110 protein-coding genes, 1 tRNA gene, 1 pseudogene and 1 riboswitch (1 of these 113 running past the window's edge) are annotated in these 112433 nt (G+C 63.4%); of the genes and pseudogenes, 59 read left to right on the top strand and 53 right to left on the bottom strand.

Annotated elements, in window-relative coordinates; translation table 11 throughout:
* On the top strand, positions 1-723 hold the 3' portion of the coding sequence (locus tag NCT05_RS14265; RefSeq protein WP_008342836.1) for a GntP family permease. Its footprint begins 642 nt before the window's first position; 723 of the gene's 1365 nt are visible here — the last part of the coding sequence; its start codon lies beyond the left edge, outside the window; the stop codon is at positions 721-723.
* Between the two features lie 10 nt (positions 724-733).
* Positions 734-1231 (top strand): gluconokinase, encoded by a 498-nt coding sequence (locus NCT05_RS14260; protein WP_008342835.1) that lies wholly within the window; start codon positions 734-736, stop codon positions 1229-1231.
* 48 nt (positions 1232-1279) lie between these two features.
* Here the strand turns inward: NCT05_RS14260 and purB are convergent, their stop codons facing one another.
* The 3 genes from purB to NCT05_RS14245 form a co-directional block, all read right to left on the bottom strand.
* The gene (gene purB / locus NCT05_RS14255) at positions 1280-2668 is read right to left on the bottom strand and encodes an adenylosuccinate lyase (RefSeq protein ID WP_008342833.1); all 1389 of its coding nucleotides are present in this window, start codon (positions 2666-2668) and stop codon (positions 1280-1282) included.
* Positions 2669-2744: 76 nt separating this feature from the next.
* Positions 2745-3446 (bottom strand): N-acetylmuramate alpha-1-phosphate uridylyltransferase MurU, encoded by a 702-nt coding sequence (gene murU / locus NCT05_RS14250; protein WP_008342831.1) that lies wholly within the window; start codon positions 3444-3446, stop codon positions 2745-2747.
* Between the two features lie 6 nt (positions 3447-3452).
* Entirely contained in the window at positions 3453-4478 is a 1026-nt protein-coding gene (locus tag NCT05_RS14245) for an aminoglycoside phosphotransferase family protein (protein WP_250502605.1), read from the bottom strand.
* 227 nt (positions 4479-4705) lie between these two features.
* Between NCT05_RS14245 and NCT05_RS14240 the strand changes: the two genes are divergently transcribed.
* The 4 genes from NCT05_RS14240 to rsmA all read left to right on the top strand — a co-directional run bounded on the left by NCT05_RS14240 (position 4706) and on the right by rsmA (position 10391).
* Positions 4706-7096, top strand: a complete 2391-nt coding sequence (locus NCT05_RS14240) for an LPS-assembly protein LptD (protein ID WP_244807614.1) — start codon at positions 4706-4708, stop codon at positions 7094-7096.
* Between the two features lie 132 nt (positions 7097-7228).
* Positions 7229-8572 (top strand): peptidylprolyl isomerase, encoded by a 1344-nt coding sequence (locus NCT05_RS14235; protein ID WP_008342825.1) that lies wholly within the window; start codon positions 7229-7231, stop codon positions 8570-8572.
* A 4-nt stretch (positions 8573-8576) separates the two neighbouring features.
* A complete protein-coding gene (gene pdxA / locus NCT05_RS14230) occupies positions 8577-9548 on the top strand; it encodes a 4-hydroxythreonine-4-phosphate dehydrogenase PdxA (protein WP_250502604.1) in 972 nt (323 codons plus the stop codon).
* 27 nt (positions 9549-9575) lie between these two features.
* Positions 9576-10391 (top strand): 16S rRNA (adenine(1518)-N(6)/adenine(1519)-N(6))-dimethyltransferase RsmA, encoded by an 816-nt coding sequence (rsmA, locus tag NCT05_RS14225; protein ID WP_008342822.1) that lies wholly within the window; start codon positions 9576-9578, stop codon positions 10389-10391.
* Here the strand turns inward: rsmA and NCT05_RS14220 are convergent.
* Entirely contained in the window at positions 10373-10627 is a 255-nt protein-coding gene (locus tag NCT05_RS14220) for a hypothetical protein (RefSeq protein WP_008342820.1), read from the bottom strand. The genes rsmA and NCT05_RS14220 overlap by 19 nt on opposite strands.
* Before the next feature lie 150 nt (positions 10628-10777).
* Between NCT05_RS14220 and NCT05_RS14215 the strand changes: the two genes are divergently transcribed.
* Together NCT05_RS14215 and NCT05_RS14210 are read left to right on the top strand one after the other, a co-directional pair.
* Positions 10778-12034, top strand: a complete 1257-nt coding sequence (locus NCT05_RS14215; protein WP_250502603.1) for a metallophosphoesterase family protein — start codon at positions 10778-10780, stop codon at positions 12032-12034.
* A 3-nt stretch (positions 12035-12037) separates the two neighbouring features.
* Positions 12038-15487, top strand: coding sequence for an ATP-binding protein (locus NCT05_RS14210; RefSeq protein WP_250502602.1), 3450 nt, complete (start codon positions 12038-12040; stop codon positions 15485-15487).
* Positions 15488-15491: 4 nt separating this feature from the next.
* On the opposite strand, the gene NCT05_RS14205 is transcribed toward NCT05_RS14210, so the two are convergent.
* Positions 15492-16556 carry a helix-turn-helix transcriptional regulator gene (locus tag NCT05_RS14205; protein WP_250502601.1) on the bottom strand — a complete coding sequence of 355 codons (1065 nt, stop codon included), beginning with the start codon at positions 16554-16556 and terminating at the stop codon, positions 15492-15494.
* 512 nt (positions 16557-17068) lie between these two features.
* On the opposite strand from NCT05_RS14205, the gene NCT05_RS14200 reads away from it, so the two are divergent.
* A complete protein-coding gene (locus NCT05_RS14200; RefSeq protein ID WP_250502600.1) occupies positions 17069-17326 on the top strand; it encodes a hypothetical protein in 258 nt (85 codons plus the stop codon).
* A 65-nt stretch (positions 17327-17391) separates the two neighbouring features.
* On the opposite strand, the gene NCT05_RS14195 is transcribed toward NCT05_RS14200, so the two are convergent.
* The 9 genes from NCT05_RS14195 to ydfG all read right to left on the bottom strand — a co-directional run bounded on the left by NCT05_RS14195 (position 17392) and on the right by ydfG (position 24121).
* Positions 17392-17467, bottom strand: a tRNA-Lys gene (locus tag NCT05_RS14195).
* Positions 17468-17616: 149 nt separating this feature from the next.
* Positions 17617-18366 carry a tol-pal system protein YbgF gene (gene ybgF, locus NCT05_RS14190; RefSeq protein ID WP_250502646.1) on the bottom strand — a complete coding sequence of 250 codons (750 nt, stop codon included), beginning with the start codon at positions 18364-18366 and terminating at the stop codon, positions 17617-17619.
* A 36-nt stretch (positions 18367-18402) separates the two neighbouring features.
* Positions 18403-18909 carry a peptidoglycan-associated lipoprotein Pal gene (gene pal, locus NCT05_RS14185; RefSeq protein ID WP_250502599.1) on the bottom strand — a complete coding sequence of 169 codons (507 nt, stop codon included), beginning with the start codon at positions 18907-18909 and terminating at the stop codon, positions 18403-18405.
* Positions 18910-18964: 55 nt separating this feature from the next.
* Entirely contained in the window at positions 18965-20257 is a 1293-nt protein-coding gene (tolB, locus tag NCT05_RS14180) for a Tol-Pal system beta propeller repeat protein TolB (RefSeq protein WP_250502598.1), read from the bottom strand.
* A gap of 126 nt (positions 20258-20383) precedes the next feature.
* A complete protein-coding gene (gene tolA, locus NCT05_RS14175; RefSeq protein WP_008342804.1) occupies positions 20384-21487 on the bottom strand; it encodes a cell envelope integrity protein TolA in 1104 nt (367 codons plus the stop codon).
* Positions 21484-21927: a protein TolR gene (gene tolR, locus NCT05_RS14170; RefSeq protein ID WP_008342802.1), complete on the bottom strand. Its 444-nt coding sequence runs from the start codon at positions 21925-21927 to the stop codon at positions 21484-21486. Before tolR ends, tolA begins: the two co-directional genes overlap by 4 nt.
* 15 nt (positions 21928-21942) lie before the next feature.
* On the bottom strand, positions 21943-22620 hold the full coding sequence (gene tolQ, locus NCT05_RS14165) for a protein TolQ (protein WP_008342801.1): 678 nt from the start codon (positions 22618-22620) through the stop codon (positions 21943-21945).
* Positions 22621-22785: 165 nt separating this feature from the next.
* Complete coding sequence (gene ybgC / locus NCT05_RS14160; protein ID WP_250502597.1) at positions 22786-23247, bottom strand: tol-pal system-associated acyl-CoA thioesterase; 462 nt, start codon at positions 23245-23247, stop codon at positions 22786-22788.
* Positions 23248-23374: 127 nt separating this feature from the next.
* A complete protein-coding gene (gene ydfG / locus NCT05_RS14155) occupies positions 23375-24121 on the bottom strand; it encodes a bifunctional NADP-dependent 3-hydroxy acid dehydrogenase/3-hydroxypropionate dehydrogenase YdfG (RefSeq protein ID WP_250502596.1) in 747 nt (248 codons plus the stop codon).
* A 206-nt stretch (positions 24122-24327) separates the two neighbouring features.
* Positions 24328-24426, top strand: a riboswitch (ZMP/ZTP riboswitch).
* A gap of 166 nt (positions 24427-24592) precedes the next feature.
* On the opposite strand from ydfG, the gene glyA reads away from it, so the two are divergent.
* From glyA to NCT05_RS14135, 4 genes and pseudogenes are all read left to right on the top strand, one after another.
* Complete coding sequence (glyA, locus tag NCT05_RS14150) at positions 24593-25840, top strand: serine hydroxymethyltransferase (RefSeq protein WP_250502595.1); 1248 nt, start codon at positions 24593-24595, stop codon at positions 25838-25840.
* An 18-nt stretch (positions 25841-25858) separates the two neighbouring features.
* Positions 25859-26341, top strand: a complete 483-nt coding sequence (gene nrdR / locus NCT05_RS14145) for a transcriptional regulator NrdR (RefSeq protein WP_008342795.1) — start codon at positions 25859-25861, stop codon at positions 26339-26341.
* A gap of 159 nt (positions 26342-26500) precedes the next feature.
* Positions 26501-26587, top strand: a pseudogene (locus NCT05_RS37220) (pilus assembly FimT family protein); the annotation flags it as partial.
* 175 nt (positions 26588-26762) lie between these two features.
* Positions 26763-27116: a type IV pilin protein gene (locus tag NCT05_RS14135; protein ID WP_502801790.1), complete on the top strand. Its 354-nt coding sequence runs from the start codon at positions 26763-26765 to the stop codon at positions 27114-27116.
* Between the two features lie 8 nt (positions 27117-27124).
* Here NCT05_RS14135 and NCT05_RS14130 read toward each other — a convergent pair whose 3' ends face one another.
* The 4 genes from NCT05_RS14130 to NCT05_RS14115 all read right to left on the bottom strand — a co-directional run bounded on the left by NCT05_RS14130 (position 27125) and on the right by NCT05_RS14115 (position 30005).
* On the bottom strand, positions 27125-27631 hold the full coding sequence (locus NCT05_RS14130) for a DUF3318 domain-containing protein (protein ID WP_008342783.1): 507 nt from the start codon (positions 27629-27631) through the stop codon (positions 27125-27127).
* Positions 27632-27652: 21 nt separating this feature from the next.
* Entirely contained in the window at positions 27653-28033 is a 381-nt protein-coding gene (locus tag NCT05_RS14125; protein ID WP_034471543.1) for a phage holin family protein, read from the bottom strand.
* Between the two features lie 182 nt (positions 28034-28215).
* On the bottom strand, positions 28216-28518 hold the full coding sequence (locus NCT05_RS14120; protein WP_008342781.1) for an ElaB/YgaM/YqjD family protein: 303 nt from the start codon (positions 28516-28518) through the stop codon (positions 28216-28218).
* Between the two features lie 296 nt (positions 28519-28814).
* Entirely contained in the window at positions 28815-30005 is a 1191-nt protein-coding gene (locus NCT05_RS14115; RefSeq protein WP_241814132.1) for an acyl-CoA dehydrogenase, read from the bottom strand.
* Between the two features lie 134 nt (positions 30006-30139).
* On the opposite strand from NCT05_RS14115, the gene NCT05_RS14110 reads away from it, so the two are divergent.
* The gene (locus NCT05_RS14110; RefSeq protein ID WP_008342778.1) at positions 30140-30928 is read left to right on the top strand and encodes an IclR family transcriptional regulator; all 789 of its coding nucleotides are present in this window, start codon (positions 30140-30142) and stop codon (positions 30926-30928) included.
* A gap of 4 nt (positions 30929-30932) precedes the next feature.
* Here the strand turns inward: NCT05_RS14110 and kynA are convergent, their stop codons facing one another.
* The 3 genes from kynA to kynB are packed head-to-tail and all read right to left on the bottom strand — an operon-like array spanning position 30933 to position 33725.
* Complete coding sequence (gene kynA, locus NCT05_RS14105) at positions 30933-31808, bottom strand: tryptophan 2,3-dioxygenase (protein WP_175980471.1); 876 nt, start codon at positions 31806-31808, stop codon at positions 30933-30935.
* Between the two features lie 13 nt (positions 31809-31821).
* Positions 31822-33072, bottom strand: a complete 1251-nt coding sequence (gene kynU / locus NCT05_RS14100) for a kynureninase (protein ID WP_250502594.1) — start codon at positions 33070-33072, stop codon at positions 31822-31824.
* A gap of 26 nt (positions 33073-33098) precedes the next feature.
* Positions 33099-33725: an arylformamidase gene (gene kynB / locus NCT05_RS14095; RefSeq protein WP_250502593.1), complete on the bottom strand. Its 627-nt coding sequence runs from the start codon at positions 33723-33725 to the stop codon at positions 33099-33101.
* A 133-nt stretch (positions 33726-33858) separates the two neighbouring features.
* On the opposite strand from kynB, the gene NCT05_RS14090 reads away from it, so the two are divergent.
* Positions 33859-34362 carry an Lrp/AsnC family transcriptional regulator gene (locus NCT05_RS14090; protein WP_008342772.1) on the top strand — a complete coding sequence of 168 codons (504 nt, stop codon included), beginning with the start codon at positions 33859-33861 and terminating at the stop codon, positions 34360-34362.
* A gap of 1 nt (position 34363) precedes the next feature.
* Here NCT05_RS14090 and NCT05_RS14085 read toward each other — a convergent pair whose 3' ends face one another.
* Positions 34364-34876: a flavin reductase family protein gene (locus NCT05_RS14085; RefSeq protein ID WP_239295111.1), complete on the bottom strand. Its 513-nt coding sequence runs from the start codon at positions 34874-34876 to the stop codon at positions 34364-34366.
* 323 nt (positions 34877-35199) lie between these two features.
* On the opposite strand from NCT05_RS14085, the gene msrA reads away from it, so the two are divergent.
* On the top strand, positions 35200-35748 hold the full coding sequence (gene msrA / locus NCT05_RS14080; RefSeq protein ID WP_250440160.1) for a peptide-methionine (S)-S-oxide reductase MsrA: 549 nt from the start codon (positions 35200-35202) through the stop codon (positions 35746-35748).
* A gap of 14 nt (positions 35749-35762) precedes the next feature.
* Here msrA and NCT05_RS14075 read toward each other — a convergent pair whose 3' ends face one another.
* Positions 35763-36872, bottom strand: a complete 1110-nt coding sequence (locus NCT05_RS14075; RefSeq protein WP_244807598.1) for a DUF72 domain-containing protein — start codon at positions 36870-36872, stop codon at positions 35763-35765.
* Positions 36873-36994: 122 nt separating this feature from the next.
* Between NCT05_RS14075 and NCT05_RS14070 the strand changes: the two genes are divergently transcribed.
* Entirely contained in the window at positions 36995-37126 is a 132-nt protein-coding gene (locus NCT05_RS14070; protein ID WP_284504067.1) for a DUF29 family protein, read from the top strand.
* A gap of 60 nt (positions 37127-37186) precedes the next feature.
* Here the strand turns inward: NCT05_RS14070 and NCT05_RS14065 are convergent, their stop codons facing one another.
* Both NCT05_RS14065 and pdxH read right to left on the bottom strand, forming a co-directional pair.
* A complete protein-coding gene (locus NCT05_RS14065) occupies positions 37187-38401 on the bottom strand; it encodes a class I SAM-dependent methyltransferase (RefSeq protein WP_250502592.1) in 1215 nt (404 codons plus the stop codon).
* A 101-nt stretch (positions 38402-38502) separates the two neighbouring features.
* A complete protein-coding gene (gene pdxH, locus NCT05_RS14060; RefSeq protein ID WP_034471562.1) occupies positions 38503-39144 on the bottom strand; it encodes a pyridoxamine 5'-phosphate oxidase in 642 nt (213 codons plus the stop codon).
* A gap of 286 nt (positions 39145-39430) precedes the next feature.
* On the opposite strand from pdxH, the gene NCT05_RS14055 reads away from it, so the two are divergent.
* Positions 39431-40276 carry a tRNA threonylcarbamoyladenosine dehydratase gene (locus NCT05_RS14055; RefSeq protein WP_250502591.1) on the top strand — a complete coding sequence of 282 codons (846 nt, stop codon included), beginning with the start codon at positions 39431-39433 and terminating at the stop codon, positions 40274-40276.
* Between the two features lie 64 nt (positions 40277-40340).
* Here NCT05_RS14055 and trxA read toward each other — a convergent pair whose 3' ends face one another.
* Both trxA and NCT05_RS14045 read right to left on the bottom strand, forming a co-directional pair.
* Positions 40341-41189, bottom strand: coding sequence for a thioredoxin (gene trxA / locus NCT05_RS14050; protein WP_175980465.1), 849 nt, complete (start codon positions 41187-41189; stop codon positions 40341-40343).
* Between the two features lie 68 nt (positions 41190-41257).
* Positions 41258-42157, bottom strand: a complete 900-nt coding sequence (locus NCT05_RS14045; protein WP_250502590.1) for a pirin family protein — start codon at positions 42155-42157, stop codon at positions 41258-41260.
* A gap of 180 nt (positions 42158-42337) precedes the next feature.
* Here NCT05_RS14045 and NCT05_RS14040 point away from each other — a divergent pair, with 180 nt between their 5' ends.
* On the top strand, positions 42338-42604 hold the full coding sequence (locus tag NCT05_RS14040) for a hypothetical protein (RefSeq protein WP_175980463.1): 267 nt from the start codon (positions 42338-42340) through the stop codon (positions 42602-42604).
* Between the two features lie 164 nt (positions 42605-42768).
* Entirely contained in the window at positions 42769-43647 is an 879-nt protein-coding gene (locus NCT05_RS14035) for an EamA family transporter (RefSeq protein WP_239295105.1), read from the top strand.
* Positions 43648-43666: 19 nt separating this feature from the next.
* Here NCT05_RS14035 and NCT05_RS14030 read toward each other — a convergent pair whose 3' ends face one another.
* On the bottom strand, positions 43667-45169 hold the full coding sequence (locus NCT05_RS14030; RefSeq protein WP_175980461.1) for an N-acetylmuramoyl-L-alanine amidase: 1503 nt from the start codon (positions 45167-45169) through the stop codon (positions 43667-43669).
* Positions 45151-45723, bottom strand: a complete 573-nt coding sequence (gene tsaE / locus NCT05_RS14025) for a tRNA (adenosine(37)-N6)-threonylcarbamoyltransferase complex ATPase subunit type 1 TsaE (protein WP_250435130.1) — start codon at positions 45721-45723, stop codon at positions 45151-45153. The genes NCT05_RS14030 and tsaE overlap by 19 nt, the downstream gene beginning before the upstream one ends.
* Before the next feature lie 18 nt (positions 45724-45741).
* Between tsaE and queG the strand changes: the two genes are divergently transcribed.
* The 5 genes from queG (at position 45742) to plsY (ending at position 49634) form a co-directional block, all read left to right on the top strand.
* The gene (queG, locus tag NCT05_RS14020; protein WP_250480658.1) at positions 45742-46983 is read left to right on the top strand and encodes a tRNA epoxyqueuosine(34) reductase QueG; all 1242 of its coding nucleotides are present in this window, start codon (positions 45742-45744) and stop codon (positions 46981-46983) included.
* The gene (locus NCT05_RS14015; RefSeq protein WP_034471573.1) at positions 46980-47456 is read left to right on the top strand and encodes a methylated-DNA--[protein]-cysteine S-methyltransferase; all 477 of its coding nucleotides are present in this window, start codon (positions 46980-46982) and stop codon (positions 47454-47456) included. Before queG ends, NCT05_RS14015 begins: the two co-directional genes overlap by 4 nt.
* Complete coding sequence (xerD, locus tag NCT05_RS14010) at positions 47453-48382, top strand: site-specific tyrosine recombinase XerD (protein WP_008342745.1); 930 nt, start codon at positions 47453-47455, stop codon at positions 48380-48382. The genes NCT05_RS14015 and xerD overlap by 4 nt, the downstream gene beginning before the upstream one ends.
* A gap of 97 nt (positions 48383-48479) precedes the next feature.
* Complete coding sequence (ybaK, locus tag NCT05_RS14005) at positions 48480-48971, top strand: Cys-tRNA(Pro) deacylase (protein WP_175980458.1); 492 nt, start codon at positions 48480-48482, stop codon at positions 48969-48971.
* Positions 48972-49007: 36 nt separating this feature from the next.
* A complete protein-coding gene (plsY, locus tag NCT05_RS14000) occupies positions 49008-49634 on the top strand; it encodes a glycerol-3-phosphate 1-O-acyltransferase PlsY (protein ID WP_250502589.1) in 627 nt (208 codons plus the stop codon).
* Between the two features lie 60 nt (positions 49635-49694).
* On the opposite strand, the gene NCT05_RS13995 is transcribed toward plsY, so the two are convergent.
* Positions 49695-50180, bottom strand: coding sequence for a YajQ family cyclic di-GMP-binding protein (locus NCT05_RS13995; protein ID WP_008342740.1), 486 nt, complete (start codon positions 50178-50180; stop codon positions 49695-49697).
* 103 nt (positions 50181-50283) lie between these two features.
* Between NCT05_RS13995 and murB the strand changes: the two genes are divergently transcribed.
* Positions 50284-51300 (top strand): UDP-N-acetylmuramate dehydrogenase, encoded by a 1017-nt coding sequence (murB, locus tag NCT05_RS13990; protein ID WP_034471578.1) that lies wholly within the window; start codon positions 50284-50286, stop codon positions 51298-51300.
* A 55-nt stretch (positions 51301-51355) separates the two neighbouring features.
* Here the strand turns inward: murB and NCT05_RS13985 are convergent, their stop codons facing one another.
* Together NCT05_RS13985 and argF are read right to left on the bottom strand one after the other, a co-directional pair.
* A complete protein-coding gene (locus tag NCT05_RS13985) occupies positions 51356-52585 on the bottom strand; it encodes an argininosuccinate synthase (RefSeq protein WP_175980456.1) in 1230 nt (409 codons plus the stop codon).
* Positions 52586-52748: 163 nt separating this feature from the next.
* A complete protein-coding gene (gene argF / locus NCT05_RS13980) occupies positions 52749-53678 on the bottom strand; it encodes an ornithine carbamoyltransferase (protein WP_008342737.1) in 930 nt (309 codons plus the stop codon).
* 517 nt (positions 53679-54195) lie between these two features.
* On the opposite strand from argF, the gene NCT05_RS13975 reads away from it, so the two are divergent.
* Complete coding sequence (locus NCT05_RS13975) at positions 54196-54534, top strand: DUF3579 domain-containing protein (protein WP_008342735.1); 339 nt, start codon at positions 54196-54198, stop codon at positions 54532-54534.
* A 163-nt stretch (positions 54535-54697) separates the two neighbouring features.
* Here NCT05_RS13975 and rpsT read toward each other — a convergent pair whose 3' ends face one another.
* Entirely contained in the window at positions 54698-54976 is a 279-nt protein-coding gene (gene rpsT / locus NCT05_RS13970) for a 30S ribosomal protein S20 (protein ID WP_008342733.1), read from the bottom strand.
* A 369-nt stretch (positions 54977-55345) separates the two neighbouring features.
* Between rpsT and murJ the strand changes: the two genes are divergently transcribed.
* Both murJ and NCT05_RS13960 read left to right on the top strand, forming a co-directional pair.
* On the top strand, positions 55346-56896 hold the full coding sequence (gene murJ, locus NCT05_RS13965; protein WP_008342730.1) for a murein biosynthesis integral membrane protein MurJ: 1551 nt from the start codon (positions 55346-55348) through the stop codon (positions 56894-56896).
* A complete protein-coding gene (locus tag NCT05_RS13960) occupies positions 56896-57738 on the top strand; it encodes a SirB1 family protein (protein ID WP_250435116.1) in 843 nt (280 codons plus the stop codon). The genes murJ and NCT05_RS13960 overlap by 1 nt, the downstream gene beginning before the upstream one ends.
* 27 nt (positions 57739-57765) lie before the next feature.
* Here NCT05_RS13960 and NCT05_RS13955 read toward each other — a convergent pair whose 3' ends face one another.
* From NCT05_RS13955 to lpxK, 5 genes are all read right to left on the bottom strand, one after another.
* Positions 57766-58524 (bottom strand): 3-hydroxyacyl-CoA dehydrogenase, encoded by a 759-nt coding sequence (locus tag NCT05_RS13955; protein ID WP_239295099.1) that lies wholly within the window; start codon positions 58522-58524, stop codon positions 57766-57768.
* Between the two features lie 198 nt (positions 58525-58722).
* Positions 58723-59388, bottom strand: a complete 666-nt coding sequence (gene adk, locus NCT05_RS13950; protein ID WP_008342724.1) for an adenylate kinase — start codon at positions 59386-59388, stop codon at positions 58723-58725.
* Positions 59389-59684: 296 nt separating this feature from the next.
* A complete protein-coding gene (gene kdsB, locus NCT05_RS13945; protein ID WP_250435114.1) occupies positions 59685-60476 on the bottom strand; it encodes a 3-deoxy-manno-octulosonate cytidylyltransferase in 792 nt (263 codons plus the stop codon).
* 10 nt (positions 60477-60486) lie between these two features.
* Positions 60487-60693 carry a Trm112 family protein gene (locus NCT05_RS13940; protein WP_008342720.1) on the bottom strand — a complete coding sequence of 69 codons (207 nt, stop codon included), beginning with the start codon at positions 60691-60693 and terminating at the stop codon, positions 60487-60489.
* Positions 60674-61690 (bottom strand): tetraacyldisaccharide 4'-kinase, encoded by a 1017-nt coding sequence (gene lpxK, locus NCT05_RS13935; RefSeq protein WP_250502588.1) that lies wholly within the window; start codon positions 61688-61690, stop codon positions 60674-60676. The genes NCT05_RS13940 and lpxK overlap by 20 nt, the downstream gene beginning before the upstream one ends.
* A 494-nt stretch (positions 61691-62184) precedes the next feature.
* Between lpxK and xseA the strand changes: the two genes are divergently transcribed.
* The 4 genes from xseA to NCT05_RS13915 all read left to right on the top strand — a co-directional run bounded on the left by xseA (position 62185) and on the right by NCT05_RS13915 (position 65923).
* Entirely contained in the window at positions 62185-63552 is a 1368-nt protein-coding gene (gene xseA, locus NCT05_RS13930) for an exodeoxyribonuclease VII large subunit (protein ID WP_250502587.1), read from the top strand.
* Positions 63553-63761: 209 nt separating this feature from the next.
* On the top strand, positions 63762-64343 hold the full coding sequence (gene sodB / locus NCT05_RS13925) for a superoxide dismutase [Fe] (RefSeq protein ID WP_008342714.1): 582 nt from the start codon (positions 63762-63764) through the stop codon (positions 64341-64343).
* Positions 64344-64559: 216 nt separating this feature from the next.
* Positions 64560-65690, top strand: a complete 1131-nt coding sequence (locus NCT05_RS13920; protein ID WP_250502586.1) for an acyltransferase family protein — start codon at positions 64560-64562, stop codon at positions 65688-65690.
* An 80-nt stretch (positions 65691-65770) separates the two neighbouring features.
* Positions 65771-65923: a hypothetical protein gene (locus tag NCT05_RS13915; protein WP_033537310.1), complete on the top strand. Its 153-nt coding sequence runs from the start codon at positions 65771-65773 to the stop codon at positions 65921-65923.
* A gap of 1 nt (position 65924) precedes the next feature.
* On the opposite strand, the gene NCT05_RS13910 is transcribed toward NCT05_RS13915, so the two are convergent.
* The 4 genes from NCT05_RS13910 to NCT05_RS13895 form a co-directional block, all read right to left on the bottom strand.
* Positions 65925-67196 carry an EAL domain-containing protein gene (locus tag NCT05_RS13910; protein ID WP_008342708.1) on the bottom strand — a complete coding sequence of 424 codons (1272 nt, stop codon included), beginning with the start codon at positions 67194-67196 and terminating at the stop codon, positions 65925-65927.
* A 227-nt stretch (positions 67197-67423) separates the two neighbouring features.
* On the bottom strand, positions 67424-68857 hold the full coding sequence (mdtD, locus tag NCT05_RS13905) for a multidrug transporter subunit MdtD (protein WP_241814291.1): 1434 nt from the start codon (positions 68855-68857) through the stop codon (positions 67424-67426).
* An 8-nt stretch (positions 68858-68865) separates the two neighbouring features.
* A complete protein-coding gene (locus tag NCT05_RS13900; RefSeq protein WP_008342704.1) occupies positions 68866-69612 on the bottom strand; it encodes a GntR family transcriptional regulator in 747 nt (248 codons plus the stop codon).
* A 226-nt stretch (positions 69613-69838) separates the two neighbouring features.
* A complete protein-coding gene (locus tag NCT05_RS13895) occupies positions 69839-71053 on the bottom strand; it encodes an MFS transporter (RefSeq protein ID WP_250502585.1) in 1215 nt (404 codons plus the stop codon).
* Positions 71054-71388: 335 nt separating this feature from the next.
* Here NCT05_RS13895 and xdhA point away from each other — a divergent pair, with 335 nt between their 5' ends.
* From xdhA to xdhC, 3 genes are read left to right on the top strand one after another with little or no spacing between them, the layout of a single operon-like run.
* Positions 71389-72912, top strand: coding sequence for a xanthine dehydrogenase small subunit (gene xdhA / locus NCT05_RS13890; RefSeq protein WP_250502584.1), 1524 nt, complete (start codon positions 71389-71391; stop codon positions 72910-72912).
* A gap of 18 nt (positions 72913-72930) precedes the next feature.
* The gene (gene xdhB, locus NCT05_RS13885) at positions 72931-75294 is read left to right on the top strand and encodes a xanthine dehydrogenase molybdopterin binding subunit (RefSeq protein WP_250502583.1); all 2364 of its coding nucleotides are present in this window, start codon (positions 72931-72933) and stop codon (positions 75292-75294) included.
* A complete protein-coding gene (gene xdhC, locus NCT05_RS13880) occupies positions 75291-75797 on the top strand; it encodes a xanthine dehydrogenase accessory protein XdhC (RefSeq protein ID WP_034471606.1) in 507 nt (168 codons plus the stop codon). The genes xdhB and xdhC overlap by 4 nt, the downstream gene beginning before the upstream one ends.
* A gap of 14 nt (positions 75798-75811) precedes the next feature.
* Here xdhC and NCT05_RS13875 read toward each other — a convergent pair whose 3' ends face one another.
* The 4 genes from NCT05_RS13875 to NCT05_RS13860 form a co-directional block, all read right to left on the bottom strand.
* Complete coding sequence (locus NCT05_RS13875) at positions 75812-76732, bottom strand: AraC family transcriptional regulator (protein WP_250480654.1); 921 nt, start codon at positions 76730-76732, stop codon at positions 75812-75814.
* Positions 76733-76790: 58 nt separating this feature from the next.
* Complete coding sequence (locus NCT05_RS13870; RefSeq protein ID WP_250502582.1) at positions 76791-77777, bottom strand: LysR family transcriptional regulator; 987 nt, start codon at positions 77775-77777, stop codon at positions 76791-76793.
* Positions 77778-77910: 133 nt separating this feature from the next.
* Positions 77911-78570, bottom strand: a complete 660-nt coding sequence (locus NCT05_RS13865; RefSeq protein ID WP_008342696.1) for a 2-hydroxychromene-2-carboxylate isomerase — start codon at positions 78568-78570, stop codon at positions 77911-77913.
* Between the two features lie 140 nt (positions 78571-78710).
* Complete coding sequence (locus NCT05_RS13860; RefSeq protein WP_250502581.1) at positions 78711-80186, bottom strand: TAXI family TRAP transporter solute-binding subunit; 1476 nt, start codon at positions 80184-80186, stop codon at positions 78711-78713.
* Between the two features lie 625 nt (positions 80187-80811).
* Between NCT05_RS13860 and NCT05_RS13855 the strand changes: the two genes are divergently transcribed.
* Both NCT05_RS13855 and NCT05_RS13850 read left to right on the top strand, forming a co-directional pair.
* A complete protein-coding gene (locus tag NCT05_RS13855; RefSeq protein ID WP_008342692.1) occupies positions 80812-81183 on the top strand; it encodes a BON domain-containing protein in 372 nt (123 codons plus the stop codon).
* A 225-nt stretch (positions 81184-81408) separates the two neighbouring features.
* Positions 81409-83556: a D-(-)-3-hydroxybutyrate oligomer hydrolase gene (locus tag NCT05_RS13850; RefSeq protein WP_250502580.1), complete on the top strand. Its 2148-nt coding sequence runs from the start codon at positions 81409-81411 to the stop codon at positions 83554-83556.
* 4 nt (positions 83557-83560) lie between these two features.
* Here the strand turns inward: NCT05_RS13850 and NCT05_RS13845 are convergent, their stop codons facing one another.
* Both NCT05_RS13845 and NCT05_RS13840 read right to left on the bottom strand, forming a co-directional pair.
* Positions 83561-84337 (bottom strand): DUF2242 domain-containing protein, encoded by a 777-nt coding sequence (locus tag NCT05_RS13845; protein ID WP_250502579.1) that lies wholly within the window; start codon positions 84335-84337, stop codon positions 83561-83563.
* A gap of 172 nt (positions 84338-84509) precedes the next feature.
* Positions 84510-84860 carry a DUF4148 domain-containing protein gene (locus tag NCT05_RS13840; RefSeq protein ID WP_034471613.1) on the bottom strand — a complete coding sequence of 117 codons (351 nt, stop codon included), beginning with the start codon at positions 84858-84860 and terminating at the stop codon, positions 84510-84512.
* Positions 84861-85245: 385 nt separating this feature from the next.
* Between NCT05_RS13840 and NCT05_RS13835 the strand changes: the two genes are divergently transcribed.
* Positions 85246-85536, top strand: a complete 291-nt coding sequence (locus NCT05_RS13835) for a co-chaperone GroES (RefSeq protein WP_006999126.1) — start codon at positions 85246-85248, stop codon at positions 85534-85536.
* A gap of 95 nt (positions 85537-85631) precedes the next feature.
* Entirely contained in the window at positions 85632-87272 is a 1641-nt protein-coding gene (gene groL / locus NCT05_RS13830; protein ID WP_008342681.1) for a chaperonin GroEL, read from the top strand.
* Positions 87273-87369: 97 nt separating this feature from the next.
* Here the strand turns inward: groL and NCT05_RS13825 are convergent, their stop codons facing one another.
* From NCT05_RS13825 to thiD, 3 genes are read right to left on the bottom strand one after another with little or no spacing between them, the layout of a single operon-like run.
* Positions 87370-87762: a hypothetical protein gene (locus NCT05_RS13825; RefSeq protein ID WP_175980444.1), complete on the bottom strand. Its 393-nt coding sequence runs from the start codon at positions 87760-87762 to the stop codon at positions 87370-87372.
* Between the two features lie 24 nt (positions 87763-87786).
* A complete protein-coding gene (locus NCT05_RS13820; protein ID WP_244807560.1) occupies positions 87787-88566 on the bottom strand; it encodes a DUF72 domain-containing protein in 780 nt (259 codons plus the stop codon).
* A 31-nt stretch (positions 88567-88597) separates the two neighbouring features.
* Positions 88598-89473, bottom strand: a complete 876-nt coding sequence (gene thiD, locus NCT05_RS13815) for a bifunctional hydroxymethylpyrimidine kinase/phosphomethylpyrimidine kinase (protein ID WP_034471621.1) — start codon at positions 89471-89473, stop codon at positions 88598-88600.
* Between the two features lie 309 nt (positions 89474-89782).
* On the opposite strand from thiD, the gene NCT05_RS13810 reads away from it, so the two are divergent.
* Both NCT05_RS13810 and NCT05_RS13805 read left to right on the top strand, forming a co-directional pair.
* The gene (locus tag NCT05_RS13810) at positions 89783-89953 is read left to right on the top strand and encodes a rubredoxin (RefSeq protein ID WP_008342674.1); all 171 of its coding nucleotides are present in this window, start codon (positions 89783-89785) and stop codon (positions 89951-89953) included.
* A gap of 351 nt (positions 89954-90304) precedes the next feature.
* The gene (locus NCT05_RS13805; RefSeq protein WP_250502578.1) at positions 90305-91699 is read left to right on the top strand and encodes a hypothetical protein; all 1395 of its coding nucleotides are present in this window, start codon (positions 90305-90307) and stop codon (positions 91697-91699) included.
* On the opposite strand, the gene NCT05_RS13800 is transcribed toward NCT05_RS13805, so the two are convergent.
* Entirely contained in the window at positions 91696-93195 is a 1500-nt protein-coding gene (locus tag NCT05_RS13800) for a cryptochrome/photolyase family protein (protein WP_250502577.1), read from the bottom strand. The genes NCT05_RS13805 and NCT05_RS13800 overlap by 4 nt on opposite strands.
* A 30-nt stretch (positions 93196-93225) precedes the next feature.
* On the opposite strand from NCT05_RS13800, the gene NCT05_RS13795 reads away from it, so the two are divergent.
* From NCT05_RS13795 to NCT05_RS13770, 6 genes are read left to right on the top strand one after another with little or no spacing between them, the layout of a single operon-like run.
* The gene (locus NCT05_RS13795; protein ID WP_008342667.1) at positions 93226-93804 is read left to right on the top strand and encodes a YqgE/AlgH family protein; all 579 of its coding nucleotides are present in this window, start codon (positions 93226-93228) and stop codon (positions 93802-93804) included.
* Positions 93801-94247 (top strand): Holliday junction resolvase RuvX, encoded by a 447-nt coding sequence (gene ruvX / locus NCT05_RS13790; RefSeq protein WP_244807555.1) that lies wholly within the window; start codon positions 93801-93803, stop codon positions 94245-94247. Before NCT05_RS13795 ends, ruvX begins: the two co-directional genes overlap by 4 nt.
* Positions 94234-94749, top strand: coding sequence for a bifunctional pyr operon transcriptional regulator/uracil phosphoribosyltransferase PyrR (gene pyrR, locus NCT05_RS13785; protein ID WP_250502576.1), 516 nt, complete (start codon positions 94234-94236; stop codon positions 94747-94749). Before ruvX ends, pyrR begins: the two co-directional genes overlap by 14 nt.
* Positions 94750-94792: 43 nt before the next feature.
* Entirely contained in the window at positions 94793-95803 is a 1011-nt protein-coding gene (locus tag NCT05_RS13780) for an aspartate carbamoyltransferase catalytic subunit (RefSeq protein ID WP_250502575.1), read from the top strand.
* A gap of 10 nt (positions 95804-95813) precedes the next feature.
* Complete coding sequence (locus NCT05_RS13775; RefSeq protein ID WP_250502574.1) at positions 95814-97091, top strand: dihydroorotase; 1278 nt, start codon at positions 95814-95816, stop codon at positions 97089-97091.
* 2 nt (positions 97092-97093) lie between these two features.
* Positions 97094-97894 (top strand): lysophospholipid acyltransferase family protein, encoded by an 801-nt coding sequence (locus NCT05_RS13770; protein WP_250502573.1) that lies wholly within the window; start codon positions 97094-97096, stop codon positions 97892-97894.
* On the opposite strand, the gene NCT05_RS13765 is transcribed toward NCT05_RS13770, so the two are convergent.
* Complete coding sequence (locus tag NCT05_RS13765) at positions 97863-98717, bottom strand: symmetrical bis(5'-nucleosyl)-tetraphosphatase (RefSeq protein WP_250502572.1); 855 nt, start codon at positions 98715-98717, stop codon at positions 97863-97865. The genes NCT05_RS13770 and NCT05_RS13765 overlap by 32 nt on opposite strands.
* Before the next feature lie 355 nt (positions 98718-99072).
* Here NCT05_RS13765 and rfbB point away from each other — a divergent pair, with 355 nt between their 5' ends.
* The 11 genes from rfbB to NCT05_RS13710 all read left to right on the top strand — a co-directional run.
* On the top strand, positions 99073-100134 hold the full coding sequence (gene rfbB / locus NCT05_RS13760; RefSeq protein ID WP_250502571.1) for a dTDP-glucose 4,6-dehydratase: 1062 nt from the start codon (positions 99073-99075) through the stop codon (positions 100132-100134).
* 10 nt (positions 100135-100144) lie between these two features.
* A complete protein-coding gene (gene rfbA, locus NCT05_RS13755) occupies positions 100145-101038 on the top strand; it encodes a glucose-1-phosphate thymidylyltransferase RfbA (RefSeq protein WP_250502570.1) in 894 nt (297 codons plus the stop codon).
* Entirely contained in the window at positions 101023-101574 is a 552-nt protein-coding gene (gene rfbC / locus NCT05_RS13750; protein WP_250502569.1) for a dTDP-4-dehydrorhamnose 3,5-epimerase, read from the top strand. Before rfbA ends, rfbC begins: the two co-directional genes overlap by 16 nt.
* 8 nt (positions 101575-101582) lie before the next feature.
* Positions 101583-102494 carry a dTDP-4-dehydrorhamnose reductase gene (gene rfbD, locus NCT05_RS13745; RefSeq protein ID WP_250502568.1) on the top strand — a complete coding sequence of 304 codons (912 nt, stop codon included), beginning with the start codon at positions 101583-101585 and terminating at the stop codon, positions 102492-102494.
* A gap of 110 nt (positions 102495-102604) precedes the next feature.
* Entirely contained in the window at positions 102605-103504 is a 900-nt protein-coding gene (locus tag NCT05_RS13740) for a glycosyltransferase family 2 protein (RefSeq protein WP_250502645.1), read from the top strand.
* 66 nt (positions 103505-103570) lie between these two features.
* Entirely contained in the window at positions 103571-104353 is a 783-nt protein-coding gene (locus NCT05_RS13735) for an ABC transporter permease (protein ID WP_502801792.1), read from the top strand.
* Positions 104354-104363: 10 nt separating this feature from the next.
* Complete coding sequence (locus NCT05_RS13730; RefSeq protein ID WP_250502566.1) at positions 104364-105110, top strand: ABC transporter ATP-binding protein; 747 nt, start codon at positions 104364-104366, stop codon at positions 105108-105110.
* A gap of 28 nt (positions 105111-105138) precedes the next feature.
* The gene (locus NCT05_RS13725) at positions 105139-107592 is read left to right on the top strand and encodes a glycosyltransferase family protein (protein ID WP_250502565.1); all 2454 of its coding nucleotides are present in this window, start codon (positions 105139-105141) and stop codon (positions 107590-107592) included.
* Positions 107589-108569 (top strand): CgeB family protein, encoded by a 981-nt coding sequence (locus NCT05_RS13720; RefSeq protein ID WP_250502564.1) that lies wholly within the window; start codon positions 107589-107591, stop codon positions 108567-108569. Before NCT05_RS13725 ends, NCT05_RS13720 begins: the two co-directional genes overlap by 4 nt.
* A gap of 633 nt (positions 108570-109202) precedes the next feature.
* Entirely contained in the window at positions 109203-111146 is a 1944-nt protein-coding gene (locus tag NCT05_RS13715) for a rhamnan synthesis F family protein (protein ID WP_250502563.1), read from the top strand.
* A gap of 112 nt (positions 111147-111258) precedes the next feature.
* The coding region (locus NCT05_RS13710; RefSeq protein WP_250502562.1) for a rhamnan synthesis F family protein at positions 111259-112433 on the top strand (1175 nt) is incomplete at its 3' end.

Below are 112433 nucleotides of genomic sequence, written 5' to 3'. Positions count from 1 at the left end.
GCGCTCGCCGACCAGTTCACCCAGAAGCACGGCGATACCGAGAAGAAGCGCGATTTGCCGAGCTTCGGCATCACGTTGTTCACCATTCTGCTGCCAGTCATTCTGATGTTGATCGGGAGCTGGGCCGATCTGGTTTTCACGCCGAAAACGCTGCCGAACGATTTGCTGCGTTTCATCGGCCAGTCGGATATGGCGCTGTTGATCGCCGTGCTGGTCAGCTTCTGGACGTTCGGCGCGAAGCAGGGCTTCAACCGTGAGCAGATTCAGAAGTTCTGCGGCGAGTGCCTAGCGCCGATCGCGGGCATTACGCTGATCGTCGGCGCTGGCGGCGGCTTCGGCCAGGTTCTGCGCGATAGCGGCATTTCGCAGCAGATCGTCGCGACCGCGTCGTCGGCGAGCCTGTCGCCGCTGTTGCTTGGCTGGTTCGTCGCCGCGCTGATCCGTCTGGCGACAGGCTCGGCCACGGTCGCGATGACCACCGCCTGCGGCATCGTTGCGCCGATCGCCGCCGCGGCGGGCGGTCACACGAGCCCGGAACTGCTGGTGCTCGCCACCGGCTCCGGCTCGCTGATCTTCTCGCATGTGAACGACGGCGGCTTCTGGTTGATCAAAGAGTATTTCGGGATGACGGTCGGTCAGACGTTCAAGACGTGGTCGTTGCTCGAAACGATCATCTCTCTGATGGGCCTGGGCTTGACCTTCGTGCTCGCGATGTTCGTGTAAGGAGACTTCGATGATTTTGATCGCAATGGGCGTGTCGGGTGCCGGCAAGTCCCTCATCGGCGAGATGCTGGCGGAGCGGCTGCACTGCACTTTCACCGACGGCGACGCGTTCCACAGCGCCGCGAACAAGGAGAAGATGCACAAGGGCATCCCGCTGACCGACGAGGATCGCTGGCCGTGGCTCAAGACCATTCGTGCCGCGATCGAGGAAAAGCAACGTGCGGGCGAGACGGCGGTATTTACGTGCTCGTCGCTGAAACGCTCGTATCGCGACATCCTGCGCGACGGCGATCGCGACGTGTGCTTCATCTATCTGCACGGCACGATGGATGTGCTTCGCGAGCGTCTCGGTTCGCGCACCGGACACTTCTTCGATCCGTCGCTGTTGCAGAGCCAACTGGACACACTGGAAGAACCCGGCGAGGACGAGGCGATTACGGAAAGCATCGAGCTCACGCCCGAGCAGATCGTCGACAACGTGCTCGAGAAGTTGAAGACGCGCAAATGACGCGCCAATGAAAAAAGCCCCGGAATTCCGAGGCTTTTGCCTTTTTGCTTAGCTGATCCGCTTCGCCAGCTCCACCGCCTTGCCGATATACGAGCCGGGTGTCATCTCAAGGAGCAGCTTCTTCGCGTCGGCCGGAATCGCCAGCCCGCCGATGAACGTCTGCAGCGCCTCGCGCGTGATGCCCTTGCCGCGCGTCAGTTCCTTCAATTGCTCATACGGGTTCTCGATGCCGTAGCGGCGCATCACCGTCTGCACCGGCTCGGCCAGCACTTCCCACGTATTGTCGAGATCTTCGTTCAGACGCGCCGCGTTCACTTCGAGCTTGTCGAGGCCACGGATCAGCGCGTCGTAAGCGAGCAGCGAGTACCCGAAGGCGACGCCGATATTGCGCAGCACCGTCGAATCGGTCAGATCGCGCTGCCAGCGCGAGACCGGCAGCTTGTCCGCGAGATGGCGCAGCGTCGCGTTCGCGAGGCCGAGATTGCCTTCCGAGTTCTCGAAGTCGATCGGATTGACCTTGTGCGGCATCGTCGACGAGCCGATTTCACCGGCCTTCGTCTTCTGCTTGAAATAGCCGAGCGAAATGTAGCCCCACACATCGCGATCGAGGTCGAGCAGAATCGTGTTCGCGCGCGCGACGGCGTCGAACAGTTCGGCCATGTAATCGTGCGGCTCGATCTGGATCGTGTACGGATTGAACGTGAGCTTCAGCCGATTTTCGACGACATCTTTCGAGAACGCTTCCCAGTCGAAGTCCGGATACGCCGACAGATGCGCGTTGAAGTTGCCGACCGCGCCGTTCATCTTGCCGAGCAGTTCGACCTTCTCGATACGCGTGATCGCGCGCGCAAGACGCGCCGCGACATTGGCGATTTCCTTGCCGAGCGTCGTCGGGCTGGCGGGCTGACCGTGCGTGCGCGAAAGCATGGGCTGCTCTGCGTGCATGTGCGCGAGCTTCACGAGACGTTCATGCACCGAGCGCAGCGCGGGCAAAATCACGCGTTCGCGCGCGCCGGCCAGCATCAGACCGTGCGATGTGTTGTTGATGTCTTCCGACGTGCACGCGAAGTGGATGAATTCGCTTGCGCGCTCCAGTTCCGGCTGACCCTTGACCGACTCCTTGAGCCAGTATTCGACGGCCTTCACGTCGTGATTCGTCACGCGTTCGATGTCCTTGATGCGCGCCGCATCGTGCGCGGTGAAGCGCTCGGCGAGGCCCAGCAGGAACTGTTCGGAAGCGTCGGAGAAGCGCGGCACTTCGGCCAAACCCGCGCGCGACAACGCGATCAGCCAGTGAATCTCAACCGTCACGCGATGGCGCATGAACGCGGCTTCGGAAAGCCAGTCGCGCAGGGCTTCGGTCTTGGCGGCATAGCGGCCGTCGAGCGGCGAGAGCGCGGTGAGCGCAAAGAGGGTATCGGGACGGGTATCGGACATGATTGCTTGTCGCAATGGAAGGAAAAGACGCGAGAACCGCGCATTTTACCATCGGATGCGTCCCAATCTCCGAAGCTCACCCCGCCCGCAGTTCCTCGTCGAGTGCGCGGAGCTGCGCGGGCGTGCCGACGTTTTCCCATCGGCCTTCGTAGAGCTCGCCGCTCGCGCGCCCGGCCGCGATGGTTTCGCGATAGTACGGCGTGAGTGCGCGGCGCGTGCCGGGTGCGAGATCGTCGAACATGCGCGTGTCGTACAGACCGATGTTGCCGAACGTATAGCGCGGCTCGCCTTCCAGCGCGAGCGTGCCGTCGTTCAGCGCGAAGTCGCCCTTCGGATGGAACGGCGGATTCGGCACCATCACGAGATGCATGCCGGGCGAGGGCATCGAAGCGAGCGTCGAGGCGCGCTCGCGCAAGGTCGCGTAATCGAAGTCGCAAAAGACGTCGCCGCTTACCGCGATGAACACGTCATCGCCGATCAGATGACGCGCCCGTGCGATGCCGCCCGCCGTCTCCAGCGCTTCGGTCTCGGCCGAATAGCGCAGCTCGACGCCCCTTTGAGAACCGTCGCCGAGCGCGCTTTCGATCTGATCGCCGAGCCACGCATGATTGATGACGATCGTTTCGACGCCCGCCGCCGCGAGACGCTCGATCTGCCACATGATCAAAGGCTTTCCGCCGACCGGCAGCAACGGCTTCGGACAGAGGTCGGTGAGCGGGCGCATGCGTTCGCCGCGTCCGGCGGCGAAGATCATCGCCGTTTTCAAAGCGTGCGTCATCGTGAATCAAAAGGTGTAGCCGACATCGACCGCGCGCCCTTCCAGCGAATCGAGCAGACGCGCGAACGGCCACAGCGGCGCGTAGCGTTCCGCGACCTTGCGCGCATAACCGATGAAGCGCGGCAGATCGGCGAGATAGCGCGGCTTGCCGTCGCGATAGTGAATCCGCGCGAAGAGGCCGAGCACCTTGATGTGGCGCTGCAGGCCCATCCATTCGAGCTGGCGATAGAACTCGCCGAAATCCTCATCGACGGGAAGTCCGGCCTTTTTTGCGCGCTCCCAGTAATACGCGACGCAATCGAGCTGAAACTCTTCTTCCCAGCTGATGAACGCGTCGCGCATGAGCGAGGCCATGTCGTACGTGATCGGGCCGTACACCGCGTCCTGAAAGTCCAGCACGCCCGGATTCGGCTCGCACACCATCAGATTGCGCGGCATGAAGTCACGCAGCATGAAAGTCTGCGGCTGCGCGAGCGCGCTTTGCACGAGCAGCGTGAACGTGGCGTCGAGCGTCTTGCGTTCGTCGGCGGCGACTTCACGGCCCAGATGGCGTCCGATGAACCACTCGGGCATCAGCTCCATCTCGCGGCGCAGGAACGCCTCGTCGAACGGCGGCAGCACGCCTTCGCGCGCGGTTTGCTGAAAGCGGATCAGCGTGTCGATCGCGGCGCGCATCATCGGCCGCGCGTTCTTTTCGTCGAGCACCGACATGTAAGTCGTCGTGCCGAGATCGGTGAGCAGCATGAAACCGGCGTCGAAATCCGTTTCCAAAACTTTCGGCACATGCACGTTCGCGGCCTCGAGAAGCCCGGCGACCTGCACGAATTCGCGGCATTTTTCCGGCGGCGGCGCATCGACGGCGATGAGCGTTTTGCCGAACGCCGAATCGCTCTCGAGCCTGAAATAGCGGCGAAAGCTGGCATCGGCGGAGGCGGGAGCGAGGCCCGCGACGTTCAGCCGGTAGGGTCCGGCGACGTTTTCGAGCCACGAGCGAAGCTGGTTCAGGCGGGCGTCGGAAGGAATGTGCGTCATAAATTCGAGGGGCCAAACATCTTGCCATATAATACCCCACGACTTTTTTAAGCGATCCGTTTCACGCCTGGCACCAGGCTCCCGACGACTGTGAGCGTCACCGTTCGATCGAGTGTCGTCCCCGCTTAGCAACGGACCGTCAAGTTCGTGACTGCGGAAAGGCGCGGCCGCCTGCCCGGCGGCATCGGGCGCGTGGGACGCGAACGGGATCGAACCGCCACCCATACATGCCGCCACGACAGTTTCCCGTATCGAAAATCAAAGGCGACGACAAGCCACGCAGGCGGCGGCTCGTCGCTGCGCTTCTATCCGTTCCAGGCTTGATGCCCGCTCTTGCCCACGCGCAGCTCGTGGGCGACGCCGCCTATCCGCAGCCGCTCGACGGCCCGGGCAGCCTGCGCCTCGCGCCGGAGCTCCAGGAACGCCCGCTGCAAAACGGCCAGCAGCCCTCGACCTTCCTCCTCAGTGACAAGGCGACGGGCACGACCGACGAAGACATGGCGGCGAAGGGCTCGGCGGAGATCCGGCGCACGGTCACGGTCATCAAGGGCGACGCGCTCCACTACGACCAGGACACCGACATGGCCGATGCTTTCGGCAATGTCAGGCTGATCAACAACGGCGTGTCGTTCGTCGGTCCCGAAGCGCATCTGAAGGTGGAAGCGAATGAAGGGTTCATGACGAACCCGAAGTACCGTTTCAACCTCACGGGTGGCTCCGGCAGCGCCGCCCGCGCCGACATGATCGACAACGAGCGGGCGCGCATCGACCACGGCACGTATACGGCCTGCCAGTGCGAGTCCGATCCGGCGTGGTACATCAAGGGCACGTCGTTCGATTTCGACACCGGCGCTGAAGAGGGCATCGCGCACAATGGCGTGCTGTTCTTCCAGGGCGTGCCGGTTTTCGGCAGCCCGTGGCTGTCGTTTCCGCTGACCGGCGACCGTCGCAGCGGCCTTCTGCCGCCGACCTTCACGCTCAGTTCGACGACCGGCTTCGAACTGACGGTCCCGTACTATTTCAATATCGCGCCCAATCGCGATCTGACCGTCACGCCGCGCATCATGACGAAGCGCGGCGTGTTGGGCGAGGCGACGTATCGCTACCTGTCGCCCACGTACTCAGGCTCGCTCGACGTCAACTACCTGCCCGACGATCGCGTGACGCACTCGAACCGCTATGCGATCTTCTGGCAGCACCGTCAGAACTTCGGTAGCGGCTTCGGCGGTTATATCAATTACAACAAGGTTTCGGACGACCAATATCCGGAAGACCTGGGCAACGCGTCGAATCAGTTCCTGAACGGCACGCAACTGCTGTATCAGCAGGAAGCGGGGCTCACGTACAACAACGGCCCGTGGTCGGTGCTCGCGCGCGAACAGCGCTGGCAGACGCTGCAACCCTCGACGCCGCCGTACGCCCGCGAGCCGCAGGTCAACGTTCAGTACAACAAGTACAACGTCGGCGGCTTCGACTACGGCGCGGAACTGGACGCCACGCGCTTCACGATCACGACCGACGGCGCCACCGACGGCAACCGACTGTACTTCAATCCGTACCTGAGCTACGGCGTCAATGCGCCCGGTTATTTCGTCACGCCGAAAGTGCAATGGCACTTCGCGTCGTACGATCTGAGCCATATCGCGACGACGCAGGTCGCGGGTTCGTCGCCGCCGGTCGCGGGACAGCCGAAGAATTTCACCGAGTCGATCCCGACGCTCAGCTTCGACACGGGCCTCGTGTTCGACCGCTCGGTGCGGCTTTTCGGGCAGGACTACATCCAGACACTGGAGCCACGGCTCTACTACGTCTACACGCCGTATCACAATCAGGACTTTGCGCCGATCTTCGATACCGCCGAAGCCGACTTCGGTCTCGCTGAGATCTACACGCCGAACACGTTTGTCGGCAACGACCGGATCGCGGACGCAAATCGCCTGACGGCCGGCCTGACCACGCGCTTCATCAACCCGGCGACGGGCGACGAGCGTGCGCGTTTCGTCATCGCGCAGCAGTATTATTTCCAGAGCCAGCGCGTCACGATCTCGCCGGATCAGCCGCCGGGACAGGCAAAGCACTCCGACCTGATCGCCGGCGCGGCCATCAAGCTGGGTGCTGGTTTCGCTTCGGAAACTGCGTTCCAATATAATGTGGACAACAACCAGCTCGTGCGCTCGAGCATCGGTTTTGCGTTCAGTCCCGGCGCGCGCAAGGTGATCAACGTCGGCTATCGCTACACGCGTTCGAACCAGACAACGCTGGTGAACGAGCCGATCAACCAGATCCTGGTCTCGGGGGAATGGCCGCTCACGAACCGTCTCTATGCCGTCGGCCGCGTGAACTATGATCTCGCGAGCCATCGTCTCGTCGACGGGCTTCTGGGCTTCCAGTACGATGCCGACTGCTGGGCGTTCGGCTTCGGCATGCAGCGCTACGCCAACGGCGTGAACACGCTGGGCCAGCCGTCCTCGGGCACGCGCGTGCTCGCGCAGCTGACGTTCAAGGGCTTGTCGAACGTCGACAACGGGCTCGTCAGCGCGTTCCGCGCGAGCGTTCAGGGTTATCAGCCTCCGCCGGCGGCGGCGCCGCCGCTCTCCCGGTACAGCGATTACGAGTGAGGCCGGATCGGGCTCGGGGCGTCCACGGACGTGCAGCGAAGAGCGCGTCGGCGGCCGCGCAGGGCAGGACACACAAGCAGGACACGAACGGTGAAGTCCGTATTTGATGGAGTATCTGTGGCAAACGTGAATATGTTTCGATCGACGGCAATCGCAGCGGGCGTGCTGGTCGGCGCGCTGATCCTGAGTTCGCCGGCCGGTGCGCAGGCGTTGTCGAATCGCAATGTGCAGGTCGCGGATTCCGTCGTCGCGGTGGTGAACGACGGCGTCATTACGCAGCGCGAGCTGGAAGAGCGCACCGCCCTCATCGTCAAGCGTCTCCAGCAGCAAAACGCGCCGGTGCCGCCTGCGGATCAGATGCAGCGGCAAGTGCTCGATCAGATGGTGATCGAGCGCATTCAGCTCCAGAAGGCGAAGGAAGACGGCATTGTCATCGACGACGCCACCGTGAACCGCACGCTCGCGCGTCTCGCGCAGCAAAACCAGATGACGCTCGACGTCTACCGCTCGCGCATCGAGGCGCAGGGCGTGCCCTGGTCCACCTTCATGCGCGACGCGCGCACGGAGCTCACGCTCTCGAAGCTGCGCGAAAAGGAAGTGGATAGCAAGATCACCGTGTCCGACGGCGAAGTGGCGAACTACATCGCCAGCCAGCGCGGTCCGGGCGCGCGCAACGCGAGCGATCTGCGTTTGCAGCACATCATGTTCAAGCTGCCGTCGGACGCGCCGGAAAGCGAAGTCGCGAAGGTTCAGGCGCAGGCCGAAGCCGTGCTCAAGCAGGCGCAAGCCGGCGACGATTTCGCCAAGCTCGCAAAGCAGAATTCGCAGGACACGGACGCCGGCAAGGGCGGCGATCTCGGTTTTCGCGCGCCCGGCTCGCTGCCGGCGGGCATCGTGACTGCAGTGTCGACGCTGCGGCCGGGCCAGGTCGTGCCGACGCTGTTGCGGACCGACGGCGGCTTCGAAATCATCAAGCTGGTGGATCGCCGCGCGAGCCAGGGCACCGCCGGCGATGCGCCGAAACTCGTGCAGACGCACGTGCGCCACATCCTGCTGCGCGTGTCGGACGGCATGTCGGAACAGGCCGCGCGCCAGCGGCTGCTCGACATCAAGCAGCAGGTCGCGAACGGCGGCGATTTCGCCAACTTCGCGCGCACGTATTCGCAGGACGGTTCGGCGTCGCAAGGCGGCGATCTTGGCTGGATCAGCCCGGGCGAGACCGTGCCGGAATTCGAGCGCGCGATGAACAACCTGCAGGACGGCGCGGTCAGCGATCCGGTGCGCAGCGAGTACGGCTATCACCTGATTCAGGTGCTCGCTCGCCGGGATGCGGAAGGATCGGCGTCGCAGCAACTCGACATCGCGCGTCAGGCGATCGGCCAGCGCAAGGCCGAGCAGGCGTATTCCGACTGGCTGCGCGAACTGCGCGACACCGCGTACGTGCAGTACAAGGGCGTCGCTGCCCAAGCGCAGTAACAGCATGAATGCCGATGCCCGACCGCTCGCCATCGCCATTACGACCGGCGAGCCGGCCGGCGTCGGCCCGGAACTGACGGCGACGGCGCTAAGCGAGGCGCGCGAGCGCTGGCCATCGGCGCGCTTCACGGTGCTCGGCGATCGCGATCTGCTCACGTCCCGCGCGGGCGGCGCATGGCCCGACTCGGTCGACATCGAACATCACGCGCTCGCCGTTCCCGCCGAAGGGGGCAAACTGAATGCGGCGAACGGGCGCTACGTGCTCGGTCTGCTCGATGCCGCCATCGACGGCGCGGTCTCCGGCCGGTTCGACGCCATCGTCACCGCGCCGCTGCAAAAGAGCACCATCAACGATGCCGGCGTGCCCTTCACCGGCCACACCGAATACCTCGCCGAGCGCACGCATACGCCGCGCGTCGTGATGATGCTCGCGGGTTCCAGCGAACGTCCGTTGCGCGTCGCGCTCGCGACCACGCATCTGCCGCTGAAGGACGTGTCGGCGGCGCTCAGCATCGACGGTCTCGTCGAAACGCTCACCATCATCGATCACGATCTGCGCGCGCATTTCGGCTTGCCCGCGCCGCGCATTCTCGTCACCGGGCTCAATCCGCACGCGGGCGAAAACGGCTATCTGGGCCGCGAGGAAATCGACGTCATCACGCCTGCGCTCGAACGCGCCCGCGTGCTCGGCATCGATGCGCCCGGTCCGTATCCCGCCGATACGCTGTTCCAGCCGCGCTATCTGAGAGACGCCGATTGCGTGCTCGCGATGTTCCACGACCAGGGCTTGCCGGTGCTGAAGTACGCGACCTTCGGCGAAGGCATCAACGTGACGCTCGGCTTGCCGATCATCCGCACGTCGGTGGATCACGGCACCGCGCTCGATCTCGCCGGCACGGGCCGCGCCGATCCGGGCAGCATGATCGCCGCCATCGATGCCGCCGTTACGATGGCGCGCCACAAGCGCAGCGCCTGAACTCGCGCGCAATCAATTCGAATCAGTATGTCGACCAAACACCAAGGCCATTTCGCGCGCAAGCGCTTCGGGCAAAACTTTCTCGTCGATCAGGGCGTGATCGATTCCATCGTCGATGTGATCGCGCCGAAGCGCGGCGAGCGCATGGTCGAAATCGGGCCGGGCCTCGCGGCGCTCACCGAGCCTCTGATCGAGCGGCTTGCCACGCCCGAGTCGCCGCTGCACGCCGTCGAACTGGATCGCGATCTGATCGGCCGTCTGGAAAAGCGTTTCGGCGACAGGCTCGTCGTGCATTCCGCCGATGCGCTCGACTTCGATTTCGCTTCGCTCGCGCTCGAAAGTGAGAAGCCGACGCTGCGCATCGTCGGCAATCTGCCGTACAACATTTCGAGTCCGCTGCTGTTCCATTTGACGACGTTCGCGCACAAGGTCATCGACCAGCATTTCATGCTGCAGGACGAGGTGGTCGAACGCATGATCGCCGAACCTGCGAGCAAGGACTACGGGCGTCTTTCGGTGATGCTGCAATACCGCTACGTGATGGACAAGCTGATCGACGTGCCGCCCGAATCGTTCAATCCGCCGCCGAAGGTGAATTCCGCGATCGTGCGGATGATTCCGCTCGCGCCGCACGAGTTGCCCGAAGTCGACGAAACCGTGCTGAGCGACGTCGTCAAAGCCGCGTTCGCGCAGCGCCGCAAGGTATTGCGCAACAACCTGAGCGCGTACCGCGACGCGATCGATTTCGACGCGCTCGGCTTCGATCTCACGCGCCGCGCCGAGGAAGTGCCGGTCGCGGAATTCGTCGCGCTGGCACAAGCCGTTCAGCGCTCGAAGGGCTGAACGCGGCCCGCATCCGACAGCAGTTTCATCAGCCGTTCCAGCCGCACGCGCTGCTCGTGAAGCAGGCCACGCGTTGCGCTCACCTGCTGCACGCGAGTACGCCAATAGGTCTGGCCGAACAGCGAATTCGCGCTTTCCGCCGACAGCACGCGTTCCAGATGCCCGATTGCGGCATCGACGTTTCCCGGCGTGTAAGGGCTCGTGATCGTGGCGTCTCGTTCGAGTGTTGCGTTCATCGTCTGGTCCTTGTTTCGCGTTGAATCCGGACGAGTGATTCTGCGAGCGGGGCGGGACATATCGCGTCCCGAAGACGCATCGTCGATCGGGACACGATGTGTCTTGACCGGCTGCTATGATCGTCGGTCCCATTGAAAGGAGCGAGCGCCATGCGCTTCATACACGCGGCGGACATCCATCTCGACAGCCCGTTGCACGGCCTCTCCGCCTACGCGGACGCGCCCGCGGACATGCTGCGCAACGCCACGCGCGAGGCCTTCTCGAAGCTCGTGTCGGTGGCGGTCGACGAGCAAGTCGACTTCATGGTGATCGCCGGCGATCTCTACGACGGCACTTGGCGCGATCACAACACGGGCATCTTCTTTTGCCGTGAAATGGGGCGGCTGCGTCGCACGGGCATTCCGGTGTACGTGCTCTTCGGCAATCACGACGCCGAAAGCGAAATGACGAGCCAGCTTCAGTTGCCCGACAACGTCCACACGTTCTCGACGCGAAAGCCGCAGACCTTTCTCATCGAGGATCTGAAGGTCGCGCTTCACGGCCACAGCTTCAAGAAAAAAGCGGTCACGACGAATCTCGTCACCGCGTATCCGGCGCCGGTCGCGGGATATTTCAATATCGGCGTGCTGCATACCGCGCTCGAAGGCGGATCGATGCACGCGAGCTACGCGCCGTGCTCCGTCGCCGAACTGCACGCGAAGGAATATCACTACTGGGCGCTCGGCCATGTGCACGATTACGCGATCTGGCAGGACGCGTCGACCATCGTGTTTCCGGGCAATCTGCAAGGACGCAATATCCGCGAGACGGGACGGCGCGGCGCGGTCATCGTCAATGTTTCGGACGCGGAAGAGGTGAGCGTCGAGCGGCTTTTCATCGACGTGCTGCGTTGGGAAGCCGTGACAGTCGACGCATCGCAGGCGGGTACGCTCGATGAAGTCGCGCTCGCGGTCGGACGTGCGCTCGAAGCGCTCGTCGAATCGTCCGCGGCGCCCGTGCCGCACGCCGTGCGCGTGACGATCGCCGGCGCGACCGCGGCGCACGGCGAACTCTTCGGGCTGGAAGCGCAACTGCGCGCGGAAGTCCTCGCGCAGATCGCCGCGATCAGCCACGACCGGCTCTGGCTCGAAAAAGTGAGGATCGCGACCGAGCCGCTCGCGCACAGCGAGCCCGCCACCGGCCGCACCGATGCGCTCGCCGATCTTCACGGTCTTCTCATCGAAGCGGAATCCGACCCGGAGTTTCTGAGCATGTTGAAGGAAAGGCTGATCGCACTGGCGTCGCAGGCGCCGAGCGAGTTGCAGAAGTCCGTGCCGGAGCTCGAGCACGTGCGCAATGGCGAACTCGCTAAGCTCGTCGCCGAAGTGCGCTCGGGGCTGATCGCGCAATTATCGGACGCGGAGTAAGGCATGCGTATCGGCAAGCTCGAACTCATCCGCTACGGCAAGTTCACCGATCACACGGTGGAGTTTCCGGCGGCGGAACACGATTTTCACTTTGTCGTCGGTCCGAACGAGGCGGGCAAATCCACCATCAAGAACGCGATTTCCGAGTTGCTCTTCGGCATGCCGCATAGCTCGCCGCTTGCGTTCGTGCATCCGCAAAGCGATCTGCGGCTCGGGGCGTCGATCGAAACGGGCGGCGACGCGTTCGCGTTCCATCGTACGAAGAGCCGCAAGTCGTCGCTCTGCACGCCGAACGGCGATGCGCTGCCCGCCGACGCGCTGGCGACGTTTCTGGGCGCATCCGATAAAGGCTTCTTCGAGCAGATGTACTGCCTGAATCACGAGGCGCTGCGGCGCGGCGGCGAAGCCATTCTCGATGCATCGAGCGATGTCGGGCAGGTGCTGTTTCAATCGGCGGCGGGCATCGCGAGTCTCGGCGACGTGCGCCAACGTCTCGCTGACGAGGCCGATCGACTGTGGGCGAAGCGCAAGTCGGGCGATCGCGCGTATTACATCGGCCTGAAGCAATACGACGAAGCCACCGCCGAGCTGAAGACGGCGAGCGTGAGAACGGCGCAGTGGCGTCGCGCGCACGGCGCCGTGGAAGACGCGGAGGAGAAGCGTCGCGATGAAGACGCGCGCCGCACGGAGCTCGAAACGCAGCGCGCCAAGCTGGAGCGCGTGAGGCGCGTGGCGCCGTACTTGAACGTGTGGCGTGAGAAGGCCGCGGAATTGCGCGAACTGGGCGATGCCGTCGATCTGCCCGCGAACGCCGAGGCGACGCTGCAAAACGCGCTGAAGCGGCTCGCGGCGGCGCAAAGCGCGCTCGACGTCCACACAAGAGCCGCCGCGCAGCTGCAAGCCGATCTCGACGCGATCGTGATCGACGACGCGGTCCTCGCCGCGCAAGCGCGCATTCGTGCGCTCGACGCCACGCGACAGCGCTGCGCCGATCACGCGAACGAAATCGCGCGGCTCGAACAGGAAGTCGCGCTGCGGCTGCGCCAGATTGCGCAGGACGGCGCGCAGCTCGGCTGGCCGCTCGACGAAGCGGGCGTGCGCGGCGCGATGCCCGGCGCGCTCGCGCTTCAGGCCGTCACGAGCCTGATGCTCGAACGCGGCGAACTCGAACTCGCCGCGCGCAATGCGGAGCAAGCCGCCGACGCATGCGCCGCGCAGATCGTCACGCTGCAAACGAAGCTCGCGACGATCGCGAACGGCGATGTGTCGCCGGGTCTGCGCGCTGCATTGCGTGCCGCGCAGAAGTATCGCGATGCGAGCGCGACGCAGCAGCGCCTCGAAGATGCGAAGCGCGACGCGCAACAGTTGCTCGAAGCGGGCATGGCGTCGCTCGGGCGATGGTCGCGTCCGATCGGCGAACTCAGGTCGATGACGCTGCCGGCGGCGGAGCGCATCGCCGCATTGCGCGCGCGGCGGCAGGATCTGTCGTCGCGGCTGACGCTCGCGGCCGATCGCGCGAAGGAAGCGCAGGACGCGCTGCACGCCGTGCGATCGGAACTCGACAGTCTGGTCGAGACGCACGATGTCGTGACGGGCGATCAGGTTCGGGACGCGCGTACGTCGCGCGATGCAGCGTGGCGCGCGATCCGGTCCGGCGACGTCGCGCTCGATCGAGGCGCTTCTGGTTTCGAAACGGCGATGCACGCGGCGGATGGTCTCGCCGATCGTCAGTTGGGTTCCGTGAATCACGCGACGCAACTCGCGGCCTTGAAGCGGCGCGTCGCGAACGAAGAATCGACGCTCGCGCGACGCGAGCAAAGCGTGCGCGAAGCAGAATCGGCGCTGACATCGTTCGACGAATCGTGGCGCGCGCTCGCCGCGCAGTCGCAGATCGCGGACATGTCGCTCGACGATGCGCCGTCGTGGATCGCATCGCGTGACAAGGCGCTGGCCGCGTCGCAGACGCTCGATGCGCGCGCCGAAGAACTCGCGCGCGAAGCCGCCGATTCCCGCGCGCGCCGCGACGAACTCGCGCGGCATCTGGACGACGCGGACGCACGCGCCGATCTCGACGCGCTCTGCGATCTGGCCGAGGCGAAGATCGCGGCCATCGACGAAGCCGCGGTCACGCGCCGCAACGTATCCGCGCAACTCGACGAAGCGCAAGCCGAGCGCATCGCGCGGCAAGGCGCGGCGAAAGCGGCGCGCGAAGCGTTCGAACGCTGGCAATGCGAGTGGTCGGCGGCGATCGCGAAAGCGGGACTCGCGAACGCAGCGGATTCGCAGGCGGCGGCGGAAGCGGCCATCGACATGGTGAAGAAGATCGGCGCGCAACTGACGCACATCGAAACCGTACGCAACGGCCAGATCGACGCGATGCGCGCGGCGCTAACAGCGCTCGACGCCGAGGCATCGCACCTTGCGCGCGAACTCGACGAATCGCTCGCGGCGCTCGGCGCGAACGCGACTGCGACGGCGTTGTCGGCGCGTCTCGATCTCGCTTGCGCCGCGCATGGCGAGCGTGAGCGTTTGAAGAAGGAGCACGCGTCGGCGAGCGAGCACGTGCGTCGCGCTCACGCCGATGTCGAGGAAGCGAAGGCGACGCTGCGTCCGCTCTACGATCTGGCGGGTGTCGATACGCCGGACGTGCTTCAGGCACGCATCGCGCAATCGCAGAAGAAGCGCGAACTGGCCGCCGCCGTCGACGACGCGCGCGCCGCGCTCATCAAGGGCGGCGATGGCCTGACGCTCGACGAACTCATCGCGGAAGTGGAGGGCGCGGACATGTCGAACGTGCAGGCGGAGTTGTCGCGCATCGGCGCGGCGCTGTCGGAATCGGTGAGAATTGCGAGCGAAACGGCGACGGCACTCGACGCCGCGCGCCGCGAACTCAATGCCATTTCAGGCGAAGCGAGCGCCGCGCGCGCCGAAGCGAAGCGCCAGGAAGCGCTCGCCACGATGTCCGATGCCGCCGAGCGCTTCGTCAAGGTCGAAACGGCGTCGACGCTGCTCAAGTGGGCGATCGACCGTTATCGCGAGCGCCGTCAGGGACCGATGCTGTCGCGCGCAAGCACGATTTTTTCGGCGCTCACGCTCGACACGTTCTCGCGGCTCGTCGTCGATTACGATCGTCAGCCGATGGCGCTGTCCGCGATTCGCGCGAGCGGCGAGCATGTGGATATCGCCGGCATGAGCGAGGGCACGCGCGATCAGCTGTATCTCGCGCTGCGACTCGCGGCGCTGGAAGAGCATGGCGAGAAGGCGTCGGCGTTGCCGTTCGTCGCCGACGATCTCTTCATCAACTTCGACGATGGCCGCGCGCGCGCCGGCTTGCGCGTGCTCGCACAGATCGCGAAACGCACGCAGGTGATCTTTCTGAGCCACCACGATCATCTCGTCGATATCGTGCGCGAGGTGTTCGGGCCGCAGGTGAACGTGCGTTATATGGGCTGATGCGTCAGCTCGACCGATAGCGCTTCGCCAGCTTGGCGAAATCCTCGGCGAACTCGTCACGCAACGCTTGCGGCGCGAGAATCTCGACGCCCGCGCCGAGCGCGCGCAGCCACCAGCGCAGCTTGAGACTAGGCGTGACGGTGCCGGTGACTTTCATGCGGCCGTCGGGCAACGTGTCGATTTTCTGATCCTTCGACATCGGCGATTCGCGCAACTGATTGCCCGCGTTGCCTTCGAACGCAAGTTCGAGCAGCACCGGCGGCTCGGGCAGAAAGTCGAAGACCTGCTGCGTTTCGATGTATTTGCGCAGCTTGAAATCGTCCGGATACGTGAAAGATTCGCCCGACTCCGAAACCGAGCGAATCCGGTCCAGCCGATACAGCGCGCGCGTCCATTCCGTTTCGCCTTTCTCCGGACGCGGCGCGCGACTCGGATCTTGCGCGACCATATACATCACGCCCGCGGATTCGACCAGCGCGAGCGGCCACAGCTTTTTCGTGCGCGGTTCGTCGCTGCGTTCGCCCCGATATGCCGCGCGATACTGTACGAGCAGTTCGCGCTCGAAGAACGTAGCGGTCGCGACCGTCTGAAAGATTTCCGGACGCAGCTTCGGCCGAATCAGCGTGAAAGCGCCATCGACGGAATCGATCTTGTCGGCCCACGCGCGATAGATGCGGCTGTCCGCCGTTTCCTGCGACAGCCGCGATTCGGCGGCCTTGAACAGCGGATCGATGTCGCGCGTGACGGCATTCGGCAGCTTGTTGCCCGCAAAGCGCTGAAGGATGTGAAACGCCACCGCCTCCGATGCGCTCATCAAACCGCTCATGCCTTCCTGCAAGCCGTGCAGCCACGGCTTGCGCTGCCAGAGCAGCTCGCGGCCGTTGAGCATGGATACGACGCGCGCATCGGCTTCGAGCGCCGTCAGGTGACGCTGCACCTTCTTCGTATAGCCGACGCGATGACCGCGCTCTTCGAGACGTCTGCGGACTTCGGGCGTCGATAACCACGCGGTCGCGTCGCGCTCGGTAGGGAGCACGCGGAGGATGGCTTCGTCGAGGCTGGAGGTCATGATGCGCAGGCGAGGAAAGGTTGCTCCTGATTATAGAAACTATCGAGACAAATCGTGTCTTGATCGGACGGGGCGGCCATCAGGCCTTCGGATTTTTCGGGTGACGGTTTTCGACATAAGCGGAAAGAATAGCGGCGCCGGGGGATGAGGCCCCAGCATGTCGAGTAGCGAAAACAATGAGTAGAGGGAACAGGCGAACGAGGAATTTCTCGCGGGTCTCAAGAACCGGACATCGCGCGCGATCCAGCAATATTTCTTTTCGCACGGGGTCTGCGTTTGGCGTTCGGACGTCCGCAAAGCGATGGCGCTTCCCGAGCACGAACAGACCTTCGCGTCGTTGGCGCCATCCTTCGCGCAAGTCAACGAATCGATCAGCTTGCTGACGGACATCGGTTCCTTGTCGCTTCCGTCGAAGGAGAAGACGATGCGCGCGGGTCTATGAAATAGAGGGGCGGTTGCGGGAGCGCGGCGGTTACGTTGAAGGACTGGAACGGGCGCTCGCGAGAATCGAGATGGCGCGCAATTCGATACCCGCCGAGCCGAAGCTCTGGCCCTACACGTTCTGGGGCGTGTTGTGCCTGCTCGCGGCGTACTTCGTTTGGCCGAGCGCGTTGGTCGGCGTGCTGCTGCTGGGTGCCGGGTTCAACAGACATTCGAGCTACAAGAAGCGCAAGACCGAAGCGGAACGTGCGTTGAGCGAAGCGAGCGATATGTTCGAGGCCGTCGCCGCGCTCGAGCTCACGCCGCGGCTAAGGCTGCGGGAACAGTAATGCGAAGGACCGAACGCCCAAAGCAAAAAGCCCAGTCGCGATGACTGGGCTTCTTACCTGATACTTGGTAGGCCGTACGGGATTCGAACCTGTGACCAACGGATTAAAAGTCCGCTGCTCTACCAGCTGAGCTAACGACCCGAAAGAGGCAAAATTATAAACCTCGACCCGCGAATCTGTCAACCTGTTCGGTTGAAGAATCATCAAATCATCGAAAGAAAAACGCCCGCGGCTTCATTGCCCGCGGGCATTCTCCTCGAGAGGCGCGAAACGCCAAACTCCGGCTTCGCTTACTTCACTTGCGACATCTTGCTCTGCGCGGTCTGCGCGACTTCCGTGCCGGCGTACTGCGAGATGATCTGCTGAAGCGTCTGCTTGGCAGCCGCTTTCTGACCTTGCTCGATCTGGTTGTTCGCGATTGCGAGCAACGCCTCGGGCGCTCGCGGATGCGTCGGATAACTCTTCACCAGGTCCTGCCAGATCGCAGTCGATCCCTTGTAGTCGCGCTGCGCATAGAGCGCATTGCCGAGCCAATACCGCGCCGTCGGCTGATACGGGCTCTGCGGATACTTCGCCACGAACGCCTTGAACGCCGCCGCGGCATTCTTGTAGTCACCGTTACGGAACTGAGTCGACGCTGCGTTGAACGCTTCCGTCTCGCCCGGCTGCACCGAACCCGTCACGCCATCGATCGTCTCTTGCTGCGGCTCGAACTTCTTCAAGCGCGAATCGAGATCGGCGTAATAGTCCTTCTGCTGCTTCTGCAGCGTGGCGACCTGGTTGGCCAGATCCTCGTTCTGGCCACGAACCGTCGCGACCTGCTGATTGAGCTGGTCGATACGATTCTGCTGATCGAGGATCGTGCGCTGCGCGGCCTGCAACTGACTGGACAGGCTGTCAGTTTTCGTGCGCAGATCGAGCACGGCTTTACGCGCTTCGTTGTCGTCGAAGACGCCGGCGTGCGCGGGCGCACTCAGCATCGTCGAACCGACTACACACGCGGCTGCGGCCGCGCGCAGCAAGGGAAAGCGATACAACATAGGGCGACTCACCCGTGACTGGTTACGTTAAATAAATTACTGCTGGTACACGAGGTCCGCACGGCGGTTCTGTGCCCACGACGATTCGTCGTGACCCGTTGCCGTCGGCTTTTCCTTGCCGAGCGACACGGCTTCCATCTGCGAATCGGCGACGCCCATCAGCGACATTGCACGACGCACGGCTTCCGCGCGCTTCTGGCCGAGCGCGAGGTTGTACTCGCTCGTGCCGCGTTCGTCGGTGTTGCCTTGAATCAGGACGTGACGCTCCGGATGGCTCTTCAGGTACGACGAGTGTTGTTGCAGCAGCGGCTGATAGTCGTCCTTCACGGCATAGCTGTCGAAGTCGAAAAAGATGCTGCGCTTGGCGAGCGGGCTGTTCGGATCGTTCAGCGGGTCGATGTTGACCTGCTTCACGTCCGTCGGGTTCGGCTGCGTGCCGACTGCACCCTTGTTCTGGCCTTCGTCGAGCTTCACGCCCGAGTGACACGCCGCCAATGCGCCGACCATCGCAACTGCCAGGCCGATACGAAGTTTCGACATCATGGTACCTCTCCTTGTGTTGTAGCTGAACGTTGTATGTGAAACGTTATTGCTGGACTTATTGCATGAACGGACCCCAGGACGGCTCGCGCACCGCACCGCCCTGAACTGACAAGACTTGCCGCGTGCGACCGTCGGTCGAAACGGCTGCCAACACGCCACGTCCGTTCACTTGGGTGGCGTAGAGGATGTACTGACCATTCGCCGCGAAGCTCGGCGATTCGTCATGCGTCGTGTCGGTCAGCCCCGTCGCCGTGCCGGACGCGAGGTCCTGCAGATACAGCTTGAAGCCGCCGCCAGTGCGCGAAATGTACGCGAGTTGCTTGCCGTCCGGACTCACGCGCGGGCTGGTGTTGTACGCACCCGCAAACGTGACCCGCTGGGCCGCGCCGGCGCTTTCACCCGCCGCCGGCATCTTGTAGATCTGCGGTTGGCCGCCGCGATCGCTCGTGAAATAAATCCAGTTGCCATCAGGAGAGTAGAACGGCTCGGTGTCGATGGAACTGCCTTGTGTCAGACGGCGCAGGCCGGAGCCGTCTGCGTTGACTTCGAAAATCTGCGTGTTGCCCGTGCGCGAGAGCGCGACCGCGAGCTTGCGGCCATCAGGCGACCACGACGGGGCACTGTTGTTGCCCTTCTGATTCGACACGACCACGCGACGTCCCGTCGGCAGGTCGTGGATGTACACCACCGGCTTCTTTTTCTCGAACGACACGTATGCGACCTTCGTGCCGTCCGGCGACCACGCCGGCGAAATGATCGGTTCCGGGCTGGAGAGGGCGATCTTCGCGTCCTGACCGTCCGAATCGGAAATCTGCAATTGATAACGGCCGCCCGTCTGAATGACGTAGGACAGACGCGTTGCGAACACGCCGCGGCCGCCGAGCAGCTTCGCGTAGATGTAGTCGGCGATCTTGTGCGCGCTCATGCGCAGGCCGCTTTCGGCGCTGACGAGCGACAGGCCGCCCAGGTTCTGCTGCTTGACGGTGTCGTAGAGGCGGAAGCGCACTTCGTACTGGCCGTTCGGCAGCTTGTTCACGCTACCCGACACGAACGCGTCCGCGCCTTTTGCCTTCCACGCGCCGAGATCGACCGTATCCGATTCCGCGACCGGCGCGCTGCCGGCGTCGATATTCGTGAACTTGCCGCTGCGCTGCAGATCCTGGCGAATGATCGCGCTGACCTGCTGCGGCGAACTCGCTTCATTGGCGAAATTGGCCGTCGCGATCGGAAACTGGGTCGAACCGACGCCGGTCACGAGTACGTTCAACTGGGCGTGTGCAGCGGTGCCGGCTGCGATCAGGCAGGACGCGACCAGCGTTTTCAGGCCAAGCTTCGTCATCAAACTCATGCTGTATAGGTTCCAGATAAAAGCGTTTTCAAGTGTCCGCGGACTGCAGAACAGACCCGCGGTCGCACATTTCGTTCCCGCTGCTTAATGCGAGCTTTCAAGCGCGCTTCACTGCTGACTAGCGCGTTAACTGCCCGCCGGACGCAGCGTGATCGTGAAGCTCGAAGGCGCCTTGCCGTCGATATCCACCGGCATCGGATCCGAGCGCTGTACCGCGCGCAGTGCCGCCTGATCCCACTGCTCGTTGCCGCTCGAGCGCGTGATATTCGCCGACAGCAGCGTGCCCGACGGCGAGCAGCGCACCGACACGACCGTCTCGAGCCCGGCCGTTTCGCCGGCCCACACGATGTTCGGCCGCACGCGACGTTGCACCTTCTCGGCGTAGCCAGGCGAGGTCGCATTGCCGCCCGCGCCCTTGCCGGTGCCGCTCTTGGCGAGGCCTTCGCCGCTGCCCGCCGTGCCGCCGCCCAACTGCCCTTGCAGTTGCGAGAGACGCGCCTTGCGCTCGGCATCGAGCTTGGCTTTCGCTTCCGCGTCGGCCTTGGCTTTCGCTTGCGCCGCGGCCTTCGCTTTCGCGTCGGACTCAGCCTTGGCCTTGGCTTGCGCGTCGGCCTTCGCCTTGGCTTCCTGCTGTTCCTTCTCCTTCTCCTTCTGCTCCTTGAGCTGTTCCTGCTTCTGCGCTTCGGCTTGCTGCTGCTGACGCTGCTTGTCCTGCTGCGCCTTCTGTTGCTGCTTCTGCAGGTCGGCCTGACGCTGCTGCTCGATCTGCTTCTGCTTGTCCTGCATCGCCTTCTGCTGGGCGGCTTGCGCGGCGAGCTGCTGCTGACGCTTCGCTTCCGCTTCCTGCTTCGCCTCTTCCTGCTGACGGCGCTGCTCGGCGAGTTGCGCTTCGCGCGCGGCGGCTTCCTGCTGCTTGCGCTTCTTCTCCTGCAACGCGATGTCCGCGTCTTCGTCCTTCGCCGGCGGCGGCGCGGGCTGCACCTTCACCGGCGCGGGCGGCGGCGGGGCAGGGCGCGGCGTCGGCGCGGGCGTGTCCGGAATCTCGGTCCAGATTTCCGCTTCCGCGCCCGCCGGCGTGTTGTTCTGCCAGTTGATGCCGTGATACAGGAACCAGCCGAGCAGCAGATGCATCAACGCCGCGAGCGCGAACGCCTTACCCGTGCCGCGTTCACGCGGCGGGCGATTCGGTCGCGCGGACGATGCGCGTGTCGGCCTGTGCGAAAGGGTCATTGCGATTTGACGAGCAATCCGACGCGCTTCACGCCGCGCGCCTTCATATCGGACATCACGTTCATCACGACTTCGTACTTCACGGTCTTGTCCGCCGCGATCACGACGGGCTGATCCGGATGCGATTCCTGACGGTTGAGCACGAAGCTGTTGAGATCGTTCATCGTCATCTTCTGCTCTTGCGTCGCGCCGCCCTCTTCCTTGTAGCGCACGTTCATGCTGCCGTCCGCCTTGATGTTGATGACGAGCGGCGGCTGCTGCTCCTGCGGCTGCGCATTGCCGACGGTCGGCAGATTGATGATCGAGGGCGAAACGAGCGGCGCCGTCACCATGAAGATGACGAGCAGCACGAGCATCACGTCGATGTATGGCACGACATTGATGTCGGCCATCGCGCGGCGCGAGCCGCCGCGCATGCTAGAACGAATGGGGCCTGCCATCGCGGACTCCTTCTGTTAGTGCGCCTGACGCTGCAGGATGTTCGAGAACTCTTCGATGAAGGTCTCGAAGCGGATCGCCAGACGGTCGATGTCGTGCGCGTAGCGGTTGTACGCGACCACTGCGGGAATCGCGGCGAAGAGGCCGATCGCGGTCGCGACGAGCGCTTCGGCGATGCCGGGCGCCACGTTCGCGAGCGTCGCCTGCTGCACATTGGCGAGACCGCGGAACGAATTCATGATCCCCCAAACCGTGCCGAAGAGACCGATATAAGGACTCACGGAACCGACCGACGCGAGGAACGCGAGGTTCGCTTCGAGCACGTCCATTTCGCGCTGGAAGGCGGCGCGCATCGCGCGGCGGGAACCGTCGAGAATCGCGCCCGGATCGGTGATCCGGCGCTCCTTGCCCTTCAGGAATTCACGCATGCCGGATTCGAAGATACGCTCGAGCGCGCCGATCGTGTGACGGTTGTTCGCCGCGCTTTGATACAGCGCCTGCAGGTCGCCGCCCGACCAGAAATCGCGCTCGAAGCGCTCGGTCTGCGCGCGCGCGCGGCGAATGGCAAACCACTTGCGGAAAATGAAGGTCCACGACAGGAGCGACAGCAGCAACAGCAGCGCCATCACGGCCTGCGCGAGCAGGCTCGCGTGAACGACGAGGGAAATGATCGACAGGTCTTGTGTATTGTTCATAAAGGTCTGCTGTTACGTCCCGAAAGGGGCGTCCGGTCAAAGCGTCATGCTTTCGTGAAATGGATGTGAATCAAACGAAAGCCGTGCCGTGGCCGGCTCATGCTCGTTAATGCTTCCTCTGTTCCCGATGCCCTGTTTCGCTTCGGTGTGCGATGAGTTCATCGTTCAGGCTCGGTCTTGATCTGCGCCGCGCGATGCCGCGGCGAGCGTCGCGTGCGGGCCGCGCTTCAATCCTTCGATCACCGCATCCGGAATGGCGGCCGGACGAATCGACGCACGATCCACCGAGGCAACGCGAATGTCGCCGCTCGCGAGCAGCACGCCGTCGCGCCACGCTTCCTGATGAAAATCCACCGATGCACGGCCGAGGCGCTCGATGCGACTTACAACGCGAATGACGTCATCCAGGCGCGCCGGCGACGAATATTCGACGGCCGTGCGTCTCACGACGAACAGGATGTCGTCCGAATCGGCGAGACGCTGCTGATCGATTCCGCACGCGCGCAGCCATTCGGTGCGCGCCCGTTCGAAGAACTTCAGGTAGTTCGCGTAGAAGACGATGCCGCCGGCGTCGGTGTCCTCGTAATACACCCGAATCGGCCACTCGAAAGTCAACGGATCACTCACCTTTGCGCCGCTCCGCTCGCGCAGAGGCTCATAAACACGATCTGGCTCGCATTTTGACAAATATTCATCGGCGGCATTTTACCGGAACCGGAAGCACCCCCGCCAAATCCTTAGGCAGATATCGGAATCAGCCGCGGTGAATTTGCAACGGTGCGAACGTCTGGGCGACCGGCATCATCTCGATCGCGTTGATGTTCACGTGTGCCGGGCGCGTGGCTATCCAGTAGATCGCGTCGGCGATGTCCTCGGGCGTGAGCGCCTGCACATCCTTATATACAGTCGCGGCTTTGCTGTCGTCGCCCTTGAAGCGCACGTTCGAAAACTCGGTGCCGCCGACGAGCCCCGGCTCGATGTCCGTGACGCGAAGGGCGGTGCCGGCGACGTCCGCGCGCAGGTTCAGGCTGAACTGCCGCACGAACGCCTTCGTCGCGCCGTACACGTTGCCTCCGGCGTACGGATACGTGCCCGCCACAGATCCCATGTTGAACACATGTCCGCGATTGCGCTCGATCATGCCCGGCAAGATCGCGTGCGTGACCGTCACGAGACCCGTGCAGTTCGTGTCGATCATGTTCTTCCAGTCGTCGAGATTCGCGCGTTGCGCGGGTTCGAGGCCGAGCGCGAGTCCGGCGTTATTCACCAGCACGTCGACCTGCGCGAACGCCTCGGGCAGCGCCGCGACGGCGTTGCGGACGGCGTTTTCGTCGCGTACGTCGAGTTCGACTGGCAGAAGCGCGTCGCCGAGTTCATTCGACAGCGCGACCAGGCGCTCCTTGCGACGCGCGGCGGCGATCACACGATGGCCGCCTTTGACGAACGTGCGGGCGATGGCGGCGCCGAATCCGGCCGACGCGCCGGTGACAAAAACGATCATGAGCGGACTCCGAATGGACTGAGACGGGCAAAGCCGACGCGCGCAGGGCGACGCGTCCGGCAACGGCGCAAAGCGTACTTCCATTGATGCGGCGCGGCAAGCAACCGTGGGCGCGAACGATCGTGCTTTAAGCGTGGCTGTGCGCCCGTCCGATTGCCCTGTAAGCCGGTTGCCTAAAGCATGGCCGGCCATTACACTACAACGCTCAAACCCCGCGTGACTGGCGATAGAATCTTCGGATTCAAGGTGGAGCGACCCACCAGGAAGCGCGGAGCGTCGTTTTGCCGTTCGCCTGGGCAGCTGAGATCCGCACGCCGTCGCTGCGTTGCTGGTGGCTGTCCGTTCCGCGAAACCGGATTCTTCCTCTATCCGCCGCGCCTGGACTCCATCGGTTTCCAGCGTCTTTTGCGTCTGCTTCGAACGTGGCGCACGCGCGATCCGGTCAACCTGTTTTGATCTCACGGAAAACGTATGTTTGACAGAGCTGAAAGTACCCTCGCCAATGTCGATCCCGAATTGCTCAAGGCGATCGAGCAGGAAAACCGCCGCCAGGAAGATCACATCGAGCTGATCGCGTCGGAAAACTACACGAGCCCGGCCGTGATGGCCGCGCAAGGCTCGCAGCTCACCAACAAGTACGCGGAAGGCTATCCGGGCAAGCGCTATTACGGCGGTTGCGAATATGTGGACATCGTCGAGCAGCTCGCGATCGACCGCGTGAAGCAGCTCTTCGGCGCCGAAGCCGCGAACGTGCAGCCGAACTCCGGCTCGCAGGCGAATCAGGGCGTCTTTTTCGCCGTGCTCAAGCCGGGCGACACGATCATGGGCATGAGCCTCGCCGAAGGCGGTCACCTCACGCACGGCTCGCCGGTCAACATGTCGGGCAAGTGGTTCAACGTCGTGAGCTACGGCCTGAACGAAGCCGAGGACATCGACTACGACAAGACCGAAGCACTCGCCAAGGAACACAAGCCGAAGCTGATCGTCGCGGGCGCGTCGGCGTTTGCGCTGAAGATCGATTTCGAGCGCCTTTCGAAGATCGCGAAGAGCGTCGGCGCGTATTTCATGGTCGACATGGCGCACTACGCCGGTCTCGTCGCGGCTGGCGTGTATCCGAATCCGGTGCCGCACGCGGACTTCGTCACGACGACCACGCACAAGAGCCTGCGCGGCCCGCGCGGCGGCGTCATTCTGATGAAGGCCGAGTTCGAGAAGCAGATCAACTCGGCCATTTTCCCGGGCATTCAGGGCGGTCCGCTGATGCACGTGATCGCCGCGAAGGCCGTCGCGTTCAAGGAAGCGCTGTCGCCGGAATTCAAGGCGTATCAGCAAGCCGTGGTCGATAACGCGCGCGTGCTGGCCGAAACGCTCGTGAAGCGCGGTCTGCGTATCGTCTCGGGCCACACCGAAAGCCATGTGATGCTCGTCGATCTGCGCGCAAAGAAGATCACCGGCAAGGCAGCGGAAGCCGCGCTCGGCGCCGCGCACATCACGGTCAACAAGAACGCGATTCCGAACGATCCGGAAAAGCCGTTCGTCACGAGCGGCGTGCGCCTCGGCTCGCCCGCGATGACCACGCGCGGCTTCGGCACGAAGGAAGCGGAGATCGTGGGCAACCTGATCGCCGACGTGCTCGACAATCCGGAAGACGAGGCGAACCTCGAGCGCGTGCGCGCGCAAGTGGCCGATCTGACCAAGCGTTTCCCGGTCTACCGTTAATTCGCGAGCACACCGCCGATGCGCTGCCCATTTTGCCGACACGAAGATACCCAGGTCGTGGATTCTCGCGTGTCGGAGGATGGCGCGGCCATTCGGCGGCGGCGGCGCTGTCCCGCGTGCGACAAGCGTTTCACCACGTATGAACGCGTCGAACTGGCGCTGCCGAGCGTCGTCAAGAAAGACGGCAGCCGCACCGAGTTCGATCGACGCAAGATCGTCGCGAGCATGCAGCTTGCGCTGCGAAAGCGCCCGGTCGCCGCCGATGCGATCGATGCCGCCGCGTCGCGCATCGAGTATCAGTTGCTCGGCAGCGGCGAGCGCGAAGTGCAGAGCGAGCGTCTCGGCGAGCTCGTCATGAACGAGCTCCGGCAGCTCGATACCATCGCTTACGTGCGTTTCGCCTCCGTCTACAAGCGTTTCGAAGACGTCTCCGAATTCGAAGACGTGCTCGATGAATTCCGGCGCACCGCTCCGAAGAAGTCGAGTTCGCGCAAGCGCTGATCTTTTCCGCATCGTTTCCTTCCCAAGCCTCGTTTCCTGACATTCGCTCGCGCAGTCTGCCCGGTACCGGAGAATGCGAACACTCGGCCATTCGGCTAATGGCGGCGCGCCTGACTTATCGCTAGATTGAGCTTTTCGGCTCGATTCGATCGATAAGGCATGCAGACGATTCCCGCGTCAAATCAAGGTTTCACGCTCGTCGAACTATGCGTGGTGCTCGCCGTCATGGCGATCCTCGCGACGTTCGCCGCGCCTTCGTTCGTCGCGTGGCAGACGCGCGATCAAGTCGATGCACGGGCGCGCGCGTTACTCCGCGCTTGCTCTCGTCGCGCGGCCATACGCTGGCTGCTTGAACTGATGATCGCGCTGGGTTGCCGCGATCATCGCGACTTTCTCGATCCCGGCGTATCGGGCGCACGTGGTGAAGGCGCATCGGCTCGACGCCGCGTCGGCCTTGCTGCGCGCGGTTCAGTTCGTGGAAACCGCGCGTCTTGCGCAAAAATCGGAAAGCGGCGAGGTGATCGCGCTCGCTTCCGGGCTCGATCGCGCGCCGTCGAGCGGGGCGGCCGTGTACAGCGTGGCCGTGCTGCCGGAAACGTCGACGAATGGCGGTTATGCGATCGAAGCCGTGCCGGTCGCGGCGGGCGCGATGCAGGACGATGTCTGCGGCGTGTTCGTCATCGATGCCACCGGGCTGCGCTGGAATCGCCCGCCTGACGCGACCACGCCGCTCGATGCGGCACAGTCGGCGTCATGCTGGGCGGGGAAGAGTTGATGCGGGCGTCAGAAAACGGTCGGATCGACGGCGTCGTTGGAGGTTTCGGGCGCGGCGTTCTTCATCTGCGTGTAGATGCGCCAGCCTTCCCATCCGGCGAGCGCGAGACCGCCCCATTTGAGCACCGGCTTCGCGCTGTGCAACAGCTTCGTCCGCACCGGCTTGGTGAGTACGAGCGAGGCGAGCGATCCGATGACCGGATACTGCTTGAACAGCAAGCCGACATTGCCCGAGCCGAGCAGCGAAGCGAGCATGCCGCCAATGCCGCCCGCCGAGCCGCCGCGGCCGCGCTTGCCCCAGCGGCGCGAGCCGCCGCTGCCAGGCATCAGAAAGCGCAGCACGCTGAAATGCGTGACCGACGTGCGCAGATCATAGGTGGCTTGCCGCAGCTCCATGCGCTCGACATCCGCGCGGGCGATCAGCAGTTCCTTGCGCAGCGCGCGCATGTGCGGCGTGCGCAGCTTCTGCATCTTGCCGCGCTTGGGAGGCTTGAAGGTGTCGTCGTGTTGGCTCATGGCTTGATTTGGGCGCGGGAATCAACGGAAGGTATCGCGGTCCTTGCGGAATTCGGCGAGCGTGTCGTCGAACATGTTCGGCGCATCGCGCAGATTGCTGCGCGCACGCAGGCCGCATCCGACCGCGATCAGCGCGTACAGAAGGGTGATGCCGCCGAGCGCCTGCCAGCGATACGTGTCCCAGAAGAAGATGGCGATGAGCACCGTCAGGGAGATGAGCGCCATCATCGCGAGCATCATGGCGGCGAGCCCGAGGAAAAGCACGCCGATGAGCCGCTCCTTTTCTTCCTGAAGCTCGATGCCGATGAGTTCAAGGCGCGTCTCGAAGATGGCGAAGGCGGAGCTCAGAATTCGTCGCAACGGTCCGGGAGACGATTGCTGCGTTGGCCGTTCTGTCGTCATGGCTTGAATGCGAGAGGCGCGTTTGGTGCCGCTGTTTGTGGGTCCGGTCGGCGCTCGAGGCAGCCGGCCGGTGCGAGTGTCGAACCGCGCGCCCGGGCGAGGCGCTCGCGGTTCAGTCCAGCGGGGACCGCGACAGAAAGCTGATTAGCAATCTGCGGGCCATTGAATCGAAGACGGGTGCTTTACTTCCGGTTGATCAGAAGTCCGATCACCATGCCGATGCCAGCCGCGATCCCAATGGACGCCCACGGATGCTCGTGCACGTAATCGTCGGTGGCGCGGGCGGCCTTCTTGCCTCGCTCGATCACGACGACTTGCGCGTCGGCGGCTTTTTCCTTGGCTTGCTTGAGACGGGTGAGTGCGGTCTCGCGCAGTTCGGAGGCGCGTTCGCCAGTGGCAGTAGCTGCTTGCTTCAAGAGATCTTCGGCGTCAGCGAGTACTGATTTGATATCGGACATGAATCGCTCCTTGTTGATTTCTGACATTAAAGGCTCCAATCGGTGAGGTTACGCGAATCGTAACCAAAGATGGGATCGCTGACGAGGAGACGTGCGCCCTGCCGCGCTGAATGTCGCAGTTTCCGTTCCAGTCGCATCGGGCCGTGCGCGACCGCCGACGCCTCGTGATTTCATCGACATCGTTTCGAATTGATACGATCTGGCCCGTAAAAGTTTCAGGCGTAGATCGAAAGTTACACACGCCGATGCGCAAATGCACGCGTGAAAACAAAAAGGGCTGGCGCAACATGCGCCAGCCCTTTTCAATTGTGAATGAAGCTTGTTTAGAAAAACGCCTGAATTCCGGTTTGGGCGCGTCCGAGAATCAACGCGTGAATATCGTGCGTGCCTTCGTACGTGTTCACCACTTCGAGGTTCACGAGATGACGCGCGACACCGAATTCATCGGAGATGCCGTTGCCGCCGAGCATGTCGCGCGCGAGCCGGGCGATGTCGAGCGCCTTGCCGCACGAATTGCGCTTCATGATCGACGTGATCTCGACGGCCGCCGTGCCTTCGTCCTTCATGCGGCCGAGGCGCAGCACGCCCTGCAGGCCGAGCGTGATTTCAGTCTGCATGTCGGCGAGCTTTTTCTGAATCAGTTGATTCGCGGCAAGCGGCCGACCGAATTGCTTGCGATCGAGCGTGTACTGTCGCGCCGTGTGCCAGCACGCTTCGGCCGCGCCGAGCGCGCCCCAGGAAATGCCGTAGCGCGCCGAGTTGAGGCAAGTGAACGGACCTTTGAGGCCGCGCACGTTCGGCAGCATGTTCTCTTCGGGGACGAACACTTCGTCCATCACGATCTCGCCGGTGATCGACGCGCGCAAGCCGACCTTGCCGTGAATCGCCGGCGCCGACAGACCCTTCCAGCCTTTCTCGAGGATAAAGCCGCGGATCTCGTCGCGCCCGTCTTCCTCCAGCTTCGCCCAGACGACGAACACGTCCGCGATCGGCGAGTTCGAGATCCACATCTTCGTGCCCGACAGCGAGAAACCGTTCTGCACTTTCTTCGCGCGCGTCGTCATGCTGGCCGGATCGGAACCCGCGTTCGGCTCGGTGAGACCGAAGCAGCCGATCCACTCGCCGCGCGCGAGCTTCGGCAGATACTTTTCCTTTTGCGCGTCGCTGCCGAACGTGTTGATCGGCACCATCACGAGCGATGACTGCACCGACATCATCGAGCGATAACCCGAATCCACGCGCTCCACTTCACGCGCGATCAGCCCGTAGCACACGTAGTTCAGGCCCGGGCCGCCGTACTGTTCGGGAATCGTCGGTCCGAGCAGGCCCAGTTCGCCCATTTCGCGGAAGATCGCCGGATCGGTCTTCTCCTCGCGAAACGCCTGCATGACGCGCGGCTGCAGCTTGTCCTGCGCGTACGCGCGCGCGGCGTCGCGCACCATGCGTTCGTCTTCGGTCAGTTGCTGATCCAGCAAGAGCGGATCTTCCCAGTTGAAACGGGCGGCGTCGGCCATGTGCAATCTCCTGATTTCATCGTGAAGCGCCGTGCGCCGACCGGCTCGCGTGATCGGCCGAAGCGCGTGGCGCTTGACGTGAGTTCCGCTACGCGGAACAATGTTTTGCAAATCAGCTTCGAGTCTATCACCCGATGTCGACAGATTCCAATCGAAATTCCGGGCGCCTCATCTCGTCGGAGGATGTCGACGAGCGCAAGTTCGTCGTCGCGCTCGCTCGCGGGCTCGACCTGCTGCGCGCGTTTCGTCCCGGCGAGACGCTGCTCGGCAATCGCGATTTCGTCGACCGCACGGGATTGCCGAAGGCGACGGTCAATCGTCTCGCCTACACGCTGACGACGCTCGGCTATCTGCGTTTCGACGAACCCGCGGGCAAATACGCGCTCGATACCGGCGTGCTGTCGCTTGGCTTCACGCTGCTCGCGGGCGCGGACACGCTCGAACTCGCGCGTCCGCACATGCGCGCGCTGGCGCGGGAGATCGGCGCGGCGGTGTCGCTCGGCTGCCGCGACGGGCTCGACATGATCTATCTGGAAACCATCCGCAGCGAGACGGCGCTGACGCTCGGCCTCGCGCCCGGCTCGCGTCTGTCGATGCTCACGAGTTCGATGGGCCGCGCCTATCTCGCCGTGCAGGACGACGCGGCGCGCGAAGCTCTGTTTGAGGAACTCGGCAGGAACGAAGGCGAAGAGAAGGTCGAAGCGGCCCGCCGCTCGATCGAGGATTTCGCGCGCGACGGCTGCTGCTACTCGTTTCGCGAGTGGCACGACGATGTGAACGCCATCGCCGCGCCGGTCCGCGATCTGCGCAACGGACGCTGGCTCGTGCTGTCGAGCAGCGGGCCGGCGTCATCGATGGGCGAAGCGTATTTCCGCGAGACGATCGGCCCGAAGCTGAAGGCGCTTGCCGCGCGTCTCGCGTAACGACTCAGAGCACCGTTCGGACGTGCCAAAGCTCCGGGAACAGCACGACATCGAGCATCTTGCGCAGATACGACGCGCCTGCCGTGCCGCCCGTGCCGCCCTTGAAACCGATGATGCGCTCCACCGTCGTCACATGCCGGAAGCGCCATTGCCGGAACGCGTCTTCGAGATCGACGAGTTCCTCGGCCATCTCGTACAAATCCCAGTGTTGCGACGGATCGCGATACACCGCGAGCCACGCCGCTTCGACAGACGGATCGTGCGTCGTCGGCTGCGTCCAGTCGCGGTTCAGGCGCGCCGGATCGATCGCGAAGCCGCGTCGCGCGAGCAGGCGAATCACTTCGTCATAGAAAGAGGGCGCCTCGAGCGTTTCGCGGACCTGCGCGAGAATCTCCGGCCGATGCGCGTGCGGCTTCAGCATCTGCTCGTTCTTGTTGCCGAGCATGAACTCGATCTGCCGATATTGATGCGACTGAAAGCCCGACGACTGTCCGAGATACGGGCGCATCGCCGTGTATTCGGAGGGCGTCATCGTCGCGAGGACGTTCCACGCCTGCACCAGCTGCTCGAAGATGCGCGACACCCGCGCGAGCATTTTGAACGCGGGCGGCAATTCATCGCGATGCACCGCCGCGAGCGCCGCGCGCAGCTCGTATAGCGCGAGCTTCATCCACAGCTCGCTCGTCTGATGCTGCACGATGAACAGCATCTCGTTGTGATCCGGCGAGAGCGGATGCTGCGCGTTGAGGATCGAATCGAGGCCGAGGTAATCGCCGTAGCTCATCGAATCGGAGAAATCGAGCTTGGCGTCGTGCCAGCCTTTTTCTTGCGTCGCGTTCTGCGCGCCGTGGCCGAAAGGGCAGCCTTGTGTAGTGCTCATGTCGACGTTCCTCTCACGTCACCGATGCGCGCTCGGCGAACTCGGGCGCGCGCCAGCTTTCGGTCGCGAGCACGTCGCGCAGGATTTCGACGGCGTCCCATACATCGACGAAACGTGTATAGAGCGGCGTGAAGCCGAAGCGCAAGATGCGCGGTTCGCGATAATCGCCGATCACGCCGCGCGCGATCAGCGCCTGCATCACTTCATAGCCGTTCGGATGCTCGAAGCTCGCCTGCGAGCCGCGTTGCGCGTGATCGCGCGGCGTCGCGAGCGACAGCGGAAAGTCGCCGCAACGTTCCTCGACGAGCTTGATAAACAAGTCCGAAAGCGCCAGCGATTTGCGACGCAGAGCCTGCATGTCGGTTTGCAGGAAAACATCGAGCCCGCATTCGACGAGCGACATCGACACGATCGGCTGCGTGCCGCAAAGAAAACGGCCGATGCCGTCGTCCGGCCGATACACCGGGTTCATTTCGAACGGCTTCTTGTGCCCCCACCAGCCGGAAAGCGGCTGCGAAAACGCGTTCTGATGGCGCTTCGGCACCCAGACGAACGCGGGCGAACCCGGCCCGCCGTTCAAATACTTGTACGTGCAGCCAACGGCGTAATCCGCGCCCACACCGTTCAGATCGACCGGCACCGCGCCTGCCGAATGCGCGAGATCCCAGACCGCGAGCGCGCCCGCGCGATGAATCGTCTGCGTGAGCGCGGCCATGTCGTGCATGTAGCCGGTGCGATAGTTGACGTGCGTAATCATCGCGATGGCGGTGTTTTCGTCGATGGCCGTCGGCAATTCGGAAGGGTCATCGACGAGACGCAGCTCGTAGCCGCGATCCAGTTGCTCGATCAAGCCCTGCGCGATGTACAGATCGGTCGGAAAGTTCGAACGTTCGGAGACGATCACGCGCCGCTTCGGATCGCGCTCGTTCGCGAGCTTGAGCGCGGCCGACAGGATCTTGAAAAGATTCGCCGAAATCGTATCGGTGACGACGACTTCGTCCTCGCCCGCGCCGATCAGCGGCGCCAGCTTGTTGCCGAGGCGCTTGGGCAGCGCGAACCAGCCGGCCGTGTTCCAGCTGCGGATCAGGCCTTCGCCCCATTCGGCGGCGATCACATCGGCGGCGCGCGCGGCGGCGGCCTTGGGCGGCACGCCGAGCGAGTTGCCGTCGAGATAGATCACGCCGTCGGCGAGCGCGAACTGGTCGCGCAGCGCGCCGAGCGGATCGTCGCGGTCGAGCGCCGCGGCTTCGTTACGATGTTTCATCGAAAAGTCCATAAATTTGAAGATCATCAGGAAAGCGGACGCAGGACGGCGCGAACGGGACTCGCGTCGAGCGTCGAGAATTTGAGCGGCAGGGCGATCAGTTCAAAATCGCCGGGCGCGGCGGCATCGAGCACGAGGCCTTCGAGAATCGCCATGCCGCGCGCGCGGATGCGCTTGTGGGCATCCATCGTCTTCGAGTCTTGCGGATCGAGCGACGGCGTATCGATGCCGATGAGCTTCACGCCTTTTTCTGCCAGCAAGTCGATGGTTTCGGGCGCGACGGCGGCGAACGCGCTGTCCCACGCGTCGAGCGGCGCGTTCGTGTAGGTGCGCAACAAAACGCGCGGCGGACAGTCGGCGAGATGCGCGGCGACGTGCTCGGGCGTCACGAGCGGCGACGCGCCGATGCAGTGCACGACGCGGCACGCACCGATGTACGTGTCGAGCGCGACTTCGCCGATCGGCGCGCCGTGTTCGTCGTAGTGAAGCGGGGCATCGGCATGAGAGCCGGTGTGCGGCGAAAGCGTAAGCCGCGCGACGTTGACGGGCGAGCCCGCCTCCATGCGCCACACGCGCTCGATGCCGACCGGCGTATCGCCCGGCCAGACGGGCGTGGCGGGATTGATCGGTGGAGAAATGTCCAGAAGCGTCATGACGCGCCCTAGCAGAAAGCGTGGAGATGCGTCAAATCATAGTCGTGTCATCTCGAAAAGTGCTTGCGAAATAACCACCCAAAACTGTCGCGCTTAGAACATAATTCGATGAAACGGGCTAGGGGACTCAAAAATGACCGGATTCACGCTCGATGCAACGGATTGCCGAATTCTGGCGGTACTGCAGGAAGATGGACGGATCAGTAACCTGGACCTGGCGGAGCGCATCTCGCTCTCGCCGTCGGCGTGTCTGCGCCGAATGCGGCTGCTGGAAGAGGAAGGGGTGATCGCGAGCTATCGCGCGTGCCTCGACCGCGAGCGGCTTGGCATCGAACTGGAGGCGTTCGTCCACGTTTCGATGCGCAATGACCAGGAAAATTGGCACGAGAAGTTCGCCGCGGCCGTGCGCGAATGGCCCGAAGTGGTCGGCGCGTTCGTCGTCACGGGCGACACGCATTACGTGCTGCGCGTGCTTGCGCATAACCTCAAGCACTACTCCGACTTCATTCTCTCGAAGCTCTACAAGGCGCCTGGCGTGATCGACATTCGCTCGAACATCGTGTTGCAGACGATGAAGGACGACGCGGGCGTGCCGGTCGCGCTGATCGAGCAGCCGGGGCGCGGCCACACGGCGTAAGTTATTCGAGCGGTCCGAGCGTGTGAAAAGCGCCCGCCTGGAAGACGAGCGGCGCGACGTCGCTTGCGTCTTCGCGCACGCCGCATCGCTCCACTTCGCCGACGAAGATCACGTGATCGCCTTCGTCGTAGCGGCTGCGATTGTGGCATTCGAACCACGCGAGCGCGCCGTCGAGCACCGGCATGCCGGTATCGCCGGCGGCGTGCGAGACGCCCGCGAAGCGGTCGCCCTTGACGGTCGCGAAGCGCTTGCACAGGTCGATCTGCGACGCCGCGAGCACATTCACCACGTAGTGGCTATTGGCGCGGAACACCGGCATCGACGCCGATTTCGTCGCGAGACTCCACAGCACGAGCGGCGGATTCAGCGACACCGAGTTAAACGAACTCGCGGTGATGCCGATCAACTGGCCGGATTCGGTGCGCGTCGTGATGACCGTGACGCCGGTCGCAAACTGGCCGAGCGCGGCGCGAAACGCGGTCGGATCGAAATTCGGGGTTTTGGCGCGTGTCATTCGGCAGATCGGCAGGCAAATGGGCGGTCGAGTGTGTCGTGTGCTACCGAGCCGGCCGCGCGTCGCGCTTCAGTCGGAAGAACCTTTTCAGAAGCCATGTAAAAGCTGGAGATTTGTGTCGATTCTATCGGAATCGGCTGCCGCCGGCCGTCGAATGACCGTACTGCGGCAGCAAGTTCTCTGCCGCACGAGGGCTTTCTGCGCGGCGTGCGCAAACCCAGTAAGCTCGATTCATCGCGCCCGGGCGATTGAATAACCGGCCGGACGCATCCATATGCATGATCCGCGGCGTGGCCGCATGCACTTGATGAGGAGCTTGCCTTATGACTCAACCCGGACTTGAGACCGCGACACTCGGCGGCGGATGTTTCTGGTGCACCGAAGCCGTGTTTCTCGCGGTGCAGGGCGTGGAGTCGGTCGAATCGGGCTATGCGGGCGGCAAGGTGGTGAATCCGTCGTACGAGCAGGTTTGCAGCGGCGACACCGGTCACGCGGAAGTGGTGAAGGTCGTGTTCGATCCGTCGGTCATCACGTATCGCGAAGTGCTCGAGATCTTCTTCGCGACGCACGATCCGACGCAGCTCAACCGACAAGGCAACGATGTGGGCACGCAGTATCGCTCGGCCGTTTTCACGCATTCGGACGAACAGCGCAAGACGGCGCTCGAAGTCATCGAGGAACTCGGTCGCGAGGACGTGTACGACAAGACCATCGTCACGCAAGTCGTGCCGCTCGACGACGATTACTATCCGGCCGAGGCGTATCACCAGAACTACTTCGCGCAGCATCCGAATCAGGGATATTGCGCGGCGGTCGTCGGGCCGAAGGTCGCGAAGTTTCGCAAGAAGTTCGTGCATCGCCTGAAGGCGTGATGCGCGTCTAGCCGCTAGTCGATCCGCGCGCGCTCGCATGCCTGCGCGATGCCGCGCGCGAGTTCGAAGCAGGTCAGCGGCGCGGAGCCTTCCGCCTTGTTGTTCGCCGCGATCACGACCGGCTGGCCCGCGATCGCATATCGCGCGGCCAGTTCGGCGAGCGCTTGGCGCGTGTCGAGGTCTTCGTCGACGATCTTGTCGAACGGCTCGTACTTCGCTTTCGCCTGCTCGTATTTGAAGCCGCTGTGCAGACTCCAGCGCACGATGAGCGGTCCCATTTTTTCTTCATCGAGCAGCGCGAGCGCTTTCGCCTGACGGCGCACGTCCGGCATGCGCGCATGAACGCCGATGCAATACCGCACGTTCGCGTCACGCAATGCGCGGATAAAGCGCGGCGTGAGCATCGCGGCGTCGCGGATCTCGACGGCGTAGCACGCGTCGCCTTCGAGCGGCGGCAGCGCTTGCAGAAACGCCGACAGCCGTTCGATGAAGCGCGCCGGCTCGACGATCATCGCGTCGGGCAGCGGCGAGAACTGGAACACGAGCGCGCCCGCTTTTTCGCCGAGACCGCCGATGCACGGCGTCACGAACTCGTCGATGGCGATCTGCGCATTCAGGAACGCGGGATTTTCCGCGTCCGGCGTGCCGCGCTCGCCGCGGATGAAGGCATCGGTGACGGATGCGGGCGCTTTCACGATGAAGCGGAAATGCGCGGGCACTTGCGACGCGTGACGCGCGTAATCGGCGAGCGACAGCGGCGCGTAAAACGACCGGTCGATGGAGACGCTCTTCAGGAGCGGATGCGCGCCATAAGCGGTGAGGCCGTCGCGGGAGAGTTTGGTGTTCGAGTAGTCATCGCCATAAACGATGCCGCGCCAGCCGGGAAACGACCACGTCGATGTGCCGAGATGGATCGCGTCCGGAAGACGCTTCGCGAGGGCTTCGAGTTCGGGTTGCAAGGGCGCGGGAAGGACGCCGCGCGGTTTGGGTTGTCTCGGCGGTTTGGCTGCTTCGATAGAAGCTGGCGCGGACTCGCCGAAAAGATCCAACGCTTGATCCGTCGTGATGGTGACTTCGTGCTTTCGAGGTTCGGCTTCGTTGTTCACACGGTTGTGAGTGTTCATGAGTGGCAAGCCGAAATTCAGAAGAATCGATGCGACTTGAGCGACGATGCGCGAAAGAAGTCGCAGTGTAGCGGATAGAATATCCGAGTGTCCGGGCAGGGGATCCGGGATGAGACAGGAGTATGAGATGGGAACGCGCCGTATGGGAAAAAGCGGTCGTGGCAGCCTCGAACGAAACCGGTCTGGAAGATTTTCCGGAAAGCTGTCTCTGGTCGATCGAGCAGATCATGGACGGCGAATTCTTGCCCGGATAGTCGAAAAAACAGGCGCGGCACCGGAAAGCGCTGCGCCTGATTCAAGCATCAGCCCCCGTCTCAGAGCGCCTTCTCATAGATATACCGCCGCGACCACGGCAGCGTCGTCGCGCTGCGTCCCGCCTTGCGGCAGATCACCTGATAGATCGACACGTCGTCGTTCTCGAACGCATACGCACAGCCCGCGAGATACACGCGCCAGATGCGGAAATGCTCATCGTCGACGAGCTTCTTCGCTTGCTCCGCGTTGGCCTCGAACCGCTCGGCCCAGATGTCGAGCGTGCGCGCGTAATGCCGCCGCAGGCTTTCGACGTCGATCGCCTCGAGCCCGCCGCGCTGCATGCATTCTAGCGCGAGGCTGATGTGCGGTAGTTCGCCGTCCGGAAACACATACTTGTCGATGAACTCGCCGCCGCCGAGCGATGTCTCGCCGCTGTCGGCATCGGAAGACGTGATGCCGTGGTTCATCGCGACGCCGTCATCGACAAGCAGATCGCGAATCCTCGAGAAGTATTCCGGCAGATTCTTGCGTCCGACGTGCTCGAACATCCCGACGCTCGTGATGCGGTCGAACTGCCCCGGAATATCGCGATAGTCTTGAAGGCGAATTTCGATCCGGTCTTCGAGGCCCGCGGCTTTCACGCGCTCGGTCGCGAGCTTGAACTGATTCTCCGAAAGCGTGACGCCGACGCAATTCGCGCCGAACTTCTGCGCCGCGCGGATCACGAGCGCGCCCCAGCCGCAGCCGATATCGAGCAGGCGCTGGCCCGGCTGCAACTGGATCTTCGTGAGAATGTGGTCGATCTTCTTCAACTGCGCGGTGTCGATGTCTTCGTCGCCATTCTCGAAGTAGGCGCAGGAATACACCATGTTCTTGTCGAGCCAGAGCTGATAAAACTCGTTCGACACATCGTAGTGGTACTGAATGGCTTTCTTGTCCGACGTCTTCGAGTGATTGAAGTAGCGTCGCACGCGGGCGAGCTTGCTCGCGCTCGTCACCGTGCTTTTCGCGAGCGAGTAGCCGATGTTGATGATGTCGGACAGCTTGCCTTCGATGTCGATCTTGCCCTTCACATAGGCTTCGCCGAGATTGTCGAGACTCGGTTCGAGCAGATAGGGCAGCGCGGTCGCGCTCTTTACGTGCAACGTCACCTGAGGCGCGGCGAACTGGCCGAAATCGTGCTGCTGGCCATCCCACAGCACGAGACGCGCGGGCAAATTGGCCCGCGCGCGCACTTCCTCAACCCACTGCGTCAGCTTCTTCTCCCAGAACATGCTTGTTTCTCCGCGCTAAAGAAAATCAAGGTGAAGGCTCGCGCCTTCATGTTCGTTGCCGTTGCGATCTCGGTTGCTGCCAATGCCCGCGTTTTATTGACTTACGGCGCGAGTCTCATGATTTGCCACGGATCGCCGGCGCCGTCCCGCGTGTACACGATGCGGTCGTGCAGGCGCGATGGGCGTCCCTGCCAGAATTCGACGGTGTCCGGCACGAGGCGATATCCGCCCCAGTGCGGCGGGCGCGGCGGCGCGTCGCCGTACTTCGCGATCATCTCGCGCTCGCGCGCTTCCAGCGCCTCGCGGCTTTCGAGCGGCTGACTCTGATCCGATGCCCACGCGCCGATGCGCGAGCCGAGCGGACGCGACGCGTAATACACATCGCTCTCCTCATCGCTCGTCTTTTCGACGCGGCCCTCGATGCGCACCTGACGCTCGAGCTCGATCCAGTGGAACAGCAGGCTCGCGGCCGGATTCGCGGCGAGTTCGCGGCCCTTGCGGCTATCGTAATTGGTAAAAAAAACAAATCCGCGTTCGTCGACGCCCTTGATGAGCACGATGCGCGCGGACGGACGGCCTTGGCCATCGACGGTCGCAAGCGTCATCGCATTCGGTTCGGGCAGCTTCGCATCGAGCGCCTGGGCGAACCAGGTTTGAAACTGGCTTATCGGATTCGGGTCGACGTCGGATACATCGAGCGCGCCGCGCGAATAGTTTTTGCGAAGGTCTGCGAGGGTCGTCATTTTTTATGCAAGCGCTACAGTCGCGTCAGTATAGCCAAGGTGAAACGATCTTGCCCTGATTACCCATGCCCGCACCGCGTGCCGGGAGCGCGGCAGTCGCGGCTATCACGTTCATGGTTTCGATAAGGCAGAATACGCAATTCGACCGCATTTTGCATGATCGAACTACCACGTTCGCGAACTCGATAGCCGTCTGTAAGCGTTGCTTGACGCCGCACAACGTGCGGTGCATTTCGGCAGCTTTTAGTTTGCTTTCAATGCATCCGATTTCATCCATCCGCACGACATGAACGCTTCATCCGAAACCACTGCGACGCCCAGCGTCCACGAACTCGCCGATCGCGACCGGCGCTTCGGCGGCATCGCGCGCCTCTACGGCGCGCCTGCGCTCGCCGCGTTCGAGCGGGCGCATGTCGCCGTGATCGGCATCGGCGGCGTGGGTTCGTGGGTTGCCGAGGCGCTTGCGCGCAGTGCTGTCGGCCGGCTTACGCTGATCGATCTCGATAACGTCGCCGAAAGCAATACGAATCGTCAGGTTCACGCGCTCGACGGCAACTACGGAAAGGCGAAAGTCACGGCGATGGCCGAGCGCATCAAACTGATCGATCCGGCGTGCGACGTGCGGCAGATCGAAGACTTCGTGGAGCCGGGCAATTTCGATGGAACGCTCGGCGGCGGTTTCGACTATGTGATCGACGCGATCGACAGCGTGCGTACGAAAACGGCGCTCATCGCGTGGTGCGTGGCGCGCAAGCAGGCGCTCATCACGGTCGGCGGCGCGGGCGGGCAGCTCGATCCGACGCGCATTCGCATCGACGATCTCGCGCTCACGATTCAGGATCCGCTGCTCTCGAAAGTGCGCGGGCAGTTGCGCAAGCTGCACGGTTTTCCGCGCGGACCGAAGGCGCGATTCAAGGTGAGCGCGGTGTATTCGGACGAGCCGCTGATCTATCCCGAAGCGCCCGCGTGCGACATCAGCGAAGGCGCCGAACATCTCGAAACCGGCGCGAATTACGCGGGGCCCGTCGGGCTGAATTGCGCGGGCTTCGGTTCGAGCGTGTGCGTGACGGCGAGCTTCGGCTTCGCGGCGGCCGCGCATGTCTTGCGCGAATTGGCGAAGCGCGCCGCCTGAAACGAAAATGGCCAGCTTCGATAGCTGGCCATTTTTTCATCCAAAGCCGGCGATCGATCGACGATCAGTTGATCGCCGCGCTTAACTTGCGCCGCCACTGCGAAACGAGATCCGGCTGATTCGCGGCGAGTTCGAACACCGACAGCATCGTCTTGCGGCCGACGTCGTCCATGAAGGCGCGGTCGCGCACGACGATCGCAAGCAGATGTTCGAGCGCGCCAGCGTAATCGCGGCCCGCGATCAGCCGATTGGCCAGGGCGAAGCGCGCATCGAGATCGTCGGGATTCGCGTTCACGGCGTCGATGAGCGCGTCGGCGGGCGGCAGATCGGCGGCTGCATCGGCGGCGTCGAGCTCGGTCTTCAACGCGTTGTAGCGCGCGTCGATGCCTTGCGTCGTCTTCGGCGACAACAGCTTGTCCTCTTCCTTCGCTTCGTCGATGCGGCGTTCCGCGATCAGCCATTCGATCAGATCGAGACGCGCGTCCTCGTAACCGGGATCGAGCGCGAGCGCGGCCTTGATGGTGTCGATCGCGAGCTGGCGATCGCCCGCGGCCCACGCGCTCTGCGCGGCGCGGCGCTCGGCATCGGCGCCGGCGGGCACGAGACGGTCGATGAACTCGCGCAACTGGCCTTCCGGCAGCACGCCGATGAACTGATCGACCGGCCGTCCTTCCGCGAACGCAATGACGTGCGGAATGCTGCGCACCTGGAAATGCGCGGCGAGTTCCTGATTCTCGTCGACGTTCACCTTGACGAGATTCCAGGCGCCCGCCGCTTCGACTTCGAGCTTCTCGAGCATCGGGCCGAGCGTCTTGCACGGGCCGCACCAGGGCGCCCAGAAATCGACGAGCACGGGCGCGAGCATCGACGCGTTGATGACATCTTTCTCGAATGTGGCGAGGGTCGTATCCATGCGTTTTCTCCTAATGCTTTCGGTCGATCCCGATTACGTGGGGACGACACAGCCGGTTCTCAAGCGCGTCAGCCTTCGGGCGCGCGATTCTCGCGGCGCTGCGGCGGCAGCGGAATGAACTCGGTCTCGCCGGGCACGTGGCCCATGCGCTGCTCGCTCCAGGCGATCTTGGCCGCGTCGATCTTCTCGCGCGAACTCGACACGAAATTCCATTCGATGAAGCGCGGGCCGTCGAGCGGCGCGCCGCCGAGCAGCATCGTGACCGCGCCGTTCGCGCTCGTCAGCTTCGCGTCGGCGCCGGGCGCGAGCACGGCCATCTGCTGTTCGGGCAGCGGTTCGCCGTCGATCGACAAATCGCCGCTCACGAGATACACGCCGCGCTCCTCGTGCTCCGTATCGAGCGTGATCGCGCTGCCGGGCGTGAACTGCGCGGCGACATAAAGCGTCGGCGAAAACGTGCGCGTGGGCGCTTTCGCGCCGAACGCCGTGCCCGCGATGATGCGCAGCGTGACGCCGTCGCGCTCGATCTGCGGCAACGCCGCCGCTGCGTGATGCTCGAATGCCGGCTCGATGTCCTCGCTCGCGGCGGGCATCGCGACCCACGTCTGGATGCCGTGCATCGTCTGGCCGGATGCGCGTTCCTCGTCGGGCGTGCGCTCGGAATGGACGATGCCGCGGCCCGCGGTCATCCAGTTGACGTCGCCGGGAACGATCTTCTGCACGGAGCCGACGCTATCGCGATGCATGATCGCGCCGTCGAACAGATACGTGACCGTCGCGAGCCCGATATGCGGATGCGGACGCACGTCGAGGCCGTTTCCGGGCACGAGCGTTGCGGGACCGATATGGTCGAAAAAGATGAAGGGTCCGACGGTGCGCGCCGCGAGGGCGGGCAGCACGCGCCGCACCATGAGGCCGCCGACGTCATGTTGGTGTGGCTTCAGCAATGCGCGGATCGTCGAAGGCATGGCGGGTTCCGGAAGGAAGATCGCGCGCCGGAATGGCGCGTGGATCAGCCGATTCTACCGGCCGATGCCGCGCGGCGCAGGCGTTGCCGCCGAGACTTTCGTTTTTTTGGTGCCGCGTGGGTTCCAGGCACGCGGCTTCGCGCAACTTTCGCAACGTGACAATTTGGATAGGGAGTCGAAATGAGCAAGAACAAGCTTTTGATCGCCATCACCGCTGGCCTTTTCACCGCCACCGCCGCAACGGGCGCGTTCGCGCAGACCTCGTCGGGCAATTCGTCTGCGGCGATGGGCAACGACACCGCCGGCGCCACCACCGATAATTCGGCCGCGACCACGCCGAAGAAGCACAAGACGCACAAGCACACGACGAAATCGACGGCGACCAAGAAGACGCCGGCCGTCGAAACCGGCAACGATGCGGGCACGGAATCCGGCCAGACGAAGTAAGCGCCGCTTCGCATCGCCGCAGCCAAAGCGCTCGCGCCTTTCACGAGGCGCGGGCGCTTTTTGCGTGCATCGTCATGCCGCGCAGGATTTGACAAGCCTGCCGCCGCGCCCTCGGCTACACTTTACGGCTCGCCAACGACGCACATGACACAAGGAAGAGGGCGATGTCGCCAAAGGATTTGCTGATCGCATCGGTGGTCATTCTCGCGTGGGGCGTGAATTTCGTCGTCATCAAGCTGGGACTGCACGGTGTTCCGCCGATGCTGCTCGGCGCGCTGCGCTTCGCGCTCGCCGCCGTGCCCGCGATCTTCGTCAAGCGCCCGCAGATACCGCTGCGCTGGCTCTTTGCCTACGGCCTCACCATTTCTCTCGGGCAGTTCGCGCTGCTTTTCTACGGCATGTACGTGGGCATGCCCGCCGGTCTCGCGTCGCTCGTGCTGCAGGCGCAAGCATTCTTCACGCTCATCTTCGCGTCGATGTTCCTCGGCGAGCGCATCCGCGCGGCGAACGTCGCCGGCCTGCTGATCGCGGCGGCGGGGCTTGCGCTCATCGGCATGCGCGGCGGTCACGCGATGACCGTCACCGGCTTTCTCTTCACGCTCGCCGCCGCCGCGATGTGGGCGCTCGGCAATATCGTGACGAAGCGCATGGGCAAGGTCGATCTGCTCTCGCTCGTGGTGTGGGGCAGCCTGATTCCGCCGCTGCCGTTCCTCGCGCTCTCGCTGATCTTCGAAGGCCCGGCGCGCATCGAATCCAGTCTCGCGACGATTCCGCTCATCTCGATCTTCGCGATTCTCTATCTTTCGTTCATCGCGACGATCGTCGGCTATAGCTTGTGGGGAAAGTTGCTCGCGCGCTATCCGGCGGGAAGCGTCGCGCCGTTCTCGCTGCTCGTCCCGGTGATCGGGCTGGCGTCGGCGGCGCTGTTTCTCGGCGAGGGTTTGAATTCGGCGCAGGTGGCGGGCGCGGCGCTCGTGATGGCGGGACTCGTGGTGAACGTATTCGGCGCGCGGCTCGTTCAGCGCATTCTGCCGGCGCGCTGAACGAAACCCGGCCGGATTTTTACGTCATGCGGCTCTTCGCGAGCGGCGGATTCGCCGCGAAATAGCGCTTGATGCCCTTCATGATCGCGTTGGCCATCTTGTCACGATAGGCGTCGTCGTTCAGGCGCGTTTCCTCGTCCGGATTGCTGATGAACGCGGTCTCCACGAGAATCGACGGAATGTCCGGCGCCTTCAGCACGGCGAAACCCGCCTGTTCGACTGAACCTTTGTGCAGCTTGTTGATGCCGCCGATTTCGTTCAGCACGAAGCTGCCGTAGCGCATCGAATCGCGGATCTGCGCGGTCGTCGACATGTCGAAGAGCGCGCGGTTCACGCTCGCGTCCTGCGACTTCACGTTGATGCCGCCGACCTGATCCGACGAGTTTTCCTTGTTCGCCATCCAGCGCGCAGCCGCGCTCGACGCGCCATGCTCCGACAGCGCGAACACCGACGATCCACGCGCTTCGGGCGACGTGAAGGCATCGGCGTGAATCGACACGAAAAGATCGGCGGAGACGCGCTGCGCCTTTTGCACGCGCACGTTGAGCGGCACGAAGAAGTCGGCGTCGCGGGTCATCATCGCGCGCATGTTGGGCTGGGCGTCGATCTTCGCGCGCAGCTTCTTCGCGATGTCGAGCGCGATGTGCTTCTCGTAGGTGCCCTGGCCGCCGATCGCGCCCGGATCTTCGCCGCCGTGACCGGGATCGATCGCGACGGTGAGCAGCCGCGTCGTGCCGGCGCCTTGCTTGGGCGTGGAGAACGCGTAGGCGTCGTTGTCGTCGTCCTTCTTCGCGATGACGGGCGGCGGCGCCGGCACGCGCGGCTTGACCGCCGGTTTCGGCGGCGTTTCGGCGGGCGTTTCGTTCTGCGCGTACTTTTGGAAGAACTCGTCGGTGGAATCGGGCGTCGTCGGTTTCTGCGCGGTCGCCGGCCCGGAAAGCGTCGCGGGCGGCGGCGCGGACGGATTCGGATTGGCGCGGTCGAGCGCTTCCTGCTTGCGCTCGGTCTGCGCGAGCAGTTCCATCAGCGGATCGGGTGCGACGGCCGGATACAGATCGAACACGAGCCGGTATTTGTAGCTGCCGATCGGCCCGAGCGTGAACACCTGCGGCTTCACCGATCCTTTCAGATCGAACACCATGCGCACGACATGCGGCTGATATTGCCCGATGCGCACCGCCTGAATCTGCGGATCGTTCGGCGTGATCTTCGAGACGAGATCGCGCAGCGCCTGATCGAGATCGATGCCGGAGAGATCGACCACGAGCCGGTCCGGCCCCTGCAATAGCTGATTGGCGTTCTGAAGCGGCTGGTCCGATTCGATCGTCACGCGGGTGTAGTCGCGCGCGGGCCACACGCGCACGCCGAGCACGCTGCTCGCATGCGCGAGCTTCGGTCCGACGAGCGCGAGCACGAGCGTCGAAGCGCCTGCGCGCAACACCTGACGGCGACGCCAGTTGTGCGGCGCTTGGGCAGCCGATTCGATCGAATGAAATGGCTTGATCAACATCTTTCGAGACATGACTTTCCTGTTTCGCTAAATGCCCGCGCGGTCAGCACGCGGCCTTCATCGTTCGACGTTCCTTCGTCCGGCAGGGACAGCGCAAACACGAGATCCGGCACGCCGAGCAGGCCACCCGCCTGTTGCGGCCATTCGACGAGGCACACCGCGCCCGCATCGAAATATTCGCGAAAGCCGGCATCGGCCCATTCGGCCGGATCGGCGAAGCGATAGAGATCGAAGTGATAAACGTCGAGCGGACCGCTTTCGGTGACGAGCGAATACGGCTCGACGAGCGTGTAAGTCGGGCTCTTCACGCGGCCGACGTGGCCGAGCGCGCGCAAGGTCGCGCGCACGAGCGTGGTCTTGCCCGCGCCGAGATCACCGATCAACTGGACTTGCAGACCGTGAAAACGTTCAGACGAAGCGTGCGATATGGACAGACGCGTAGCGTCGATGGCGCGCGCGAAGCGTTCTCCGAAAGCGAGCGTCGCGGCTTCGTCGCGCAGGTCGAAGCGGCGTTCGAGAAGCGCGGCGGATAAGTCTTGCGTCGTTCGTGCGGGGCTTTCGGGCATTGCTCGTAAAATGTCGTGATGAACCGATTGCCGGAACATTCCGTTGAAATCACGACAGCGTCCAGCGACGCCGCCGCTGAATCCGATTCAGAGTCTCGCGTCTTCGATCTCGATGAAAACGCGCTGGCAGAACTCGCGCAGCGCATCAAGACATGGGGGCGCGAGTTGGGGTTCGGTGCGGTCGGCATCAGCGATATCGACCTGACGGATGCCGAGAAGGGCCTGACTGATTGGCTCGAAGCAGGCTATCACGGCGAAATGGATTATATGGCCAAACATGGGATGAAACGCGCAAGACCGGCCGAGCTTGTGGCCGGCACGCGACGTGTCATCACCGCGCGCATGGCCTATCTTCCTGCGGAAACGCTCGCGAAAAAGGGCGATGAAAGTGTCGCGACAGCCGACGGTCAGAAGAACGACTGGCGCGCGATCGAATGGTCGCGGCTCGCGAAGCCGTCGCAGGCGATGGTCTCCATCTACGCACGCGGGCGCGATTATCACAAGGTCATGCGCAATCGCCTGCAGCAGCTGGCGGAGCGCATCGAGCGCGAGATCGGGCCGTTCGGGCATCGCGCGTTCACGGATTCAGCGCCGGTGCTCGAAGTCGCGCTCGCGCAGAAAGCGGGCGCCGGCTGGCGTGGCAAGCATACGTTGCTGCTCGATCGCGACGCCGGATCGCTGTTCTTTCTCGGCGAAATTTTCGTCGATGTCCCGTTGCCCGTCGATCCGCATCCCGAGCACGAAGGCGCGCATTGCGGGCAGTGCACGCGCTGCATCGGCGCGTGTCCGACGGGCGCGATCGTGGCGCCGTATCGCGTCGACGCGCGGCGCTGCATCTCGTATCTGACGATCGAACTGCACGGCAGCATTCCCGAGGAGATGCGTCCGCTGATCGGCAATCGCGTGTATGGATGCGACGATTGTCAGCTCGTCTGTCCGTGGAACAAGTTCGCGCGGGCCGCGCCGGTCGCGGATTTCGACGTGCGCCACGGACTCGATCGCGCGACGCTCGTCGAGCTGTTCGCATGGAGCGCGGCGGATTTCGACACGCGCATGCAGGGCAGCGCGATCCGGCGCATTGGGCATGAGCGCTGGCTGCGCAATATCGCGGTCGCGATGGGCAATGCGTTGCGCGATCCGTCGCTCGATGCGGAAGAACGCGAAGCGATCGCCGATGCATTGCGCGCGCGTGCGGACGATTCCTCGGCGTTGGTGCGCGAACATGTGCTGTGGGCGCTCGAACAAGCGACAAGAACGTGAAGCCATTCGATGCCGTGATCGACGCGCCGTTCGGCAAGGTCGGCATTCGCGCCGATGCGCAATGCGTGCGCGAGATCGTCTATCTGCCGGACGATGTCGGCAGCATTGAGCCTGAAACGCCGCTCGCGAAGGAAGCCGCCGCGCAGATCCGCGCGTATTTTCAGACGCCTTCGATGCGCTTCGACCTACCGCTCGCGCTTCGCGGCACCGCGTTTCAGCAGCGCGTATGGCGCGGCATCTCGGGCATCGCGGCGGGCCAAGTCTGGACCTATGGCCAGCTCGCGCGCGAGATCGGCAGCGTGCCGCGCGCAGTCGGGCAGGCGTGCGGCTCCAATCCGCTGCCGATCGTGATACCGTGCCACCGGGTAGTGGCCTCGGGCGGGATCGGCGGTTTCGCGCATCATCCCGGCGAAGGTTTTTATCGCAACGTGAAGCGCTGGCTGCTGGCGCATGAAGGTGTATCCATCGCATGACGAGCGCAACGACTGAAGCAATACAAGCACCGGGACTCGTCGCGAGTCAGGACGCGATCGATCTCTTTTGCGATGCGCTCTGGCTCGAACACGGCCTCGCCAAGAACTCGCTCGAAGCGTACCGGCGCGACCTCAAACTCTTCGCGGAATGGCTCGGCAAGACGCGCGGCGCGTCGATCGATGCCGCCGTCGAAGCCGACATGAACGGCTACATGGCCGCGCGCCGCGGCGACAAGGCGACGTCCGCGAACCGGCGTCTGTCGGTCTTTCGGCGCTATTACGCGTGGGCGTTGCGCGAGCATCGCGTGTCCGCCGATCCGACGCTCAAGCTGCGCTCGGCCAAGCAGCCGCCGCGCTTTCCGTCGACGCTCAACGAGTCGCAAGTCGAAGCGCTGCTCGGCGCACCCGACATCGAGACGCCGCTCGGCTTGCGCGACCGCACGATGCTCGAACTGATGTACGCGAGCGGCCTGCGCGTGACCGAGCTCGTCACGCTGAAGACGGTCGAAGTCGGCCTGAACGAAGGCGTCGTGCGCGTGATGGGCAAAGGCTCGAAAGAACGCCTGATTCCGTTCGGCGAAACGGCGCACGACTGGCTCGAACGCTATCTGCGCGATGCGCGTCAGGTGCTGCTCGGCGCGCGCTCCGCCGATGCGCTCTTCGTCACCGCGCGCGGCGAAGGCATGACGCGCCAGCAGTTCTGGAACATCATCAAGCGTCATGCGCTGAACGGCGGCGTGCACGCGCCGCTCTCGCCGCACACGCTGCGGCACGCGTTCGCGACGCATCTGCTCAATCACGGCGCGGACCTGCGCGTCGTGCAATTGCTGCTCGGCCACTCGGACATTTCCACGACGCAGATCTACACGCACGTCGCGCGCGAGCGGCTGCAGAAGCTGCATCGGGAGCATCATCCGCGCGGATAGCGTCATCTGCGAACGATCGTGCCACGGCCGCGTTGCGCTGCATACTCGGCCGAATGGCCGATGGTGAGCGCCACGGCGCGCCGCTACAATGCGTGGCATGTCGAAAGCAAAACACGTGTCCGAAACGCCCGCGACGCAATTCCTGCGTCGTCACAAGGTTGAATTCGGCGAGCATCCTTACGATTACGTCGAGCACGGCGGCACGGAGGAATCCGCGCGTCAGCTCGGCGTGGACGAACATATCGTCGTCAAGACGCTCGTCATGGAAGACGAGCACGCGAAGCCGCTGATCGTCCTCATGCACGGCGACCGCACGGTATCCACGAAGAATCTCGCGCGTCAGATTGGCGCGAAGCGCGTCGAACCCTGCAAGCCCGAAGTGGCGAACCGGCATTCGGGGTTTCTCGTGGGCGGCACGTCGCCGTTCGGCACGAAAAAAGCGATGCCGGTGTACGTCGAATCGAGCATTCTGGAACTCGATCGCATCTATCTGAACGGCGGGCGGCGGGGGTATCTCGTGAGCATCGATCCGAACGTGCTGACCGCGTTGCTGGGCGCGAAACCCGTGCAGTGCGCGAGCGTCGATTAGAATGCGTTCCGCTCTCGCCATAACCGAAAAGACACCATGATTTTTCTGCTCGTCGCCGTCGCGTCCTATCTGATCGGATCGATTTCGTTTGCCGTCGTCGTGAGTCACGCGATGGGACTGGCCGATCCGCGCTCGTACGGCTCGGGCAATCCCGGCGCGACGAACGTGCTGCGCACCGGCAACAAGAAGGCCGCGATCCTGACGCTGATCGGCGATGCGTTCAAGGGCTGGCTGCCCGTGTGGATCGTCGCGCACTTCGGCGCGAGCTTCGGCTGGGATCAATCGGGCATCAACACGGCGACGGCGCTCGCGGCCATCGCCGTGTTCCTCGGGCATCTGTACCCGGTTTTCTTCAAGTTCCAGGGCGGCAAGGGCGTCGCGACGGCGGCGGGCGTGCTGCTCGCGATTCATCCGGCGCTCGGTATCGCGACGCTGCTCACGTGGCTCATCATCGCGTTCTTCTTCCGCTATTCGTCGCTCGCGGCGCTCGTCGCGGCCGTGTTCGCACCGTTCTTTCAGGTGTTTCTGTTCGGGCCGAGCCGCATCTCGCTCGCCGTGCTGGCGATGAGCCTGCTGCTCATCTGGCGGCATCGCGCGAATATTTCGAAGCTGCTGGCCGGCAAGGAAAGTCGCATCGGCGAGAAAAAGAAGGTCGCCGAATAATGCAAAAAGCCGTTCCGGCGCAAACCGGAACGGCTTTTTCGTTTCTGAAGCAATCAGGAATCAGTCGCGGAAGTTGTTGAAGTCGAGCGGCGTGTCCGTGACTTCCTTCTTGAGCAGCGCGATGGCGCTTTGCAGGTCGTCACGCTTCGCGCCTTGCACGCGCACCGCGTCGCCCTGAATGCTCGCCTGAACCTTGATCTTGCTGTCCTTCACGATCTTGACGATCTTCTTCGCCAGATCGCCCGAGACGCCTTTTTTCACCGTGACGACTTGCTTCAATTTGTCGCCGCCGATTTTCTCCTGCTTGCCGTAGTCGAGGAAACGCACGTCGACGCCACGCTTGGCCATTTTGTTCAGCAGAACGTCCTTCACCTGGCCGAGCTTGAAGTCGTCGTCGGCGTAGAGCGTGAGTTCGCGCTCCTTCTGCTCGACGCGTGAATCCGAACCCTTGAAGTCGAAGCGCGTCGAGATTTCCTTGTTCGATTGCTCGATCGCGTTCTTCACTTCGATCATGTTTGCTTCGCTGACGACGTCAAACGATGGCATCTGTCTTTCTCCTTCATTGAGGCGACGAGCGCGCCGGGCAGGCGTGGCTCGCGCAATCGCTATAATCACGGACCTGTCGTCATTCTACCGACGCGCTTCGTTCATGTCGCTCCAGCTCCTCTCCGATTTCTCTCTGCTCGCCCACAACACGTTTGGCTTCGACGCGCGCGCGCGTCACGCGATGCGTATCGATTCCGTCGATGCGGCCGCCGCGCTCGCCACCGATGCGCGCATCGCCAACATGCCGCAACTCGTGCTCGGCGGCGGCAGCAATATCGTGCTGACGCGCGATTTCGACGGCGTCGCGCTGATCGTCGGCATTCGCGGCAAACGCGTGATCGGCGAAGACGACGATGCGTGGCTCGTCGAAGCCGGCGCGGGCGAGAACTGGCACGATTTCGTCGCGTGGACGCTCGCGCAGGGCATGCCGGGGCTCGAAAACCTCGCGCTGATTCCCGGCACGGTCGGCGCGGCGCCGATTCAGAACATCGGCGCGTACGGGCTGGAAATGGGCGAGCGCTTCGAGCGGCTGACGGCGGTAGAACTCGCGACCGGCGCACGCGCGAAATTCGATCGCGCCGCGTGCGCCTTCGGTTATCGCGACAGCTTCTTCAAGCGGGCAGGGCGCGGGCGCTTCATGATTACGTCGGTCACGTTCCGGCTGCCGAAAGCGTGGACGCCGCGCGCGGATTACGCCGACGTCGCCCGCGCGCTCGACGGCGCCACGACGCCGGATGCGCAAGCCATTTTCGATGCGGTCGTCGCCGTGCGCCGCGCCAAGCTGCCCGACTGGACCGCGCTCGGCAACGCGGGCAGCTTCTTCAAGAATCCGGTCGTGAGTGCGCAGGCGTTCGAGGCGCTCAAGCAGCGCGAACCGGGCGTCGTTTCGTACCCGCAAGCCGACGGGCAAGTGAAGCTCGCGGCGGGCTGGCTGATCGACCAGTGCGGATGGAAAGGGCGCGGCATCGGCGGCGCGGCGGTGCACGATCGTCAGGCGCTCGTGCTCGTGAATCGCGGCGGCGCGACGGGCGCGCAGGTGCTCGAACTCGCCGAAGCCATCAGGCGCGACGTGCTAGCACGTTTCAATGTCGAACTGGAGATGGAGCCGGTGCGCGTCTGAAAACGAAAAAACCCGCCGCGGCGGGTTTTTTCTCGAGCCTGATTCCAACGAAAGATCAGTCCCCGCGCTGACGGCGCGCGTTCTCCGCGATACGCATGCGCAGTGCGTTCAGCTTGATGAAGCCGCCGGCATCGGCCTGGTTGTAGGCGCCGCCGTCGTCATCGAACGTCGCGATGGTCTTGTCGAACAGCGTTTCCTTCGAATCGCGAGCGACGACCGACACGCTGCCCTTGTAGAGCTTCACGCGCACCCAGCCGTTGACCTTCTCCTGCGTGTGGTCGATCAGCACCTGCAGCGCGCGGCGCTCCGGGCTCCACCAGTAGCCGTTGTAGATCAGCGATGCGTAACGCGGCATCAGATCGTCCTTGAGGTGCGCCACTTCGCGGTCGAGGGTGATCGACTCGATACCCCGATGCGCCTTCAGCATGATCGTGCCGCCCGGCGTTTCATAGCAGCCGCGCGACTTCATGCCGACGTAACGGTTCTCGACCAGATCCAGACGGCCGATGCCATGCTTGCCACCGAGACGGTTCAGCTCGGTCAGCATCTCGGCGGGCGACAGGCGCTTGCCGTTCAGCGCGACCGGATCGCCCTTCTCGAATTCGATATCGACATATTCCGCCTGGTCCGGCGCCTCTTCCGGCGATACGGTCCAGCGCCACATTTCGGCTTCGGCCTCGGCCTTCGGGTCTTCCAGATGGCGGCCTTCGAACGAGATGTGCAGCAGGTTCGCGTCCATCGAGTAGGGCGCGCCGCCTTGCTTGTGCTTCATTTCGATCGGAATGCCGGCCTTTTCCGCATACGCGAGCAGCTTTTCGCGCGAGAGCAGGTCCCATTCGCGCCACGGCGCGATCACCTTGATGCCGGGTTCGAGCGAGTAGTAACCGAGCTCGAAGCGCACCTGATCGTTGCCCTTGCCGGTCGCGCCGTGCGAGACGGCCTGCGCGCCGGTCGCGCGCGCGATCTCGATCTGACGCTTCGCGATCAGCGGACGCGCGATCGACGTGCCGAGCAGATACTCGCCTTCGTAGATGGTGTTCGCGCGGAACATCGGAAACACGAAATCGCGGACGAACTCTTCACGCAGGTCTTCGATGAAGATGTTTTCCTGCTTGATGCCGAGCTGGAGCGCCTTCTTGCGCGCGGGCTCCAGCTCCTCGCCCTGACCGATGTCGGCGGTGAAGGTCACGACTTCGGCGTCGTAGTTGTCCTGCAACCATTTCAGGATGACGGAGGTGTCGAGACCGCCCGAATAGGCGAGCACGACTTTCTTGATATCGCTCATGGTGAACTCGTGTGCGGAAAAGCCGGTGCGGCGGTTGTGCGCCGCTTCGCGTCCGCCGGGCGCGCGACGGGCATGAAGTGCGCGGAAAAACTACTATTCTGACATTAAAAAGCCGCGCCTCCGCAAATTTGGGATGCGCGGCGAATCGGCAGCGCAGATTCGCTCAGTGATTCAGCTTGCCGAGCAGGAGATACTCCATCAGCGCCTTCTGCACGTGCAGACGGTTCTCCGCCTCGTCCCATACGACGCTTTGCGGACCGTCGATGACTTCCGCGCTCACTTCCTCGCCGCGATGCGCGGGCAGGCAGTGCATGAAGAGCGCATCGGGATGGGCGCGCGCCATCATCTCGGCATCGACGCAGTAGTCGGCGAACGCCTTCATGCGCGCTTCGTTCTCGGCTTCGTAGCCCATGCTGGTCCAGACGTCCGTCGTGACGAGGTCGGCGCCGGCGCAGGCTTCGTTCGGATCGTCGAATTCTTGAAAAAACGGCTTGCTTTCCTCGGCAACCAGCGCGGGATCGAGCTTGTAGCCGAGCGGCGTGGAGAGGCGCAGTTTGAAGCCGAGAATCTGCGCCGCTTCGATCCACGTGTACAGCATGTTGTTCGCGTCCCCGACCCACGCGACGGTCTTGCCGGAAATCGGACCGCGATGCTCGTAGAACGTGAAGATGTCCGCGAGCACCTGACACGGGTGATATTCGTTGGTCAGCCCGTTGATGACCGGCACGCGCGAGCTTTCCGCGAAGCGCCGGATGATGTCCTGGCCGAACGTGCGGATCATGATGATGTCGACCATGCGCGAGATGACCTGCGCCGAATCCTCGATCGGCTCGCCGCGGCCGAGCTGTGTATCGCGCGTGTTCATGAACACCGCATGGCCGCCGAGCTGGAAAATGCCCGCTTCGAACGAAAGGCGCGTGCGCGTCGAGCTCTTCTCGAAGATCATCGCGAGCGTGCGATCGTGCAGCGGATGATAAGTCTCGTAGTTCTTGAACTTGCGCTTCAGGATGCGCGCGCGTTCGAGCACGTACTCATAGTCGTCGAGGGAAAAATCCTTGAACTGAAGATAGTGGCGAATTTTCTTGGCGGTCATGAAACGCAAGCGGCGGCTTCGAACCGGCCGCCGCGCGTGAGCGTCGAGGCCGGACGGCGCCGCCGTCGGGAGTGGGTATCGCTTTTGAGCATAAAGGATTTTGCGATGTTTGACGAGGCTGGCCAAAAGGACGAGGATGCGCGCGCAGGCCCGTCTCACGGCCTCGGGCTGTCCCTGATGGACGCATCCCATGTCTGTGTGCGCTGCGGAAAACAGGCCGCTGCGGTATAATCACGCTCGCTCGTTCCAACAGTTCTGCAACATTCAGCACCGTTTCACGCGCTTCTGCGGCGAAGGGTTCGCAAGAATCCGGTCGGCGTGACTTTGCGCGTTCCGATTTCGCGGTGGATTGCCCAGTGCTGTCGAGTCCGCCATTTCCTGTCGCGGGCGCGGACGATTCCGCCAGAATCGACCCGCGCAAGACCGCCCGGCGCTTTTCGCTAGCCGGCTCCTGCGGTTCCTGCGTCAGGCATGTGCGTTCCGGTGCGCGTCACCGGCCGTCAAAAGGTATTGCTACATGGCTGAATCATCCCCTACCGAGTACTTCATTCAAGGCATCACCAAGAGCGGGAGGAAATTTCGGCCGAGCGACTGGTCCGAGCGTCTCGCCGGCGTGATGTCGGGCTTCGGCCCAAAGGCGAAAGGGCCCAACGCCCGCCTGCAATATTCCATCTACGTGCGTCCGACGATGATCGGCGACATCAAGGTCGTGATTGTCGATTCCCGCCTGCGCGACATCGAACCGATGGCGTTCGACTTCGTTCTGAACTTCGCAAAAGACAATGATCTGGTCGTGACCGAGGCGTGCGAATTGCCGCCGCATCACGGCACGCAGACGCAGCAGCCTCAGTCCTGACCTCCGCGTGACGAAAGCCACAGACGAAAAGCGACAGACGCAAAAAAGCCCGCCGAAGCGGGCTTTTTCGTTACTGCGCAGCGGAAACAGGAAGCTGCTTCGGCGAACGCCCCGAACGCGAAACTCGCGAAACCGGAATGCGCCCGCCGGAAGCGAGCCGGAATTACTGGGCAGCGGGGGCTTGCAGGCCCTTGATGGCTGCAGCCAGGCGGCTCTTGTGACGAGCTGCCTTGTTCTTGTGGACGATCTTCTTGTCCGCAATGATGTCGAGCGTCTTGACCGACGTCTTGAACACTTCGGCGGCCTTGGCCTGATCGCCGGCTTCGATAGCCTTGCGAACTGCCTTGATGGCCGTGCGGAACTTCGAGCGCAGCGCCGAGTTGTGCGAGTTGGCTTTGGCGGCCTGACGGGCGCGCTTGCGAGCTTGTGCGGAATTTGCCATGACGGTTTCCCTTTTCCTGTTTCGCTGTTACTTGTCCGGAGCGCGCGGGGCCGGCGAAGGCCATGAAAGCCATGACGCGGGCGATCGAGCGCGCTGCCTTTGATCTGAAATCCCGGGAACGATTGCCCGAGAACCTCTAAAACATCGCCGGCCGGGGCCGGAAAAGACGCGAAGCCGCAAAATCGGAGCGATTTTTGGAGCTTCGAAACCCGCGATTATAGCAAGGGAATATGAGACATGACAAGCGCGGCGTGGATCGCGCCGGCACGGGGCGGCTGCCTTGTCATCGGTCAAACGTGCGGCATTGGCCGCCAGCATTGCCCCGAGTCTCGTGGGCGCGCCGCTCGCGGCCCGTATAATAAGCGCCCCATGAATCTATTCCGAGCCCTGCTGACGGTCAGCGGCTTCACGCTGCTGTCGCGCGTGACCGGCCTGATCCGCGAAACGCTGATCGCCCGAGCCTTCGGCGCCAGTATCTATACCGACGCGTTCTACGTCGCGTTCCGAATCCCCAACCTGCTGCGGCGGCTCTCCGCGGAAGGCGCGTTCGCGCAGGCGTTCGTGCCGATCCTCGCCGAGTTCAAGAACAGCAAGGGCCACGATCCGACCAAGGCGCTCGTCGACGCGATGTCGACGGTCCTCACCTGGTTCCTCGTCGTGCTGTCGCTTTTCGGCATGCTGGGCGCGAGCTGGGTCGTGTACGCGGTCGCGTCGGGGTTGTCGCACGAGGGCGCGGCGTACGGCCTCGCCGTCTCGATGACGCGCATCATGTTCCCGTACATCGTCCTCATTTCGATGACGACGCTCGCCTCGGGTGTGCTCAACACGTACAAGCAGTTCTCGCTGCCCGCGTTCGCGCCCGTGCTGCTGAACGTGTCGTTCATTGCCGCGGCGGTGTTCGTCGCACCGCATCTGAAGATTCCGGTCTATGCGCTCGCGTATGCGGTGATCGTCGGCGGCGTGCTGCAATTGCTCGTGCAACTTCCCGGCCTGAAGAAGATCGACATGACGCCGCGCATCGGGCTGAACTTCCGCGCCGCGCTCGCGCATCCGGGCGTCAAGCGCGTGTTGCTGAAAATGGTCCCGGCGATGTTCGCAGTGTCGGTCGGGCAACTGAGCCTCATCATCAACACGAATATCGCGTCGAACATCGGGGCGGGCGCGGTGTCGTGGATCAACTACGCCGACCGGCTGATGGAATTCCCGACCGCGCTGCTCGGCGCGGCGCTCGGCACGATCCTGCTGCCGAGCCTCTCGAAAGCGCACGTCGACGCCAATCACGACGAATACTCCGCGCTGCTCGACTGGGGCCTGCGCATCACGTTCCTGCTGGCCGCGCCGAGCGCGATCGCGCTGTTTTTCTTCGCCGAGCCGCTCACCGCGACGCTCTTTCACTACGGCAAGTTCGACAATCATTCGGTCGTGATGGTCGGCCGCGCGCTGTCGGCATACGGGATCGGGCTGATCGGCCTCATCCTCATCAAGATTCTCGCGCCGGGCTTCTACGCGAAGCAGGACATCAAGACGCCGGTGAAGATCGCGATCTTCGTGCTCGTCATGACTCAGGTGAGCAACTACATCTTCGTGCCGATTTTTTCTCACGCGGGCCTGACGCTCTCGATCGGCCTCGGCGCGCTCGCCAACGCGCTGCTGCTGTTCGCGGGGCTGCGCCGCCGCAAGATCTATGAGCCTTCGGCGGGCTGGCTGCGCTTTTTCGTGCAACTGATCGGCGCGTGCCTGATTCTTGCGGGGACGATGCATTGGGTGGCGATCAATTTCGACTGGATCGGCATGCGCGCGACGCCGGTCCTGCGCATCGCGCTTCTCGGTGCAAGTCTCGTCGTGTTTGCCGCGTTATATTTCGGTATTCTTGCCGCAATGGGCTTCAAGTACGCCTATTTCAAGAGACGCACGCTTTGATGACGACAACGCGTATCCTCGACTACTTCTCCTCGCTGATGGCGGACGACGACAGCCTTCCGCTCACGGAAGCCGCCTTGTCGCTCGCGCAGGACGCGTATCCCGATCTCGACATGCAGGCCGCGCTCGCGGAGATCGACGAACTCGTCGTGCGCGCCCGTCGCCGCATGCCCGATGACGCCGACGCGAAGCAGAAAGTCGATGCGCTGAATCGCTACTTTTTCCGCGAGCTGGGCTTCTCCAGCAATCTCAACGATTACTACGATCCGGATAACAGCCATCTGAATGTGGTGCTGCGTCGCCGGCGCGGCATTCCGATCTCGCTTGCCGTCATCTATCTGGAAATGGCTGAGCAACTCGGCCTGCCGGTGCGCGGCGTATCGTTTCCGGGGCATTTCCTTTTGCGTGTCGCGACGCCGGGCCACGATCTGATGCTCGATCCGACGACCGGCCAGACGCTCTCCGAAGCGCAGATGGTCGAGATGCTGGAGCCGTATGTGCAGCGTGTGGGCGAGTCGATCGGCAGCGCGTTGCGCGTGCTGTTGCAACCCGCGACGCGGCGCGAGATCGTCGCGCGCATGCTGCGCAATCTGAAGGGTATCTATCTGCAAACGGAGCGGTGGCAGCGTCTGCTCGCCGTTCAGCAGCGGCTGGTGATCGCGTTGCCGAACAGCATCGAGGAAGTGCGCGATCGCGGTTTCGCGTATGCGCGGCTCGATTATCTGCGACCGGCGCTGGAAGATTTGCAGCGATACATCGAGACTCGTCCGGATGCCGAGGACGCGACCGTCGTCGAAACCGAGCTGCACGAGTTGCGGCAGCGCACGCAGCAAGGCGACTGAACCACGCCGCGCGCGCCGTGCAGAGCGTTACTTAGGCTGCATGCGGATCGCGCCGTCGAGGCGGATCACTTCGCCGTTGAGCATCGGGTTATCGAAAATCGACTTGACGAGCAGAGCGTACTCGTCGGGCTTGCCGAGGCGCGGCGGGAACGGCACCATCGCGCCGAGCGCGTCCTGCACGTCCTTCGGCATGCCGAGCAGCATCGGCGTTTCGAAGAGGCCCGGCGCTATCGTCATCACACGGATGCCGCTCTTGCTCAGATCGCGCGCGATCGGCAGCGTCATGCCCGCGACGCCGCTCTTCGATGCCGCATAGGCCGCCTGGCCGATCTGTCCGTCATAAGCCGCCACCGACGCCGTGTTCACGATCACGCCACGTTCGCCCGCCGCGTTCGCTTCGTTCTTCGACATCGCGTGCGCCGCGAGCCGGATCATGTTGAACGTGCCGATGAGATTCACCGACACCACCTTCGAGAAGAGATCGAGCGCGTGCGGACCGTCGCGGCCGACCGTCTTCGCCGCCGGCGCGATGCCCGCGCAATTCACGAGGCCGCGCAATGTGCCGAGACTCAACGCGGCATCGACGGCGCGTTGGCCATCGCTTTCCTGGCTCACGTCGCATTTGACGAACGCGCCCGACAGCTCTTTCGCGAGCGCTTCGCCTGCCGCGTCGTTCATGTCGGCGAGCACGACCTTGCCGCCTTGCGCCGCGATGAGCCGCGCGGTCGCCGCGCCGAGGCCCGACGCACCGCCCGTGATCAGAAAGGTGTTGCCTTGCATCTCCATGTCTCTTCTCCTTTTGTGCGATTCGTGCGCGCGAGAGCAGGGTTGAGCCGCTCGCGCCGATGTCATTCCTTTTGGGAAACGCGTCGATTGTAGCGAAGCCGCATGCTGCAAATTCGCACGACGGTCATGCGATTTCACGGACACAAAAAACCCGCTCACAGGGAGCGGGTTTTCGTCGAACGCGAATCAGGCAGCGCGTTACTTGAGCGCGTCGAACACGCGCGTGCGGATTTCATCGACGGCGCCGAGGCCCGAAATCTTGCGATATTCCGGCGCCTTCAGTCCGTTCGGCGCTGCGCCGCTCTTCGCCCAGTCGTTGTAATACGCGATCAGCGGCTTGGTCTGCGCGACGTACACGTCGAGACGCTTCTTCACGGTCTCTTCCTTGTCGTCGTCGCGCTGGATCAACGGCTCGCCGGTGACGTCGTCGGTCATGTCGACCTTCGGCGGATTGAACTTGACGTGATACGTGCGGCCCGATGCCGCATGCACGCGACGACCGCTCATGCGCGTGATGATTTCGTCGAAGGGCACATCGATTTCGAGCACGTAGTCGATCGCCACGCCGGCGTCTTTCATGGCTTCGGCTTGCGGCAGCGTGCGGGGGAAGCCGTCGAAGAGATAGCCGTTCTTGCAGTCGTCGGCCTGCAGGCGTTCCTTCACGAGATTGATGATGAGCGAATCCGGCACCAGCTCGCCCGCATCCATGAAGCGCTTCGCCTCGACGCCGAGCGGCGAGCCTGCCTTGACGGCCGCGCGCAGCATGTCGCCGGTCGAAATCTGCGGAATGCCGAATTTCTCCTTGATGAAGTTTGCCTGGGTGCCCTTGCCCGCACCGGGTGCGCCCAACAGGATCAAACGCATGGTGATCTCTCCGAATCGTCTATAAACCGCTTCAAGCCGCGAGGCTGATTTGACATCCGGTGGCCAGGCTCGTGCGGCGTCGACGACAGGGCGCGCAGCCGAAAAGGAGACGGCGGGCACCTGCGGACAGCGGCGCAACGTTGAGCGTGGCGCTGACCGGAAGGCTCGCGCAATCGCTTGATTATGCCACGCCGCTTTACGATTGCGACCGTAATAACGCGGATAGAAAACGCCAGAAACCCCGCCGAATGGGCCATCCGGCGGGGTTTACACGGGTTGTCGAACAGAGATAGAGATCAGTCCGCTTCCGGGAAGAGCGCCTGAACGCGCGCGAGATCGGCGGGCGTGTCGACGCCGGGCGGCGGTGCGTCTTGCGTCACGCGCACCGCGATGCGTTCGCCGTGCCACAGCGCGCGCAGTTGTTCGAGCGCTTCGGCTTCTTCGATCGGCGCTTGCGCGAGGTTCGGGAAGTCGCGCAGGAATTTCGCGCGATAGGCGTAGAGGCCGATATGCCGCAGCACGTTCTTCGGCACGGACGGCAGTGCCCCAAGCGCGGCGACGTCCGGCCAGTGCGGTTGCCAGAGATCGCGCGTCCACGGAATCGGCGCGCGCGAGAAGTAGAGCGCGCGGCTCTGCGCATCGAGCACGGCCTTCACGACGTTCGGATTGAACACGTCGGCGGGATCGTGAATCGGATGCGCGGCCGTCGCGATCGCGCATTCGGGATGCGCCGCGAGGTGATCGGCGACATCGCGCACGAGCTGCGGATCGATGAGCGGCTCGTCGCCCTGAACGTTGACGACGATGGCTTCGTCGGCCCAGTTCAGACGCGTCGCGACCTCGGCGAGCCGATCCGTGCCTGTGGGATGATCCGAGCGCGTCAACATGACTTCGACGCCGTGATCGCGCGCGGCCTCGACCACGCGGTCGGAGTCGGTCGCGACGAGCACTTGCGAAGCGCCCGATTCGCGCGCGCGCTCGGCGACGCGCACGACCATCGGCTTGCCGCCGATATCGGCGAGCGGCTTGTTCGGCAGGCGCGTGGAAGCGAGGCGCGCGGGAATGACCGCGATGAACGGAACGGACATTTCAGCGTGCTCAGGCGTCGCCGACGGGTTTGAGCGGCTCGACGGGCGTGCCCTCGACGGTCTGACGCGCTTCGTCGACGAGCATCACGGGAATGCCGTCGCGGATCGGATAGGCGAGTTTGTCCGCGCTGCAGACGAGTTCCTGCGCGGCGCGATCGTAACTGAGCGGGCCTTTGCAAATCGGGCAAACGAGGATTTCAAGCAGACGTGCGTCCACGGAGTTTCTCCACAACAAGAGCGATGAGGCGCGGCCGCAGCACGGCTTGCACCGGAACGACCCAGATGCGTGCATCGCGCCAGGCGCCCAATTTTACTGCATCCTTTTCGGTGATCAGGATGGCATCGGCGTCGACGCCGGCGAACGGATTCTCGCGATACGCGTAGTGATCGGGAAACGCGCGCGTCGCCGGCGCGATGCCCGCCGCGCGCAGCGTCGCGAAGAAGCGTTCCGGCGAGCCGATGCCCGCCGCCGCGACCACTTTCTCGCCGGCGAACTGATTGAGCGGGCGGCGCTGATGCGGATCGTCGAGCAGCCACGCGTCGCCGGATTCGAGTTCGAGCGCAAACGTGTTCGGCCACGGCGGCAGCGTGCGCTCGTAGGGACTGTTGATGAGCGTCGCGTCGCGGCGGCGCGACATCGGCTCGCGCAACGGACCCGCGGGGAGCAGAAAGCCGTTGCCGCCGAGACGGTCGTCGAACACGACGAGCTCGAACGCGCGCGCGAGGCGATAGTGCTGCAGGCCGTCGTCGGAAACGAGGACATCGACGTTCGGATGCGCTTCGAGCAGCGCCTTCGCCGCCGCGACGCGGTCCGGGCAGACGAACACCGGCGCGTGCGTGCGCCGCGCGATCAACAGCGGTTCGTCGCCGACCTGCTCGGCGGCGGAGCTTGCCGTGACGCTCGTCGGCTTGGCGATCTTCGCGCCGTAACCGCGCGAGATCACGCCGGGCTGGAATCCGGCGGCGCGCAACGCCTCGACGAGCGCGATGACGGTCGGCGTCTTGCCCGTTCCGCCGACGGTCACGTTGCCCACGACGACCACCGGCGCGCCCACTTCGACGCGCTTCATCCAGCCAAAGTCGTAGAAGGCGCGCCGCGTGGCAGCGATCGCGCCGAAGATGCACGCGAAAGGCGTCAGCGCCCACGCGACGGGGCCGCGCCGGCGCCATTCGCGGGCGAGGAAGTTTTCGAGCGGCGGTTTGAAATCAGACATGGACCGCCTTCGCGATGAACGCTGGCGGGCGGCAAGTCGGGTACGGCATGGCGTGCAACGGCAGCTCCTTGGATGACGGTCGGCGTTGGACGATGCCCGGCTTCTCGCGGCCCGGGACGAGCAGGTTTCGGCCGCGCCAGCCGGTGCTGGAACCCGGCACTCTAGCGCGCGCGGGGCGTGGGCGCCAGTCAGGAGCGCGGGAGAAAGGGCGACGCCATCCGCTCCGCACGCCTGTGGATAACTCTGTGAAGAACTTCCAGCCGACACACCGCGATCGCGCGTCAGGAAAGAGTTGCTCCGGGGCTGACAGTATCCATAAAAATTTAACCTCGAAAAATCAACGGCTTGAAACGAACTCACCAGCCTCTGGCGATGCCGCTCCGAACGCGGCGGTAAGTCTTTCTGTGTGGACACTTGTTACACTTGCGTACCTCGTTCAGCGGCGTTTGTCCATCGCGCACAGCGCCGCGCCTGAAGATTTTTCTCGTCCAGCCATGATTCCCGATTCACTGCAGTCGCAAAGCGGCGATGCCGTCATCCCCGTTTCCGCGCTCAATCGCGCGATCAGTTCGATGCTCGAACGGTCATTTCCGCTCGTATGGGTATCGGGCGAGGTGTCGAATTTCACGCGCGCGGCGAGCGGCCATTGGTACTTCTCGATCAAGGACGCGAATGCGCAAATGCGCTGCGTGATGTTCCGCGGCCGCGCGCAATACGCCGAGTTCACGCCGCGCGAGGGCGACAAAATCGAAGTGCGCGCGCTCGTCACGATGTACGAGCCGCGCGGCGAACTGCAGCTCAACGTGGAAGCGGTGCGGCGCACGGGGCAGGGCCGGCTCTACGAAGCGTTTCTGCGGCTGAAGGCGCAGCTCGAAAGCGAAGGGCTCTTCGCGGCCGAGCGAAAGCGCGCGTTGCCTTCGCATCCGCGCGGCATCGGGATCGTGACGTCGTTGCAGGCGGCCGCATTGCGCGATGTCCTCACGACGCTCGCGCGCCGCGCGCCGCATGTGCCGATCGTCGTGTATCCGGCGCCGGTGCAGGGCGCGGGCGTTGGCGCGAAGCTGGCGGCGATGGTCGAAGCCGCGAACGCGCGCCGCGAGGTCGATGTGCTGATCGTGTGCCGCGGCGGCGGCTCGATCGAGGATCTCTGGGCGTTCAACGAGGAAGTGCTCGCACGCGCGATCGCGGCGAGCGCGGTGCCGGTGGTGAGCGGCGTCGGGCATGAGACGGATTTCACCATCGCCGATTTCGCCGCCGACGTGCGCGCGCCGACGCCGACCGCCGCCGCCGAGCTCGTCAGTCCGCAGCGCGTGCTGCTGTTGCGCGAGCTCGATCATCGACATGCGGCGCTCGCGCGCGGCTTCGGCCGGATGATGGAGCGCCGCGCGCAGCAACTCGACTGGCTCGCGCGCCGGCTCGTGAGCCCCGCGGAACGGCTGGCGCGGCAGCGCGGGCATCTGCGGCAACTTGCAAGCCGGCTCGCCGCGGCGGGCGCGCGGCCCGTGCGCGATGCGCGCGCGCACTTCGCGCTGGTGCACTACCGCTGGCAGCGCAGACGTCCGAATGTGGCCGCCGAGCACGAGCATCTGTTGCGGCTCGCGCAGCGTATCGGCAGCGCGCATGAGCGGCGCGCTGCCCGTGAGAAAGCGTGCGTTTCGGAACTGGCGGCGCGCTTGCAGGTGCTGAGCCCGCAGCGCACACTCGAACGCGGTTATGCCGCATTGATCGACGCGCAGACGGGCCGCGCCGTGCGTGCACCGAACGCATTGAAACCCAAGCGGCCGCTCACAGTGCATCTCGCGGAAGGATCGGCGGATGTGCTGCTCGCCGATGTCCAGGCGCGTCTGTCGGACGAATTCTGAGCCCGGCGCGGCGCGCGGAATCGGCGTACATTTGACGTGCCTGACGAGGCTCCTCAGAGCACTTTTTACGCCGCGTGAGGCGATTGGAAAGCAATCTTGCTCATAAAGAGCACACGGTTTGCTGGGTTATCCCAACTCGCCTACAATCCAGTGCTCCACTGCTGGACGCCACACAATCCCACAATCCACATAGAAAGGAAGCTCGCATCATGGAACATACGCTCCCGCCGCTGCCGTTCGACAAGAACGCGCTCGCTCCGCACATGTCGGAAGAAACGCTCGAGTATCACTATGGCAAGCACCACCAGACCTATGTGACGAACCTGAACAAGCTGATCCCCGGCACCGAGTTCGAAAACCTGCCGCTGGAAGAAATCGTCAAGAAGTCGTCGGGCGGCGTGTTCAACAACTCGGCGCAAGTATGGAATCACACGTTCTTCTGGAACAGCCTGTCCCCGAACGGCGGCGGCGCTCCTACCGGCGCGCTGGCTGACGCGATCAACGCAAAGTACGGTTCCTACGACAAGTTCAAGGAAGAATTCGCCAAGGTCGCGACCGGCACGTTCGGCTCGGGCTGGACGTGGCTCGTGAAGAAGACCGACGGCACCGTCGATATCGTGTCGACGAGCAACGCCGCCACGCCGCTCACGACGGACGCGAAGGCGCTCCTGACCATCGACGTGTGGGAGCACGCGTATTACATCGACTATCGCAATGCGCGTCCGAAGTTCATCGAGGCTTACTGGAATATCGTGAACTGGGATTTCGCGTCGAAGAATTTCGGTGCGTAAGTAAGCGCGCGTGAAACCGATTGCGGCATTCCGAAATGAATTCCGAATGCCGCAATCAAAATGAAAGCCCTCGCGAGAGGGCTTTTTTCGTTGAAGCGTCCGGCGTGAGCTATTTTTGGGGAACGTCGAAGTCTCACTTGGTCTAACGGGATTCTGGTCGCCCAATCGGCTTCCGATTTCCATGTTGGCTTTGCCAACACAGACGCGAGCTGAATAATGACGACACGCTATCATCAACTGGATTCGCTGCGCGGCATTGCCGCTTTGACAGTCGTATTCAGTCACTATTCACAGATCACGCTTACGCATTGGCTGCAGCATGTTCCATGGCGCGCAATCGCCGAAGGGCATTCCGCCGTGATCCTGTTCTTTGCGCTGAGCGGTTTCGCCTTGGCCATGCAGATTACCGGCGACAGCAGACCGGGCTTCGCCGAGTTCATCGTGAAGCGCGTGTGCCGCATTTACATCCCCTATCTGATCGCGGTTCTGGCCGCTTATACCGCGTATTGCTTGCTCTACCGCTCGAATCTCTCCTGGACCGGCGAATGGGTCAATCAGGCATGGCACGCGGGCATCGATCGGCATGATTTGCTGGATCACCTCTACTTTGTGATTCCATTCAGCAACAGCACGCTCGATCCGGTGCTCTGGTCGCTCGTCTACGAGATGCGTATCTCGTTGATCTTCCCGATTCTCGTCGTCGTGGTATTTGCCACGCCCGTCTGGTTTTCCGTAGCACTAAGCATGTGTTTCTCTCTCGCTGCATTCGGCTATTACCATCATTTGCAGCGGACCCTCCTGGACGCGAGCATTCAGGGCGAATGGATGCCGACCATCCATTACATGTCGATGTTCGTCCTGGGCGCGTTGATTGCGCGATATCGCGAAGCCATTTCGTCGAAACTCGGCGCCTATTCCCCGCGAACGCTTTTCGGCGCATTGCTGATTTGTCTCGCCCTTTACGTCCTCGTCGGTTCGATCACTCGCCATTCGATATCTAACGACGTGCTGCGCAGTTTCGCCGACGACTGGATCATTCTTCCAGCCGTGACCGGCATTCTCGTTCTGGCGATTGCGCTCAGGCCGTTCGCCGCGTTTCTGACCGCGCGGCCATTGATTTTCCTCGGCGAGATTTCATTCAGCCTGTATCTGCTGCATTGCATCGTGTTGCTGGGCGTGCTGCATTATTTTGGCGAAACCTATCAAGGCATGTCGTTGATCATTGCCGCCGTGCTGATTCTTCCCGTCAGCATCGCGGGATATTACGCGGTCGAAAAGCCGTCTATTCGACTGGGACGATATCTGACGCGCGGAAAGCAGCGGAGCAGAGTGACGCAGCGTGCGTGACGATAAGCCGTCGCTGCGCGCATCGAAGCGCGAGCCTAAAATGTCGGCTCGCCGCAATCGATTGGAATCGCATCGCCATCATGAAACGCTTCGCAGGCCTGTGCCTCGCGGCTTGGTCGGCCGCCGCATTGCTCTACTTCGGCCGCCATTCCGCCGCGCTCATCGTGCTCTCAGGCGTGCTCGTGCTTGCCGGCTTCGATCTGCTCCGTCCGGAATCCGAAAACAGCGCGTAGCCTACCGCTGCTTCGCGCCTTCCCAGTTGATATCGACGCACAGCACCTGTAAGCCGTAAGGCGTCTGCGCGGCGATCGACGCCGTCACGCAAAGGTGCGCCTCGTTGATCGACAGATACGGCGCTGTCAGATGCATGCGCCCCGGCGCGCGCAGAGCCTCGATGAAGTACGGCCGGCGCTCCCAGCTCGCGCCCTCCGAATGCAGCAGCGGACTGAAGCGCTTCGCGCGCTGCGATGTACGCACGATCGGCACGACGTTGTCGCCGATCTGCCGCCCGGCCTGATCGAGCAGGAAGCAGCGCGCGGTGTCGGCGAGTTGCAGCAGTTCGCTCGTCGCAGCCGTGAGCGTCTCGCCTTCCATCAGCTTGACCGACGCGCGCTCCAGCCCGCTTACATACGGCTCGAGGCGCGCGACTTGCGCCCGTTCGCGGCCCGCGACGCGTTCGCGCGATGCTGCCGACAACGCATCCATCACGCCAGCGGCGACTTCGCTGTGCACCGCCTCGACGCTCGGCTGCGCGAAGTACGCGCCCTGCACGAAATCGACATTGCATTCCAGCGCGATGAGCGCGTCGCGTTCGGTCGCGAGGCCGCCCATCAAGACGAGCTGGCCGGACTCATGGAGCAGCGAGACGAGGCGCGGCAGCACGCGCTCGATATGCGAATGCTCGGTCGCCTGCTGAAGGATGCAGCGGTCGAGCGTCACGATATCCGGCCGCAGATGCCACACGCGATCGATGTTCGAATGCTTCACGCCGAAGCCGTCGAGCGCGATCAGAAAGCCCGACTTGCGCAGCGAATCGATGATTTCAGCGAAACGCGTCGTCTCGCCGCCCGCCTGCTCGGGCACTTCGAGCACGACGCGCTGCGGCGACAGACCGATGTCCTTCAGCGACGCGAGCAGCGCATCGCCGTAGCTCGTGTCCATCAGCGCGGCGGGGTGCAGGCTCAGGAAGAGCCATTCGTCGTGGCTGTCGAAGGCATTGAAGTTGCCCAGATGCAGCGATTCCGCGAGCCGGCCGAGTTCGAGCAGATCGCCGCGCCGCGCGGCCTGCGTGAATACTTCGTGCGACGGCACGTGACGATGTGAATCGTCGCGCGCGCGCAAGGACGCGTGATAGCCGATCGCGCGCCGGTGCGACACCGAAAACACGGGCTGGAACACGCTGAAAACGGTGTACTCGCCGTACAACACGGTGCGACGCGATCCATCGTCACCGGCGACGGGGCGCGGCGGCTGGAAGCGGGGAGGGTCGAGATCAACCATGCTCATGGTGTCGGGGCGCAGGGCAAGTAACTTTATCGAGATAGTTTACCGGATCGGCACCCGACCGTTCGAGCAAAAAGCGTGCAAATTCAATATCCAAGCGGCGCTCGCCGGGTATCGCGCGCTTCGTTGCGCCTATTCGTGTGCGGATTGAAGCTCGCATGCCGCAGACGCGGGAGCGCGCGCCGTCCAAACGTGCGTGCGGGCACCGGCGCGGTGCGTCGTCCGCGTTCTTAGTTCGATTCGGACGGGTCGGGCTTTCTCGCGGCCGCGCGCACTTCCGGCGCGAGCTGTCCGAAGATCCAAGCCGTCGCGGCCGTGATGATGCCGACGCACAGGAACGTCGCGTGGAAGGCGGGCAGCGAGTTCGTCTCCGTGACCTGCGGCAGCAGTCCTGTAAACGTCGACAGGATCGCGCCCGCGACGGTCACGCCGAGGCTCATCGACAGCATTTGCACGAGCGAGAACAGGCTGTTGCCGCTGCTCGCGCCGCCGGTGCCGAGGTCCTTCAGCGTGAGCGTGTTCATCGCGGTGAACTGCATCGAATTGAAGGCGCCGAAGATCGCGAGCTGCACGAGCCGCAGCCAGAGCGGCTGATGCGCGCTCACGAGCGCGAAGCTCGCCATCATCAGCCCGACGAGCACCGTGTTCACGACCAGCACGCGCCGATAACCGTGCTTTTCGATGAGCCGCGTGACGACGCGCTTGGACGCCATGCCCGCGGCCGCGACGGGCAGCATCATCATGCCGGCCTGAAACGGCGTGTAGCCGAGGCTCACTTGCAGCAGGAGCGGGATCAGATAAGGCATCGCGCCGCTGCCGATACGCGCGAAGAGATTGCCCAGCAAGCCGACGCTGAAGGTGTGGATCTTGAAGAGATCGAGGGAAAAGATCGGCTGGGCGGCGCGCGTCGCGTGCAGACCGTAAGCGACGAAGCAGCCGAACGAGAGCACGAGCAGCACGATCACGATCGCGTGCGCGAGGCCGAGATCGGCGAGTCCGTCGAGCGAAATCGTGAGCGCGACCATGCCGATCGCGAGCAGCAGGTAGCCCGCCAGATCGAAGCGCGCGGTCGCCGGATTGCGGCTGTCGGGCATGTACAGGTTCGTCGCGATGCAGCCGATCACGCCGACCGGCACGTTGATCAGAAAAATCCAGTGCCATGACGCGATCTGCACGAGCCAGCCGCCGAGCGTCGGGCCGATGAGCGGGCCGATCAGCCCCGGAATCGCGACGAACGCGAGCGCGGAAAGATAGCGCTCCGCCGGGAACACGCGCAGCACGGCGAGGCGTCCGACCGGCAAGAGCATCGCGCCGCCGACGCCCTGCACGACGCGATACGCGACGAGCGCCGTCAGCGATTGCGCGTTCGCGCAGAGCAGCGAGCCGATCGTGAACACGAGGATCGCGCTGAAGAACACGCGCTTCGTGCCGAGCTTGTCGGCGAGCCAGCCGGAGACGGGGATCATCATCGCCATCGTCAGCGAGTAGGCGATCACGACGCCCTGCATGCGCAGCGGCGCCTCGCCCAGACTTCGCGCCATCGCGGGGAGCGCGGTGTTGACGATCGTCGAGTCGAGCGTCTGCATGAAGAAGCCCGTGGCGACGAGCCACAGCATGATGGAGAGCGATCGGTCGGACGTCTGGGCTGTGGGCGTGTCGGTCATTGGGCGGGTTACTTTCGCAGCTCGGCGACGAAGTCGTAGTAGTCGTTGCGGCAGTAGGTATCGGTGAGCTCGATGGCGCGCTGATCGGCCGTGTAGCCGACGCGCGTGATGAGCAGCAGCGCGTCGTGTGGCGCGATGCCCATCTGCTCGGCAATCTCCGGGCTCGCGTTCACGGCGCGGAAATGCTGAAGCGCGCGCACGATCGAAAGCCCGCGTGCATCGAGATAGCTGTAGAGCGAATCGCCGATGGTCTGCGGATCGGGAATGCACGACGCCGGAAAGGTGGAATTCTCGACGGCCATGACGATGTCATCGGCGAGACGCAGGCGCTTCAGGCGCGTGACGGTCGCGGCGGGCGAGAGGCCGAGCTGGATGACTTCCTCGCGATTGGCCGGCTCGATGCTGCGCGAGAGCCATTTGGAACTCGGTTTGAAGCCGCGGCGCCGGAGCATTTCGGAGAAGCTTGACAGACGCGAGAGCGGGTCTTCGTAGCGCGGCGTGATGAAGCTGCCCGCGCCTTGTTCGCGGCGGATGAGCCCTTGTTCGACGAGCAGCGCGATTGCCTTGCGCGAGGTGATCCGCGAGACGCCGAGCGCTTCCGACAACACGCGCTCGGAGGGCAGCGCTTCGCCTGCGTTCCAGCGATTGTCGTGGATAGCGTTGGCGAGCTTGCGGGCGAGTTGAAGGTAGAGCGGAGTGTCGCTGTCCGGGTCCGGGCGCAAATCGCGCCAGCGGTCTTCCGAGGTCGGGTTCATAAAGCGGACGCTAATGGGCCAAGCGGGGATTTTAAGACAAACGCTGAAGGTGGTCGCTCCGTGTTTCGCTTTGAGGCGGGTTTTGGTTGCTTGGCCTTTTTCTCGTCGGATCCCGTTTTGTTGGTGGTCCATTAGCGTTGCCCCGCACAGGGGGAGTGCCGATCGACCGACACGAAAACGGGATCCGGCAAAACGCGCCCGACGCGACGCTATGAAAGCACTGAGCTCAAGCCGTAGCCGCCCCACCCACCCCCCGTCCACCGCGCATATAAAGCGCCACCGACAACGCCACCGCCGCCGCCGCCGCCAGCGCGGCAAACAGAAACACCGACCCGTACCCCAGCTCCCCCGCGATATACCCAGCCAGCGGCCCAGTCAACCCGAGCGACAGATCGAGAAACACCGAATACGCCGACAAAGCCGCGCCCCGGCTGGCCGGCGGCACGAGCCCGACCGCCTCGACGCCGAGCGCCGGAAACACGAGCGCGAATCCGAAGCCGGTCAGCGCCGCGCCCGCGAGCGCGAAAGTCGGCTCGGCGGCGAGCCACAGCATCAGCAGACCCGCGCATTCGAACGCAAACGACACGATCGCCACGCGAAACCCGCCATACGCCTTGATCGTGTTGGCGAACAGAAGCCGCGCGCCGATGAACATCGTGCCGAACACCGTAAGCGAAAGCGCCGCATTCGGCCAGTTGTGCGCGGCATAGTAAAGCGTGATGAACGTCGCGATGGAGCCGAATCCCGCCGATCCGAGCGCGAGTCCCAGTCCATGCGGCAACACGCGGAAGAACACGCTCCGATACGACATGCGCTCGCCGTGCACGATCGGCACGCTCGCCATGCGCGTCGCGAGCCAGTAGCCGAAGCCGCCGAGCGCGATCACGATCAGCCCGAGCGACGCGAATCCCAGCGAATGATCGATCGCGACGCCGAGCGGCGCGCCGATCGCGAGCGCGCCGTAAGTGGCGATGCCGTTCCACGAAATCACCTTCGCGTTGTTGTTCACGCCGACGCGCCCGATGCCCCAGGTAATCGATCCCGTCCCGACCCAGCTCTCGCCGAAGCCGAGCACGAGCCGCGCGATCACCAGCAGCACGAGACTCACCGCGTGCCACTGCGCGGCGAGCGCCGAGGCGAGCAGCAGCACGCCGCTTGCCGCGCACGCCGCGAGACCGTAGAGCACGGTTTTCTTGGGGCCGAGCGTATCGGCGGTGCGGCCCGCCAGCGGCCGCGACAGCAGCGTCGCGAAGTACTGGACGCTGATCGCCGCGCCCGCCATCACCGAGCCGTAGCCGAGATCGGTGTGCACGAAGCCCGGCAGCACCGCGAGCGGAATGCCGATCGTCAGGTAGCAAAGGAACGTGTACAGCACGACGGGCAGAATCCGCAGAGTGACGGCGAAGTCGCTTTGCGGCTTGATGCGGGACTCGGTGGACATAGGGAAATTGCGGGGTTGAATTCGGCGCGAAGGCGTGATTGTCCCATATGTTGCGGCGCAACGTCGCAGTCGTTTTGTAACCAGCTAGGACAAATCGCCTGTCCGAGTCATCGGGCGCCGCCGAGGGAACCCTTGCTGCATAAGGCTCGCAGCACATATCGGACGAAGAATATGTCGTTCATGCAATGCCGCCTATGGGTTATCGATTTTGGCGGTGATAGCTTTTGAACCATCGAAGCGACAGGACTAATCTGAAAAGGTCCGAAATCGCGAATGCCACCGGCTGCGCATCCCGCGCAACCAGCGAAAAAGCATCGAAGAGCCCCGAGACATCCATGACTGAGCCGATCCGCTTCTATCACCGCAACGCGATCCAGGAAGTGAGCGGCGCGTCGACGACGCGCACCGTCCTGCAATATCTGCGCGAAGACGCGCGCTGCACCGGCACCAAGGAAGGCTGCGCGGAAGGCGACTGCGGCGCGTGCACGGTCGTCATCGGCGAGCCGGACGGCGCGGGCGGCGTCGCGTTCAAGGCCGTCAACGCGTGCGTGCAGTTTCTGCCGACGCTCGACGGCCGCGCGCTCTTCACCGTCGAAGAGCTGCGCCAGCCGGACGGCACGCTGCATCCGGTGCAGCAGGCGCTCGTCGATTGTCACGGCTCGCAATGCGGCTTCTGCACGCCCGGCTTCGCGATGTCGATGTTCGCGCTCTACGAAAAGCACGGTCATGCGACGACCGGCTGCCCGGGAACGTGCGAGAAGACGAAGCCCTCGCGCCAGGAGATCAGCGATGCGCTGACGGGCAATCTGTGCCGCTGCACGGGTTATCGGCCGATCATCGACGCTGCCGAGCAGATGTTCGACCGCGCGCCGCTCGCGCCCGTCAACGTGCCGGCGCTCGCGCGCACGCTCGAAAGCCTGAAGCGCGACGACACGTTCCACTACGAGCACGCCGGCCGCCAGTTCGACGCGCCGCGCACGACCGAAGCGCTCGCCGCGATCAAGGACAAAAACCCGAACGTGCGGATTCTCGCGGGCAGCACGGACGTCGGTTTGTGGGTGACGAAGCAGTTGCGCGATCTGGGCGATATCGTCTATGTCGGGCAGATCGACTCGTTCAAGCACGTCGAGACGACGGACGAATGGATCGAGATCGGCGCGGGCGTGTCGGTCGAGCGCGCGTACGACGAACTCGTGAAGCTCTATCCCGAACTCGAAGAGACGCGTCTGCGTTTCGCGTCGCTGCCCATCCGCAACGCCGGCACGCTCGGCGGCAACGTCGCGAACGGCTCGCCGATCGGCGATTCGATGCCCGGCCTCATCGCGCTGAATGCGCGCGTCGTCCTGCAAAGCGTCGATGGTCTGCGCGAGATGCCGCTCGAGGATCTGTACATCGCGTATCAGAAGAAGGACATGCGCGAGAACGAGTTCGTCGCCGCGATCCGCGTGCCGACGCGCACGGGCAAGCGCGCGAACCTTAAGTTCCGCGCGTACAAGCTGTCGAAGCGTTTCGACTCCGATATTTCCGCCGTCTACGCCGCGTTCAGTTTCATCGCCGATGGCGACACGATCCGCGAGCCGCGCCTCGCCTACGGCGGCATGGCCGCGACGCCGAAGCGCGCGGAACACGCCGAAGCCATTCTCAACGATGCGCTTTGGCACGAAGCCACCGCGCAGGCCGCGATGATCGCGCTTTCCAAGGATTACCAGCCGCTCACCGACATGCGCGCGAGCAGCGACTATCGCCTCGACACCGCAAAGAGCCTGCTGTATCGCTTCTGGCTGGAGACGCGCCCGCACGATCCGCTGGACAAATCGAAGCTGGATGTGCGCGCAATCGAACTCGTCGAAGCGAAGTAAGCGAAGGAGCAAAAAAACATGAATCAGCAAGCAGAAGCATTCATCGCCGACGCTCAGTCGCTCGCGAACGAAATCGACGCTTTCAAGCAGGTCCACGTATCGCGTCCGCATGAGTCGGCGCATCTGCACGTGAGCGGGCGCGCGAGCTATACCGACGACATTCCGCTCGTCGCGGGCACGCTGCACGCCGCGCTCGGCACGAGCCCGAAGGCGCACGCGAACATCGTGTCGATGAACTTCGACGCCGTGCGCGCGACGCCGGGCGTGGTCGCCGTATTCACCGCCGAGGACATTCCCGGCGTGAACGATTGCGGCCCGATCATCCACGACGATCCGGTGCTGGCTCAGGGCATCGTGCAGTTCGTCGGCCAGCCGATGTTCATCGTCGTCGCGACGTCGCACGATACCGCGCGCTTGGCGGCGCGTCGCGCGACCATCGAATTCGAAGACCTCGTGCCGATTCTCACGCCCGAAGACGCGCGCAAAGCGGAATCGTACGTGCTCAATCCGCTGAAGCTCTCGCGCGGCGACGCCGAAAGCCGCATGTCGAAAGCCGCGCATCACGAGCGCGGCACGATGAAGCTCGGCGGCCAGGAACAGTTCTATCTCGAAGGCCAGATCGCCTATGCCGTGCCGAAGGAGGACGACGGCATGCACGTCTACTGCTCGACGCAGCATCCGACGGAAATGCAGCATCTCGTCGCGCACGTGCTGAATGTGCATTCGCATAACGTGCTGGTCGAATGCCGTCGCATGGGCGGCGGATTCGGCGGCAAGGAATCGCAGTCGGGCATTTTCGCGTGCTGCGCGGCGCTCGCCGCATGGAAGTTGCTGTGCCCGGTCAAGCTGCGTCCGGACCGCGACGACGACATGATGATCACCGGCAAGCGTCACGACTTCGTGTACGACTTCGAAGTCGGCTACGACGACGACGGCAAGATCGAAGGCGTGTCCGTCGACATGACGTCGCGCTGCGGTTTCTCCGCGGATTTGTCGGGCCCGGTGATGACGCGCGCCGTCTGCCATTTCGACAACGCGTACTGGCTCTCGGACGTGAAGATCGCAGGCTATTGCGGCAAGACCAACACGCAGTCGAACACCGCGTTTCGCGGCTTTGGCGGGCCGCAGGGCGCGTTCGCGATCGAATACATTCTGGATAACGTCGCGCGTGCGGTCGGGAAGGATTCGCTCGACGTGCGCCGCGTGAATCTCTACGGCAAGACGGAAAACAACAAGACGCCTTACGGCCAGACGGTCGAGGACAACGTCATCCACGAACTGATCGCCGAACTCGAAGAGACGAGCGAGTATCGCAAGCGCCGCGCGGCCATCGACGAATTCAACGCGAACAACGCAATCCTGAAGAAGGGCCTCGCGCTGACGCCGGTGAAGTTCGGCATCGCGTTCAACGTGACGCACTTCAACCAGGCGGGTGCGCTGGTTCACATCTACACCGACGGCTCGATGCTCGTGAATCACGGCGGCACCGAAATGGGCCAGGGCCTGAACACGAAGGTCGCGCAAGTGGTTGCGCACGAACTCGGCGTGAACTTCGAGCGCGTGCGCGTGACGGCGACGGATACGAGCAAGGTCGCGAATACATCGGCGACGGCGGCATCGACCGGCACCGATCTCAACGGCAAGGCCGCGCAGGACGCCGCGCGCCAGTTGCGCGAGCGGCTCGCGAAGTTCGCGGCGGAGAAGTTCGGCGGCGGCACCGTCACGCCGGCGCAAGTGCGCTTCGCGAACGACCGCGTGATCGTCGGCGACGATGCCATCCCGTTCGGCGAAGTCGTCCAGAAGGCATATCTCGCGCGCGTGCAGTTGTGGTCCGACGGGTTCTACGCGACGCCCAAGCTCCACTGGGATGCAGCGACGATGCAAGGCCGTCCGTTCTACTACTACTCGTATGGCGCGGCAGTGTCGGAAGTGGTGATCGACACGCTCACCGGCGAAATGCGCGTGCTGCGCGCGGATGCGTTGCATGACGTGGGCGCGTCGCTGAATCCGGCGCTCGACAAGGGCCAGGTGGAAGGCGCGTTCGTGCAGGGCATGGGCTGGCTGACGACGGAAGAGCTGTGGTGGGACGACAACGGCAAGCTGATGACGCACGCGCCGTCGACCTACAAGATTCCGACGACCAACGACATGCCCGCCGATTTCCGCGTCGATCTCTTCAAGAATCGCAACGTGGAGGACAGCATCCATCGTTCGAAGGCCGTCGGCGAACCGCCGTTGCTGCTGCCGTTCTCGGTGTTCTTCGCGATCCGCGATGCCGTTTCCGCTGTCGGCGATCACAAGATCAATCCGCCGCTCAACGCGCCCGCGACGGCCGAAGAAATCCTGAAGGCGGTGAATGCGGTGAGGAGCGCGCGCTCATGATGCACGTCGTCCTGTTCGGCGCGGGCCACGTCGGCCACGCGCTCGTGAAGGTGCTCGGCACGTTGCCGTGCGTCGTGCAATGGGTCGATGCGCGCGACGAACTTTTCCCCGACGAAGTGCCGGCGAACGTGCAGATCGAAGCGACGGATCTGCCCGACGCGATCGTCGACGAAGCGCCGCCGGGCGCGTACTTCATCGTGATGACGCACGATCATTCGCTCGACTTTTCGCTGACGCAACGCATCATGCGGCGCGACGACTTCGCTTACTTCGGGCTGATCGGCTCGAAGACGAAGCGCGTCAAGTTCGAGCGGCGATTGATGGAGCGTGGTGTGGCGGCGGACCGGCTGCCGGAGATCACGTGTCCGATCGGCGTGGAAGGGATCGTCGACAAGGCGCCGTGGTCGATCGGGCTCGCCGTTGCCGCGCAACTGCTGCGCGTGCGGGAGATGACGGCGAGGTTCGGAACGCCGGCGGTGAACGCAGCGCATCTTTCCGCCTGAGCCACAAGGACGCTTCAAGCGATGCCGTTGGTCTGTCTGAAGCGTCCCGGCGCGACGCCATAAAGCTCCTTGAACCGCTTCGAAAACGCCGCTTCCGACTGATACCCCACATCGGCCGCGACATCCGCGATGCTCTTTTTCGTATGCGTGAGCATCGTGCTGGCGAGCTGCATCCGCACGTGACTCAGCAACGCGAGCGGCGAGCTGTCCGAATGCGCCGAGAACGCGCGCATGAACGTGGCGCGCGACATCGCCGCTTCCTTGGCGAGCATCTCCAGCGTCCACGGTTCGGCGGGGCGCTCGAGCATCGCGATGATCGATGCGCCCAGCCGCCGGTTCGCCAGCAAGCCGAGCACGCCCGCCAATGACGGCTGTCCGTCGAGCCACGCGCGCAGCACCATCGTGAAGAGCGCGGTCGATAGCGCCGTGACGATCGACGGCGCGCCCAGTTGCGCATCTTCCGCTTCGCGGCGCATCGTCTGGACGAGCGGCGCGAGATAGGAAGCCGACGCGTTCGAGAACGATACGTGCACGACATCCGGCAGGACGTCGATCAGAAGCGCGCGCGGCGCGTAGAGAAAGCGCCCGCACAGCAAGTCCACGCCCGGCGGCTGCCCGCCGCAATTGCTTCTTACCGTGACCGCGCCGTTGTCGCGCGCTTCCATCTCGACTTTGGACGAGCCGCCTTCGCGCGCCTTGATGCTCAGCACATGCGCGTCTCCGCGCGGCAGAAAGAAGATGTCGCCCGCCGTCAGTTCGAGCGGCGCGTGACCTTTGCGCACGACGGTGCACGCGCCGTCGAGCACGACGTGATACACCGCTTCGCCGGCGGGCGCGGGCGCGTGATCCAGTTCCAGCGGGCCGCGCAGCAGGCAGCGCAGATCGAGCGCGCCGGCAAGGCTCGCAAGCTGAATCAGTTTGTCGAGAGCATCCATGTGAGCGGGCGGGCAGAAGGTGTCGTTCGGATAGTACCGAAGTCCCGCCGCGCGTGCGTTACTTCGCGGCTTCGCCCAGTTCGGCGGTTTCATCGCCCGATGCCGCCGCCGCGACTTGCTTCCTGCCCGTGAGCGAGTCGGAAACGGTCGACATCAGCGTGCGCAGCCAGGCGATGTCCGTCGGCTGATCGGGCTGCGGCACCGAAAGCTGGTAGCACTTGATGCGCGGAAACGGCACCGGCGAGTCGAGCACGGCGAGCGGCAGCATCGCCGCATAGTGCTGCGCGAAGCGGCGCGGCGCGGTGAAGATGAGGTCCGACTGCAACAGCACCTGCGGCACGAGGCCGAAGTACGGAATTGTCGTGACGATGCGCCTTTCGATGCCCGCGCGCGCGAGCCCGATGTCGATCGGATGACGCCGGCCGCCGCTATACGGCGTCGGCGCGAGGTGCGCGGCGAGCGCGTAGCGTTCCGCCGTCAGCGGTTCGCGCGCGAGTGGATGATCCGCACGCATCAGGCAGACGAATACGTCGCTGAAAAGATCCTGGCGTTCGAAGCGCGGCTCGGGCTTCGTCCAGTTCGCGACCATCAGATCGATTTCGCGTTCGTCAAGCATGCGCTCGTGATCGCGCATCGGATTCAGCGACTCGATCTCCAGACGCGCATTGGGCGCGGCGTCGCGAAAAGCGGCGACGAGCGTCGGCATGAAGAAATCGTTCAGATAATCAGGCGCGGCCACGCGGAACGTGCGGCGCGAGCTTCGCGGGTCGAAATCCCCGTGCGGCGTCGCGACGAATTCCACTTCGCGCAATGCGCGTTGCGCGGGCGCGAGCAGCGATTCGCCGTATTCGGTCGGCACCATGCCCTGTTTGCCGCGCACGAGAATCGGGTCGTTCAGGATCTCGCGCAGACGGCGCAGCGCGGTGCTGATCGCCGGTTGCGTCTGGTTCAGCCGCTGCGCGGTCTGCGTCACGCTGCGCTCCAGCAGCAAGGTGCGCAGCACGCGGATGAGCCAGATGTCGAGTGAGTCGGCGGGATCGTTCATGGCAAGCAAGTGAATTCAGGACGCGCGGGCGCGAACTCGCGAGCCCTAAAGCCGAAGTAAACCGCTTATCCAATTTTGACGCCATAGCAGGCGCGCTATGCACGGCATAGGCGCGTCCGCCATCCGGCCGCCGTCAGCTGAAATCGGCGTCTTTCGGCGCGATCGGCAGCGCGCTGATGCGCTTCACTTCCGCGCCGTCGAGCCAGTTCGGCGAGCGCGCGACGTAGAGCACCATCGGCAGCGTGTCTTCGCCCCAGAAGATCTGGTCGTTGACGAGGAAAGTCGGCACGCCGAACACGCCCATCGCTACGGCGCGGTCGTTGTTGTCGCGCAGCTTCGCCTTGACGTCCTCATCCTCGATGCGCGTCACGGCCTCCGGCATGCCGACGTGCTCGCACAACGCCTTGAAGCCTTCCGGCGTCGCGGGATCGCGCCCTTCGCGCCAGATGTAGCGGAAGATTTCGCGCACGCGGGCGATGTCGCCGTCGGCGAGCACGGCAAGACGCAGCGCCTTGCTCGTATCGAACGGATGGGCGGGCGGCATCTTGAACGGAATGCCGAGCTGCTCCGCGCGAAACAGCGCGTGCCGGTAGGTGAAGACGCGCTTGGACGGAATCGTCGCGGCGTGCGGCTGGCCCCAGCGGTCGAGCAGCTTCATCAACTGGACGGGCACGAGCTCGAACGGCATGTCGGGCCACTTCTCATGCTGCTCCAGCAGCAAGTACGAAAACGGCGATATGAAGTCGAAGAAAAAGTACGGATGACCGGTGCTGGTCGAATGCGGGGCACTCATGTTCCCTTCTCCCTGAGATTCCGTGGCTTTGCTCGCGCGGCGGCGCGCTCTGAGCCGCATCTGTTCGTTTTTTGTCGTGTCCTGCATGACGGATGCAGCGCGCGGCGTCGCATCCTTTTTTAACGTTTCTCCAACAGATATTACGTGCTGCCTTGCTCCGTGTCTGCTTGGCGAACGACACCGGCCGCATGCTGTTGCGCCATGTCGCGCGCGCGGGTTTGGTCAGCCGGGGCGACCGGCGCGTGCGCGAGACGCTCCCGCACGAAACCGATGTGCTCGCGCAGCACGTAGAACTGATCGGCGAACGCGAGCGGCATCTTCATGCGATTGACGGCCGTTTCGATCGCGTCGATGCGGTCGAGCAGGGCGTCGCGCTGCGCGGTGTCGGGGCCGCTGATCGCTTCCCGCTCTATCGCAATCAGCGCGCCATACCAGCGGTAGATGCGCGATTTCACGCGCCATCGATACAGCCCCGGCACGAGCCGCAAGCCCGGAATCAGCACGACGATCAGCGGCACCAGCACGACCAGCACGCGATCCGCGAGACTCGCGACCCAGAACGGCAGCGAACGGTACAGAAAGCTCTTGCCCGATTTGTAATAGCGCTCGGCGTTGTCGCTGATGCGGAATTCGTGCACGAGCGGCGCGGGGAATTCGTTCGCCCGCTGCAGCAGATTCGCGCGCCCGTGCACCTCGCGCGCGGCTTCGATCAGCAGATCGGAGAGCGCCGGATGCAGGCTGTCGCGCGCGACCAGTTCGGCGGTCGGCGCGATCATGTGGACCGCGCGCGGCGGCAGGTTGCGGGCGAAATCGAAGGCGCCCATCGGCAAGTCGATTTCCGTCAGATACGGAAAGCGGCGCGCGTAGGCGTCGGCCTGGGCGAAATCCATGAAGCGGATGCCGGACGTGCGCAGGAGCTTCGCCATCGTCGGCGGCTGCGCGGAGTCGCCGGTCAGAAAGGCTGCGTCGATCTGGCCGTCTTCGAGCGCTTTCGCGGCTTCGTCGCCGGCGAGCGGCAGCAGTTCCGTGTCGCCGCCCGGCTCGATGCCGTTCGCCTTCAGCAGATTCAGCGCGAGCACGCGCGTGCCGCTGCCTTCCGCGCCGATCGCGAGCCGCTTGCCCTTCAGCTCCGACAATCGGCTGACGACCGTCGCGCCGCGATAGAACACCGCGAGCGGCACGTAGGACACGCTGCCGAGCGATTCCAGATTGTCGTGCGTCGCGCCCGGCTTGGTCAGGCCGCCCTGCACGAAGCCGACGTCGACGTTCGATTTCGGGTCTTCGAGGCGCGTCAGGTTATCGAGCGAGCCTTGCGTCTCGAGGATGTTCAGCGTCACGCGGTTGCGCGCGAGGATCGTCTTGTATTTCTGCGCGCTCGACCAGAACGAGCTGCCTTTCGGGCCGGCGGCGATGGTCAGCGTGCTCGGCGGCGCGGGCTGGATCAGCCGCACGGCGGCATACAGGGCAGCCGCGCACACGAGCAGGATCGGGCCGAAGGTGAGCGCGAGATCGCGCCATGAGATCGCGACGAAGCGCGCGCCGATTCTCGGCAGGGGCTTGCGTTTGGGCGGGACGTCCGGATCGTGGCCCGGATTGTTTCCTGAAGGGTGGGTCATCTGGTCGGTAATCTTGAAACTTCGTGCGTGCGAGCTTACCCGATCGCGATGCGTCCACCTCTGCCCGAACGTGTTCGACGAGGCGCGCGAGCGGCGCGTCCGGACGGCCGGCATGGCGTCGATGGTACATGAGATCGCGCGTCGCCCGGATGACCGCGGGCCCGGCGCGCCGTGTGACAGGCGTGTGTAGAAAGCGCCCGCGCTGTTGCTTGCGAACGGCGTCGCATATGGCCGCATTGTTAAATGCTTTGCGCTAATGGCCGCGCTGGGCTAAATTGACGTTCGCCGCCGCACGACAAGGCTCCTCGCGCGCCGCAGCCCGGAATGTGGGTTCGCGGACCGCCAAGCAGGCGCCATGCGGCAGGTCATATTCGAGCCGGCGGGCGTCATCGCCCGAAAAAACCGGCCGTGATTTGTTTCGATCGCCAGTCTCTCGCAGCACCGTGAGCCGCATCCGCCGGCTTGCCGCCGCTATTCCCGCGTCAGTTTTAGGCGCCGGGCGCGCGGTCACGGTCAGCCGCTCGATGTCGTTGCCCAGCCGCTGGGAATGCGGCCCGCTTTTGAAGTGCAAAACGAGCGAAGTAGCAACTGTGCGAAGTCAACAAGCGAAACAAAAGGAGAAATCATGAAAGCAGTCGATCTGTTGAAGGCGCTGGGCGTGGTGGTGTGCGTGGCCGTGGCATCGAGCGCCTATGCGCAATCGAGCGACGCGGCGGCCACGAGCACCGACTCGGCAGCGGCGGCCAAGGCTCAGAAATCCGCGACCAAGAAAACCGATCGCAAGCTCGGCTACGACGTGCGCCGCGCGCTGTCGAAGGCGCAGGGCTTCGACGTGTCGAACGTGTTTGTGCGCGCGCGCAGCGGCGCGGTCACGCTGACCGGCACGGTGCCGGAAGGTGGCCAGATCGCTCAGGCCGAAGAAGTCGCGAAGGGCGTGCCGGGCGTGAAGTCGGTTTCCAACAAGCTCACGCTCGGCGTTCAAGGCGGCGGGCAATAATACGCGTCACAGGCAGTGGGCGGCATCTCGTGATGCCGCAAGCTTCGCTCGTCTGGCGGGCGTTTGAACGGGCTCCGGCGTCGCCGCCGGGGCCCGTTGTCGTTTGGCGCTTTTGCGTTCGGCGCGCGTGAAATCGGCTGTAACTGGCGTTCGATCGGCGCGATACTCGCATTGTCGATCGCTGAAAATCGCATCACTCAATCGGAACCGATGGCGGAGATTCAAATGAAAAGACTCGCGCGTTTCCCGAGGTTGCAGGCTTTGCAGGATGTGCCGCGAACGGCCGCGCTCGGCGCGCTGGCGTTGCTCGCGGCGGCGACACTAGCCGCATGCCACGGCGGCGATGACGACAACGGCGGTGGCGGCCAGCCGGCCAACAGCTTGCCGAGCTTCATCTCGGGCTCGGTGAACACCCAGACTTACGACGGCGTCTCCGACGATTTGCTCACGGCCGGTCTCGGCAAGACGGGGCTCGCGTCGGCGACCGCGCCGACGTTCGCGAAGCCCGCCGCGCCGACCGCAGCCGAATTGCGCCGTCTCGCGATCTATTCCAACTACCGCGCGCTCGTCGACATGTCGGCGAACGGCGGCTACGGCCGCTTCTGGGGGCCGAATATCGATCTGAACGGCAACGACTCGCTCGGCGAAGGCAAGATCGCGGGCAAGGAATACATCGCCTATGCGGACGATGGCAGCGGCAGGCAGAACGTGAGCCTGCTCGTGCAGATCCCGACGAGCTTCAATCCGGATCAGCCGTGCATCGTCACGGCGACGTCATCAGGATCGCGCGGCGTCTACGGTGCGATTTCGGCGGCGGGCGAGTGGGGCCTCAAGCGCGGCTGCGCGGTCGCCTACACGGACAAGGGCAGCGGCAACGGCGCGCAGGAAATTTCGACGACGCTCGTCACGCTCATCGACGGCACGCTCGCCAGTGCGGACATCGCCGGAACCAAGGCGATCTTCAAGGCGAACGTGAGCGCGTCGGCGCTGTCGTCGTTCAATTCTGCGTTCCCGAATCGCTACGCGTACAAGCACGCGCATTCGCAGCAAAACCCGGAGCAGGACTGGGGCAAGAACACGCTGCAGGCGATACAGTTCGCGTACTGGGCGCTCAACGACATGTTCGGGCCGGTCAGCGGATCGACGCATCAGGTGCGCTACAGCAAGGGCAGCATCACGACGATCGCGGCATCGGTGAGCAACGGCGGCGGCGCATCGCTGGCGGCGGCGGAGCAGGACACCGATGGCTGGATCACGGCGGTCGTCGTCGGCGAGCCGCAGATCAATCTGAATTTGCCGTCGCAGGTTTCGGTGCGGCAGGGCGGCGTGCCGGTCGGCTCGTTCGGCAGGCCGCTCGCGGATTACATGACGCTCGCGAACCTGCTGCAGCCGTGCGCGGCGCTCGCGCCCGCTGCGGCAGGCGCGCCGTATCTGACGACGCTTCTGCCCGCCACGACCAACGCGATCCGCACGGCGCGCTGTGCGACGCTTGCCGCCAACGGCTTCGTCACGGGCGGCACGACGACGGAGCAGGCGACCGATGCGCTGAACCGTCTGCATCAGGCAGGCTACGAGAGCGATTCCGACACGCTGCACGCGCCGATGTGGGATTCGCAGGCGGTGCCGGCCGTCGCCGTCACCTACGCCGATGCGTACATGAAAGCGAGCGTGCTCGACAATCTCTGCGAGTTCAGCTTCGGCACGACCAGCGCGGCGACGGGCGCGGCCGGCGTCACGCCGCTCGTCTCGCCGATGCCGACGATCTTCGGCAACGGCAACGGCGTGCCGCCGACCAACGGCATCAACCTGGTCTACAACGCGGGAACGACGGGCGCGGCGGATCATCGGCTGGCGACGCCCGATGCGAGCTACGCGGGCGCCGCCTGCCTGCGCGCGTTATGGACGAACGGCAACGCGACGATGGCGGGCAGCGTCAATGCGATCCGCGTGAACGCGAATCTGCGCGGCAAGCCCGCGATCATCGTGCAGGGCCGGGCGGATGCGCTCGTGCCGATCAATCATGCGTCGCGGCCGTATCTGGGTGCGAATCGCGTGGCGGAGGGAAGCAAGAGCCAGCTTTCACTGTATGAGATCACGAACGGTCAGCACTTCGACGCGTTCCTGAGCGTGGCGGGCTTCGACACGCGCTTCATTCCGGTCCACTACTACGACATTCAGGCGCTCAACCTGATGTGGAACCACCTGAAGAACAACGCGCCGCTGCCGCCGTCGCAGGTGGTGCGAACGGTCGCGCGCGGCGGCAAGGCGGGTTCGGCGCCCGCCCTCACGACGTCGAATCTGCCGCCCATCGCGACCGATCCCGGCGCGAACGCGATCTCGGTGGCGGGCGGCATCGTCAACGTGCCGAACTGACTGTTCAGTGCGTCACGGTGGCCGCAGGCACTGCGGCCGCCGACGCCGCCGGGACTTCCGACGCGCCAGCCGCAGGCGCAGGCGCAGCCGCAGCCGCATCCGCATCCGGCCTCTGGATCGCGGTCGCGGCGGCGGGCGCCTGCACGACGATGGGCGTCGGCGTCAGCTCGGGCGAACTCACGATGATCGACGGCGCGAGCGGCTTGCTTTTCACTTCGTCGCCGGCGACGGGCGCGCTGCGCGGCACCGTGTTCAGATAGTGGCCCATCAGACCGAAGAATCGGTCATAGAACTTGCCGGCGGGCACGGTCTCGCTGGAAATCTTGACCATCGCGTCGCTGTTCGAGCGGATCGGCAGCGACAGCGAGCCGAGCACGCTCAAGCCCACGCTCGCGGACGTGTCGCTCTTCTTGAGCGCATAGCCGTCCTGCACGGCGTTCACGTACGCGATGCTTTGGTTCGTCGCGTTTTCGCCGGGCGTGCATACGACGTGGAACGAGACGACGACGTGCGTTTCGGCGCTCGGCTGGAAATTCTTGGTCGCGTCGACGGTGTCGGGCTGGCCCATCGTCGTGAGGAAGCCTTGCGACAGCAGCGCACGCCGCGCGGCCTCGCAGGTTTCGTTGACGGTGGCGTCGAAATTGTGCGCGAACGGGCTTACGCCGGTGCTGAACAGCTCCTGCTGATAGCTCGGCGTGGTGGCGGCGCGGCCGCCGCACCCGACAAGGGCGGTCAGCGCGAGCGACACGAACACGAGACGCGACGATGCGAGAGATGACATGAGCGGCTTAAGACGGAGAGCGAGAGGAACGAAGAGAAGCAGGTGAAGATTGTAGTGCCAGCGGTATCACCGACGAAAAAGCATAGGTCTTAGTTCCTTCAGCAAGCGAAAAGCCCGGCACGCGAGGCCGGGCTTCGTCGGATGCGGCGTCGCGCGCCGCTTTGCGTTTCGCTTACGGACGATTGAAGTCGACCGGATTGGCATCGGCGGCGGGACGGACGATACGGCTCAAAAAGCCGACGCGCGCCGGTTTCCCCGATGCCGACGCGCCATCGCTCACGCCGCCAAACGACGCGTTCGATGCGCTTTGTTGCGCGGCCACGCGCGCTTCGGCAGCCTGAATCTCGGCGGGATACGTAGCTTGATCGGCCATCGGCTTATAGCCGGCGCGTTCGAGCTGGACAAGCTCGGCGCGCACTTGCGCACGGGTGGCAGGACCGTCTTCGCGCGCTTGCGCAAAAGCCGGCGCGGCGAGTACGGCTGCAATGGCGATGGCGGGAACGATTGATTTGAACTTGAACATGATGACCTCCGGATGCTGTTTTAAGGAACGTCGCGGCGGAGTGTGTGTCTTTCCGTTGCATCGTCGTTGAGATGCAGTCTAGGCTCCGGACGACCTAGGAAAAACCCTAATCCGACGAAATCACTTTTGTCGAATCGACATTAATTCTGTCAATCGGTTTGTGATTTCGATTGAGCTGATTTCCCGCCTATGGACGCAGTGCCGTTTTTCAAGAGCCAGGCTGCTTAAGCGTTTTCCCGACCTTCGCGTCCTTGAAATTGTCAAAGTCGCTCCATATAATTGGCACTCACTGCACGAGAGTGCTAACAAGATTGCCGTCCGGCGAGACTCTTCTCAAAGGACGGGTTTTCCCGCGTTTTCAGTCTCAATCAAGAGAGGAGTGTGTATGAACCTTCGTCCTTTGCACGATCGCGTCATCGTCAAACGTCTGGACCAGGAAACCAAGACCGCATCGGGCATCGTGATCCCTGAAGCAGCCGCTGAGAAGCCGGATCAAGGCGAAGTCCTGGCCATCGGCCCGGGCAAGCGCGATGACAAGGGCGCGCAAATCGCCCTCGACGTGAAGGTCGGCGACCGTGTTCTGTTCGGCAAGTACGCTGGCCAGACCGTCAAGGTCGACGGGCAGGAACTGCTCGTCATGCGCGAAGAAGACATCATGGCCGTTCTGGTCAAGTAAGCATCTTTCCTGCACGTTCGGCTTCGTCTGCCTGAGCCGCTCCTCCGAGCGCCGCAGCGAAGCCAGCAAACCGAATCGAATCAAGGAGTTTGGATATGGCAGCTAAAGAAGTCACTTTTGGCGATTCCGCACGCGCCAAGATGGTCGAAGGCGTGAACATCCTGGCCAACGCGGTCAAGGTCACGCTGGGTCCGAAGGGCCGCAACGTCGTGCTCGAGCGCTCTTTCGGCGGCCCGACGGTCACGAAGGACGGTGTGTCGGTCGCGAAGGAAATCGAACTGAAGGACAAGCTCCAGAACATGGGCGCGCAAATGGTCAAGGAAGTTGCTTCCAAGACCAGCGACAACGCAGGTGACGGCACCACGACCGCTACTGTGCTCGCGCAGTCCATCGTTCGCGAAGGCATGAAGTACGTCGCATCGGGCATGAACCCGATGGACCTGAAGCGCGGCATCGACAAGGCCGTGGCTGCAGCAATCGAAGAACTGCGCAAGATCAGCAAGCCCTGCACGACGAACAAGGAAATCGCGCAAGTCGGCTCGATCTCGGCGAACAGCGACACGTCGATCGGCGAGCGCATCGCTGAAGCGATGGACAAGGTCGGCAAGGAAGGCGTCATCACCGTCGAAGACGGCAAGTCGCTGCAAGACGAGCTGGACGTCGTCGAAGGTATGCAATTCGACCGCGGCTACCTGTCGCCGTACTTCATCAACAACCCGGACAAGCAAGTCGCCGTCCTCGAAAACCCGTTCGTGCTGCTGCACGACAAGAAGGTTTCGAACATCCGCGATCTGCTACCGGTTCTGGAACAAGTCGCGAAGGCTGGCCGTCCGCTGCTGATCATCGCTGAAGACGTCGAAGGCGAAGCGCTGGCTACGCTGGTCGTCAACAACATCCGCGGCATCCTGAAGACGGTTGCTGTCAAGGCTCCGGGCTTCGGCGACCGCCGCAAGGCCATGCTGGAAGACATCGCGATCCTGACCGGCGGTCAAGTCGTCGCGGAAGAAACCGGCCTGACACTCGAGAAGGCAACGCTGGCTGAACTGGGCCAGGCGAAGCGCATCGAAGTGGGCAAGGAAAACACGACGATCATCGACGGCGCTGGCGAAGCCGTGAACATCGAAGCTCGCGTGAAGCAAGTGCGCAAGCAGATCGAAGAAGCGACGTCGGACTACGACCGTGAAAAGCTGCAAGAGCGCGTGGCCAAGCTGGCCGGCGGCGTTGCGGTGATCAAGGTCGGCGCTGCGACCGAAGTCGAAATGAAGGAAAAGAAGGCACGTGTCGAAGACGCACTGCACGCAACGCGCGCAGCTGTGGAAGAAGGCATCGTGGCAGGTGGCGGCGTTGCGCTGATCCGCGCTCGCAAGGCGATCGACGGGCTGAAGGGCGCGAACGCAGACCAGGACGCTGGTATCAAGATCGTTCTGCGCGCAATGGAAGAGCCGCTGCGCCAGATCGTCACGAACGGCGGCGAAGAAGCTTCGGTCGTGGTGGCAGCAGTTGCTCAAGGTACGGGCAACTACGGCTATAACGCGGCAACCGGCGAGTACGGTGACCTGGTGGAAGCCGGTGTCGTCGACCCGACGAAGGTGACGCGCACGGCGCTGCAAAACGCGGCATCGGTGGCTGGCCTGCTGCTGACGACCGACGCAGCTGTCGCCGAACTGCCGAAGGAAGATGCTCCGATGCCTGGCGGCATGCCCGGCGGCATGGGCGGCATGGGCATGGACATGTAATCTGGCGAAAGCCGATTACATCGGCGCGGGCTTCGAAAGAGGCTCGCGTCACGCCGAAAGAAGAAACCCGCAGCGATGCGGGTTTTTTTCGTCCGGACTATTTGTTCATTTCCTCGCGCAACTTCTGCGCGGCGGCCTTGTAGTCGTACGTCGGATAGAACTCCGTCCGATATCCGCCCCATGCGGTGCTTTCGATCGCGCGGTTGACTTCGCGCAACCGGTCGGCGGGTACGCGCAACGTGACGACCTGACCGATTCCCATCATCACGTACCACGACACCACTTCGACGCCCGGCGGCGGAAACTGCTTGAAGTAGCCTTGCTCCTTCAACTGCTGATTGATCTGGGGTAGCGTCTTCGATTCGTCGTGCTTGAGGAAGATCGTCAGCAGGAACGTGCCATCGCCGGCGGGCGTGGCGTTCTGAGCGTGTGCCGGCGTGGCCGTGAAAATGCAAGACGCGGCGAGCGTGGCCGCAAGCAGCTTGAGCATCTGAGGAAGCCTCCAAAAAGAACTTCAGACCTTGTGATGAATCCGCAGCCGCTCCATCAGATGCAGCGCGTTGGGCTGCGCGTGGCCCTCGGCGGTGTTGTCGAAGATGCACCAGACTTCGGCCGTCTTCTTCGCGCGGTTGTGCAGCGTGCGCGCGAGTTCGTCGAGATACGTGTAGTCGTACGAAGACCTGTATAACTCGGGCGAGCCGTGCAGCCGCACATACACGAGCGATGCATCCGCGCGATGCTTGATCTCGCATTCGTCGGGAATCGGGTCGGCGTCGACGTATGCAATGTGATGCGACTTCAGCAACGCTGCCGCGTGCGTCGTGAACCAGCTATGTTCGCGCGCCTCGCACGCGACCGGCAACGTCGTGCGCTCGCGCAGCGCCTTGAAAAACGCGTCGGCGATGTCGTGATCGAACGGCAGGCTCGGCGGCAATTGCACGAGCCAGCATCCGAGCTTGTCGCCGAGTTGGCCGGCCGCGCGGAGAAAGTCGTCGAGCAGCGATTCGATATCGACGAGACGCGCGTCGTGCGTGATCGCCTTCGGCAGCTTGACCGAGAACCGGAATGACTCGGGCACGCTGTGCGCCCAGTTCGCGTAGGTCTGCTCGCGATGCGGCTTGTAGAAACTGGAGTTGATCTCGACGCACGTCAGAACGTGCGAGTAGCGTTCGAGATGAGTGCCTTCATGCGGAAAGCTCGCGGAGACACCGCTCGACAGGCCCCAGCCCGCGCAGCCGATGCGGATCGCACCTTGCGGGCCGGGCTTGTGCAGATGGGGCAGTCGGTATGGCATGCGCTCGCGTCGCCTCCCTTCTTGTTGTGTGTCAGTGTCGGGCTTCTCCGGGCAATCCCGTTGGATCGTCGGGCAGCGCGGATGCGTCGCCTTCTTCGTCTGCATCGTTCGAGCGCGCCCAGAAAAAGCGATCCGGCAGATACGCGCCCATGCCGGGCCGGAACGCGGCGCGCGCGGCCTGAAATACGTACTCTTGCGCCTCACGCGCGGCCTCGGCAGGTTCCTGACCGTTGGCGAGCAGGGCGGCGACCGCCGAGCCGAGCGTATCGGTCAGGCCCATGATGCGTTGCACGCTGCGCTCCCACGTATCCTGTCGCACGAGCCCTTCCTCGCTGTAGAGCGTGTTGACGTGACGATGCGTGCCGGTTTCCATCGCGAGCACGTACTCGCAGCCCTGCGCCAGAATGTGGGAAATCGCGGAATCGAGCGTCGGCGATTCCGCGTCGCTGTCGGGCTGCGCGAGTTGCAGTAGCGTGGCGTGATCGGCAATCAGCATGGTGGTCTGCGGCACGAGCAGATCGGCGAGCGATTCGCGCAGTTCGTCGGCGGACAGGACGTGTTCGTCGTCGAGCGTGAAATCGGGCGCGAGGATCAGCGGCACGTCGTCGTAATCGGAGACGACTTCGGCGATCGCGGACACGAGCTCCGCGCGCGTCGCCGCGCCGATCTTGAAGGCGGCGATTGGCATGTCCTCTAGCAACATGCGCGCCTGGGTCGCGACGGTGTCCGGATCGAGACCCGTCACTTCATCGCAGGTCGCGGAATCGCGCACCGCGTAGCCCGTCAGCACGGTCGCGCCGTGACAGCCCATGCTGGCGAGCGTCAGCAAGTCGGCCTGCAGGCCGGAGCCGCCCGTGGGATCGGAAAGGCCGAAGGTGAGTACGATCGGTGGGGAATCGCCGGTCATGGCAAAAACGGACATTATGGTATTGGATTGCTTGAATGGACGATCGGCTCTAAGCGAACTCGTGCGCGCCTTGGCGCGTGAGCGAATGCCCGCTCGGTCATGTCTGATTATGCGGCCTAACGCCGCCAGGAATGTTTCTTTGCGCACTTTTTTCCGGTGCGCTAGCGTTCTTCACCGGACCCGGCGTGACCGCCGTTTCGACCGATGTCACGATGCGCGCACCGCAGGCGGGCGGCTTGCTAGGCATCGGCGCGGCAACACGGTACCATCATGTCCTATTTTTAAACGACCAATCGACTCGGCATAAGTATGGAATACAGAAGCTGGATGTGCCTGATCTGCGGCTGGATCTACGACGAGGAGGCGGGATTGCCTGACGAGGGCATCGCGCCGGGCACGCGCTGGGAGGACGTTCCGATCAACTGGACCTGTCCAGAATGCGGAGCCCGCAAGGAAGATTTCGAGATGGTCCAGATCTGATCTCGTCGTTCTGCCGCGCCGCATGACTCGCGTCATGCGGCGCGCGTTTTTTGCGGATCGCGTACGTCGCTGACGGCGCGTGTCGCGCATGGGCCGCCGTCGGGCGGCCCTCCGATTTTTCGGATTTTGCAGCGTCAGATAATTTCGCTGCGGCGATTCCGGCGTCGCCCGACGTTGGCAAACAAAGATGCGAAAAGCCTTTGCAGGTTCGGTTCCCGCACTGGCCCGTTAAGGCATACGCTTGAAGCAGGCGCGGCGACGCCGTCTCTCGCCTGTCGATGACGCATTTAAACGGCGGGTGACGGCGGCCTTCCATCGCCGCGCCCGCGAACCGGCTTGTGAGCGCTTGTTATGACATCTCGTCTCGATCTGCCCGTTCCGTACGAAGCCTTGCCCAATCCGCGCGGCGGATCGGTGCGACTCGCAGAAATGGCGCTGACCGACGCGCTGCACGCGTTCCAGCGTCAGGGCGAAACCGGGGCGGCGCTCAAGCGCGCGATCGCCGCGTTGCATTCGGCGGGCTGGCTTCCCGCGCAGCGCTTCGCCGAGGCGCTGACGCTCGTCGCGCCGCTCGGCGAGGAATCGGAAGGTAGGCACGCACGCATCGCCGATGCGATCGCGGTTTTTCGCGGCGCGGTCGAGCGGCGCAATCTGCGCGAACTCTCGTGCTCGACGGCGCTCTTCGATCACTATCGCGGCCTGCATGCGTTGCTTGCATCGCATACGCGCATCGCGCCGGTCTCCTACGATGACCTTGCCCTCGCGGGCCGCGCGATCGCGCCGGCGACGCTGCGCGGCATCGCGCTGGAGCGGCTCGCGTACACGCGGGCGCGCTATGAGGAAACGTTGCTGAAACTCTTGCGCGGACCGGCCGAAGGCTCCGCCGACACCTTCGCGCGCCTCGACGCCTGCCTCGACGAACTGCGCGGCCCGGATCCTTACGATTTCTGGCGGCTCGCGTCGTCGACGGTCGTGGCGCTGCGTGAGCGCGCGCAGCGCACCGGCGGCGAGCTGGACTACATCGCCGACGTCAAGCGTCTCTACGCGCGCTTCAACCTCGTGCTGGCGGATCAGGCGCACGCGCTTTCGTATGCGCCACGCTCGCTCGTGCGCGCGACGCTCGCGCTGCTGTGGCGCGATTTCGCGCTGTACGGCGCGCGGCCGGAAGATGCCGACCACGTCGATGTCTTGCGCGATTACGGCCTGACGGTCGCGTGGCACGTCGCCGCGACACCCGAATCGGAAGCGGCGTGGGAAGAGAGCGCCGCGCAGGCGGGCGGGGAAGCGTCACGCGACGCCGCGACGCGCGATCTCGGCGTGCTGCGCGTGAACGCGAGTGCTTACGAGGACTTCCTGCAGAGCGCGGAAACGTCGATCGATGCGCTCGTCGAGCGCGGCGCGCAGGCGAACGAAACCGGCATGGTCGACGAAGCGGCGGCGCTGTCTGCGGCGGACGCGTCGCATCGGCTGGGCGCGGCGGCTTGCGCGCTAGGCCTCGGGCATGTCGCGCTCTTGGCGGATACGCTCGGCCTCGCATGGCGGCGCGTTGCGCATCACGGCGAAACGCACGCCGATGGCGCCGAAGGCGCGACACGCGGCATCGACGCGACCGTACCTGAGCGCGCCGCGCAAATGCTGCGTTCGATGCTGCATCAGGCAGCGGCCGGCATTGCGCCTTCGGAAGGGCGCGGATCGATCGTCGCGCTGACGTCGATGATCGAAAAACCTGCGCCGTTTGCCCGTTAATCTTCGCGGTCGTCGTCTCCGGGCGGAAGCGTTTTCGCGCCCGGCGCGCGCACGACGTCATAACGCATGAGCGTGCGTTTTCTGGCGACTTCGTGATCGACGATCGGCTGCGGATAATTCGCGCCGAGCGAGATCTTCGCCGCTTTCAGCGCATCCGATTTTGCAAGCCACGGCGCTTGGATATCGCGATCGGAAAGAGCCGCGATCTCTGGCACGTAATGACGGATGAACTTGCCCGCCGAATCGAATTTCCGTGACTGCGTGACCGGATTGAAGATGCGAAAGTACGGTTGCGCATCGCAGCCGCTCGACGCGGCCCATTGCCATCCGCCGTTGTTGTTCGACAGCTCGAAGTCGTTCAGATGCGCTTCGAAGTACGCCTCGCCGCGTCGCCAGTCGATGCCGAGATCCTTTGTCAGAAAGCTCGCCACGACCATGCGCAGACGGTTATGCATGTATCCCGACGCGTTGATCTGCCGCATCGCCGCATCGACGAGCGGATAGCCCGTCTGACCCGCGCACCACGCGGCGAAATTCGCGTCGGCGGCATGGCCCGTTTCCCAGTCGATGCGGTCGTACTCCGGCTTGAACGCGCGATGATCGCCAGCCACGCCGACGTGCGGAAAATGGTGCAGCACGGAGAAATAGAACTCCCGCCAGATCAGCTCGCCTAGCCACGTCTCGGCGCCCTTGTCGCCGTGACGCAGCGCATCGTGGGCGCTGCGGGCGAGCGCGCGGATCGACATCGTGCCGTGCCGCAAATGAACGCCGAGATAACTCGGGCCTTTTAGCGCGGGGAAATCGCGCGTGCGACCGTAGTCGGTCATGCGGTCGCGGAAATCGTCGAAGAGCTCATAGGCGCCGCGCGTGCCGGCGGGAAACGCAGGTGCGGGCGCATCGCCGAAACCGAGCGCATCGAGCGATGGAATCGCATGCTTCACGTTCGTCGGCGGCTTCGCGAGCGCGTCCAGACGATCTTCGGATGCGTAGGGCGCAAGCGCATCGGGCGTGAGCGTCGCGAGCCACTTGCGCTTGTACGGCGTGAAGACGGTGTAGGGCTTTGCAGCGCCTGTCATCACATCGTCGTGATCGAAGACGGCCTGATCCTTGAAAGAGAAGAACGCGATGTCCTGACTCGCAAGCTTCTGCGCGACGGCTTCGTCGCGCGCCTTCGCCGCCGGCTCGTAATCGCGATTGACGAACACGGCGTTCGCGCCGCATTCGCGTGCGAGCGAAGGAATATCGTGCACGGGGTGCCCGCGCCGCACGATCAACGCGCCGCCCGCCTCGCGCAGCGTGCGATCCAGCTCGACGACGCTCGCGTGAATGAACGGCACGCGCCGGTCTTTTTTGTCGAGCGGCGCAAGAATATCGCGATCGAAAACGAAGGCGCACAGCACCCGACGGCACCTTGTAAGCGCGTGATAGAGTGCAGCATTGTCTGCCGCGCGCAGATCCCGCCGAAACCAGACCAGACCCACATCAAAGTCGGCCATCTCGCAGCGCCTTTGTTAAAATTCTGAATTATGTCCAAGACTTCCGATCGCATCAATTTGACGAATCAGTTCCTGATCGCCATGCCCAACATGGCCGATCCGACGTTTTCAGGAACGGTGGTCTACCTTTGCGATCACACGGAGAAGGGCGCGCTCGGTCTCGTCATCAACCGGCCGACCGACATCGACCTTCAATCGCTCTTCAATCGCATCGATCTCAAGCTCGAAATCGAGCCGCTCGTCCATTTGCCCGTTTATTTCGGCGGTCCCGTGCAGACGGAGCGTGGCTTCGTGCTGCACGAAGCGGGCGAGGGCGAACCCTATAGCTCGTCGATGAGCGTGCCCGGCGGCCTTGCCATGACCACGTCGAAGGACGTGCTCGAAGCAGTCGCGAGCGGCAAGGGCCCCGAGCGCTTCCTGCTTACGCTCGGTCATGCCGGCTGGGGCGCGGGCCAGCTCGAAGAGGAAATCTCGAAGAACGGCTGGCTGACCGTCGAAGCCGATCCGCGCATCATCTTCGACGTACCAGCCGAAGACCGCCTCGAAGCGGCGCTCTCGCTGCTCGGCGTGTCGCGCTCGATGTTGTCCGGCGAAGCAGGGCACGCATGAGCCGCGAAGCCACGCTGCTGGCATTCGATTACGGCGAGAAACGCATTGGTGTCGCCGTCGGCAATACGCTCACCCGCCACGCGCGCGCGCTCGTCACGCTGGAAAACCGCAATCGCGAATATCGCTTCGTCGAAGTGGGCAAACTGCTCGACGAGTGGAAGCCCGACGCCATCGTCGTCGGCATGCCAATGCATCCCGACGGCACGCCGCACGAAATGAGCGCGCTCGCCAAGCGCTTCGGCAATCAGGTGAACGGACGTTTCAACGTGCCGGTGCAATGGGTGGACGAGCGCTACTCGTCCGTCGACGCCAAAGCCGATTTGCGCGAGCGCGGCGTGCGCGCCAATGCGCGGGGCCGCTTCGACGAAATCGACGCCGAAGCCGCGCGCGTCATCCTTCAACAATATCTCGACGGACTTGCCGACGATCATGAGTTCCATTGACGCCGAGGCGCTGTATCGCGCGCTCGTCGACCAGATTCGCGCTGCCTACGGACAATCGCTCGCCGCGCCCGACGGCGCCGTTCTCGCGGGCATTTTCAGCGGCGGCGTGTGGCTTGCCGAGCGGCTCGCGAAGGATCTGAACGCGCCGCGCTTCGGCGTGGTGAACGTGGCGCTGCATCGCGACGACTACGCGAAGAAAGGCCTGCACAGCCAGGCGAGCCCGACCTCGCTCCCCTTCGATGTGAACGGCCGCCGCATCATCCTGGTCGACGACGTGCTGTCCACGGGGCGCACCGTGCGCGCGGCGATCAACGAGCTGTACGACTATGGCCGTCCGGCATCGATCGATCTCGCGGTGCTCGCCGATCGCGGCGGGCGCGAAATGCCGATCGGCGCGCGTTTCACCGGCGCGACGCTCCATGTGCCCGCGAATCAGAATCTCGTGCTCGCGCGTCGCGAAGACGGCGCATTCGACTTCAGGACGGAAGCGCGCGCCAGCTGAAGCGAGCGCTTCGACGTCTTTTCAAAGTACATCCGGGATCGACATGAATACCGCCACCGAAGGCGCCGCCGCGCCCGACACCTTTCGCTACGGCTTTCTCAAGGGCAATCCGCAGCTGACGAAGAACGGCGAGCTGAAGCACCTGTTGAGCATCGAAGGATTGCCGCGCTCGATCGTCACGCACATCCTCGATACCGCCGAGCAGTTCGTCAGCGTGACCGACCGCGAAGTGAAGAAGGTGCCGCTTTTGCGCGGCAAGTCGGTGTTCAATCTCTTCTTCGAGAACTCGACACGCACGCGCACCACGTTCGAGATCGCGGCGAAGCGTCTTTCGGCCGACGTGCTGAATCTGAACATCAACGCATCGTCGACGAGCAAAGGTGAATCGCTGCTCGACACGATCAACAATCTCTCCGCGATGCACGCCGACATGTTCGTCGTGCGTCACGCATCGAGCGGCGCGCCGTATCTGATCGCCGAGCATTGCGCGCCGCACGTGCACGTCATCAATGCGGGCGATGGCCGTCACGCGCATCCGACGCAGGGCCTGCTCGACATGTACACGATCCGCCATTACAAGCGCGACTTCACGAAGCTGCGCGTGGCGATCGTCGGCGACATCCTGCATTCGCGCGTCGCGCGCTCCGACATTCACGCGCTGACGACGCTCGGCGTGCCCGAAGTGCGCGCGATCGGACCGCGCACGCTGTTACCGGGCAATCTCGATCAGATGGGCGTGCACGTCTACCACAATCTCGACGAAGGGCTGAAGGGCGTCGACGTCATCATCATGCTGCGCCTGCAGAACGAGCGCATGAGCGGCGCGCTCTTGCCGTCCGCGCAGGAGTACTTCAAGAGCTGGGGATTGACGCCCGAGCGTCTCGCGCTCGCCGCGCCCGATGCGATCGTCATGCATCCCGGCCCGATGAATCGCGGCGTGGAAATCGACTCGCAAGTGGCCGACGGCCCGCGGTCGGTCATCCTGAATCAGGTGACTTTCGGCATCGCCGTGCGCATGGCGGTGATGGGCATCGTGGCCGGCAACACTGACTGACAAAGACGACATGAAGATCCAGATTCAGAACGGCACGATCATCGATCCGGCGGCCGGCACGGAAGAGCGCAAGGACGTGTTCATCGCGGCGGGCAGGATCGTCGGCATCGGCGAGGCGCCCGCGGATTTCAACGCGGCCAAGGTCATCGACGCTTCGGGGCTTTACGTCGCGCCGGGTTTCGTCGATTTGTCGGCGCGTCTGCGCGAACCGGGCTTCGAACACAAGGCGACGCTCGAATCCGAGATGGCCGCCGCGATGGCGGGCGGCGTGACGAGTCTCGTGTGCCCGCCCGACACCGATCCGACGCTCGACGAACCCGGTCTTGTCGAAATGCTCAAGTTTCGCGCGCAGAAGCTGCATCTCGCGCACGTGTATCCGCTCGGCGCGCTGACGGTCGGGCTCAAGGGCGAGACCATCACCGAGATGGTCGAGCTGACCGAAGCGGGCTGCGTCGGCTTTTCGCAGGCGGATAACCCGATCGTCGATACGCGCACGCTGCAACGCGCGCTGCAGTACGCGACCACGTACGGCTATACCGCGTGGCTGCGTCCGCAGGATGCATACATGTCGAAGGGCGGCGTGGCGGCGAGCGGCGCGGTGGCGTCGCGGCTGGGGCTGTCGGGCGTGCCGGTGTCGGCGGAAACGATCGCGCTGCATACCATTTTCGAACTGATGCGCGTGACGGGCGCCCGTGTGCATTTGTCGCATCTGTCGTCGGCGGCGGGCGTCGCGCTCGTGCGCGCGGCGAAGGCCGAAGGAATCGCCGTGTCGTGCGACGTGACCATCAATCACGTGCATCTGACAGATATCGACATCGGCTATTTCGATTCGCAATTCCGGCTCGATCCGCCGCTGCGTCAGCAACGCGACCGCGATGCAATACGCGCGGGCCTCGCCGATGGCACCATCGACGCGATCTGCTCCGATCACACGCCGCTCGACGACGACGAAAAGCTACTGCCCTTCGCCGAAGCGACGCCCGGCGCGACCGGCCTCGAATTGCTGCTGTCGCTGACGGTGAAGTGGGCGCGCGAAGCGAACGTGCCGCTCGCGAAGGCGCTGTCGCGCATCACGTCCGCGCCCGCCGACGTGCTGAAGCTCCCCGCCGGCCGCATTGCGACGGGCGCGCTCGCCGATCTGTGCGTGTTCGATGCGGCGAGCGAATGGCGCGTCGATCCGCTGAAGCTGAAGAGCCAGGGCCGCAACACGCCGTTTCGTGGCTACGAATTGCCGGCGCGCGTGCGTGCGACGGTGGTCGGCGGTCACGTCGCTTACGAGAGCCGCTGAACATGCGCTTCGCATGGCGCAAGCTGCGGCTCGTCGCGCATCTGTTATACGGCATGTGGATCGTCGCGACGCGCTTTGCCCGCGCGTCGGCGGCCGAACGCGCCGAGATGAATCGACTGTGGTCGCTCGAAATGCTGCGGCTTTCGGGGATGAAGCTCGTCGTGCATAACGACGAGGCGCGGCTCGATAGCGGCGTGCTCGTCGTCGGCAATCATATTTCGTGGATCGATATCTACGTCATTAACGCGTGGCGTCCGACGCCGTTCGTGTCGAAGGCCGAGATCCGCAAGTGGCCGGTGGTCGGCTGGCTCGCGCATCAACTCGACACGGTGTTCGTGCAGCGCGAGAAGCGCAGCGATGCGAAGCGCATCATGCACGAGCTCGCGGAGCGTCTGCTCGCCGGCGAAAAGATGTGCGTCTTTCCCGAAGGCACGACCTCGGACGGGCAAGCGCTGCTGCCCTTTCACGCGAACATGTTTCAGGCCGCTGTATCAGCGTCGTGCCCGGTGCAGCCGATCTGCCTGATGTACGAGGATGCGCGCGGAAGGCAATCGACCGCGCCGGCGTATATCGGCGATATGTCGCTCAACGATTCGCTCGATGCGCTCTTGCGCGCGCGGCCGCTTACCGCGCATCTGTACGTGTGTGACGCGCTCGCACCGGGCGCGGATCGGCGGCTGCTGGCGTGCGAGGCCCAGGCTTCTGTCGATGCGGCGCTCCAGCGCATGCGCGGCTTGTCGGCCGCCGCCGATGCGATGCCAGAGGTGCCGTTCACTTCTTCATCGCACAGCTCACCTGCGTGACGACGCGCTCTGCGGGATCGGCCGTCAGGCGCACCGCCGACAGCTTGTTGCCCCACACGCAGCCCGAATCGAGGCAGAGAACGTCGTCGCGGATCATGAGACCGAGCGCGGCCCAGTGGCCGAAGACGATCGTCACGTCCTGCGTGCGGCGGTCCGGCACGTCGAACCACGGCATGTAGCCGGGCGGCGCTGCGTCGGGGCCGCCGTTGTTGGCGAACTCCATCGCGCCTTCGGGTGTGCAGAAGCGGATGCGCGACAACGCGTTATAGATCACGCGCAGCCGGTCGGCGCCCTTCAGTGAATCGTCCCAGCGATGCGGCTCGTTGCCGTAGAGCGACGCGAGCGTCTCTTTCCAGTTCGGCGCGCGCAACGCCTGCTCCAGCTCGTGCGCGAGCGCCATCGTCATCGCCGCGTCCCATTGCGGCAGCACGCCCGCGTGAACCATCAGGATGCCGTGCTCGAAGTGCGCGACCGGCTTGTGCCGCACCCATTCGATGAGATCGTCGGCATCGGGCGCCTCGAGGATGTCATCGAGCGTGTCGCCTTTCTTCGGCTTGCGCAGACCCGCCGCGACGGACAGCAGATTCAGATCGTGATTGCCGAGCACGACGGTCGCGCGCGAGCCGAGCGCGATCACTTCGCGCAGCGTCTGCAACGACTTCGGCCCCCGGTTGATGAGATCGCCCGCGAACCAGAGCGGCGTGCCGGGCTCGGGCGCGGCTTTCCTCAACAGACGATGGAACGGGTCGCAGCAACCCTGCAGGTCGCCGAAGACGAGCGGCGCGGGAGAGACGTCGATGCTGGAGGTCAGGGCGTCGGTCATTGAAAAAGCGCGTGTTTGATAAGCCGCGAAACCGGCTCCGAATTGAAATATCCGGGCATTATGAAACAGTTATTGAATAGCTGTCTGTTCATACGAAACGTGAATTGACACATGCAGCTACATATTGCAACGGGTTGCAACCTTCAAACGGCGGCGCTGTATCAGTTTGTTAGGCGTGTAGTTTTAGCATGGTCTCGCCTTATAATCACTGTCTGCCAGACTGGACGTCGTGGCAGTCGGGTTTCGGTCACATATTCCGCGTGAATGCCGATTCGCCGTTTAACACGCAATCTTTTCCACTAAACAGGCAGCCATTGGTTTATTCCGTGGGCTGGCAGCAGCGAAGAGGGTATCTATGATTCTCGTGACGGGTGGCGCTGGTTTTATCGGCGCCAATTTTGTTCTGGATTGGCTCAACGCGTCGGATGAACCCGTTCTGAACGTCGACAAACTGACGTACGCGGGCAATTTGGGAACGCTCAAGTCGCTCAAGGACGACGCCCGCCACGTGTTCGCGCGCGCGGACATCTGCGATCGCGCGGCAATCGACGCCCTGCTGGCCAAGCACAAGCCGCGCGCCATCCTGCATTTCGCCGCCGAGAGCCACGTCGACCGCTCGATCCACGGCCCGGCCGATTTCGTGCAGACCAACGTCGTGGGCACCTTCACGCTGCTCGAAGCCGCGCGCATGTACTGGTGCAAGCTGCCCGAAGAAGAGAAGCAGGCGTTCCGCTTCCTTCATGTATCGACGGACGAAGTGTTCGGCTCGCTGTCGGCCACCGATCCTCAATTCTCCGAGACCACGCCCTACGCGCCGAACAGCCCCTACTCGGCGACCAAGGCGGGCTCCGACCATCTGGTGCGCGCGTATCACCATACGTACGGCCTGCCGGTGCTGACCACCAACTGCTCGAATAACTACGGCCCGTACCAGTTCCCCGAGAAGCTCATCCCGCTGATGATCGCCAACGCGCTTGCCGGCAAGCCGCTGCCGGTGTACGGCGACGGCCAGAACGTGCGCGACTGGCTGTACGTGGGCGATCACTGCTCCGCGATCCGCGAAGTGCTAGCGCGCGGCGCGCTCGGCGAGACGTACAACGTCGGCGGCTGGAACGAGAAGAAGAATCTCGACGTCGTGCATACGCTATGCGACCTGCTGGACAAAGCGCAGCCGAAGTCGGGCGGCTCGTATCGCGATCAGATCACCTATGTGAAGGACCGGCCGGGCCACGATCGCCGCTATGCGATCGATGCGCGCAAGCTCGAACGCGAACTCGGCTGGAAACCCGCGGAAACCTTCGAGACCGGTCTCGCGAAGACGGTTCAGTGGTATCTGGACAATCAGGCGTGGGCCGACGAAGTGGCTTCCGGCGAATACCGGAAATGGGTCGAGACGAACTACGCGCAGCGCGCGTAAGGGGCTGAGCATGGCGCGCAAAGGCATTATTCTCGCCGGCGGTTCCGGCACGCGGCTCTATCCGATCACGCATGCCGTGTCGAAGCAGCTGCTGCCCGTGTACGACAAGCCGATGATCTACTATCCGCTGTCCACGCTGATGATCGCGGGCATTCGCGACGTGCTCGTCATCTCGACGCCGCAGGACACCCCGCGCTTCGAGTCGATGCTCGGCGACGGCAGCCAGTGGGGCATGAATATCCAGTACGCCGTGCAGCCGTCGCCGGACGGGCTCGCGCAGGCGTTCATCATCGGGCGCGAGTTCGTCGGCAACGATCCGTCGGCGCTCATTCTCGGCGACAATATCTTCTACGGGCACGATCTCGCCAAGCAGCTTGAAAGCGCCGACACGCGCACGGACGGCGCGACGGTGTTCGCGTATCACGTGCACGATCCGGAGCGCTATGGCGTGGTCGAATTCGACCGGCAGTTCCGCGCGTTGTCGATCGAAGAGAAGCCCGCGAAGCCGCGTTCGAACTACGCGGTCACCGGTCTGTACTTCTACGACAACGAGGTCTGCGATATCGCGGCGGACATCAAGCCGTCGCCGCGCGGCGAGCTCGAGATCACCGATGTCAACTCGCGCTATCTCGAGAGCAAGCAGCTCGACGTCGAGATCATGGGGCGCGGTTACGCGTGGCTCGATACCGGCACGCACGACTCGCTGATCGAAGCGGCCACGTTCATCGCGACGCTGCAGAAGCGTCAGGGTCTCGTGGTGGCTTGTCCCGAGGAAATCGCGTATCGCAAGGGATGGATCGGCGAGGAGCAACTGCTCGCGCTCGCCAAGCCCTTGTCGAAGAACGCCTACGGTCAATATCTGCTCAATCTCCCACAGGACCAAGTCGCATGGCCATCCAAGTAACCGCTACCGCGCTGCCGGAAGTCAAGATCATCGAGCCGAAGGTGTTCGGCGATGCGCGCGGCTTCTTCTACGAAAGCTTCAACGCGCGTGAGTTCGCGGAGCACGTCGAAAGCGGCGTCGAGTTCGTGCAGGACAATCATTCGCGTTCGGCCAAGGGCGTGCTGCGCGGTCTGCATTATCAGATCCAGCATCCGCAAGGGAAGCTCGTGCGTGTCGTGGAAGGCGAAGTGTTCGATGTCGCCGTCGATATCCGTAAAAGCTCGCCGAACTTCGGCAAATGGGTCGGCGTGAATCTGTCCGCCGAGAACAACCGGCAATTGTGGGTGCCGCCGGGATTCGCGCACGGGTTCGTCGTGCTGTCCGAGTCGGCGCAGTTCCTCTACAAGACCACGGATTACTGGTATCAGGCGCACGAGCGCAGCATCGTGTGGAACGATCCGGAGATCGGCATCGAATGGCCGATCGATTTTGAGCCGATGCTCGCGGCCAAGGATGCGGCGGGCAAGCGCTTGTCCGAAGCCGATTGCTTCGAGTGAGCACGCCGATGACCACGTCTACTGAACGCACCATCCTGCTGACTGGCATCAACGGTCAGGTCGGTTTCGAGCTGGCGCGCAGCCTGCAGGGTTTGGGGAACGTCACCGCGCTCGATCGCTCCAGTTTGGATCTGGGAGACATCGAACAGATCCGTCGTGTCGTGCGTGAGATCAAACCGGCGCTCATCGTGAACCCGGCCGCCTACACCGCGGTCGACAAGGCCGAGACGGACGTCGATGCAGCCATGCGCCTGAACGCCGAAGCGCCGGCCGTTCTCGCCGAAGAGGCGAAGAAGCTCGGTGCGGCGCTGGTCCACTATTCGACTGACTACGTCTTTAATGGCAAGAAGGACGGCGCGTATGTCGAAGACGACGCCGTCGATCCGCAGAATGTGTACGGCAAAAGCAAGCTCGCGGGAGAGCAGGCGATTGCAGCATCGGGCTGCGACCATCTGATATTCCGCACGAGTTGGGTCTACGGCATGCGCGGCAAGAATTTTCTGCTCACCATGCTGCGGCTGGGCGCGGAGAAGGACGAACTCAACGTCGTGGCGGACCAGATCGGTGCGCCGACGTGGTCGAACACTATTGCTACGCTGACCGCGGGTGTGCTGTCGCAAGCGTGCGCGGTCGAATCCGACAAGGCGGGCGGCGATGGCGGAGACTGGTGGCGGCGCAATAGCGGCATCTATCATCTGACGGCTTCCGGGGCAACGTCCTGGCACGGTTTCGCGGAGGCGATCTTCCGCTTGTCCAGCCTCGAGAAGCAGCCTAAGGTCAATCCCATTCCCGCTTCGGCGTATCCAGTTCCGGCGGTTCGTCCTACCAACTCGCGGATGTCGAACGAGAAACTGCTGAGGACGTTCGGACTGAAGGCCCCGGAGTGGGATCAGGCGCTGCGGCTTTCGCTCGCTTGCTGATCCGAGGTTGCCGAACGAATCGCTCATGATGAAGACAATGTTCATCCGTACGGGTTTTCACAACGTACGCACTCGGGAGCGTTCGCCCGTTTCGTTGCGGGTGTCACTGCATCGTGGCTGAGGCGCGTGAAGTCGGCATCGTCGTCGTGTTTTATCATCCCGACGCCGAATGCATCAGGCGTGCGAACTGGTTCGCCGGGTTCGGGACGTGCGTCGTCGTGGATAACACAGAGGCGCTCCGCACCGCCGTCGATCTCGGCCTGCGAGCCGATGTACTGTATTTGCCGAACGGGGCAAACCTCGGCGTTGCCACTGCGATCAATCAGGGCGTGGCGCAACTGCTCGAGCGCGGGTGTTCATACGCACTGATTTTCGATCAGGACAGCGAGCCCTCGGCAGAGTTGCTTACTGGATTGCCAGCGTTAGTCGAACGTGCATTAAGGGCCAGACAGCGCGTGGCGCTGATCGGACCCGCGTACGACGACGCGCGGCTCGGTGGTACAGCGCCTTTCGTGCGCTTCAAGTTCCCGGCGCTCGAACGTATCGAACCCGCCGGGACCGAGCCTATTCCGGTGGATTTCCTGATTTCGTCGGGATCGTGCATCAACTTGAAGGCGTGGCATGATATCGGCCCGATGGACGACGCGCTTTTCATCGATTTCGTGGATCTCGAATGGTGCGTGCGAGCGCAGGTCAAGGGCTACGGAGTGTTCGGCTCGCCGACCTTGCATCTCGCGCACTTTCTTGGCGGCGAGCCGATCCGCGTGCTGGGCCGGTCGTACCCGAGTCACAGCCCGTTGCGTCACTATTATCTGTTTCGTAACGCAACGGCGCTAATCTGCCGTGGATACATGCCTTGGACCTGGAAGTGGACCGAACTGACGAAGATGCCGGTTCGGCTGGTGATCTATGGCGGCTGGCTCAAGCCGCGCAGGGCGCATCTCGCAATGGCGCTGCGCGGCATATGGGATGGACTCACTGGCAAAATGGGAGCATTCGATCGCGGTTGAATGCGGCGCGCGGTCAATGCGTCGAATTCCTCAAACAATTAATTTTGATTTCCTCGGAAGGCAGCAATCTTGAAACAAAGCACGCAAGACCTGACTCGAAGCCTTGGCGCCTGGAGGCTGTGGACGCTCCTGGGCTGGCTGGAAGTGCGCCAGCGCTATGCGCGTTCTCGCGTCGGACCGTTCTGGCTGACGATCAGCATGGGCGTGATGATCGGTTCCATCGGCGTGGTGTACGGCACCCTGTTCGGGCAGTCGATGCGGGAATACCTGCCGTTCCTGGCAATCAGTCTGGTGATGTGGACCGCATTCTCAACCACAGTGACCGAAGGCGCGATGGCCTACATCAGCAGCGGGCAGTTCATTAGGCAGGCTTCGACGCCCAAGCTTATCTTCGTGTTGCAGGTGGTTTGGCGCAATCTTGTAATCCTAGCTCACAACTTCGTCATCGTCGTGTTGCTGCTGGCAGTGTTCGGCGTGAAGAGCTGGGAGACGCTTCCCGTGTTTTTGCCCGCCCTCGTGCTCTACATGCTGAACGCGATGTGGATCACGATGGTGGTCGGCCTGCTCTCGGCGCGTTTCCGTGATCTGCCGCAAATCATCACCGCGCTCATGCAGATGGCATTCTATGTCACACCTATCCTGTTCAAACCAGCGTCGCTTAGCCGCTTCACGTTCGTGGTCGAATGGAATCCGCTCGCGTATCTGATCGACCTCGTGCGCGCACCACTGATCGGACAGTTTCCGAGCGCGCAGACCTGGGGCGTCTGCGTGGCGATGGCGGTGGTGGGTTGGCTGCTGGGCCTCACTTTGACCGGCCGCTACCTCAAGCGTATTCCGTACTGGGTGTAACCAAAAGAACATGGCATTTATCGAACTCAAAGGCGCGACGCTCGACCTACCCATCTACGATGTCCGCGGACGCTCGCTGAAGAAAAAAGTGATGCGCATCGGGCGCAAGAACACCATCGCCGAAGACCACGACGGCGTGATCATCGTTCGCGCTTTGGACAACATCGATCTGCGTTTCGAGAGAGGCGACCGTATCGGACTGATCGGCCATAACGGTGCGGGGAAGTCCACGCTGCTGCGCACGATGGCAGGCATTTACGCGCCGACCGGCGGAACGGTCACAAGCGACGGCAAGATCGTGCCGTTGCTCGATATCAGCCTCGGCATGGATGAGAATTCGACCGGCATGCAGAACATTCGTCTGCGCGGCCTTTTGCTCGGCATGTCGGACAGCGAAATCCGAGAGAAACAGCAGGCTATCGCAGATTTCTGTGAACTGGGCGACTATCTCGATCTGCCGCTGCGGACTTATTCGAGCGGCATGCGCGTGCGCCTGGCATTCGCCGTTTCCACGGCTGTGGACGCGGAAATCCTTCTGCTCGACGAAGTGATGGGCGTCGGCGATGCATCGTTCATGCACAAAGCGAAAGATCGCCTTGCCGATCTTCACAGCCGCGCGGAAATCGTCGTGCTCGCGATGCACTCGAATCCGGAGATCCGCCGCGTGTGCAACAAGGTGCTGTGGATGGAGCGAGGCCGTGTGCGCGCGTTTGGCCCGATGGAAGAGGTGCTGAGCCAGTACGAGGCCACCACGTAGCCGCCCGGTAAGAACTACGAGAAGAAGCATGATCGATTTCCCGTTCCGGGTTCTGTTATTCGATACGAAATACAGAAATCCGAACCACTATATCTGCCTGGCGCTTTTCAGCGCGCTCCAGCGGCATCCGGACGTCGCGTTCGTCGCGAAGTGCGATCCGCTCGACGCGGTTTCCGTGGCGGCCAAGAACGGGTGCAATCTGTTCATCGCGTTCGACGGTGAAGAGTTGGACGAAGTGCTGTGTCAGCGCATTGCCGCAGTGTGTGGGCGTTCGCTGCTTTGGGTCACGGAAGATCCTTATGAGTTGAGGGCTAACGTGCGTCACGCGAAGCTGTTCGACCTGGTCTTCACGAACGATTCCTCCAGTGTCGGTGCGTATGGAGCGAAAGGTCGTCATCTGCCGCTGGCAGGTGCTGTCGAGTTTCATTCGTTCACTGTTCAGCCCGCCGACCGGCCTCTGCGTTACGATCTTTTTTTTGCTGGCACGGCGTGGCCTAACCGCAGCGCGTTCGTCCGCTCCATCCTCGGAGAGATGCCGGCGAACTGGAAGTTCAAGCTCGCGTTGCCGACCAATCAGTTTCTGCCGCCGCACGGCGTGGATCTGCCCGAAAGCACCCTGTCATGGCGCACGCCTCCGCCTGAGTTCGCGCGATTCGTCAACCGCAGTGCGGTCACGCTGCTGCTGCCGCGGGTGTTCTCGGCGTCGGCAGGTGGGCGCGAACGCGCCGAGACGCCGCCTCCGCGTCTTTTCGAGGCGGCGCTGGCGGGCGGTGTGCAGATGGTGCACGAGTCGCTGGATGAAGTCACGCGCTTCTTCGAGCCGGACAATGAGATTGTCCTGTTTTCCTCGACCGCGGATTTCCTGAAAAAGGCCGCGCGCGTGATCGGCGACCGCGCGTACCGCGATTCGCTCGCAATGGCTGCGCGCGAACGGGCGCTTGCCGAGCACACCTACGACAATCGCGTTGAGACCATTCTCACGCAGGCCCGAGATATCGTGCGAACGGCGGCGCACGTCGATCCAGGTAAGCCGCGTACTGTCATGTTCGTCACGCACAACGTCGTAGGACTCGGCCATTTCGGCGGTGTCGAGGTGTATCTCGACCGCATCCGCAAGCAACTCGGATCTGACTGGAAGATTCTCTTCTATCTGCTGGGCGAAGGGGCGAAATCGCGCGACGCACTTGTGCTGGCGGACGACTACACGGAAGTGAAGCGTTATCGCGTAAGCGAGGGCTATGATTCCAGCGTGCTTTCTTCCCCCGCGCAGGAACACGCTTTCCGGCTCGCGCTACTTGAGCATGGCGTAGATCTCGTTCATTTCCATCACTTCATTGGACACGTCCCGTCACTCATGTACGTGGCTCAGGAGCTTGGCGTTCCGAGCGCGTTCACGGCCCACGATTTTTTTCCGGTGTGTCACGAGTTCAACCTGCTCTCGTTCAAGAACCAGTTCTGCGGCGCACCGGATGTATCCATTTCGCAGTGCGACGTCTGTCTGTGGCAGAAGCATCGTATCGCGCCGGGCTCGCAGGCAAGACGACGGGCATTTTGGGACGACGCCCTGCGACACTGCGATCTGCTCATCTTCAATACGGCGGGTACGCGCGATACATATGCGCGGATGCTGCCCTCCGTGCGCCAGCATGAGAGGGTGCATATTCTGCCGGTTCCCGTGCCTGACGCACCCGTGCGCCGTCGGCGAAATCAACGCGCTCGGGACAAGCTGAAGATTGCGCTGCTCGGCAACGTGACACGGCAGAAGGGCGGAGAGGTGATCGGCCGCGTGCTGCCGATGTTTGCGAATGCGCCCGTCGAATTCCACGTGTTCGGCCGTATCGATTTCGGTTTCAGCCATCTCGAGCGTATGAAGAAGCAGGGAAACGTGATCGTCCATGGTTCTTATGCACCGGACGCGCTACCCGACGCGCTGAACGAATGCGACGCCTCGCTCCATCTTTCGATCTGGCCTGAAACCTATTGCCTGACGTTGTCGGAAGTGTGGCAGAGGAACATCGTGCCGATCGTGAGCGACATCGGCGCGCTCGGTGAGCGCGTGCAGCACGGCGTCAACGGCTTGAAGATCGCGCCCGAGAGCGAGGGTGAACTCATGGACGCGATCAGGCGGCTGATCGACGAACCCGGACTGCTCGACGTGCTTCACGAGAACATCACGGAGCAGTTGTACGCGGGCGTGTGGGCGCACGTCGAGGCGTTGTGCGAAGCATATCGGTCCATCATGCGCGCCCCGCAAGCACCCGTTGCAGCGGATGCGCAGATCAGACAGCCGAGCCTTGCCGACCTGGGCATCGTCCTGCACTCGTCGAAGTGGCATGTGGGTGCGAGCGAACGTGGCGCGGCTATGTCCTCTTCCGCGGCACGCATGGTATTTGTGGCGAGGCGGCTGGCGAGTCTCTATCGTTCGCATGGCCTGAAACGGGCGCTACAGCTCGTGGCGAACCGTGTGCGGAGCAGGCTATGAGCGCACCGCTGAAAGTGCTCGTGTGTGGGGCGTCTCCGGATTCGATCAACAATAACGCTGTGCTTCGAGGCTATGTCGCTAACGGCTTCCGCGCGCTCGAGCAAGTGAGCGAGGTACGCACATCCTCGCTCGAAAGCGCGGAGCAGATTGCTCGCATTTTCGAGCCGCAAATCATCGTGGTATTCGGATCCTGCATGCCGTCGACCTCGCACTATCTCGGTCTCAAGGAGGTCGCGCTCGATACGTCTGCATGCCTTGCGTTTTGGCTACATGACGATCCTTACGAGTTCGACTTTGCGTTCAAGATCACTCCGCTCGCGGATGTGATCTTCTCGAATGACCGCTGGGCCACGACCCACTATGCGCATCCGAACGTGCATCACCTGCCGCTTGCCGCGGACCCTGTGGCGCACGTGCGACCGTGGAATCCGCATAAGGCGCGCGACGTGTTTTTTTGCGGCGTCGGGTTTCCGAACCGGGCTGCCTTGCTGCACGATTGTGCAGAGGCGCTGGCGCCGTTCGAGGTGTCCGTGCTCGGATCGGAATGGCCGACGGGAACGCCTTTCACGCAAAATCGCCGCATTGCCAATGACGAATTGCCTGACTGGTGCGCCAGTTCACTTGCGACGCTCAATTTGGGCCGCCGTTTCAACCTCGCCAATAGCCGCTTCAACCTCGAAGCATCGACTCCGGGACCACGTACGTTCGAAGCGGCCGCCGCCGGGACCGTGCAGTGTTTCTTCGTAGAGAGCCTGGAGATCGAACGTTATTACGACGAGGGAAGTGAGATCTTGCTTTTTGACACTCCCGCCGAATTGCGCCAGCTCATCGAAATGTTGCGCGACGAACCGGCGCGCGCGGAATCGATCGCACTCGCCGCGCGAGAGCGGACGTTGCGCGACCACACGTACGCGAATCGATGTGCACGTGTGCTGGACGTCGTGATCTCGTCTGGTGCGCTTAGAAACAACCATTAGCAACATCGCCTATTGCGAGGCGACTTTGCATGCTTACTTGATTTGTATCGATGGAACGAATGTCTGCGATTCTCGTCGCCTCGGGCGATCGCAGTAGAATGGCCCAACGATTAGGCGTCTGCGTAGTGCGCGGCGAGAGCAGATACCTTTCGCGAAGCGTCTCGTAACGCCAGTCTGTCCTCGCTCTGCTGCCGAACTTCGACGATAGCTCTGCAGTCCGCGGGCGTATCGATTGACCAGGTCGGAACAAGCGGTACAGCTTTCAACTGCGGACAGGTCAAGCGGGACATGAATCTTGTGGGCTCGCATGCGCTGGCCCGGGCAATCGTAGCGGCATGCAGTCCAAGGGCGTGCGCGGCGTTTCTTCGCCAGCCCTCGAATTCATTTCGTGCGACGAGGATTGCGCTTCGAAGTCGCTGTGAAATGTGGTGAAGGGGCAGTCTGTGGCCCGGTGGATGAGGATAGAATTGCTAACCGTATACATCGTGGATGCGCGTGCGACTGCGTTTATCTGATAACACCCGACAGCGGCGCAACATATTGATTGCCGTTGGGAAGCCCGTTTTTCGCTGGATGTCGCGATCCACAGCAAGCTGAACGTGGAGTGCCCGATATCCTGAATTACAAAAGACAATGAACGCTGAGCCAAACAACACAATGCGTCGGATCTGTTTGTTTTCGTTCTACGACGAACAAGGGTTAGTTGACGATTACGTCGTCTTTCTGTTGAAGGAGCTTGGACGGTTCGTCGAGAAGATCATATTTTTCTCGAATGGTCCGCTGTCGAAGGACGGAGAGATCGCGCTGCACGGCGTGGTTCACGAGGTGGTGGTGCGTCCGAACGAAGGCTTCGACGTGCTGGCCTACAAGGAAGGATTGGAGAGGATCGGGTTCGACAGCGCGGGGCGCTACGACGAAGTGCTGATGATGAACCACACGTGCTACGGGCCGGTATATCCGTTCGCCGAGTTGTTCGAGGAAATGAGTGCGCGGGCGTGCGACTTTTGGGGCATCACGGCGCATTTGGAGATGACGCCGAATCCGTTCACGGGCCACGGCAAGCTGCCTTATCACCTGAACACGAATTTCGTTGCGGTGCGTAGCGGCATGCTGCGCTCACAGACGTTCAAGCAGTACTGGGAGCGGCTGCAGGGCAGCAAGACGTACGAAGAGGCGATTCTGAGCCATGAGGTGGTGTTCACGGAGTACTTTACCAAGCTGGGGTACGTGTGCGAGACGTACCTGGACAATGCGCGTTACGGCACGCACTATCCAGCGATCCTGGGCATCGACGAGACGCTGAAGGATCGCAATCCGCTGTTGAAGCGTCGAGCGCTATTTCATGATCCGCGGTTCCTGGAGCACTACTCGGCGGACGTGCCACGCGCGCTGCACATATTGGAGCAGACGTCGGACTACGACCGGGCGATGATCTGGCGCAACATCGTGCGCTCGGCGGAATTGCGCACGCTGAACACGAACGGGGCGTTGACGAGCGTGCTGCCCGACGTTCGGATCAAGCAGAGCGAAAAGCCGGCCAGTTGTGGACGAATCGCGCTGTGCGTGCACGTGTATTACACCGAGATGCTCGAGGAGATACTGGCGCTGGCCGACACGATTCCCGGCGAATACGACTTCGTGGCGACGACGGAGACGCAGGCGAAGAAGGAGATCATCGAGAAGACGGTGAGCGGTCGCAAGAACGTGGGCGAAGTGATCGTGCGAGTGGTTGAGCAGAACCGTGGTCGGGACATGTCGGCGCTGTTCATCAGTTGCCGGGACTTGTTCGTGGGCGACCGCTATGAACTGGTGTGTCGCCTGCACACCAAGAAGACGCCCCACTTGGCCGCGGGGCGCAGCAACATCTTCAAGCGGCACATGTTCGAAAACCTATTGAACAGCCGGGGCTACACGTCGAACGTGATCGACATGTTCCACGACAATCCGTGGATTGGTGTGGCGGTTCCACCGATTATTCAGTATTCATATGGCACGCTCGGACATTCCTGGTATGGCAATCGCGCTGCGGCCGAGAGGCTCACGAAGCTGCTCGATCTGTCTGTGCATTTCGATACCGATACGCCTGTTGCACCGTACGGTGGCATGTTCTGGTTCCGTCCGAAGGCATTGCGCAAGCTGTTTGCGCATCCGTGGAAATGGACCGATTTCGAGCCGGAGCCTTATCCGCTGGAAGGCTCGCTCGGCCACGCGCTCGAACGGCTGATGTGTTATGTCGCGCAGGACGCGCGCTATACCACGCAACAAATTCTGAGTCCACGGCATGCCGGCTGGAACTACGCGGTATTGGAATATAAGCTGCAAAAACTATCAGCGATGTTGCCCAACGGGGAGTTCAACTATCAGTGCACGCTCATGACGCAGTGGAAAAGCGCAGGCTATCCGCTATTACCGTCGTCAGGGGCGGGGCCGGTGTTGTCGCCTCAGGTTGGCGCGTCGTCGATTCGTCATGCATTCGCAGAGTTATTCCGCGCGACGAAGCGCTCCATTGCATTTCGTTCGCCGCGTGTTGCGAATGTATTGCGTCCCATCTATCGAGGAACTATCCGGCGGCGTTGAAGCGCGTCGGATCCTGGCCGGGAAGATTTGTTCGACTCGCCCACCAAACGTTGCATGAAGGAAGTGACCGGTGATACCAAGCAATCCAAATCAACTCCAACCGAAGCCGACAATGCGTCGGATCTGTTTGTTTTCGTTCTACGACGAACAAGGGTTAGTTGACGATTACGTCGTCTTTCTGTTGAAGGAGCTTGGACGGTTCGTCGAGAAGATCATATTTTTCTCGAATGGTCCGCTGTCGAAGGACGGAGAGATCGCGCTGCACGGCGTGGTTCACGAGGTGGTGGTGCGTCCGAACGAAGGCTTCGACGTGCTGGCCTACAAGGAAGGATTGGAGAGGATCGGGTTCGACAGCGCGGGGCGCTACGACGAAGTGCTGATGATGAACCACACGTGCTACGGGCCGGTATATCCGTTCGCCGAGTTGTTCGAGGAAATGAGTGCGCGGGCGTGCGACTTTTGGGGCATCACGGCGCATTTGGAGATGACGCCGAATCCGTTCACGGGCCACGGCAAGCTGCCTTATCACCTGAACACGAATTTCGTTGCGGTGCGTAGCGGCATGCTGCGCTCACAGACGTTCAAGCAGTACTGGGAGCGGCTGCAGGGCAGCAAGACGTACGAAGAGGCGATTCTGAGCCATGAGGTGGTGTTCACGGAGTACTTTACCAAGCTGGGGTACGTGTGCGAGACGTACCTGGACAATGCGCGTTACGGCACGCACTATCCAGCGATCCTGGGCATCGACGAGACGCTGAAGGATCGCAATCCGCTGTTGAAGCGTCGAGCGCTATTTCATGATCCGCGGTTCCTGGAGCACTACTCGGCGGACGTGCCACGCGCGCTGCACATATTGGAGCAGACGTCGGACTACGACCGGGCGATGATCTGGCGCAACATCGTGCGCTCGGCGGAATTGCGCACGCTGAACACGAACGGGGCGTTGACGAGCGTGCTGCCCGACGTTCGGATCAAGCAGAGCGAAAAGCCGGCCAGTTGTGGACGAATCGCGCTGTGCGTGCACGTGTATTACACCGAGATGCTCGAGGAGATACTGGCGCTGGCCGACACGATTCCCGGCGAATACGACTTCGTGGCGACGACGGAGACGCAGGCGAAGAAGGAGATCATCGAGAAGACGGTGAGCGGTCGCAAGAACGTGGGCGAAGTGATCGTGCGAGTGGTTGAGCAGAACCGTGGTCGGGACATGTCGGCGCTGTTCATCAGTTGCCGGGACTTGTTCGTGGGCGACCGCTATGAACTGGTGTGTCGCCTGCACACCAAGAA

The organism is Caballeronia sp. AZ7_KS35 (assembly GCF_023631045.1).
Lineage (GTDB): Bacteria > Pseudomonadota > Gammaproteobacteria > Burkholderiales > Burkholderiaceae > Caballeronia > Caballeronia zhejiangensis.
This window is presented reverse-complemented; position numbering and strand designations above follow the sequence as displayed.

Bases quoted from the DNA above. Each gene is read 5' to 3' on its own strand.
- NCT05_RS14260 (WP_008342835.1), top strand. From the start codon at position 734: ATGATTTTGATCGCAATGGGCGTGTCGGGTGCCGGCAAGTCCCTCATC.
- purB (WP_008342833.1), bottom strand. From the start codon at position 2,668: ATGTCCGATACCCGTCCCGATACCCTCTTTGCGCTCACCGCGCTCTCG.
- murU (WP_008342831.1), bottom strand. From the start codon at position 3,446: ATGACGCACGCTTTGAAAACGGCGATGATCTTCGCCGCCGGACGCGGC.
- NCT05_RS14245 (WP_250502605.1), bottom strand. From the start codon at position 4,478: ATGACGCACATTCCTTCCGACGCCCGCCTGAACCAGCTTCGCTCGTGG.
- NCT05_RS14240 (WP_244807614.1), top strand. From the start codon at position 4,706: ATGCCGCCACGACAGTTTCCCGTATCGAAAATCAAAGGCGACGACAAG.
- NCT05_RS14235 (WP_008342825.1), top strand. From the start codon at position 7,229: ATGTTTCGATCGACGGCAATCGCAGCGGGCGTGCTGGTCGGCGCGCTG.
- pdxA (WP_250502604.1), top strand. From the start codon at position 8,577: ATGAATGCCGATGCCCGACCGCTCGCCATCGCCATTACGACCGGCGAG.
- rsmA (WP_008342822.1), top strand. From the start codon at position 9,576: ATGTCGACCAAACACCAAGGCCATTTCGCGCGCAAGCGCTTCGGGCAA.
- NCT05_RS14220 (WP_008342820.1), bottom strand. From the start codon at position 10,627: ATGAACGCAACACTCGAACGAGACGCCACGATCACGAGCCCTTACACG.
- NCT05_RS14215 (WP_250502603.1), top strand. From the start codon at position 10,778: ATGCGCTTCATACACGCGGCGGACATCCATCTCGACAGCCCGTTGCAC.
- NCT05_RS14210 (WP_250502602.1), top strand. From the start codon at position 12,038: ATGCGTATCGGCAAGCTCGAACTCATCCGCTACGGCAAGTTCACCGAT.
- NCT05_RS14205 (WP_250502601.1), bottom strand. From the start codon at position 16,556: ATGACCTCCAGCCTCGACGAAGCCATCCTCCGCGTGCTCCCTACCGAG.
- NCT05_RS14200 (WP_250502600.1), top strand. From the start codon at position 17,069: ATGGCGCGCAATTCGATACCCGCCGAGCCGAAGCTCTGGCCCTACACG.
- ybgF (WP_250502646.1), bottom strand. From the start codon at position 18,366: ATGTTGTATCGCTTTCCCTTGCTGCGCGCGGCCGCAGCCGCGTGTGTA.
- pal (WP_250502599.1), bottom strand. From the start codon at position 18,909: ATGATGTCGAAACTTCGTATCGGCCTGGCAGTTGCGATGGTCGGCGCA.
- tolB (WP_250502598.1), bottom strand. From the start codon at position 20,257: ATGAGTTTGATGACGAAGCTTGGCCTGAAAACGCTGGTCGCGTCCTGC.
- tolA (WP_008342804.1), bottom strand. From the start codon at position 21,487: ATGACCCTTTCGCACAGGCCGACACGCGCATCGTCCGCGCGACCGAAT.
- tolR (WP_008342802.1), bottom strand. From the start codon at position 21,927: ATGGCAGGCCCCATTCGTTCTAGCATGCGCGGCGGCTCGCGCCGCGCG.
- tolQ (WP_008342801.1), bottom strand. From the start codon at position 22,620: ATGAACAATACACAAGACCTGTCGATCATTTCCCTCGTCGTTCACGCG.
- ydfG (WP_250502596.1), bottom strand. From the start codon at position 24,121: ATGATCGTTTTTGTCACCGGCGCGTCGGCCGGATTCGGCGCCGCCATC.
- glyA (WP_250502595.1), top strand. From the start codon at position 24,593: ATGTTTGACAGAGCTGAAAGTACCCTCGCCAATGTCGATCCCGAATTG.
- nrdR (WP_008342795.1), top strand. From the start codon at position 25,859: ATGCGCTGCCCATTTTGCCGACACGAAGATACCCAGGTCGTGGATTCT.
- NCT05_RS14130 (WP_008342783.1), bottom strand. From the start codon at position 27,631: ATGAGCCAACACGACGACACCTTCAAGCCTCCCAAGCGCGGCAAGATG.
- NCT05_RS14125 (WP_034471543.1), bottom strand. From the start codon at position 28,033: ATGACGACAGAACGGCCAACGCAGCAATCGTCTCCCGGACCGTTGCGA.
- NCT05_RS14120 (WP_008342781.1), bottom strand. From the start codon at position 28,518: ATGTCAGAAATCAACAAGGAGCGATTCATGTCCGATATCAAATCAGTA.
- NCT05_RS14115 (WP_241814132.1), bottom strand. From the start codon at position 30,005: ATGGCCGACGCCGCCCGTTTCAACTGGGAAGATCCGCTCTTGCTGGAT.
- NCT05_RS14110 (WP_008342778.1), top strand. From the start codon at position 30,140: ATGTCGACAGATTCCAATCGAAATTCCGGGCGCCTCATCTCGTCGGAG.
- kynA (WP_175980471.1), bottom strand. From the start codon at position 31,808: ATGAGCACTACACAAGGCTGCCCTTTCGGCCACGGCGCGCAGAACGCG.
- kynU (WP_250502594.1), bottom strand. From the start codon at position 33,072: ATGAAACATCGTAACGAAGCCGCGGCGCTCGACCGCGACGATCCGCTC.
- kynB (WP_250502593.1), bottom strand. From the start codon at position 33,725: ATGACGCTTCTGGACATTTCTCCACCGATCAATCCCGCCACGCCCGTC.
- NCT05_RS14090 (WP_008342772.1), top strand. From the start codon at position 33,859: ATGACCGGATTCACGCTCGATGCAACGGATTGCCGAATTCTGGCGGTA.
- NCT05_RS14085 (WP_239295111.1), bottom strand. From the start codon at position 34,876: ATGACACGCGCCAAAACCCCGAATTTCGATCCGACCGCGTTTCGCGCC.
- msrA (WP_250440160.1), top strand. From the start codon at position 35,200: ATGACTCAACCCGGACTTGAGACCGCGACACTCGGCGGCGGATGTTTC.
- NCT05_RS14075 (WP_244807598.1), bottom strand. From the start codon at position 36,872: ATGAACACTCACAACCGTGTGAACAACGAAGCCGAACCTCGAAAGCAC.
- NCT05_RS14070 (WP_284504067.1), top strand. From the start codon at position 36,995: ATGAGATGGGAACGCGCCGTATGGGAAAAAGCGGTCGTGGCAGCCTCG.
- NCT05_RS14065 (WP_250502592.1), bottom strand. From the start codon at position 38,401: ATGTTCTGGGAGAAGAAGCTGACGCAGTGGGTTGAGGAAGTGCGCGCG.
- pdxH (WP_034471562.1), bottom strand. From the start codon at position 39,144: ATGACGACCCTCGCAGACCTTCGCAAAAACTATTCGCGCGGCGCGCTC.
- NCT05_RS14055 (WP_250502591.1), top strand. From the start codon at position 39,431: ATGAACGCTTCATCCGAAACCACTGCGACGCCCAGCGTCCACGAACTC.
- trxA (WP_175980465.1), bottom strand. From the start codon at position 41,189: ATGGATACGACCCTCGCCACATTCGAGAAAGATGTCATCAACGCGTCG.
- NCT05_RS14045 (WP_250502590.1), bottom strand. From the start codon at position 42,157: ATGCCTTCGACGATCCGCGCATTGCTGAAGCCACACCAACATGACGTC.
- NCT05_RS14040 (WP_175980463.1), top strand. From the start codon at position 42,338: ATGAGCAAGAACAAGCTTTTGATCGCCATCACCGCTGGCCTTTTCACC.
- NCT05_RS14035 (WP_239295105.1), top strand. From the start codon at position 42,769: ATGTCGCCAAAGGATTTGCTGATCGCATCGGTGGTCATTCTCGCGTGG.
- NCT05_RS14030 (WP_175980461.1), bottom strand. From the start codon at position 45,169: ATGTCTCGAAAGATGTTGATCAAGCCATTTCATTCGATCGAATCGGCT.
- tsaE (WP_250435130.1), bottom strand. From the start codon at position 45,723: ATGCCCGAAAGCCCCGCACGAACGACGCAAGACTTATCCGCCGCGCTT.
- queG (WP_250480658.1), top strand. From the start codon at position 45,742: ATGAACCGATTGCCGGAACATTCCGTTGAAATCACGACAGCGTCCAGC.
- xerD (WP_008342745.1), top strand. From the start codon at position 47,453: ATGACGAGCGCAACGACTGAAGCAATACAAGCACCGGGACTCGTCGCG.
- ybaK (WP_175980458.1), top strand. From the start codon at position 48,480: ATGTCGAAAGCAAAACACGTGTCCGAAACGCCCGCGACGCAATTCCTG.
- plsY (WP_250502589.1), top strand. From the start codon at position 49,008: ATGATTTTTCTGCTCGTCGCCGTCGCGTCCTATCTGATCGGATCGATT.
- NCT05_RS13995 (WP_008342740.1), bottom strand. From the start codon at position 50,180: ATGCCATCGTTTGACGTCGTCAGCGAAGCAAACATGATCGAAGTGAAG.
- murB (WP_034471578.1), top strand. From the start codon at position 50,284: ATGTCGCTCCAGCTCCTCTCCGATTTCTCTCTGCTCGCCCACAACACG.
- NCT05_RS13985 (WP_175980456.1), bottom strand. From the start codon at position 52,585: ATGAGCGATATCAAGAAAGTCGTGCTCGCCTATTCGGGCGGTCTCGAC.
- argF (WP_008342737.1), bottom strand. From the start codon at position 53,678: ATGACCGCCAAGAAAATTCGCCACTATCTTCAGTTCAAGGATTTTTCC.
- NCT05_RS13975 (WP_008342735.1), top strand. From the start codon at position 54,196: ATGGCTGAATCATCCCCTACCGAGTACTTCATTCAAGGCATCACCAAG.
- rpsT (WP_008342733.1), bottom strand. From the start codon at position 54,976: ATGGCAAATTCCGCACAAGCTCGCAAGCGCGCCCGTCAGGCCGCCAAA.
- murJ (WP_008342730.1), top strand. From the start codon at position 55,346: ATGAATCTATTCCGAGCCCTGCTGACGGTCAGCGGCTTCACGCTGCTG.
- NCT05_RS13960 (WP_250435116.1), top strand. From the start codon at position 56,896: ATGACGACAACGCGTATCCTCGACTACTTCTCCTCGCTGATGGCGGAC.
- NCT05_RS13955 (WP_239295099.1), bottom strand. From the start codon at position 58,524: ATGGAGATGCAAGGCAACACCTTTCTGATCACGGGCGGTGCGTCGGGC.
- adk (WP_008342724.1), bottom strand. From the start codon at position 59,388: ATGCGTTTGATCCTGTTGGGCGCACCCGGTGCGGGCAAGGGCACCCAG.
- kdsB (WP_250435114.1), bottom strand. From the start codon at position 60,476: ATGTCCGTTCCGTTCATCGCGGTCATTCCCGCGCGCCTCGCTTCCACG.
- lpxK (WP_250502588.1), bottom strand. From the start codon at position 61,690: ATGTCTGATTTCAAACCGCCGCTCGAAAACTTCCTCGCCCGCGAATGG.
- xseA (WP_250502587.1), top strand. From the start codon at position 62,185: ATGATTCCCGATTCACTGCAGTCGCAAAGCGGCGATGCCGTCATCCCC.
- sodB (WP_008342714.1), top strand. From the start codon at position 63,762: ATGGAACATACGCTCCCGCCGCTGCCGTTCGACAAGAACGCGCTCGCT.
- NCT05_RS13920 (WP_250502586.1), top strand. From the start codon at position 64,560: ATGACGACACGCTATCATCAACTGGATTCGCTGCGCGGCATTGCCGCT.
- NCT05_RS13915 (WP_033537310.1), top strand. From the start codon at position 65,771: ATGAAACGCTTCGCAGGCCTGTGCCTCGCGGCTTGGTCGGCCGCCGCA.
- NCT05_RS13910 (WP_008342708.1), bottom strand. From the start codon at position 67,196: ATGAGCATGGTTGATCTCGACCCTCCCCGCTTCCAGCCGCCGCGCCCC.
- mdtD (WP_241814291.1), bottom strand. From the start codon at position 68,857: ATGACCGACACGCCCACAGCCCAGACGTCCGACCGATCGCTCTCCATC.
- NCT05_RS13900 (WP_008342704.1), bottom strand. From the start codon at position 69,612: ATGAACCCGACCTCGGAAGACCGCTGGCGCGATTTGCGCCCGGACCCG.
- NCT05_RS13895 (WP_250502585.1), bottom strand. From the start codon at position 71,053: ATGTCCACCGAGTCCCGCATCAAGCCGCAAAGCGACTTCGCCGTCACT.
- xdhA (WP_250502584.1), top strand. From the start codon at position 71,389: ATGACTGAGCCGATCCGCTTCTATCACCGCAACGCGATCCAGGAAGTG.
- xdhB (WP_250502583.1), top strand. From the start codon at position 72,931: ATGAATCAGCAAGCAGAAGCATTCATCGCCGACGCTCAGTCGCTCGCG.
- xdhC (WP_034471606.1), top strand. From the start codon at position 75,291: ATGATGCACGTCGTCCTGTTCGGCGCGGGCCACGTCGGCCACGCGCTC.
- NCT05_RS13875 (WP_250480654.1), bottom strand. From the start codon at position 76,732: ATGGATGCTCTCGACAAACTGATTCAGCTTGCGAGCCTTGCCGGCGCG.
- NCT05_RS13870 (WP_250502582.1), bottom strand. From the start codon at position 77,777: ATGAACGATCCCGCCGACTCACTCGACATCTGGCTCATCCGCGTGCTG.
- NCT05_RS13865 (WP_008342696.1), bottom strand. From the start codon at position 78,570: ATGAGTGCCCCGCATTCGACCAGCACCGGTCATCCGTACTTTTTCTTC.
- NCT05_RS13860 (WP_250502581.1), bottom strand. From the start codon at position 80,186: ATGACCCACCCTTCAGGAAACAATCCGGGCCACGATCCGGACGTCCCG.
- NCT05_RS13855 (WP_008342692.1), top strand. From the start codon at position 80,812: ATGAAAGCAGTCGATCTGTTGAAGGCGCTGGGCGTGGTGGTGTGCGTG.
- NCT05_RS13850 (WP_250502580.1), top strand. From the start codon at position 81,409: ATGAAAAGACTCGCGCGTTTCCCGAGGTTGCAGGCTTTGCAGGATGTG.
- NCT05_RS13845 (WP_250502579.1), bottom strand. From the start codon at position 84,337: ATGTCATCTCTCGCATCGTCGCGTCTCGTGTTCGTGTCGCTCGCGCTG.
- NCT05_RS13840 (WP_034471613.1), bottom strand. From the start codon at position 84,860: ATGTTCAAGTTCAAATCAATCGTTCCCGCCATCGCCATTGCAGCCGTA.
- NCT05_RS13835 (WP_006999126.1), top strand. From the start codon at position 85,246: ATGAACCTTCGTCCTTTGCACGATCGCGTCATCGTCAAACGTCTGGAC.
- groL (WP_008342681.1), top strand. From the start codon at position 85,632: ATGGCAGCTAAAGAAGTCACTTTTGGCGATTCCGCACGCGCCAAGATG.
- NCT05_RS13825 (WP_175980444.1), bottom strand. From the start codon at position 87,762: ATGCTCAAGCTGCTTGCGGCCACGCTCGCCGCGTCTTGCATTTTCACG.
- NCT05_RS13820 (WP_244807560.1), bottom strand. From the start codon at position 88,566: ATGCCATACCGACTGCCCCATCTGCACAAGCCCGGCCCGCAAGGTGCG.
- thiD (WP_034471621.1), bottom strand. From the start codon at position 89,473: ATGACCGGCGATTCCCCACCGATCGTACTCACCTTCGGCCTTTCCGAT.
- NCT05_RS13810 (WP_008342674.1), top strand. From the start codon at position 89,783: ATGGAATACAGAAGCTGGATGTGCCTGATCTGCGGCTGGATCTACGAC.
- NCT05_RS13805 (WP_250502578.1), top strand. From the start codon at position 90,305: ATGACATCTCGTCTCGATCTGCCCGTTCCGTACGAAGCCTTGCCCAAT.
- NCT05_RS13800 (WP_250502577.1), bottom strand. From the start codon at position 93,195: ATGGCCGACTTTGATGTGGGTCTGGTCTGGTTTCGGCGGGATCTGCGC.
- NCT05_RS13795 (WP_008342667.1), top strand. From the start codon at position 93,226: ATGTCCAAGACTTCCGATCGCATCAATTTGACGAATCAGTTCCTGATC.
- ruvX (WP_244807555.1), top strand. From the start codon at position 93,801: ATGAGCCGCGAAGCCACGCTGCTGGCATTCGATTACGGCGAGAAACGC.
- pyrR (WP_250502576.1), top strand. From the start codon at position 94,234: ATGAGTTCCATTGACGCCGAGGCGCTGTATCGCGCGCTCGTCGACCAG.
- NCT05_RS13780 (WP_250502575.1), top strand. From the start codon at position 94,793: ATGAATACCGCCACCGAAGGCGCCGCCGCGCCCGACACCTTTCGCTAC.
- NCT05_RS13775 (WP_250502574.1), top strand. From the start codon at position 95,814: ATGAAGATCCAGATTCAGAACGGCACGATCATCGATCCGGCGGCCGGC.
- NCT05_RS13770 (WP_250502573.1), top strand. From the start codon at position 97,094: ATGCGCTTCGCATGGCGCAAGCTGCGGCTCGTCGCGCATCTGTTATAC.
- NCT05_RS13765 (WP_250502572.1), bottom strand. From the start codon at position 98,717: ATGACCGACGCCCTGACCTCCAGCATCGACGTCTCTCCCGCGCCGCTC.
- rfbB (WP_250502571.1), top strand. From the start codon at position 99,073: ATGATTCTCGTGACGGGTGGCGCTGGTTTTATCGGCGCCAATTTTGTT.
- rfbA (WP_250502570.1), top strand. From the start codon at position 100,145: ATGGCGCGCAAAGGCATTATTCTCGCCGGCGGTTCCGGCACGCGGCTC.
- rfbC (WP_250502569.1), top strand. From the start codon at position 101,023: ATGGCCATCCAAGTAACCGCTACCGCGCTGCCGGAAGTCAAGATCATC.
- rfbD (WP_250502568.1), top strand. From the start codon at position 101,583: ATGACCACGTCTACTGAACGCACCATCCTGCTGACTGGCATCAACGGT.
- NCT05_RS13730 (WP_250502566.1), top strand. From the start codon at position 104,364: ATGGCATTTATCGAACTCAAAGGCGCGACGCTCGACCTACCCATCTAC.
- NCT05_RS13725 (WP_250502565.1), top strand. From the start codon at position 105,139: ATGATCGATTTCCCGTTCCGGGTTCTGTTATTCGATACGAAATACAGA.
- NCT05_RS13720 (WP_250502564.1), top strand. From the start codon at position 107,589: ATGAGCGCACCGCTGAAAGTGCTCGTGTGTGGGGCGTCTCCGGATTCG.
- NCT05_RS13715 (WP_250502563.1), top strand. From the start codon at position 109,203: ATGAACGCTGAGCCAAACAACACAATGCGTCGGATCTGTTTGTTTTCG.